We start from the raw sequence: 113436 nt of genomic DNA, 5'->3' as shown, positions 1-113436 counted from the left end.
GTAGGCACCCTCCGGAGGCGATCCATGGAACAGACCGCGTTACGTCCCAAGCCCCTGCCCGGCCAGGAACCCACCCCCGCCGTCGGCCCCCGGCGCCCGCACGCCGCCCGCCGCCGGGGCCGCCGCCTGACGACCCTGCTCCTCGGCGGCTGCCTCGCCACGGTCCTGGTGCTCTGCGGCATCGGCGTCGGCGCCGTCGGCACCGCCCTCGTCGGCACCCCCGCACTGGCCGGCCTCTACCAGCGCGTCGGCCTGACCCCGCCCGCCCCGGCACAGGTCCCGGCCGCCGCCGCCCTGCCCGCCCCGTCGCCGCGCGCCACCCTCGGCCTGGAGGTGGTGGACGCGGCGAAGGCGGGCGCCGAGATCGTCGCCGTCCACGACCCCGGCCCCGGCCGCACCGCGGGCCTGCGACGCGGCGACATCGTCCTCACCTTCGGCCCCCACCGCGTCGACTCCGCCACCGACCTCGCCCACGCCGTCGACCGCACCACCCCCGGCACCCGCACCACCTTGACCGTCCGCCACCCGAGCGGCGGCTACCGCCAGCTGACCGTCGTACCCGGAGTGGTGACGTAGCGGCCCGTACCGGGCGTGCCCGACCCGCCCGGCACCGGTCGCGGCACCGGACCCGTGCAAGGCGCGCCCCCCGTCCCGTCCACGGGGTCGCGCCGCCCCCCGCGACCGGGCAGGATGCTGCCGTAGGCACAGTGTCGTCGCCACATTGCTCCAGGGAGGCCCGGATGAGCGGCAGCAGGTCCGTGGGGTTCAGTGCCGGGGACCACCGGGACCGGATGCGGCGGGCCGCGCGGGCCGCCGGGGACGCCGGGCTGGACGGGCTGCTGGTGGCGCCCGGCCCGGACCTCGTGTGGCTCACGGGGTACGCGCCGCCGCCCACCGAGCGGCTCACCCTGCTGGTGCTGGCCCCGGACCGCGACCCGGTGCTCGTCGTGCCCGCCCTGGAGGCGCCCGACGCGGCGAAGTCCACCGCCGCCCCGGCCCTCACCCTCGCCGACTGGACCGACGGCCAGGACCCCTACGCCCTCACCGCCGCCCACCTGCCCGGCGGCCACCGGTTCGGCGTCAGCGACAACGCCTGGGCGATGCACCTGCTCGCCCTCCAGCGCACCCTGCCCGGCACCTCCTGCACCGCGCTCACCGAGGCCCTGCCCATGCTGCGCGCGGTGAAGGACCCGGCCGAACTGGAGCTGATGGCCGCCGCCGGGGCCGCCGCCGACGCGGCGTTCGAGGAGATCCGCCGGGTGCCGTTCGCGGGCCGCCGGGAGACCGAGGTCGGCGCCGACCTGGCCGCGCTGCTGCGCCGCTTCGGCCACTCCCAGGTCGACTTCACCATCGTCGCCTCCGGCCCCAACGGGGCCAACCCGCACCACGAGGTCGGCGACCGCGTCATCGAGCGCGGCGACATGGTCGTCCTCGACTTCGGCGGTCTCAAGGACGGCTACGGCTCCGACACCTCCCGCACCGTGCACGTCGGCGAACCCACCGACGAGGAGCGCCACGTCCACGACGTGGTCCGCGCCGCCCAGGAGGCCGGGTTCCGGGCCGTCCGGCCGGGCGCGGCCTGCCAGGACGTCGACCGGGCCGCCCGCGCGGTCATCGCCGACGCCGGGTACGCGGAGTACTTCATCCACCGCACCGGCCACGGCATCGGCGTCACCACCCACGAGCCGCCGTACATGATCGAGGGAGAGGAGCTGCCCCTCGTGCCCGGCATGTGCTTCTCCGTGGAACCCGGCGTCTACCTGCCCGGCCGGTTCGGGGTGCGCATCGAGGACATCGTGACGGTCACCGAGGACGGCGGGCGCCGCCTCAACACCACCACCCGCGAGATGGTCGTCGTGGAGTGACCGGGCGCCCGCGCGGGACGACCCCGCCCCGCGGCTGCCGCCGACGTATCCGCCCCTCTCCCCGAACGGCAACGGCGCGACCATGACCCAGGCACCGACCCCCACCGCGGACACCGTCCGCCGACTGGTGCGCGCCCTGCTGGGGGAGGGCGACCGCGACGGCGCGGGCCCGGAGGTGCGGCCCGTCGCCGGGACGGCCCGGCCCGGCAGCACCTGGTGGATCGGCTCCCGCCACGTGCTGCGGCTCGCCACCGACCGCGACGGCACCGCCCGGCTCCGCCGCGAGCTGCGCCTGCGCGACCTGGCCCGCCCCTGCCTGCCGGTCCCCATCCCGGGCAGCGTCGCGCACGGCGACTGGTCCCCGGGCCTCGCCCACACTCTGGACCTGAGGCTGCCCGGCGGCACCGCCGAGGACCACGACGTGTCCGCCGTAGGCGAGGCCGACCTCGCCGGGCTCCTCGGCGGCCTGCGCGACGTCCCCGCCCGGCAGGCCGAGGCGCTCGGCGTGCCCCGCACCGCCCCGCGCTCCCTGGAGGCGCTGCGCCGCATGGCCGTCGCCGCCTCCGTGCCGCTGGCCGCCGCCGACGAGTTCGACCCCACCCGGCTGCACCAGCTCACCCCGCCCGGCGCGGCCCAGCTCGCCGCCCAGCCGCACACCGCCGTCCTCGTCCACCACTCCCTGCGCGGCGACCACCTCGTCGTCGGCCCCGACGGCCGGGTCCGGGGCGTCCTCGGCTGGGGCCGCGCGAGCGTCGGCGACCCGGCGGAGGACATCGCCGGGCTCGCCCTCGCCGTCGGCTCCGGCGCCGCCGTCCGCGCCGCGACCCTCGCCGGATACGGCGCCCGCCCCTGTCTGCGCGGCCTGTGGCTGGCCCGCTGCGACACCGTCGTACGCCTCGCCCGCTACCTGGAGGGCGGGTCCGGCCGCGCGGGCGGGCCCGGCGAGCCGCCGCCCCTGCTGCACACCCAGCTCACCCGCGCCTGGGAGACGATCCTGCTGGAACGGGTCACCGAACTGCGCGACGACGCCCCGCACGCGCCCTAGCCGGGCATCCCGGCACCGTCCGGGCAGCGGCGCCGCCGTCGCCCGGACGCCGGGGCGGGGTGCCCCGCGCTCACTCCTGTTCCAGCACCACGCAGGACTCCCCGGGCACGTGCAGGAGGCCGTCCGGGCCGGGGACGGGGATGTCGTCCCAGGCGGCCAGGACGCGGGCCGGGCGGGTGCCCAGGGGGATCGCCGCGGCCTCCTTGCCGAGGTTGACGACGACCCGGACGTCGCCCCGGCGGAACGCCAGCCAGCGCGCCCCGGAGTCGTGGGCGACCCGGAGGTCGGCGAGGTCGGGATCGGTGAGGTCCGGGTGGGCGTGGCGCAGCGCGATCAGGGCGCGGTACCAGGCCAGCACCCGCGCGTGCGGCTCGCGCTCCGGCTCGGACCAGTCCAGGCAGGAGCGGTCGCGGGTCGCCGGGTCCTGCGGGTCGGGCACGTCCTCCTCCGCCCACCCGTGCGCCGCGAACTCCCGCCGCCTGCCCCGCCGTACGGCCTCCGCCAGTTCGGGGTCGGTGTGGTCGGTGAAGAACTGCCACGGGGTGCCCGCCGCCCATTCCTCCCCCATGAACAGCATCGGCGTGAACGGTCCGGTCAGCGTCAGTGCCGCCGCGCAGGCCAGCAGGCCGGGGGAGAGCGACGCGGAGAGCCGGTCGCCCTGGGCGCGGTTGCCGATCTGGTCGTGGGTCTGGCTGTAGCCGAGCAGCCGGTGCGCGGGCGTGCGGGCCCGGTCCAGCGGCCGTCCGTGGTGGCGGCCCCGGAAGCTGGAGTACGTGCCGTCGTGGAAGTAGCCGCCGGTGAGGGTCCGGGCGATCGCCTCGAACGGGTCGCGCGCGAAGTCGGCGTAGTAGCCCTGGGACTCGCCCGTCAGCGCGGTGTGCAACGCGTGGTGGAAGTCGTCGTTCCACTGCGCGTGCAGCCCGAGCCCGCCCCGCTCGCGCGGGGTGATCACCCGCGGGTCGTTGAGGTCGGACTCGGCGATCAGGAACAGCGGCCGGCCGGTCTCGGCGGCCAGCGCGTCCACCGACTCCGCCAGCTCCTCCAGGAACGGGTACGCGCGCGTGTCGGCCAGCGCGTGCACCGCGTCCAGCCGCAGCCCGTCGATCCGGTAGTCCCGCAGCCAGGCCAGCGCGCTGCCCAGCAGGAACGCCCGCACCTCGTCCGAACCGGGCGCGTCCAGGTTGACGGCCGAACCCCACGGCGTGTGATGCGTGTCCGTGAAGTACGGGCCGAACGCGGGCAGGTAGTTCCCGGACGGGCCGAGGTGGTTGTGCACCACGTCCAGGACCACGCCGAGCCCCCGCTCGTGCGCCCGGTCCACGAACCGCTTCAACGCCTCCGGCCCGCCGTACGGTTCGTGCACCGCCCACAGCGACACCCCCTCGTACCCCCAGCCGTTACGGCCGGGGAACGGGCACAGCGGCATCAACTCCACGTGTGTGATACCGAGTTCGACGAGATGGCCGAGCCGGTCGGCGGCGGCGTCCAGGGTGCCCTCGGGGGTGTACGTGCCGACGTGCAGCTCGTACAGCACCGCCCCCGGCAGCGGCGGACCGGCCCCCTCCGCCCGCCACGCGTACCGGCCGTGGTCGACGACCGCGCTCAGCCCGTCCGGCCCGTCCGGCTGGCGGCGCGAGCGCGGGTCCGGCAGCACCGGACCGTCGTCCACCGCGAACCCGTACCGCGTGCCGTCACCCGCCTCCGCCTCCCCGGCCCACCAGCCCGGCCGCTCCGGATCGCGCTCCATCGGATACGTGGCGTCCCCGCACCGGAGCGTCACCCGATCGGCCTGCGGTGCCCACACCTCGAACTGCACGGACGCATCCCCTTCGTCGGTCCACTGTCGCCGGTCCACTGCCGTCGCTCCCAGCCGTCGCTCCACGGCCGCCCGCCACGGCCCGCGGCCGTCCGCCGCCGGTCCGCGGGACGTGCCGCCCGCTCACCGTGACGGCCGGTCCGCTCACCGTGACGCACTCCGCCTCATCCTGCGGTACACACCGCCCGTCCGCCGGGGGAACACCTCCTTACCGGCGGGTCCCCGCCCCGGTGCGCCCCCCACGCGCCCGGCGCCGCCCTTCCCCCGTTTTCTGGACACTCCGGGGTTCACTGACCGACAATCACGAGCGTGACATCGTCCTTCGAGTTCAACACGTACCCCGCGCGGCTGTCCGACGCGCAGCGCGACCAGGCGCTGAAGGTGCTCCGTGACGGTGTCGCCAACGGCCGTCTCTCCCACGACACGTTCATCCGCCGCATGGAACTGGCGCTCGTCGCCCGCCGCACCGACGAACTGGCCGCCCTCACCGCCGACCTGCCCCGCGAGAGCCGCTTCTCGCGGGCCCTCCTCGGCACCGTCGAGGCGGTCTCCGGCTTCCCCGGCCGGCTGCGGCGCGCCTGGCGGGCCGAGCGGATGCCCAAGCTGCTGCTCCCGCACCCCGGCACCGCGCACGCCCTGCGCATCGGCCGCGACCCGGCGAGCGGGCTGCGGCTGACCCACGAGAGCGTCTCGCGCGTGCACGCCGAACTCGTCCGCCAGGGCGGGATGTGGGTCCTGCGCGACCTCGGCTCCACCAACGGCACCACCGTCAACGGCCGCCGCGTCATCGGCGCCGCCGTCGTCCGCGAGGGCGACCAGGTCGCCTTCGGCCAGATGGGGTTCCGTCTCTCCGCCAACTGAGCGCCCGACGTCGGGCGTTGCCCCCGACTGAATCAACTCGTCGGTCACGGGGCGGTGTTGAATGGGCTCACCGGTCATGACTCGCTGTGTGCAAGCCGGGCACTTCCGGTGACCGTACGGCGCCCGCGGGGGAGGTGCGCTGTGCCGCCGCGCCTGCGCTGTCCGAGCGTGGACGCCCCCGTGTCCCGCGCCGCCTCCGACGCCTCCTGGAACCTCCTGCTCCGCCTCGACCCCGACGGCCTGGCCGCCCTGCGGATCGCCGGGCGCCGGACCGCCGGACCCGCACGATCGGGTGACCCGGACTGGGGAACTCCGCCCGCCGTGCCGATGCACCGGGAATGAAGCACACCCCCCTCCGGCGCCTCCTGGGCGCCCTGCCCGCCGCGGCCGCCCTCCTCGCCGCCGTCGTCCCCGCCCACGCCGCCGCCCCCCTCCCCGGCGACCTCTTCCCCGGCGGCGGCCTCCAGCTCACCGTCACCCGCGGCGACGCCCGCTCCAGCGACTCCCGCGGCACCCTGCTGCTCTGCGACCCGCCCCAGGGCCACGCCCGCGCCGCCGAGGCCTGCGCCGACCTCACCGCGGCGGGCGGCGACATCGACGCCATCCCGCCGCGCAAGGCGATCTGCTCCATGCTCCACGCCCCGGTCACCGCCCGCGCGACCGGCCAGTGGCACGGCCGCCCGGTCTCCTGGACCCGCACCTTCTCCAACCTGTGCGTGCTGCACGCCCAGACGGGCGCCCTCTTCGCCCTCGACGAGACAGAGGTCCCGGAACTCGCGGAACTCCCCGACTTCCCGATGCTCTGACACCACCGGCGCGGTACGCGGCCCCGGGGCGTCCTCCACGGGAGGGACGCTCCGGGGCAGCCCTACGCCGCCCCCTCCCGCGCGTGCAGCGCCGCCGCGAGGACCGTGCGGGACTGGTGGTCGATCTGGTCCTCCAGGGGCACCCAGCGGGCGCCGAAGCGGTCGGCGAAGGACTGGCTCCAGGTCGCGACCAGGTGCTCCAGGCGCGGGGCCGCGCGGTCGTGCCGCTCGCGGGTGACCCGCCACAGCATCGCCGCCGCCCGCAGCGGCAGCCGGCGGCCGAACGCGTCGACGCTGCCGACGTACGCCATCGTCGTGTCGGCGGGGGAGAGCGCCGTCCAGTCGGCGGCGAGGCCGGGCACCAGGTCCAGCGCCCAGCGGGCCGCGCGCAGCAGCGGGCCGTCCGCCCCGCCCACCCGGGGGAGCACCTCCGCGAAGAGGCGCTCCACCTCGGCCGCGTCCCGCCGCAGCCGGACCGCGAGGCGCCGGATCGCGGCGGCGGGGTCGGGGTGCGGGGCCGGGTCGTCCACGAGGTCGCTCGCCCACATCGGCACCTCCACGACCGCCGTGAGGCCGCCGTAGCGGTGGGCGTGGTGCCAGGTGCTGTGCCGGGCGTCGTCCGGCATGCTCGGGTACGCGAGGCCCACCCCTGGCTCCGGCATCACGTGCACGCCGGGCCCGGAGACGGGCCAGCCCGCCGCGTCGGAGGCGCCCGTCTCCACCGGGATGCGGGACTGCGCGGCCGACTTGGCGAACGGCTCGGCCAGTCCGGGGATGTCACGGGTCAACTGCACCCAGCTGCCGCCGAGATCGGTGCCGTGCAGCGTCACCTGGAGGTAGGGCCGCAGCGTGTCGATGACGCCGGTCAGCGCCCGGGTCTCGGGCGGCAGCCGGTCCGGCGGCAGGACGGCCGGGGACCACTCGGGCTGCTCGGGTCCGGCGGGGCGGAAGAAGCCGAGGTGGTAGTCGAGCAGGCTGCGCGGCGCCGGGGTCGTGTGCAGGCTCGCGCCGTCCGGGTCCGCGCAGAGCAGGAAGTGCCAGGACGTCCCGTCCCGCAACTCCCGCTCGTGCAAGACCCGTTCGGCGACGGCGAGCAGGGTGGGCCCGCCGGTCGGCTCGTTGGCGTGCGCGCCCGCGACGACCAGTACGGTCCGGGGCGCGTGCCCCACGGACAGCAGGTGGAGCGGCCGTCCGCCACGGGAGACCCCCACCTGGCGCAGGGCGCACAGACCGGGTCGGAGCGCCGCCAACGCCCTTGCGCGGGATGTCAGTTCGCTCACCGTGGGGTACCGCAGCTCCGGCAGGAGACTCACCCCCGTCACGTCCGCCCGGCCTTCGCCTCCGCAGTACCCCACGGACTCCGACCCCTGTCAAGGAGGCCCGTGGGGCGGCTCCGGGGGGCGCTTGCACGACCCCCTCACGCCCCTCCGCACCGGAGTCACCGCCTCCGCGAAACGGTCGCAACGGCACGTTCCGCGCAGCACCGCCCGAGGCTCACCCCACCCGCTCCAGCAGCGCCACCGGCAACCGCGCGAAGAGGTCCGCCGCCGCCACCGCGCCGGTGAACTCCCGCTCCGGGGCGAGGGTGTCCGCCCAGGTCCCCGGCGGCAGGGGCAGCCGGGTGTCGGCCCAGCCGCCCGCCTCCGCCAGCCGGAGCGAGAGCCGGGTGACCGCGGTGATCGTCTCCTCGGAGCGGGTGAACGCCAGGAGGTGCGCGGCCGTCGGACCCTCGGCGGGCAGGGGGCGGTGGCCGGCCTTCGCGCCGAACGCGTCGGGGCGGCGCCGCCGCAGCCGCAGCGCCGCCGCCGTCACCGCGTCCTTGGGACCGGGCGCGGCGGGCGGGAACGCCACGGGACGGCGGTTGTCGGGGTCGACCAGCGCCCGGTACTCCCCCTCGGTGCCCTGGTAGACGTCCGGCACGCCGGGCATCGTGAGGTGCACCAGCGCCGCGCCCAGCACATTGGCCCGGATGTGCGGCTCCAGCGACTCCCGCAGCGCGGCCACCCGTTCGCCGGGCGCCCCGCACGGCCCCTCCGCGAGGAACGCGGCGACCGCCTCCTCGTACGGCGCCTCCTGCTCCGTCCAGCTGGTGTACATCCCGGCCTCCCGGACGTGCTTCAGCAGCGCGTCCCGCACCCGCTCCGGGTCGGCCGGGCCGAGCCCGAACACGGTCTGCCAGGCCGCCCACGCCGTCTGCCCGTCCGGCACCCGCTCCTCGGTGTGCGTCACCAGCTCCAGCAGCTCCGCCCACCGCCCCGGGCACTCGGTGAGCACCGCGAGCGCCGCCCGCACGTCGGCGCTGCGCTTGGTGTCGTGGGTGGACAGGACGGTCCCGGTCAGCGGCCGGTCGCGCTGCACGCGCGCGCAGTACGCGTGGAAGTCCTCCGGGGTCACGCCCAGCAGGCCGGGGTCGCCGCCGACCTCGTTGGCGGCCGGCAGCGGCACGTACCGGTAGAACGCGGTGTCCTCGACGGCCTTCGCGCGCAGCGCCGACGAGGTCTGCGCGAACCGGGTCCGCAGCTCGACGGCGGCCGGATGCGGGTCCCGCCCGAGCAGCAGCCCCCGTACGACGTCGACCGCCCCCGCCTCCTCCGGCACCGTGAACGCGCCGCGCGCCTCCGCGGCGGCCTCGGCGGTGACGACGTCCGCCGCGTCCCCCGAGGCGTACGGCCGGTACACCTCCATCCGCACCAGCAGCTCCTCCAGCGCCGTCCGCAGCGCCCACGGCGCCCGGTCGCGCAGGGCGGGGTCCGGGGAGGCGGCGCAGGCGCGCACGGCGGCGCGGGTCAGCCGGTCCAGCTCGGCGGCCAGCTCGTGCGGCAGCACCCCGTAAGCGGCCCGCCGCTCGGTCGCCGCCCAGTCGCCGCCGCGGTCGGTCTGCGGGGCCGCGAAGCCCCGGTACAGCTCCACCAGCTCCGCCGCGCCCGCCGGGTCGGTGAACAGGCCGTCGATCCGGCGCAGGGCGTCGTAGCCGGTGGTGCCCGCCACCGGCCAGGAGTCGGGCAGCCGCTCCTCGGCCGCGAGGATCTTCTCCACCACCGTCCACCGGCCGCCGCTCGCCTCGTGCAGCCGCGCCAGATAGCCGTCCGGGTCGGCCAGCCCGTCCGGGTGGTCGATCCGCAGCCCGTCGATCACGCCCTCGCGCAGCAGCCGCAGGATCGTACCGTGGGTGGCGTCGAAGACCTCCGGGTCCTCCACCCGCACCCCGATCAGCTCCGAGATGCTGAAGAACCGGCGGTAGTTCAGCTCGGTCCGGGCCAGCCGCCACCACACCGGCCGGTACCACTGCGCGTCCAGCAGCTCCGGCAGCGGCAGGCCCTCCGTGCCCGCGCGGAGCGGGAACACGTGGTCGTGGTAGCGCAGGACGTCCCCGTCGACCCGCAGGTCGCCCAGCACCTCCCCGACCGGTCCGCCCAGGACGGGCACCAGCACCTGCCCGCCGCCCGCCTCCCAGTCGACGTCGAACCAGCGCGCGTACGGCGATCCGGGGCCCTCGCGCAGCACCTCCCACAGGGCGTGGTTGTGGCGCGGCGCCATGGCCATGTGGTTCGGCACGATGTCGACGACGAGGCCGAGGCCGTGCTCGCGCGCGGTGGCCGCCAGCGCGCGCAGCCCCTCCTCGCCGCCCAGCTCCTCGCGCACGCGCGCGTGGTCGGTCACGTCGTAGCCGTGCGAGGAGCCGGGGACCGCCTCCAGGACGGGGGAGAGGTGCAGGTGGGACACGCCGAGCGAGGCCAGGTACGGCACGGCGTCCGCCGCGGCCGCGAACGGGAACCCGGGCTGGAGCTGGAGCCGGTAGGTGGCCGTGGGCACGACGGGGGCGGAGCGCGCAGCAGAGGTCATGCAGACCTACGTACCCGCCCCGCCCCCGTTCGTCTCATCCCGCACGCCGACAGGCCGCCGTGCGGGCCTCGGCGCCCGGCCCGCACGGCGGCCCGCTCGCGGTGGCTACGCCGGTCGGCGCAGCACCGTCATGCTCCGGTCCACCAGGGTCAGCCGGTCCCCGGCGGCGACCTTCCGGCCCTCGCCGCGCACCAGCGCCTCGGGGTCGGCGGCGTCCGACAGGTCGGCGGTGTCGACGACCACCTGCCACTGCCGTCCGTGGTCGACGGGCACCACGAACTCCAGGGACTCCGGGGACGCGTTGAACATCAGCAGGAACGAGTCGTCGGTGATCCGCTCCCCGCGCGCCCCCGGCTCGGAGATCGCGTTGCCGTTGAGGAACACGGTCAGCGCCGACGCCGGTGCCGTGTCCCAGTCCCGCTGCGCCATCTCCTTGCCCTCGGGGGTGAACCAGGCGATGTCGGAGAGGTCGTCGTGGGTGCCCTCCACCGGCCGCCCGTGGAAGAAGCGGCGCCTGCGGAACACGGGATGCTCCTTGCGCAGCCGCACCACCGCACGGGTGAACGCCAGCAGGTCGCCGCCCCCGCCGGACCCCTCGGCCGGGTCCGGCCACCGCACCCAGGCCAGTTCGCTGTCCTGGCAGTAGGCGTTGTTGTTGCCGCGCTGGGTGCGCCCCACCTCGTCGCCGTGACTGATCATCGGCACGCCCTGGGACAGCATCAGCGTGGCGAGGAAGTTGCGCGCCTGGCGGGCGCGCAGGGCCAGCACCTCGGGATCGTCGGTGTCGCCCTCGACCCCGCAGTTCCAGGACCGGTTGTGGCTCTCGCCGTCCCGGTTGTCCTCGCCGTTGGCGGCGTTGTGCTTCTCGTTGTACGCCGTCAGGTCGTGCAGGGTGAAGCCGTCGTGGCAGGTCACGAAGTTGATCGAGGCCAGCGGGCGGCGGCCGTCGTCCTGGTACAGGTCGGACGAGCCGGTCAGCCGGGAGGCGAACTCCGCGAGCGTGCGCGGCTCGCCCCGCCACAGGTCCCGTACGGTGTCGCGGTACTTGCCGTTCCACTCCGTCCACAGCGGCGGGAAGTTGCCCACCTGGTAGCCGCCCTCGCCGACGTCCCACGGTTCGGCGATCAGCTTCACCTGGGAGACGACCGGGTCCTGCTGCACCAGGTCGAAGAACGACGACAGCCGGTCCACCTCGTGGAACTGGCGGGCCAGCGTCGCCGCGAGATCGAAGCGGAACCCGTCCACGTGCATGTCCAGGACCCAGTAGCGCAGCGAGTCCATGATCATCTGGAGGACGTGCGGGGACCGCATCAGCAGCGAGTTCCCGGTGCCCGTGGTGTCCATGTAGTACCGGGGGTCGTCGGTGAGCCGGTAGTACTGGGCGTTGTCGATGCCCCGGAAGGACAGCGTGGGGCCCAGGTGGTTGCCCTCGGCGGTGTGGTTGTAGACCACGTCGAGGATGACCTCGATCCCCGCCTCGTGCAGCGCCCGCACCGCCGACTTGAACTCCAGCACCTGCTGCCCGCGGTCGCCCCAGGAGGCGTAGGCGTTGTGCGGGGCGAAGAAGCCGATGGTGTTGTAGCCCCAGTAGTTGGTGAGGCCCATGTCGACCAGACGGTGATCGTTGACGAACTGGTGCACCGGCATCAGCTCCAGCGCCGTCACGCCGAGTTCGGTCAGGTGTTCGATGATCGCCGGGTGGGCGAGAGCCGCGTAGGTCCCGCGCAGCTCCTCGGGCAGCGCCGGATGGCGCATCGTGAGGCCCTTCACATGGGCCTCGTAGAGCACCGTGCGGTGGTACTCGGTGCGCGGGCGCCGGTCGTCGCCCCAGTCGAAGTAGGGGTTCACCACGACCGAGGACATGGTGTGCGGCGCCGAGTCGAGGTCGTTGCGCTTCTCGGGGGAACCGAAGTGGTAGCCGTACACCTCCTCGCCCCAGCTCACCGACCCGCTGACCGCCTTCGCGTACGGGTCGAGGAGCAGCTTCGCCGAATTGCAGCGCTGCCCCCGCTCGGGTGCGTAGGGGCCGTGCACGCGGAACCCGTACCGCTGCCCCGGCATGATGCCCGGCAGGTACGCGTGCCGGACGAACGCGTCGCTCTCGCGGAGCTCCACCGCCGTCTCCGAGCCGTCGTCGTGCAGCAGACACAGCTCTACTCGGTCCGCGGCCTCCGTGAAGACCGCGAAGTTCGTACCGGCGCCGTCGTACGTGGCGCCGAGGGGGTATGCCTCTCCAGGCCAGACCTGCATGGACACGACTCTTCCAGGTGTCTCGGCTCGCCGGGGGCGCCTTCACTCCGAGTCTCCCGGAAAGTGATGGAACCCCCTGCGACTTACGTCCCTCTTACCCCTCGACCAGTGCGTACGCCCGACCATGCGTACGCCGAACCAGTGGGGCAGAGACGTACTCCCGGGGATCAGGGGGAGTAGGGGGATGATGTGCGCACGACAGTGCGACGCCACCTGGGCAAAGTGGTGGCGGGAGCGGCGATAGCGACGGCGGCCACGGCCGCGATGATCGCGATCACCCTGCCGGGCACGGCAGGAGCCGAGGGGAACGGCAACGGGAGCGGCGGCGCGGGCTCCGCCGCCGCCGGACAGGGGCAGGCCAGGACGGACGGCACCGGCGCCGACGGTTCCGGGACGGACGGCACCGGCGCGGTGGGACCCGGCGTCGTCGCCGCGGCACCCGCCGAGGGCGCCAAGGGGAAGGGCCGCGACCCGCTCACCGACGACGAGATCGCCCGCGTCGAGCGCATCGCCGCCGACCGGACCCTGATGCGGTCCGCCGAGGACGTCGAGGGCGACCACGGCCCGCAGACCCTCTCCGTCGACCTCGCCGAGCCCGACACCGACGAGATCGACGACCCCGCCGCGCCCCGCCGCGCCGAGGTGACGTACTACGACTACACCGACGACACCCTCGTCAGCCGGACCGTCAACCTCGACACCGGCAAGGTCGAGGACACCCGCAGCGGCCGCGGCGTCCAGCCGCCGCTGAGCAAGGACGAGAACACCGAGGCGGCGAAACTGCTCATCGCCGACCCGCTCGGCGCCGGACTGCGCGCCGACTACCAGGACGCCACCGGCAAGCCGCTCACCTCGCCGGACCAGCTCCAGCTGTCCAGCCTGGTCTACCGCGCGGTGAAGGGCGCCCAGCCCGCCGCCTTCGACCAGTGCGGCACCCACCGCTGCGTGCGGCTGCTGCTGAAGGTGAAGAACGGGCCCTGGATCGACACCCGTTCCCTGGTGATCGACCTCAGCACCCGCAAGGTGGCCTCGCTCACCCGCTGAGCCGCCACCGCCGCCGCCACGGCGGAGCGCCCCCGAGCCTCCGCCGTCCGGCCGCGCCGGTTCTCCGACATCCGACATCCGCTGTCCGACGTCCGGCGCTCTTCGCCCAACGCCTCTCGTCCTTCGGCCGGTGGTCCCCACGGACGCGCCGGCCGTCCCGATCCGCAGGGAGTCAAGTCCTCATGCGTGTGACCCGAACGTCCCGCGTCCGCAAGGGCGCGGCCCTCGGCCTCTCCGTCGTGGCGCTCGCCGCGGGCGCCTCCGCCACCGGCTCCGGCGCGGCCGTCGCCCAGCCGAAGGCCGCCCCCGCGCCCGCCGCCGACTGCGCCGCCGCCTACCGCATCCAGCAGAAACTCGCCAATGGCACCACCTGGCGGATGTGCTGGCGCTGGGAGTCCAAGTCCGGGCTGATCCTGGAGAAGATCTCCTACCAGCCGCCCGGCGAGGCCAAGCCCGTCAAGGTCCTCAACAGCGCCAAGATCGCCCAGATCCACGTGCCCTACGACGACGGCACCAACGAGTACAACGACATCACCGACTACAACTTCGGCTCCGGCCTGGTCAACATGACACCCGCCGAATGCCCCGGCGGCACCCTGCGCACCGTGAAGGTCCGCGACCCCCTCTACTCCACCAGCCCCGACGTCAAGGGCCTGTGCACCACCACCCGCGCCCGCGGCCACGCCTACCGGATGCAGACCGACTCCGGGAAGGTCTACCAGTCCCAGGGCAAGGACCTGCTCGCCTACACCGTCAACAAGGTCGGCTGGTACGAGTACATCACCGAGTGGCGCTTCGCCGACGACGGCACCCTCTCCATGAACGTCGGCGCCACCGGCAGCCTCTCGCCCTTCGACTACGACGCCGGGGACGGCCGCGGCTGGCCCATCGGCAAGGGCGCCAAGTCCTATGCCACCAGCCACAGTCACAACGTCTTCTGGCGACTCGACTTCGGCATCGACGGCGGCAAGAACAAGGTCGAGCAGTACGACTCGAAGGTCAGCCCGCCCCGCGCCGGAGCCCAGGCCCCCACCAACAAGACCACCCGCACCGCCGTCACCAAGGAACTCGCCGGAGACGCCAAGAACATGCGCTGGTGGCGCGTCGTCAGCACCACCGGCAAGAACAAGGACGGCCACCCCCGCTCCTACGAGATCGTCCCCGGCGCCACCACCAAGTACCCCGGCCGCCCCTTCACCCAGCGCGACGTCTACTTCACCCAGTACGCCAAGTGCGAGCAGTACGCCAGCAACAACGTCCGCCTCTGCGCCAACGGACACCCCACCAGCGTCGACAAGTGGGTCAACGGACAGGCCCTCACCCACCCCGTGGCCTGGGTGAACGTCGGCTTCCACCACATCGCCCGCGACGAGGACCAGGAGCCCATGCCGGTCCACTGGCAGGGCTTCTCGATCGCCCCGCGCGACGTCACCGCGATGAACCCGCTCACCCCGCCCGCCCTCGCCGGACAGAACGGACAGCCGCGTCCCGGAAGTTGAGCAACGACCCTGTCCATCCGGCTGCACCGCCCGCCGCTCCCGGAGTACTCTTCCTTGATCGTTCCTTGATCGTCGGGACGGTGGAGAACGAGGAAGCTCGGGGGAGCGGAAGGCGGTGCGCGGGTGGGCTCGGGAGGGCTGGAGCTGCCCCCTGGTGACGACAGTCATGAGGGGGTCTCCACAGACGTCCCGCCCGGCACGGTGTCCCTGGCCCGGCCGATGGAGGGTGCCATCGGACCGGAGCTGGACTGGGACGCCGACGCCTGGCGCGAGGTACGCACCCGCGCCCAGCGGGCCGGGCGCGCCTACATCTGGCTGAACCTCGTCGAACAGCGGCTGCGCGCCGTCGTGTCCGCCGTGCTGCGCCCCATCTACGAACCCGTCCACGGCGACGACTGGGTGGTCGCCGCCGCCGGACCCGCCGGGCAGGAATGGGTCCAGCGGGCCGTCGCCGTCCGTGAAGTCAGCCGCCGCAAGGGCTACTTGCTCGACCCCGCCGACGACCACACCATCTCCTTCCTCACCCTGCCCCAGCTGCGCGAACTGATGGTGCAGCACTGGCCCTGCTTCGAGCCGTACTTCGACGAACGCCGCGACGTCGAACTCGCCCTGGACGAACTGGAGGTGACCCGCAACGTCGTCTCCCGCAACCGGGCCCTCTCCGAAGCCGTCCTAGGCCAGGCCGAACGGGCCTCCGCCCGGCTGCTGGAGATGCTCGGCACCGGCGGCGACGTGCCCTCCGCGCGCCGCCTGCCCGTGGACGCCGTCGAGGACCTCGTCGGCGACCGGTACGCCGACGTCGTCGCCGTCCACCCCGACCGGGTGCGCCTGCTGCGGCAGTTCCCCGCCGAGGACATCTTCGACGGCGCCCGCCGCCTCGACGCCATCGGCATCGGCCTCAACCTCCTCGTGCAGAACTTCTCCGGCCGCCGCCTCGTCCGGCTCGCCGAGGCGGGCGCCCGCGTACGGCTGCTCTTCCTTAACCCCGCCTCCAGCGCGGTAAAACGCCGCGAACGGGAACTCGGCATGAAACGCGGCGAGTTGAGCCGCGCCGTCGAGATGAACATCCTCCACATGCGCCGGGTCCGCTCCCGGCTGCGCGATCCCGGCGCCTTCCAGATCCAGGTCTACGACGAGACGCCCCGCGTCACCGCCTACCTCGTCGACGGCGACGGCACCGACGGCATCGCCGTCGTCCAGTCCTACCTGCGGCGCCTGCGCGGCATGGAGGCGCCCGTCCTGGTGCTGCGCAACGGCAACCGGGTCGTCAAAGCGGGCGAGACCGACGACAGCGGGCTGTTCTCCGCGTACCGGGAGGAGTTCGAACTGGCCTGGACGGACTCCCGGCCGGTGTCCTGAGGGTCGCCCCGGCGGATGCCCCGACGGGTGTGCACGCATGCCTCGGCGGGTGTGCGCCGACGTGCGCGGCGCTCCGCGTGGCGTCCCGCGCGGCGAGGTTCGGGGTGGTGTGCGGGGATCGGTGGGTTGATGTCCCCGGGTGTCCGTGTTGTGTGCGCGCTAAGCGGAACGTGCTCCTCTGATTGTCAGTGCCCCGTGGGAGGGTGAAGACCACTGGGGGAACGCACCACCGAGAAGGGGGGCCACCATGGCCTGGCACCGGGAGCTGATCGTCGGCTTCGACCTGGAGACCACCGGGACCGATCCGCGCGAGGCGCGCATCGTGACGGGAGCCGTGATCGAGGTCCGGGACGGACAGGTCCTCGGCCGTCGGGAATGGCTCGCCGACCCGGGGGTCGAGATCCCCGCGGACGCGGTCGCCGTCCACGGCATCAGTACCGAGCGCGCGAGCGCCGAGGGCCGCCCGGCGGACCGGGTCGCCGACGCCATCGCCGACGTCCTCACCGGGTACTGGCGCACCGGCGTCCCCGTCGTCGCGTACAACGCCGCCTTCGACCTCACGCTGCTCTCCGCCGAACTGCACCGGCACGGGCTGCCCTCGCTGCGCGAACGGCTCGGGGGACCGGACCCGGCCCCCGTCGTCGACCCGTACACCATCGACCGCTGGGCCGACCGCTACCGCCGCGGCAAACGCAACCTCGAAGCGGTGTGCGCGGAGTACGGCGTCGCGCTCGACGCGGCCCACGACGCCGCCGCGGACGCGGAGGCCGCGGCGCGGCTCGCCGGGGCGATAGCCGAGCGGCATCCGAAGATCGCCGGGCTCGGACCGGCCGAGCTGCATCTCCGGCAGATCGAGTGGTACGCGGAGTGGGCCGCGGACTTCCAGGAGTTCCTGCGGCGCAAGGGGGACGCGGAGGCGGTCGTGGACGGGGTGTGGCCGGTGAGGGAGCTGATGGCCGCCGGTTGAGGTGGGGGCGGTGCGGTGATCGTTGTGCGGTGCGGGTGGGTGGGGGATGGGTGCGCAGTTCCCCGCGCCCCTGAGGGGGGTTGTGGTGGGCGGGGTCGTGGAGTTGGCCGGGGTGGTGGGGAGGTGCGCGGTTCCTCGCGCCTCTAGGGGGCGGTGGGCGTGACCGTGTCTGGTGAGGTCTCGCTTGATGGTGTCGGGGGCGCGGTCTCTGTGGAGGGGGACGGGGAAGGGGTGGTCGAAGGCGACGGGGACGGGCTGGGGGACGGGGACGCGGTGGGGGAGGGGCTTGTGGTCGGGGTCGGTGTGGGGGCGGGGGTGGGGGTGCCGGCGAGGTAGTCGGTCCAGGCGAGGACTGTGTCGGCGTACTGGCCCGACCTGTTGTAGGTGAGGATCGCCGTGCGCAGTTGCCGGCGGTCCGACAGGTCGCGGTTTCCCGCGCACAGGTAGTTCCCGGCGCTCAGGGCCGCGTCGTAGATGTTGTGCGGGCTGGCCGTCGCGTCGCCGTTGCCGTCGGTGCCCCACACCGCCCACGTCCCGGGGATGAACTGCAGGGGGCCCACCGCCCGGTCCCAGCGGGGGTCCCCGTCCAGACGGCCCCCGTCGGTGTCGGGGACCTCCGCCACCCCGTCGCCGTCCAGAGCGGGGCCCACGATGGGCGTCACGGTGTCGCCGCTCGCCGTGAGGGCGCCGTCGTGGGCCTGGCCGGACTCGACCTGGCCTATCCCGGCCAGCACCGGCCAGCGCAGCCCGCACGACGGCCGGGATCGCGCGAGACGGCTCTCGGCACCGACGTACGCCCGGTACGCGGTCGCGGGCAGCGTGACGCCGGTGGCCGTCACCGCGCGGGAGGCGTCCGCGGTGAGGGAAGGCGAGGGCGCCGGTCCCGGCGCGGGCGGCGCAGCCGTGTCGTACGGCCGGGGCAGGTACTGGGTTCCGGTGGTGTCGAGCGTCGGGTCGGGGGCGCGGCGCTCGTACACCACCGTTCCCACCGTCACCAGAGTGGCCGCCACCGCCACCGCCGCGAAGCCCTGCGTGGCGCGCTGAAGCGCATCCGCCATCCGTCGAATCCCCTGCGGTCGGCCGACGGACCCACGCCCGCCGGTGATGGCCGCCTCCCGGCCCGGACCCCCGCCCGCGCCGTGGGCGGACCCTGCGCCGCCATGCTCGCAACCCCGGAGCCGCGCGAGCGGGCCCACCGGGGCGGGCGGTGGGGCAGGCCCCGCCTCCCGAACGGGCAGGCGCGCCGGACGCCCGTCCTCCCGGCCCCGCGGGCCGACCCGGCCCGGCGGCCCCCCACCGGCTCCCGCACGGCCGGGCCGTGCCACCCGCTCCAGCCCCCCGGTGTCGCCCTTTCGCGCAGGCCGTTCCGCCCCGATCGACGCCCCGGCGCCGCTGCACCCCTCGCGGGGGGACGGCGAAGCTGGCCGGGTGGGCGCCATCGTATTGCTGCTGGACGACGACGAGTCGGCCGTTCCCGGTGAGGAGACCCGGAGAGCGGCGCAGATCTGCAACTCCGGCTCCGTGGTCGACCGGTTCGCCCTGGACGTCCTCGGCGACGCCAAGGACTGGATACGCGTCGAACCGTCCGAGATCAACGTCTTCCCCGACCAGTCCGTCGGCGTCGAGCTGGTCTTCACCCCGCCCCGGTCCGCCGCCCTCCCCGCCGGGGAGGTCCCGTACGCCCTGCGGGTCATGTCGCACGAGGACATCGAGGGCTCGGTGGTCGAGGAGACCACCGTCACCGTCGGCCCCTACACCGACTTCGGGGTGCGCCTCACGCCCACGACCCGGCGGACCCGGTCCGGGGCCCGCTTCCACGCCGTCGTCGACAACCGCGGCAACGCCCCCCTGCGGGTCCGCACGTACGCCACCGACCGCGACTCCGCGCTGCGCTTCGCCATCGCCTACCCCGACACCGTGGTCGCCCCCGGCAAGGGCGCCCTCCTCCCCGTCAGGGCCCGCCCGCTCGCCCGGCGTTGGCGGGGCACCGACCAGACGCTGCCGTTCCAGGTGGCGGTCGTCCACGACGGCGCGGACGGCCCCGAGGAGCGGACCGCGGACGGGGCCGTCGTCCAGGCGGCCCTGCTCTCCGACGCGGTCGCCAAGTTCGTGCTGTCGGTGGCCGCCGCCGCCCTGGCCCTGATCGCGCTGTGGCTGTTCGTCCTCGAACCCGGTGTCGAGTCCGAGGCCCGCAAGCAACTCCCCCCGGTGGCCGACGGGAGCGACCTGCCGTCCGGGACGCCGTCGGCGGCGGCCTCGGCGTCGGGCGGCACCGGCGCGCCCTCCGCGGGTCTCTCCCCGCCGCCCGCCGTGCCGGACCCGCTGCCCCCGGCACCCCTGCCCGGCGCGGTCCGCGAGCAGGACGGCGCCGCGCCGTCGCCCGGCCCCGGCGGCACCGCGGGCACGGGCGGCGGCGGGGCCGCGTCCGACGGTGGCGGACGGGCCTTCGACGGGCGCATCGAGGCCGACGCCGCGCCCTCCGTGTCCGCCTTCGACACCACCGCCCGCTACACCGTGCCCGACGACGCGACGCTCTTCGTCAGCGACGTCGTCTTCGAGAACGCCGCCGCCGACGAGGGCGTCCTGCGGCTCCAGCGCGGCGAGCAGGTGCTGCGCCGCCTCACCCTCGGCGCGTTCAGCAACCAGGACGAGCACTACGACGAGCCCATCCGGTTCGGGCCCGGCGAGGACGTCGTCCTCGCCGTGAGCTGCCGCAAGCCCGGCGCGCTCGTCGAACCCGGCGGCGCGCGGACCTGCACCCCGGCCGCCTTCTTCTCGGGACGCCTGGTCCCGTCGCCTGCATGAAGAAAAAGAGGAGACCATGAGCGGAGCGGCCGCGGCGGCCTTCGGTGACCGGGTCGTCGGGACCGACACGCACATCGTGATGACGCCCTCGGCCGGTGGGCCGGTCCCCACGCCCGTGGCGCTGCCGTTCACGGGCCCGCTGACGGAGGGCTGCTGCCCCTCCGTGCTGATCGGCGGCCGCCCCGCCGCGACCGTGGGCAGCGTCGCCCTCAACACGCCCGTGCACGTGCCCCCGGCGGGCACGTTCCGTACACCGCCCGACAACCGGGGCACCGTGTCCCGCGGCAGCGCCACGGTGTTCATCGGCGGCTGGGCCGCCGCCCGCGGCCAGGACCCCGCGACGACGTGCAACGACCCCGCCGCGCCGCACACGGCGAGGGTCGTGGCCACGTCGACCGTGTTCATCGGCTGAGCACGGTGCGCCGAGCCCGGCTCGGGCGGCGGCGCTCGGCCGGGCCGGGGCTCATGAGAGCAGGGAGAAGAACTCCAGCTCCGCGACGGCGACGTCCCCGCCTTTCTCCGACGGGTACACGTCGGTGATCTCGATCCGCACCGTCTTGATGGCCGTGGCACCCTTCAGCGGGAACTTCTGCGGCTTGGCCGTGTCCTTGAGCTGGAGGCGCATCCGCTTCTCGTTCGTGAAGGTCAGCAGCATCTGGCGCGGACGGCCGTGGCCGGTGAACTCGTCGCCCGCCCCCGCCGTGACGATGAGCTGGTCCAGCGCTACGACACGGTCGAACCCCACCACCAGCACCGCCTTCTCGGCGCCGCCCGGTGAGCGCGCGTCGAACGGGGCGGCCCAGTGGGTCGCCGTGCTGAGGTCCACGAGGTGCTTCGGGTCGCTGCCACGGGCGGAGTCCTCGGTCCGGACCTCCGACGGCCGCACCGGGTCGTAGCGGGACTCCAGGAAGTCCGTGGCGGTCCTCCGCACCGACGCCGCCCGGTCGTCGACCGTGTGACGGAACGGCGCGTAGGTGGCGTACAGCATGCACGACAGACAGACGAGGACCCCCAGCACCACCCTCGCCCTGGCCCACAGTGCGGCGAGACCCCCGCCGGGCGCGGGCGCCGGTCCGCCCGGCTCACCGGTGACACTGTCCAGCGGTACGACCCGCGGGCCGCGCCGCCTGCGGAAGCGGTGCCACCACGGGGTCGGCGCGACCTCGGCCTCCCGCAGCTCCTCCCCGCACCGGGCGCAGAACCGGCGGGCGGGCGCGTTGCCCTGCCCGCAGTCGCCGCAGATCAGATCCCCGGCACGGATCGTGTTGCTGCGCGGCGTGGGCCGGTGCCGCCGGGTCGGACGCGGCTGGGGCGCCTGCGGCAGCACCACGTCCGGCTCGCCGTCCAGGTCCTCGTCGTCGGCCGGTACGGCGGGCGCCACCGGCACGATCAACGCGGCGTCCCTGGCCCGCGCGGCGGCGGCCCCCGCCCCGGCCGCCACGGGCACGGTCGGCACAGGCACGGTGTCCTCGTGGCCCTCGGTGGACGCGGGCGCGCTGCGGAGCGTGGGGGGCGGGGGCTGGTGAGGCAGGGGGTGCGGGGGATACGGGGGTGTGCGCGGGGCGGGTGAGTGGCCGGGGCCCGGTGGCGGGAACGGGGGGCCGCCGGGCCCCGGGGCAGGGGGACGCCCTGGGGCGGGTGCCGGGTCGCGTGTGGGGGGAGGGGCGCCGAGGCCGGGTGGGCGCGGGGGGCCGCCGACGCCCGGTGGGCGCGGGGGACCTCCGGCCCCCGGCGGGTGTACGAAGCCGGCCGGGCGCGGTGGGCCGACGGTTCCGGGCGGGCCGACCGGGCCGGGGGGACGCGGTGCGCCGACAGCCCCCGGAGGGCTGCCCGCGCCGGGCGGCCGAGGCGGCAGGCCCGGTGGAGCCCCGACACCTGGCGGTCGAGGCGGCAACCCCGCCCCCGGTGGAGTCCCGACAACGGGCGGCCGAGGCGGCATCCCCGCACCCGAACCCCCGCCCACGCCCGGCGGTCGCGGCGGCGCGACCGCCCCCGGCATCCCACCGACGCCCGGAGCCCCGCCGATCCCCGGCGGCCGAGGCGGCAGGCCGGCGCCCGGCATCCCACCCACCCCCGGCGGTCGCGGCGGCAACCCCGCCCCCGGCCCCCCGCCCGCCCCCGGCACGGCCACCGGTCCGCCCGTCGCCGGGGGGTTGACCAGCCGGGCCGTGCCCTGGGTGAGGCGGCGGAACAGGGGGATCGGGGGCGCGGTGGTGGTTCGTTCGGCCTCTTCGGCGGTCTCCGGGGCGATCTCGGGGGCGGTGCGGGTGCCGGACCATTCCAGGAACGCGCCGCAGGAGCCGCAGAAGTCGTCCGCGTCGTGGTTGCGGCCTCCGCAGCGTCGGCAGACGATCATCGGCGTATCACTTCCGTGCGGTACGGGACATGGGCCGGCATGCACTGCCGGATCAGCGCCTCCAGGTCGACGGCGCCGGGTCCGTCGTCCCCGGTGTCTTCGCTGTCTCCAGCGTCTCCGGCGTGCCCGGCGTGCCCGGTCATCGTCAGCCGCAGTACGGCGGTCTCGGGGAGGTCGGCGGGGAAGGCCGTGTCGGGTGTCTGCGAGGTGAACACCCCGCCGGAGTCGACGAGTTCGACGGTGCCGCCGGTGGCGAGGGCGAGCTGCCGGTGTACGCCCTCGACGGTGCCCCCGGTGCGGTGCGCGGTCAGGGCGCCCTCGGTGGCCGCCCGGCGGCGCGCCAGCGGCCAGTTCTCGTCCAGTGGGGTGCCCAGCCGCTCGGCGAGCCACGCGAGGACGTCCGGCGGGGTGAGCCGGGGGTCGACGTAGGCGTCCAGGCAGTCGAGGGTGCTCACCACGGGGGCGACGACCTCGTCCCAGCCCGCCGTCAGCCGCACGGTGAAGGGGTCCTCGCGGAACACTCCGGGCAGCAGGTCGGCCAGGGAGTACGGGCTGCCCAGGCCCTCGACGGCCGCCCTCACCGCCGCTCCTCCACCCGGATGTGGTGGTCGTAGGAGACGACCAGGCTGTTCGGCGGCAGCTCGATGCGGCGGCTCTCCTGGCCCCGCTCGCCCGTCACCGGGTTCGCGGCGAACAGCCGTACGTCGTCGACGAGATCGACGCCGGGCACCCGCTGGAGCAGCGCGAAGACCTCACCCACCTGCACGGGCCGCCCGAAGGGCCAGCCCGTGCCCTGCGGGCCGCCGCCCGGCAGCGGATCGAGGAACCGGTACAGCGCCTCCTCGGCGTCCCTGCGCACCCGGTCCCCGGTCGCCCGGTGGTGCGCGGTCATCCGCGCCACCACGGTCACGCCCCGGTACAGCGGCGGCTCGATCATGAGCCGGGTCCCCACCAGCCGGGCCCGTTCGAGGCGTTCGGCCACCCGGTCGAGGGTGGTCCGCGCCGGGACGAGGTGTTCCAGCCGGACCCGTTCCCCGGCGGGGGCGGCGGGCACCACCAACAGGCGGACCGCGCCGGGCCGTTCGTCGGGCAGCAGCCGTACCCGTGCCAGTTCCGGCGCGGCCTGCCGGGCCAGCGACTCGAAGTCGTCCGCCGTCACCGCCCGGCTGCTGCCGCGCAGTACCAGTGGCGCGCGGGCCACCGCCTCGGCGAGGGTCTCCCCGTCGGCGCCGCCGCGCGCGGCCGCCCGGTTCTCCACCCCGGCGACGAACGGCAGCGACGACAGCAGCGAACGCACCGCCCCCGCGGGCACGTTGCCGCGCGCGCCGCCGCCGACGGCGAAGTGCCGCAGCCGTACGGCGGCACCGTCGGCCGGCACCGCCCCGTACCGGCGCAGGCTTCCGTCGGGCTCCCGCACGGCCGGGCCGAGCAGGACCTCGCGGGCCATCGCGTCCAGCACGAAGTGCCGGTCGGCGGGCCCGCTGCCCGCGAAGTCGTCGACGCGGCTCCACGTCTCCCAGACGGGGTCGTCCGCGCGCGGCGCGATCTCCAGCACGGGATCGCCGTACGGGGCGAGCACCGGCCCCCGGGGCACCGGGAAGCGCTGGCCGGGGACGCCCTCCGTGTCGTCGAGGTACTCCCGGTCGACGACCTCGACGTCGGTCGCCGTCACCGTCACGCCGACCGTCACCGTGCTCAGGGCGCGCACCACGGGACTCGACGTGTAGGCGGGCAGACCGGCGGGCGGGTCGACGACGCGCGCCCGCAGCCAGGCCGCCGTCCGGCCGCCCAGCACCGCCGTGTCGTGCGCGTCGGGCACGTGCACGACGATGTCACCGGCCCGGTTCAGGCCGCCCGTGCCGTCCGACGACACCTCGCACGGCGACCACACCGTCCCGTCCCAGGCCTCCCAGACCAGCGGCGGCGCCTCCGGGTCGACGCCCACGCCGTCGATGCGGCCGTCGAACCCGACCCGCACCGCACAGCCCGGAACGGCCCGTTCCAGCCCGAGGAGCAGCGCGTCGCCCTCGCGGGGCGGTGTGCCGAACGCGGGGAACGCGGCGCTCACCCCCTGCGCGCCGCACTCCCGGTCCTGCGGGCCGTCTCCACCGTCGGCCTGGGTCAGTACGTGCGTCAGGCGGCCCGGCACCATCGTCGCGTCGTGGTCGGTGCGGAAGGTGACGGCCTCCTCGGTCTCGGTGCGCACCGTCCCCACGCGGGTGCCGCCGCGCACCACCAGCGGCGCCTCGGTCACCGCGGACGTCGACCAGAACGTGACCGGTACGCGGGCCGCCGAGGGCGGCAGCATCCGCAGCCCGACCAGGTCCAGGAACTTCACGTACAGCCGGTCGGGCACCTGGTTGAGCCGGTGGATAATCTGGTCCGCCATCATGGCGAACGCCTCCACGAGCGTGCTGCCGGGCTCGGAGGGCAGCTGGTCGGTCCACTCCGGGCAGCGCCGCGCGATCAGCCTCCTGGCCTCGTCCATGAGGTCGGGGAAGCGGCGGTCGTCGAGGTCGGGGGTGGGCAGCACGGACTACCGCCCTTCCGGGTCCGCCGCGGCGGCGGGCAGGCCGTCGTCCGGCAGCGCGTGGAAGGGGAAGACCAGGGCGCGCGGGTCGCCGGAGTCCCGGGGGGTGTATGTGATCACGATGTTCACCAGGGTGGGGTCGGAGGCGTCGGGCCGGGCCTGTACGGCCTGGACGGTGACGCGGGGTTCACAGGCGGCGAGCGCCGAGGCGACCTCGCGGGCCAGGCCGTCGAGGGTGTCCGGGTCGGTCCCGGCGAACACGTAGTCGCGCAGCCGGGAGCCGAACGCGGGGAGCATCGGGCGCTCGCCCGGATAGGTCGTCAGGATGAGCTTCATGGACTGCTCCAGCAGGGCCGGTCCGCTCACCGTGCGGATGCCGCCGCCGGGCCCCGCGCCGAGCGGGAACGCCCAGCCCGTGCCGATGTGGTCGCTGTTCACCGCGGCCGCCCTCCCGGACGTCAGTTGAGTTCGATCCGGGAGCCCTTGATGGCGACGGTGCCGGGGCTCTCGATGCTGATGGAGGTCCGGGCGCGCAGGCTGAGCGTGGCGCCGCCGTCGACGGTGACCTGACCGCCCGCCCCGGCCGAGACGGCGACCGTGCCGCCGTCGCCGCAGTCGATGTGGATGCGTCCGGCGGCGGCACCGCTGCCCGGGGGCGCGGGACGGCAGGTCAGCGTCACCGTCCCCGCCGCCTGGTCGACGGCGAGGCCCAGCTCGCCGCCGCCCGTGCCGAGGACGACCGAGGAGACGTCCGGGGGCCCGCCCCGGCCCGGCGGCACCTTGTCGTGGAAGGCGAGCATGTTCCCGGTCGGGGAGACGATGCCGCGCCGCACCACCTCCGCGGTCCGGCCGGTCGCCTCCACCGCCGGGCCGCCGGGCGCGTACGTACTGGCCTCGGCGAGCACCCCGCCGACGACGTACGGCCTGCGCGGGTCGCCGAGTTCGAAGCCCAGCAGCACCTGGTCGCCCACCTCGGGCAGCAGCAGCGCCCCGGCCCGCCGCCCGCCCCCGGCCTGCACGACGGGCGCCCAGTCCGTCTCGTGGTCGGGGGCCAGCCAGGGCAGGACCACCCGGACCCGGCCCCGGCCCACGGGGTCGTTGACGTCGGTCACGATCCCGCAGACCAGGCCGGGAATCCGGGGTGCCTCCAGGGCGGCGCCGGAGCGGGCGGTCAGGGCGAGCAGGCTACGGTCTGCCGGGGTGCCCAGCTCCAGATGGGTGCGGTAGCCGCCCTCCAGCTGGTCGAAGACGTGCCGGGCCGCGGTGACCGCCCACGTCCCCGCGAACGGCCGGGGCGGACCGGTGACCCGTACCGTCGTGCCCGTCCGCAGCCGCGGGTCGCCCCAGGCCGTGGCCTGCGCCTCGGCCAGGCTGCCCGCGAGCCGCTGACCCGGCCCCTGGAGGGCCTCCCCGGAGGCGGCCGTGATCGCGCCGCCCGTCGCCGGGGACGTACCGGTGATGAGGTGGCCGCCCGCGGCGGGCGCCGGACCCAGCGGCGACGCGGCCCCCGCCCGCGGTGCGGGCGCGGTGCGGCCCCGTACGGCGGCCAGGATCTCCGGCACGTCGACGCCGGTCAGCTCGGCGCCGCCGAGGTCCCCGGCCGGGCCGGCGGTGGCCGTCTGCGTGGCCACCGCCCGCGCCCCCAGCGGGTCCCACACCCGCATCTCCGCCTCGGGCACCAGGGCCGCCGCCGTCACGCGGGGCCGGAACGCCCGCAGATTGTGCTGGAGTTCGAGCGCGACCGGGGTGCCTCCGGAGCGGCCGGGACCCGGCCGGAAGTAGAAGCCGTCCTCGTCGACGCCGAACTCGTAGCCGATCTCGCGGCAGCGCCAGGCCAGGAACTCCCAGTCGGTCTGGTTGAGTTGGCCCAGGTGCGTGTGGGAGGTGCGGGTCGGTTCGATCCGGCCCACCGGCAGACCGGCCTCCCGCGCGATGCCGCGGGCGATGTCGGCGTCCGTCATGTTCACGAACGTCCTTACGCGCGACCCGCGTTGCAGCCGGTGGCCGTGGTCGTAGGCGCGGACGGTGGTCAGGACGGACAGGTCGACGCAGTCCGCCTCCACGGCGGTGACCTCGCCCGAACCGACCAGCACCGGACGGGTGGTGCCGGTCGGACGGCACCACACCTCGATCCGGCCGCCGAAGCCGATGCCCGCCCGCTCCAGCACGTCCGCGCCGTCGTCGCGGAACACGACCTCGATCATCGTGGGGGCGTTGCGCCGGTGGTCCACCACCGCCCGCAGCACCAGCCCCTGGACGTCGTCGGCGAGGGGACGCGCGGCCGTGCCGCCCGCCCGGATCTCCGGCGCGGGCGCGGGCGGGGCGGGCGGCGCGCTCACCGGCCCCCCAGCCTGGCGACCATGTCCCGCGTGGGGTCCTCCCGCCGACTGGGCTCCCCGTCGGCGGAGAACCCGGCGGGGACGCCGGGGCGGACGGCCGCCGGCGCGGTGCCGCCCGTCCCGGCGGCCGCGGGCGCCGCGTCGGCCCTGCCCAGCACATGCAGGGTGAGGTTGCGGACCTCCGCGCGGATGGGCACCCCGTCACGGGTGAAGCGGGTGTATGTGCAGTCGAAGCGCATGAGTTCCACCGTGTAGTCGAGGCCCGTCCCGGCGGCGCCCCACCGGAAGGTCAGCCGCTCCCGCTCGCCGGGCACCGCCGTGCCCTCCGGCCGCTGCTGCGTCCGCTCCACCACCCACTCCAGCAGCAGGTCCACCCGGCTCCGGATGTCCGTCCCGGTCAGGACGAGCGTCGACATGACCAGCCGCGTCGAACCCCGCGTGACCATCGCGGCCATCAGGCTGTGGTCGTGCTTGTTGTCCTTCCCGACGGGGTCGGCCAGCCCCTCCGCGTTGTGCGACAGACTGATCTCGCTCGGGTTGTACTCGAACGCGAACTCCGTGCCCCTCCCGTCGCGCAACGCCCCCCGGGCGACGTTGCGTTGCAGGGAACCGGCGGGCGGTACGGTCACCGCGGCACCCCCGGACGGTCACCGGCGTGCGCCAGGAACCCGCTGTGCTCGAACGACAGCCGCTCGATCGCCACCGCGTTGCTGCGCGCGTCGAGATCGGGCCCCGTCCACTCCTTCGGCGTGGCCCGTTGCAGCACCCAGCCCGTGACGAGCGCCCCCTGGTGGTCGAACAACCGGATCGTCACGTCCTGCCCCTGGTACGACCCGCCCCGGCCGCCGTCGTACTCGTAGCCGGTCCAGCGCGCCGCCACCCCGGCCAGCCACGCCTGGAGCCGGGGCGAGTCGGCCGCCGTCATCATCCGTTCGAGGGTGACCGTGCCGTACGTGACCCGGTCCGGCAGCAGCGTGCGGTCGCAGTACTGGCCGCCCTCGACGATCTCCTTCGAGCCGAACGACACCTGGAGCCCGTGGCACGACGACCACAGGCCGAGGTCCACGTCCCGCTCGTCCAGCGTCACGTGGAAACGCATCGCCAGCCCCGGTCGCAGCCGGTCCCCGGCGGAAGCGCCGGAAAGTCCGGGGAGCGGTGGTCCCACCGGGCCGGGGCCGAAGCCGGGAGTGGGGGCGGGGGCGGGGGCGGTTCGAGGGGTGGGCGCGGGCCCGGCGTGCGGGAGCGGGGTGCCGGGCGTGGGGTGCGGTGGTGCGGTGGTCATGGCGAACCTCGTCGGGGTCAGTACGCGGAGGGAGGGGCGGGGGACGGGCCGGGGCCGGCCGGGGCGAAGTCGTCGTCGAGGAACCCGCTGTGGGCCAGTTCGAGGGTCTCCATAGCGACGCCGCCCCGCGCCGAGTCGAACCCGTCGATGCTCCAAGCGGCCGGGAAGAACTCCTTCAACTGCCAGGTCACGGTGGGCCTGCCCTCCCAGTTCGTCAGGGCGATCGCCCCGGTCAGCGGGGTGCTCCGCCGCGAGGTCTCGCTCAGCCACTCCTGCACGGTGCGCGACTCACGGCAGGCGGCGCGGGTCAGCTTGATGTGTTCGTACTGCGGCACGCCCGGGAACACGAACGGCTGGTTCCAGCGGTCCCCCGCGCGGTACTCCACCACCTGCCACGTCACGTGCAGACCGGAGGCGGTGGCCCAGGTGCCGAGCTGGTAGCGGGAGTGGTCGATGGCCACGGTGAACCGGTGGGCCATGTTGACCGACCCGAAGAACGCGTCCTCGTCCATGGCGAGTCCGCCTGCGGCCGGGCTGTCGGACACCGTCTTCTCCCATCTGCCGTACGGGGTCTGCGTGTTGTGCATGGTGTGCGTGCTGTGCGTGCTGTGCGAGGTGTGTCAGGTGTGGGTGTCTTGTGTCGTTTCGTCGGCTCAGGTGCGGGGGACCAGCAGGCCGTTGCGTTCACGGTCCACGACCAACTCCCGCCGCAGCCGCGCGACCACCCGGTCGTGCAGGCGTCCCGCCAGCGCGTCCAGGAACGCCGGATCGTCCAGATGCCGGAAGGTCCGCTGCCGCTGGTGGGACGCCAACAGGTCCATCAGGGCGGCCCATTCGGGAGTCTGGTCCAGGGGGATGTCCCGGCCGCCGCCACCGCCGCCACCGCCTCCGCCGGAGCCGGGCCCTGAGCCGGTCCTCGGCGGGGGCGGGGGTGGGGGAGCGGAGGTCCATCCGGCGACCTGGAGGGGGCCGGGGGCGTGGCGGGGGGTGGAGACGGCGGCAGGGGCCGGGGTGGGGACCTGACCGGTGCCCGGAAGCAGGGGGGTGGCTGCTTCCGGGCCCGGGGCGGGGGTGCCGTGGCTCGCCTCAGCCACGGGCCGCTGCTCCTCCCCGGCGCCGAACCAGAGCCGGTCGGCGCGTGCGCGGGCGCGGAGCGACCGGGCGGGGGCGGAGACCTCCGCGGGGAGCGCGCCGCCCACGGCGATCGGTGCCGCGTACGGCAGGAACGCCTCCCGCTCGGCCGCCGCCGGGGTCGGCACGGGCTGCTCCCGCGACCGCCGGACGCCGGGCGACGGGGGCAGGGGTGAGGGCACGGCGCGGTGCTGCGGGGCGTACACCGGGGTGGGCCAGGACCGCTGGGTGGGGGCGAGTTGGCCGCGCGGTGGGTCGGTCAAGGGGCCGCCTGGTGTGGGGAGGGGGTTCGCTGTCCGGGCTGGGGGGAGTGCGGCGGGGAGGGGGGCCGCGGGGGAGCGGGTGCCTCGGGGCTCGGCGGGGTGGGCCGGGGCGTCGGCGACGGTTCGGGCCTGCGGGGACGGGGGTGGGGATGGTGGAGCGGTGGGGGTGTGGTGGTCGGCGGATGCGTGCGGGGAAGGGCCCGCGGTGTGCGGACCGGTGGGGGGCGGCGGTGCCGGTGTCTGTGTCGGCGTCGGTGGCGCTGGTGTGAGCGGGGGCTCCCGTCGCTCCTGCGGCTCGGCCGACGGAGAGGGCGCGGGAGACGCTGAGGGAGGCGCCGGGGGAAGTGCCGTGGAACTCGTCCTCGTCCGGGGGCTGTTGGCTGGGTCGGGCTCGGGCGTGGTGTTGGTGGGTGCTTCGTCCACGGTCGGGCGGGCCGCCGTCGGAGCCGGTGTGCCGCCCTCCGGGTTGTCCGGCGTGAAGTCCCGTCCGGGCGTGGGGCGCAACCTCCGCCCACGGTCGCGGGAGGCGAGTCGCAGACTCCAGGCGGCCTCCCAGCCGGGCGGTTCCCCGGGCACGGGGCCCGCGCCGGTCGCCTCCGACGACGTAGGCGTGGGTGTCGGCGCTGGCGTCGGCGTCCAGGGTGTCCGCCGTGTGGAGGGCGTCATGGGGGTCCCCGCAGGGGTGGACGTGGGCGTACCCGGCCGGAGTTGAACCGGAGGGACGCCCGCCCCGGTCGGCGTGACGGCGGCGTCGGGTACGGCGGGCGTCGCCGTCCCGGCGGTGGGGGCCCCGGTGGTGGCCGCCGGGACGGGAGGTGCGGGCGTCGCCGCCTCGGGCGTGGTGGGGGCGGCCGGGGCCCCGGAAACCCCGGACGTGACCGGTCCCGAGGAGCGGCCGTAGCCCTGGGGGTGCCGTCGGGGGCGTGCGGGCGGCGGTCCCGGAGACACCGCGGGTGCGGGACCGGCCGTGTGTCCTGGCGCCGCGCCCCGAACGGAAGCCGCCTGGGCGGCCGGGGAGTGCGGAGCAGGCGGGCCCGGCCAGGGAGTGAGGGCCCCGGGCCCGCCTGCCGTCATGGGCGTCGACGCCGGGTCCGCCGCACGGCGGGCCCGGACGTACGACGGGAGGTCGTCCTGCGTGGCGAGCTGTTCCAGCAGCCAGGCGGGCCGGAACGCGTCGAGCTTCCGGTCGAACTCGGAGCGAGGGCGCACCGGGGGCGGCGTCACGGGCCGGGGCGGGCCGACCCGGTCGTCCGTCGCCCGCGTGAGCGTCGCCCGCTCCCCGGCCACGGTCTCCCGAGCCGCGGCCCGCGTCATGGCGTCCCGCGCCACGGACACCCGCCGCACGGGCACGACCGGAAGTTCAGGACCGTCCGCCCACGGAGCCCCTCCCGCCGAGCCCGGACGAGCGTCATCCGTACGACCCACGCCCGCACCCGCACCGGCACCGGCCGTGTCCTCAACGGCCGTACGCGCAAAGGCGGTACCGGCACCGCTCCCCGGACCCACCCCACCCGCCCCGTTCGTCGCACGCTCCGCACGCTCCGTGTGCTCCTCGCGCACCTCGACCTCGCTCCCGGCCCCCCGCCGCCCGGCCGGGCCCAGGGCCGACCACCGACGCCCCGCGCCCCGCGCGTCCCGCGTCGCCACCGGCATCACCCCCCGCGTCTCCACGGCCGCGGCCACCGGCCGTACCAGCGCGTCCGCCCGCCCCACCGGGACGGTGGACGCGCCCGTCGGGTCGTCCGGGAGCGGTGTCCGGCCTCCGCGCCGCGTGGGGCGGACGCGCGGCGGTATGTGGATGAGGGGGCGGGTGCCCGCGCGGGCGACCGCCCCGGGGGCGAGGGCCGACACGGTCCACGGCACGGCCGCCAGGGTCGGCCGGAGGCCGAACTCCCGTGTGCCGTCGGGCGGTCCGGCGGACTCCGGCTCCGGTGTCCCGGCCGCGTGCCGGACGCGCCAGCGCGCGGACAGCCGCCTCCACGACCACTTCACGGGCCGCCTCCTCTCCAAGGGCCGGGCACCGGACGGGGCTCAGCCGTCCGGTGCGTCTTCGGGTGGGTGAATCCGCTGGTTGATCCGACCGATCTCCTCGATCACCCGCTGCCGTGCCGGGTGCTCCAGGCCGAGGACCGAGTCGGCGGACCAGTGCAGGTAGTAGGCGACGTACACGACCTCCTCCCAGAGTCGGTCGGCCGGGTACGTCAGGATTCCCCCGGCGCCTCACCCGCCACGTCGACCAGGAACCGGTGCGCGCAGGAAGGGCAGTCGACCTCGGCCTCGGTGCGGCCGTCCTGGTTGATCCGCCGGTACAGGTCCTGGAGGAACGCCAGGTCGGAGGCGAAGAGGTTCTCTACGGTGTCGGCGGACACGTCCGTCACCCCGCCGAGCCGTGTCACGGTCCGGCTCAGCAGCAGCACCGTCAGATAGGCCGGGTTCTGCCGCACCTTGGGGTCCGTCTGGGGCGCGATCTCGTCGCGGGCCGTGGCGAGCCGCATCACGCCTTCCCGGTGCACGCGGCCGTGCGGGTCGACGTACCCGCGGGGCAGCACGAAGGGGTACTCCGTGCGCATGGTCTGCCCCGTGACCTCCTCGCCGCCACTCACAGCGGAAGGACCTCCTCGCAGGTGAACGTCACCGTCTCCAGGACGATCTCGGACATGCCCGCCTTGAGGTTGCCGATCTCGACCTTGCTCGGCCACGCGTTGATCAGCCGGTAGGAGGCCTGCGGGTCACCGCTGGCGTTCTGGAGTTCCAGCGTGCCCGTCATCCGGGCCCCGGGGTTGCCCGCGCGCACCATGGCGTGCCACGCCATCAGCTGCCCGGAGCCGTCGACGCCCCGCTTGAGGGTGACCGTGGGCGGCTTGGTCTTGCCGAACTGCTTGGTGTGGACGATCGCCCCGGTCCGGGCGTCGGCCGCGATGTACTCCGTGGGCTCCACCTCGCTGGTGATGCCCGCGAGTTCGGAGAAGTAGGACGGCGCGGCACCGTCGAAACTCACCACGAAGCGGGCCGCGGAGATGGCCTGCGGGATGCCGGACATGCCGGACGACATGGTCATGGTCTGCTGTCCTTCTGGTCGGTGCGATCGGTGCGATCGGTGCGATCGGCGCGCCCGTGGCGCGCGATCCGGTCGTCGCTGTCGTCGCTAGTCGTTGCCCTCGGCGCCCGGTGTGTACTGCGAGAGCCGGAACACCACGAACTCGGCCGGTTTCACGGGGGCGATGCCGATGTCGATGGTCAGCAGGCCCGCGTCCCGGTTCTCCGGCGGGTTGTTCTCCTCGTCGCAGCGGACGAAGAACGCCTCGGCCGGGCTGCGGCCGAACAGCGCGCCGCTGCGCCACACGCGGGTGAGGAAGGCGGTGACGGTGCGGCTGACGCCCTCCCACAGATAGCGGTCGTTGGGCTCGAACACGACCCAGTTGGTGCCGTCGAGGATCGACTTCTCGACGTAGTTGAACAGCCGGCGCACGTTCAGGTAGCGCCACTCCGGGTCGCTGGAGAGCGTGCGGGCGCCCCACACGCGCACCCCCTGGCCGGGGAAGGTGCGCAGGCAGTTCACCCCGACCGGGTTGAGGATGCTCTGCTCGCCCTTGGTCACGGCGACGGCCGGGGCCAGCACCCCGCGCAGCACCTCGTTCGCCGGTGCCTTGTGCACGCCGCGCGTGGCGTCGTTGCGGGCCCAGACCCCGGCCACGTGCCCGCTGGGCGGGATCGTCGTGGCCCGCTTCTCGACCGGGTCCATGACCTTCACCCACGGCCAGTACAGGGCGGCGTACTTGGAGTCGAAGCCGGAGTACTCCTGGCGCCAGTCGTGGGCGGCCCGCGCGTCCAGGCCGGGCAGCGGGTCGATGATCGCGACGCGGTCGCCCATGGTCTCGCAATGCCCGATCAGGGCGAGCTGCACGGCCTTGACGGCCTCGGCGTCGAGGGTGCCGCGCGCGTAGGCCGACATCAGGTCGGGGACCGCGACCATCGTGATGTCGTCGATGGCCTCCAGTGCGGCGAGGCCGGTGCGGGCGGCGGTGTCGCCGATGTAGCGGCCCGCGTCCAGGTCCCCCACGAGCGCCGGTTGCGTGCCGGCGGTCCGGGCCACGGCGGGCGGCGCGGACGCCGGGGCCGGGGCGAGCGCGACGCTCGTCCCCTTGGCGGGACGGGCGTACGCGGCGCCCTTGACGTCCTCCAGCGTGATCAGGGCGGACTTCTTCAGGGCGGTGCCCACGAAGGACGGGCCGCGCTTCACGGAGACGTTGTCGTACTCCTCGACCACCCGGCCGTCCCGCCGCACCACCAGCCGGAACACGTCGTCGTCACCGTCCGGGCCGGTCCCTGCGCCGGTCCCGGCGCCGGTGGCGGTCCCGGTGCCGGTGGCGTCCTCGACCTCGACGACCACCGGCCCGGCCGCGGGCCCGTCCGCCGCCGTCAGCGCGACGGTCAGCGCGGGCCTGCCGTGGGCGCCGGGCAGCTCGCCGCGGGCCGCGGGCGCCCGACCGGACGGCACGGCCGGTGTCTCCGCCGCCGGGTCGGGCGCGGCGGCGCCGGTGCCGAGGCTGATGACGTACGCGTTGCCGCCGCCGTTGAGGAAGTAGCCGTACACGCTCTGCGGGAGGTACGCGTCGGGGGTGAACGCGCCGAACGTGTGCGTGTACTGGGTCCAGTTGGTGACCAGGACGGCCTCGTCGACGGGACCCTTCTCGGTGAAGCCGATGAACGCGGCGGTCGCGGTTCCGACACCCTGGATGGGCCGGATGCCCGAGGACGTCTCCTCCACGAAGACGCCCGGAGTCAGATAGGTGGGCACACGTTCCTCGCTTTCCTGTGGGACGACTCACGGTTTCACCCGCCCGGGTCCGGACGAGAGCGCGATCAGCCCCGCGGAAGGACACCGCCGTCTGCCTGATGGGGAATCCGTCCGGCCGTGGCCCGCGGCCCGGGGCGGCGGCCACGATGGCGTGATGATGGAGGCGGTGACCCTCTCGCTGGGGGCCTGGCTGCGGCGCTGCGTCCCGGACGCCGCCCTGTCGTTCGACGACGACGGGGGCCGCGGACCGGCGGACCCGGACGGCCCGGTCGTGGTGCGGGTCTGCCTGTACGACGTACGGGAGGAGAGCCGGGGCCGGGGCGGCGGCGTGTACGCGCGCGACGGCGCGGACCGCCCGGTCACCGCCCGGCTCCAGCCGCTGCGCGTCCTGCGCCACTCGTACCGGCTGACCGCGCACGGCGCCGACTGGCGGGCGCGGCAGCGGGCCCTCGGGGACGTCCTGGTCGCCGGGGCGGCCACGGTGTGCCTGCCGGACGACCTGGTGCACGCCTCCTTCGCGGCCTTCGGCGGCGGCGCGCTGCCCGTCGCCGTGGCCCCGGCCGAGCCCGTGCCCGCGCCGCCCGTGCTGCCGACCGAGCCGTTCGCGCCGGTCCTGTGTCTCGTGGTGCTGGCACCGCTCCGGCCGCCCGCCGACCACACCGTGGACCGCGCCCCGAGCCGGATCGGCCTCGGCGCCCGCCGCACGGACACCCCGGCGGCCCCCATCGGCCCCGACGGCTCAGCCGCCGGTCCCGGACCGCGCCAGTGGCGGCCCAGGACGCGCCCGCGCATCGAGGAGCACGGCGGGTGACGCCGAATCCCCTGCGGGCATCATGCTGCTGACGTTACGTCAGATCAGGCCCTCGCGGATGGCGTAGGCCACGGCGTGCGAGCGGTTGCGGAGTTGGAACCGGTGGGTGATGTCGTGCAGGACGTTCTTGACGGTCCGTTCCGAGTACGACAGCTTCTGCGCGATCTCCCGGGTGTCCAGCCCGGCGGCGACCAGCCGCAGCACCTCGCCCTCCCGTTCCGTGAGCCCGTTGAAGCGCAGCCCGCGCGGCGCCAGGACCTGCTGCTGCACCTGCGACACCTGCTTCAGTAACCGTCCCAGCAGGTCGGGCGGCACCACGCCCGCCCCGCGGTGAACGGACGTGATGACCTGCACCAGCCGGTCCGCCGTGGCCTCCCGCCGCCGCACCAGCCCGGCCACCCCGGACTCCACGGCGACCATCACGCCCGCGTCGTCCAGCTCCGACACCACCGCGACGACCTCGCGCATGCCCTTGCCCCGGACCGCGCGCAGCAGCCGCAGGGCCTCGTCGTCCATCTCGTCGGTGACGATCAGCGCCACCGTGTCCGCGGTCGTGCGGGAGCCGTCCGCGATCCAGATCTCCGCCCGTGACTTCAGGGCGGCGACGATCCCCGCCTCCGATATCGGGTCCGACGTCCGCACATGGACGAAGATGCGGTCGGTGGTCATGGTGCGCTCCTCGTGCGGGGGGCTCCGCGGGCAACGGTGCTGCCCCGGACCCCTGTCCGGCTGTGCCCGATCAGCCTTCCTCCCGGACGCGGGCGTGACCATGACCGTGACCGGCGGCTTCCTGGACCGAACCGGTGTTACCGGCTCGTAAACCTTCCCTGCGGGGCGAGTTCGGCCCGCAGAGGTGGCCGGAAGGGGCAGCCGGACGGGCGGCCGCCCGTCCCGCGCCCGCCGCGCGCCCACCTGCCCGGCCGACCTGGCGGCGGCCCGCGCGGCGGACGCACCGTCGACCCGTCGGAGAACGGACAGTCGGCTGTCGGGTTGCGGGAAGGGGAGGTGACCGGGCATGCCGGACACCGAGGACGTGGTGCGGGAGGCGGTGCTGCGGGCCGTCGGGAGCGCGGTCGAACGGGCCTGGGGCACCGACCGGTTCGCCCTCGCCGGGGGGCTGCGCGCCGCCCTGGCGGAGCAGACCGGGCTCCCTCAGGGCGACGCGGTGCGACGGCTGTTCCAGACGTACGGCACGACGCTGACCGGCCTGATCGTGCGGTACGCCGGTCCCGGTCCGGACGCGCCGCCCGCTCCCGCCGACCGCGAGGAGACCCGGATCGCCCTGCACGACACGGTGGTCGCGCTGATCGCGGACCTCGTCGCCCTCGGCGTTGTCGCCCCCGCGGGCACGGCGACGGCCGACGACGGGCCGTACGCGTCCCCGTCGGTGCACGAGGCCGCGCACCAGGTCGCCCATGTGGTGACGGCGTCCGCCCGCCGCGCGCCCGGCCGCCACCCGGACGGGGGTGACGGTCCGTCCGAAGGCCGCGACCGGTCGCCCGGAGCCGCCGCCCGCCGCCGGGACCGGCGGGCCGAACGCGCCCTCCAGGAAGCGCGCCGCACCCTCGACGGCGTCGACTGGGCGGCCGTCGCCGACGTCAACCGAGCCCTGCTCGCCGCGCTGAAGCCCCGTGAGCGGCTGTCCCTGCTGTGGGCCACGCACCCCGGGCGGCTCGTCGTCGGCACGGCCAACCCCGCCCACGCGCCCCTGAGCGCGCTGACCGGTGTGCCGGGCGCGGGCGTGTTCGCCGGGTCGGTGCAACGGGGCGCCGGGACCGGCCCGTTGCGCCGCACCCCCACGGCCGAGGTGACCGGGCTGCCCCGCGAGGCGGGCGAGGCGGTGCCCGCCGCGTTCGCCGCGTACGGCTTCCGCGTGACCGTGCGCGCCCCGACCCGCTGGGACGCGTGACGGCGCGCCCCACCGGGAGCGGGGCGACCCGTAAGGGCAGCCGACCCCGTCCGTACGGGTGCCCGCGCGGCGTGGTGACCCTCGGCGGGCGCCCGGCACAGTGACGGCAACGGCCGGCCCACGACGCCCGCCTCCCCGTTCCCCGGCCGCAGAGGAGCCGCCTTGTCCGAGGCAACGACGCTGTACGACGACGTCCTGTACCGGTGGGAGCAGCTTCCCGCGGGCACGGACTGGCCGGTCTTCGCCGAGGTCGTCCTCGGGCAGCCCGACCTGGCGCCGTACGCGTACTACTTCCACGAGTTCGGCACCGTCCTCGCCCACCTGCCCGCCGAGCGTGACGACGAGTCGCTGTACCGGCAGGACGTCGTGACCCGCTTCGTCTACTGGCTCGCGGGCGAGTACGGCATCCACGAGCAGTGGCCCCCGGCCGAGCAGCAGTACCAGCCCGACCAGCCGTACCAGCCCGAGCAGCAGTACCAGCCCGACCAGCAGTATCAGCCCGGCTGGCAGGGCCAGGCCGAACCGCCGTACCCGGTCGACCCGTACGCGGCGTACGGGCAGCCGGACCAGTACGGGCAGACGGCCCCGTACGGCCCGCAGGACGCGTACCCGCAGCCGGACCCGTACGCCCCGTACGACCAGCCCGCCGCGTACACCGCCCACGCCGAGCCCGCCCCGTACGGCTCGTACGACCAGTACGCCGCCTACGACCTGCACGCGCAGTACGCCGAACAGCCGCCGCAGGAGGCGGAGTTCGTGCCCGAGGTGCCGCCGGAGGGCGTGGAGGAGGCCACCCCGGCCGACCCCGCTCCGGCCGACCCCGCCCCGGTCGATCCCGCTGCGCTCGGCCTGCTGGTCGAGGCCGTGCGGGCCGCCGCGGGGGACAGTGACGGCGACGGCACGCTCACCGAGGAGCACGTCCGGCTCATCCAGGCGCACGGCCTCTCCCTGGAGGTCGACCTCGACGAACTCCCGCCCCAGAACGCGGCCTGACCCCGTTCCCGCACTCCACCCCCCATTCACAGAACCGAAGGGCAGCGATGACCGTCCCCCCTCTTCTGTCGGCGATGGGCCCGTTCGGCATCGTGGCCAACTCGACCGCGAGCCTGGCCTACTCGATCGTCAAGGACCTCAACAGCAGCCTCTCCTTCGAGGCGACCTCCGGCACCCCGCTCGACGCCGTGCCCGACGTGCTCAAGGACGCCCTCGTCGACGAGGACCTCGGCGAGCACGCCGTCTCCGGGCTCTTCTACACGCACAGCCGCTTCCAGCCGATCGCCCGCCAGGTCAAGCACCTCACCGGGCTCCTGCACCGCCACCGCGACGCCGTGCCCGAGGCGGTCCACCACAGCCACAGCATCTTCATGGTGCTCCCGCTGAGCATGTCGTACACCGCGGTTCGCCTGAGCACCCGTCAGGCCCAGGTGCAGCTCATGAACAAGGCGAACGAGTCCGCGGCGTCGGTGGACCCCGTCGACACCGACGAGATCACGCGCGCCGAGGAACGCGTCGCCCAGCTGGGGGAGTTGCTGGACGGGCACCGCTACGCGCAGGACGTCGCCGCCCGCAAGGCGTTCAAGCGTGAGCGTGAGCAACTGCTGCGCCGGATCGAGACGTTCAAGGCGAACCGCAAGGCGGCCGACCGGATGCGCGTGGAGGCGGGCAAGGTGCGCCAGGCCAGACACCGCGTCTACCTCAAGAACTTCACGATCCGCCCGCTGGAGCAGGTGGGGGGTGTGAAGGGCCGCAGCGCGGCCGGTCTGCGCGGCAAGGGCACCATGGTCGTCACCCCCCGGCAGATGCCCGCGCCGGACGGCGGACTGCCCCGGCACTTCGTCTCCGTCCAGTTCGACTGGCACGAGGACAACCTCCTCGGCCACTCCTACGACTGGCACGGCCGCGTCGACCTCGGCTGCGACGACCAGGGCGCCCCCGTGATCCTCGGGGGCGACGGCAAGTTCCTCGAACGGTTCCGGCAGACCGCGGTCGTGTCCTGACCAGCACCTCGCCGCACCCGGCGCCGCCCGGGTGCGCACGGACCACGGAAGGCCACGGAACGCCATGGAAGGCCATGGAACGCCACGGAAGGACCACGGGTGAGTTTCGCCGACGTCATGCAGAACGTGCACGCCTACGAGGTGATGGCGGCCGACCCCGTGTGGCTGCACGACATGGGGCCGGGCAACCTCGGCGGCCTCGACGCGCTGGAGCAGAACCTGTTCACGGGCGCGGAGATCCACGACTCCCTCGGTCCCTGGGCCGCCGAGGCCGGGCACGGGGAGGCCGACGCCCGGCTGGGCGCCGCCCGCCAGACGGTGGCGGACCAGGCCGTCACGTTCCTCGCCGCCTGCGCGGAGGAGTTCCGGACCCGCGTCGACGAGGGCGTCCGCACCCACGTCCACGGCATCGCCGAGACGGGCAACGTCCCCGTCATGCGGGCACACGTAGCGCTGATGGCCGAACAGCGCACCCTGGGGGAGCAGTTGGCGCGGCACTTCCTGCTGCTGGAGGGCTCGGGACTGCTCGGCCACGCCGCGCCGTGGCTCGCCCAGGTCCGCGCCCGCTTCGACTACGACCTCGGCATCCTGCACGAGTACGACCGTGTGACCCGCGAGGAGTTGACCACCCTCGGCCACGCGGTGTGACGTCCGGCCCCGTCGGTCCGCCGTCGGGCCGACCGACCCGGGGGCCGACCTGCGGACTGATCTGTTACCTGGGGTAACTGTAAGATCTTCCCAGTGCGCCGAGGGGCGGTGCGGCCAGCATGGAGATCACCATGTCGAAGCGTTCTGTCGCGGCCGAGGCCGCAGTGGTGTCCTCCCGCCCCACCACCCTCTCGGCGCCGGTCCCCGGGGCGCCGGACGAGGACTCCGTGCGCGCGTGGCTGGCCGGGGTCGGCGCGCAGCGCGTCCTCACCCGGCCCGGCCCGCTGTACGGGCTGCACGACCTCGGCGCGGGCTGGATCCTGGAGTGCCCCGCCGGACTCCCCGACCATCTCCTCCAGTTCGTCGCCGCGGGGGCCTGCACCGTGTCGTCGGAGGGCCAGCACCGCTCGCTCGCCGCGGGCAGTGTGCTGTGGATCAGGCCCGGCGCGCCCTTCGTGCTGCGCGGCACCGGGCACCGGCCGACCACCGTCCACCGCTTCCGCCTCACCGGGGACCCGGCGACCGACGCCCCGCTCGGACCCGCTCTCTGCCTGGAGGACGCGTGGGAGCTGCGGGCCGCGTTCAACGCGCTGACGACGGAGCTGCCGCCCGGCCCGCCGTCGGCCCTGCCGTACCGCGAGGAACTCGTCCGCGGTCTGCTCCTCGTCCTGTTCTCCACGCTGTTCCGGCAGGCGAGTTGGCGGCCGGGCGGGGTGCTGCTCAGCCCGGCGGCGCGGTACGCCGTCGAGAACTACGTGGACAGCACCCTCGCCCAGCGGCCCCGTGTCTCCGACCTCGCGCGGGTCGCCGGGCTGTCCCCCGACTACTTCACCCGCGTCTTCCGGCGCACCTTCAGCATGCCGCCCCGCGAGTGGATCGTCACCCGGCGCGTCCAGCGGGCCACCGTGCTGCTCCAGCGGCACGACCGCTCGGTCGCCCAGGTCGCGGCCGAGCTGGGATACACCGACTCGTTCCTGTTCAGCAGGCAGTTCAAGGCGGTCACGGGCCTGGCCCCGCAGAACTACCGCGGCCGGACGGGGCGGTTCGCCACCCGGGTGCCGTGCGCCCCGCCGGCCGTCCCGGCCGTGCGGGCGTTCGACGAGCAGCCCGCCCGGCCCGTCCCGGAACGCGAACAGCCCGACGCACGCCAGGCCCAGCCCGACGTACGGCAGAGCCGCCCCGACGCCCGGCGGGGCCGGGCCGAGGCGCGGCACGACCGGGCCGACGCGCGGCACGGCAGACCCCGCAGAGGCACTGTCAGCCGGTGACGTGTCACGCCCGCCGGGACCCGGGCGCGGGCGTCAACCGCACGGCCGCCCGTGCGGTTGACGCCCGATTGGCTTCCCGCTGATCAGAAACGGTGTCGTCCGCGTACTGGTATGTGTCGCATTGCCCGAGAAGAGGAGGGACCGCATGCGCGCGGACACCCCGCCGACGCCCCGCAGGCCGTGCAGGTCCCGGTGCGACGAACTGCCGGGACCCGTGCGGCGGCACGCGGCGGCACCGGACGGCGACGCCTCCGTCCCGGCCGTCGAGGCCGCCCTCCTGCTGCTGACGGACGGGCGCGTCACGTCGTGGACGGACGCGGCGGGCTCCGCCGGGTCCCGGCGGACGGCACCGTGCGGTGTCGAGGTGTGGGCGCGGTCGGCGGCTCAGGAAGCGGTGGCGGGGGACGGCGACGACACAGGCGCGCCCCCGGCCGTAGGCGGGGGGAGCGTGCGGCTGCCCCGGTCCTACCGGCGGCTCGTGCAGTGCCTGGCCGTCCTGGGCGACGAGGTTCCGCTCCAGCGGCTGGCCGGACTCGTCAGCGCACCGGAGGAGCCGGGGTCCGCCGTCGAGGCCGCCGCGCGGGCCGGTCTGCTCCTCTGGCATCCCGGTACGGGCCGGGTGTCGGTGGCCGGGCCGACCCGGCTGCTGGTCATCGCCACGATGACCGCTTCGGAGACCGGCTTCGCGCACCGCTGGGCCGCCCGGCACGCGCAGGGGGCCGCCGCGCTCCTGCACCGGGCGGCGGCGGCCGGCCGGCCCGACGAGGACCTGGCCCGGCAACTGGACGCGGAGGCGCGGCGGTTGGCGGTGCGCGGCCGGTACCGGCGGGCCGCCGAGCTGGCCCGGCGGGCCGCGGACGTGTCCGCGTGCGGCGCGCGGGCCGCGCACCGGACGTCCGACTCGGCGGAGTTCGCCCTGCGCGGCCACGACCTCGCCCAGGCCCGACGGGCCCTCGCGCCGACCGCACCGGACGCGGCGTCCCCCTGGCATCGCGTCCTGTCCGGCCGGCTCGCCGTCCTGGAGGGCCGGATCGCCGAGGGCGCGGCCCGCCTGGGCGAGGCGTGCCGGGAGCTGCTGGCCGACGGTCCCGCCGCCGCGGGCCTGGAGGCGGCCGTGGTGTGGACCGTCGAGGCCCGGATGCTCGTCGGCGCCCCCGTGACCGAACTCCGGCACCGGATCACCCGGCGGCCCGCCCCCGGCCGCGGCGCGGCCTACTGGGAGAGCGAACGGCGCTGCCTGGACGCCGTGTTGACCGCGGCGGCGGAGGGCCCGGCCGCCGGACTCGCCGTCCTCGCCGCAGGCGCCCCGACCTCCCTGCACCGCACCGCCGAGGCGCGCGGGCGGGCGGCGGTCACCGAGGCGTGGCTGCGGCTGGAGGGCGGCGATCCCGAAGGCTGCGCGGCGGCGGTCCGGGTCGCCCTCGGGGCCGCCGCGTCCGGCCCGGACGACCACCTCGCGGACGCGGCGCTGACCGTGCGCGGGCACGCCCTGTGGCTGACCGGCGCATGGGAGGCCGCCGAGGCGGACGGCCGCGCCGTCGCCCGTTCGGGCAGCCCGCTCTGGCGCGCCCAGGGGCGGGAACTGCTCGACCTGGTCGCGGCGGGCCGCGGCGCCGCGCCCCGCGAGATCTCCGCGGACGAGGCGGTGGAGCGCTCCGTGCCGGGCGCGGTGGCGCGGCTGTTCCACGCGCTCGTCGCGGAGGCGCCCGCCGGACGCCCGCAGGCCGCCGCGCTCCTCGCGGACCCGGACCACCGGCTCGGCCTCGACGTGCTCTCCGGTCCGCTCCTGCCGTGGCGCAAGGCCGACCTCGTCCACGCGGCGGTCACCGCCGGGGACGGCGCCCGCGCCGCCGTCCTCCTCGACTCCCTGCGCGCCGAGGCTGACGCCCTGCCGCCGTGGCTGCGCGCCTGCGCCGCCTGGGCGCAGGCCCGCGCCACGGCTCTCACGGGCTCCCGCGAGGCGACGGCCCGGCTCTACGCGCGCGCCGACGAGTCCGCCGCGGACCTGGAGGCCACCGCTCCCTGGTACTACGCCCGCTACCAGGCCGACCACGCCGCGTTCCTCGCGGCGGCGGGCCACCGCCGCGAGTCCGTCGACCGCTACCGGGCGGCCTGGACCGTCGCCGGACGCGTCGGCGCGGAGCCGCTGCGCGCCCGCTGCGCGGCGGGACTGGGCGCCCTGCGCATGCCGGAACGGGCCCACCCCTTCGCCCTGACCGCCCGCGAGACGGAGGTCGCCCGCCTCGTCAGCAGCGGCCTCACCAACCGCGAGACCGCGGCCCGCCTCTTCGTCACCCCTGCCTCGGTCGGCTTCCACCTCAGCAACATCTACGGCAAGCTCGGCATCCGCTCCCGCTACGAACTCCGCGAGTGGTGGTCGAACCGCGAGGACACCTGACCCGGCCCCGCTGCCCCCCGGGCGTCGGCCGCCCCAGCCCTAGAACGCGTGCCAGCGGACCGTCGCGTCGCCCTCGCGCAGGGACTTCACCCTGCGGTCGAACTCCACTCGGGCCGCCGGGTTCGACGGCGCGTGCTGGGCGACCCACGCGCAGCTCGCCGTCTCGCGGGCGGCGCGCAGGGTCGCGCAGCCGGGCCAGTCCCGGACGTCCCAGCCGTAGGCCGCGGTGAACGCGTCGTAGGCCCCGGCGGTCAGGCCGTAGCGGTCGTGGGAGAGGGCCATGACGACGAGGTCGTGCTCGCGCAGGTCCGCCGAGACGGTCTCCAGGTCGACCAGGACCGGACCGCCGGGGCCGACATGGACGTTGCGCGGCAGGGCGTCGCCGTGGATCGGGCCCGGCGGCAGATGCGGGGTGAGCGCGGCGGCGGCCGCCGCGTACCCGTCCCGCCGCTCCCGCAGGAACGCCGCGTCCGCCGGGTCGATCGCGTCCCCCGCGAGCCGCAGCCAGCGCTCCACCCCGGAGAGCAGGTCCCGCGGCGGCAGCGCGAACGCGGGGGACGGCAGCGCGTGCACCTGGAGCAGCAGCCCCGCCAGGTCCGCGGGCCCGGCGGGGCGTACGGGGTCGGGCAGCCGGTGCCACACGGTCACGGGGTGCCCCTCGACGAGCAGCGCCTCCGGCCCGGCCGCCCGTACCGCCGGGACCCCGGCCTCCGCCAGCCACGCCGCGACGGCCAGCTCCCGGCGGGCCCGGTCGAGGAGTTCGGCGTCGCGGCCGACCTTCACCACCAGGTCCCCGGCGGCGAACACCGCGTTCTCGCCCAGCGCGAGCAGCCGCGCGCCCCCGGCCGCCCCGCCCGGCACCCCCGCCGCGGCCAGTACGTCCCGCGCCCGCGCCTCGTCCATCGTCCGCCCGCCTCCGTCGGTCCCGCCGGGACGGTGATCGTCCGGCCCGCCCAGTCTTCCACCCACCGCCGGATGCCGGACCCCCGAAATAGATTGCACGAGACGTCTCGTCTCGCTTAGGCTCGTCGTCATGACCGCTCCCGCGCACATCGCCATGTTCTCCATCGCCGCCCACGGCCACGTGAACCCCAGCCTGGAGGTGATCCGCGAACTCGTCGCCCGCGGGCACCGCGTCACCTACGCCGTCCCGCCGCTGTTCGCCGAGAAGGTCGCCGCGACCGGCGCCGAGGTGAAACCGTGGCACTCCACGCTCCCCGGCCCCGACGCCGACCCGTCCGCCTGGGGCACCACCCTCCTCGACCACGTCGAGCCGTTCCTCGCCGACGCGATCCAGGCCCTGCCGCAGCTCGCCGAGGCCTACGACGGCGACACCCCCGACCTCGTCCTCCACGACATCACCGCTTACCCGGCCCGCGTCCTCGCCCACCGCTGGGGCGTCCCCGCCGTCTCCCTCTCGCCCAACCTGGTCGCCTGGGAGGGGTACGAGGAGGAGGTCGCCGAGCCGATGTGGGCGGAGCCGCGGAGCACCGCGCGCGGCCGGGCCTACTACGCCCGCTTCCAGGCCTGGCTGGAAGAGAACGGCGTCCCCCTGCACCCCGACGACTTCGTCGGGCGCCCGGACCGCTCCCTGGTCCTCATCCCGCGGGCGCTCCAGCCGCACGCCGACCGGGTCGACGAGGAGGTGTACACCTTCGTCGGCGCCTGCCAGGGCGACCGGAGCGCCGAGGGCGGCTGGACCCGGCCCGCCGGGGCCGACCAGGTCGTCCTCGTGTCGCTCGGCTCCTCCTTCACCAAGCAGCCGGCTTTCTACCGGGCCTGCGTGGACGCCTTCGCCGGGCTCCCCGGCTGGCACCTCGTCCTCCAGATCGGCCGCCACGTCGACCCGGAGGAGCTGGGCGCCGTACCGGAGAACGTCGAGGTCCACCCCTGGGTGCCGCAGCTGGCGGTGCTGCGCGAGGCCGACCTGTTCGTCACCCACGCGGGCGCGGGCGGCAGCCAGGAGGGCCTGGCCACCGCGACCCCGATGATCGCCGTACCGCAGGCCGTGGACCAGTTCGGCAACGCCGACCTGCTCCAGGCGCTCGGGGTCGCCCGCTGTCTGCCGACCGAGGAGGCCACCGCCGACGCGCTGCGCACCGCGGCCCTCGCCCTGGTCGACGACCCGGAGGTCGCCGCGCGGCTGGAGACGGTCCGCGCCGGGATGGCCGAGGAGGGCGGCACGCGCCGGGCCGCCGACCTCGTCGAGGCCGAGCTGGACCGGGCCCGCGCCGCCCGCCGCGCCACCGCCTGACCCCGGCGGACCCGGCCTGATACCAGCGGACCCGGCCTGACCCGGGACAGCGCAGAGGGCCCGTCGACTCCCCCGGAGACCGACGGGCCCTCAGCCCTGCGGTGGACCGGACCACGACGGGGCCGGGCCACGAGCGGTCCGGCCCGCCGAGGGCCGGACCGCGGTCGGGTCAGACCCGGACCGGCTCGCCCTCGTCGTCGCGCGACCCGGGCGCCGACGGCGGCACCGTCGAGGAGGCGCCCGGCGCGATCGCCTCGGCCGACTCGTCGTGCGTCAGGTCGGGCAGCCGGTGCAGCCACTTCGGGAGGTACCAGTTGCGCTCGTCCAGCAGCGCCATCACCGCGGGGAGCAGCACACCCCGGATGATCGTCGCGTCGATGAGGACGGCCGCCGCCAGGCCCACCCCCATCTGCTTCATGGACTGCATGGACAGCGTCCCGAAGATCGCGAACACGGCGACCATGATGACGGCGGCGCTGGTGACGACACCCGCCGTGGTGACCACGCCGTGGGTGATCGCGTCCCGCGTGGTCCGGCCGCGCAGCCGCGCCTCGCGGATACGGGAGACCACGAACACGTGGTAGTCCATCGACAGGCCGAACAGGATCACGAAGAGGAACAGCGGCAGCCAGGTGATGATGGCGCCCACCCCCTCCGCGCCGACCAGCGAGGCGCCCCAGCCGTGCTGGAAGACCGCCACGAGGATGCCGTACGAGGCGCCCACCGACAGCAGGTTGAGGACGATCGAGGTGAGCGCGATGGTCAGCGAGCGGAACGACAGCAGCATCAGCGCGAAGGCGAAGACCACGACGAACGCGAAGACCGGCACGACCGCGCCCGCCAACTGGTCGTTGAAGTCCTGCGATCCGGCGACCTGCCCGGTGATCGGCGCCTCCACCCCGTCGACCTTGCCGAGGGTCGCGGGCCGCACCTCGTCGCGCAGCGTGGTCAGGCTCGCGCCCGCCTTGTCCAGGTCGGAGCCGCCCACCAGCGGCACGTACACGAAGGCGACGTTCTGCGTGTCGTGCAGCTTGATCTCGACCGGGCCGCGCGAGGCACCCGAACTCACCGCCCGCTCACGGAAGTCGGCGAGCGCGGCCTTCACCGCGGGGGCGTTGATGTCGTCCGCCCTGACGACCACCTCGGCGGGCTCGGAGCCGCCGGGGAAGGCCTCGTTGACCCGGTTGTAGGTCTGCACGATGGGCAGCGAGTCGCCGAACTCCTGGTCCAGGGTGAGGTTCTGGGTCTTCATGCCGACCGCCGGGGCCGCGACCGCGAGCAGCGCGCCCGCCGCGACGACCACCGACACCACGGGCCGGGCCAGCACCCGCTTCAGCACCGCCGACCAGAACCGGCTCTCGCCGCCGCCGGAGCGGCTGCGCCGCCGCAGGAACGGGATACGGCCCTTCTCGACGCGCTCGCCCAGCAGCGAGAGCAGCGCGGGCAGCACGGTGACCGAGCCGACCATCGCCACGGCCACCACCATCAGCGAGGCCAGACCCATCGCCTCGAACTCGGCGAGCCCGGTGAACAGCATGCCCGCCATCGCCACGCACACGGTGACCCCGGAGACCACGATCGCCCGGCCGCTGGTCGCGGCGGCGATCCTGAGCGCGGTCTGCGCGTCCCGGCCCGCCTCGCGCTCCTCGCGCTCACGGCGCAGGTAGAACAGGCAGTAGTCGACGCCGACCGCCAGACCGACCAGCAGCATCACGGAGTTGGCGGTGTCGCTCATCGGCATGACATGGCTGACGATGCCCATCAGACCCATCGTGGCCATGATCGCGGTGACGGCCAGCAGCACCGGCAGCAGCGCCGCGACCAGCGCGCCGAACGCGATCAGCAGGATGCCGAGGGCCACCGGCACGGCCGAGTACTCGGCCTTCTGGAAGTCGTCGCCGAACGCGTCGTCGAACGTCTTCATCATGCTGGCGCCGCCGATCTCCTCGATCCGCACCGCCCCGTGCTCCTTCTGCACCCCCTCGACGGCCTTCAGGACCGGCTCCACCCGCTCACCCGCGGTGTCGGAGTCGCCCCGCATGTCGAACTGGACGAGCGCGCTGCGGCCGTCCTTGGAGATGGTCCGGGTGTCGTAGGGCGAGGTGACGTCCGTGACCTTCCCGGTGGCCTCCACGGCCTTCACCACCGCGTCGACGGCCGCGCGGAACTCGGCGTCGGTGGCCTTGAGCCCGTCCTCGCGCGCCTGGACGAGGACCGTCTCGCTCGCGGGCTCCTCGATGCCCGCGTCCTCGACGATCCGGGCGGCGGTGTGCGTCTCCCCCTTGAGCTGGTCGCTGTCCTTCACGTCGACCCGGCCGGCCGCCGACCCCAGCCCCATGGCCAGGACGACGAACAGCACCCAGATGCCGACGGCCGCCCACCGGTGCCGGGCGCTCCAGCCGCCGGCCCGCGCGGCGAGGCCCCGCACCCGTGTATCACCGTTGTTCATGACGGGCTTTCCCCCCGGAGATGCGGTGACGACCCCCTGCCGCCACCTCTCCCCTCGAAGGTAGGGGCCGCATAAGACCGTCTCGTCGTGCTCCCCGGTGAGGTGGCGGCGGCCGCGGTCCTCCGCTCGGACCGGACCGTCTCACCGCTGGGGAGGACAGCAGCCCCTTACACCTATCGGGGGATCTCGGGGGACGCCCTCGGGGACACCGCCCGCCCCGACGGCACACACCCCGCCCCGCCCCCGGGCCCGGCGGCCGGGCGAGGACTCCGGGGCCGCCCTAGGGTGGCCGCATGACGACGACGTACGCGGCCCTGCTGCGCGGTATCAACGTGGGCGGCGCCAAGAAGGTCCCGATGGCCGAACTGCGCGCGCTGATCGAGGGCCTCGGACACAGCGGGGTCCGTACCCATCTCCAGAGCGGCCAGGCCGTGTTCACCACCGACCGCGCCGACGAGGACGCCCTCGCCGGGGAGCTGAGCCGGGCCGTCGAGGCCGGGTTCGGCTTCCCCGTCGACGTGATCGTGCGCGACCACGCCTATCTGGCGGACGTCGTCGCCGCCTGCCCCTTCCCGGCCGCCGACCTGGAACCCAAGCAGCTCCACGTCACCTACTTCTCCGCCCCCGTCACCCCCGACCGCTTCGCCACGATCGACCAACAAGCCGTTCTCCCTGAGGAGTTCCGCCTCGGCGACCGCGTCCTCTACCTCTACGCCCCCGACGGCCTCGGCCGCTCCAAGCTCGCCGAACAGCTCGCCAAGCCCCGCGTGAACAAGGGGATCGTCGCCACCACCCGCAACTGGAACACCGTCACCAAGCTCGTCGACCTCACCGCGCCCTGAGCGCCGGTACGGCACCGGCCGGTGTCGCGTTTGTTCAAGAACCGGCATCCGGCCCGGCCGCAGCATGAGGACATGACGTACGACGAAGCCACCCACCGAGCCATGACCCTCTGTGCGGCCGAGGCGGCCCGTGTCGCCCGGGGCGTGCCCGCCGACCGCCTCGGCGCGCCCACCCACTGCCCCGACTGGGACCTGCGCACCCTCGTCGATCACTGGGTCCTCTACACCTCCCACGGCCTGGAGCACCGCGCCCTGCGCCGCACGCTCCCCGAGGAACTGGTCGCCCGCGACTTCACCGCCGACCCCGACTGGGCCGCCGCCTACGCCGCCCAGCTCGACCGGGCGGTCGCCGCCTGGGCCGACCCCGCGGTCTGGGACGGCGAGGTGGACCTCGGCCCCGCCGCGCTGCCCGCCGCCGAACTCGCCGCGATGATCGTCAAGGAGATGGCGGTGCACGGCTGGGACGTCGCCGTCGCCACCGGCCAGAAGTTCCACGTCACGGACGACACCGCCCGCCTCGTCCTCGACGTCGTCGAACGCCACGGCGACCTCTACCGGCAGTACGACGGGTTCGCCGCCCCGGTGCCGGTGCCCGCCGACGCGCCGCCCTTCGACCGCGCCCTCGCCGCCAGCGGCCGCGACCCCCGCCTCGGCACCCAGGTGGACCACTGAGACAGCGCCGTATTGGGCCGGTACAGGGGCCCATTGCGGGACTACCGTCGACAGCATGAGCCACGCCGACCCCGTCCCCGCCGCCCCGGCCCCCGCCACCGCCCCGACCCGCGTCGACCTCTACTTCGACCCGGCCTGCCCCTTCGCCTGGATCACCTCCCGCTGGCTGCTGGAGGTCGAACGGCACCGCCCGCTCGACCTCCGCTTCCGCGTCATGAGCCTGTACCTGCACAACGAGGGCAACGAACTCCCCGACTGGTACCGCTCGTTGGTCGACCGCTCGATCGGGCCGGTGCGGGTCGCCGTCGCCGCCGCCGAGGCCCACGGCGAGAAGATCCTCCGCGACCTCTACACCGCGTACGGCACACACATCCACGACGGCGGCGCGACCGACTTCGACGCGGTGACCGACGCCGTCCTCGCCGAACTGGGTCTGCCCGCCGACCTGGCGGCCGCCGCCCACGACCCGGCCCACGACGAGGCCGTACGGCGCTCCCACGCGGCGGGCGTGGAACCGGACTCCGGCGGCTACGTCGGCACACCGACCGTGCACGTCGACGGGACCGTCTGGTTCGGGCCGGTGCTGCGTGCCATCCCGCGCGGGGAGCGGGCCGCCGCCCTCTTCGACGCCTTCCGCGCCCTGGCCACCGACCCGGACGTCTTCGAACTCAAGCGCACCCGCACCGGGGGACTGTCCTTCGACTGAGCTGTACGGACAGGGCGGGCGGGGTGTGCGGCGGGGCGGGCGCGGGCGGTCTCAGGCGCCCAGCGCCGCCGCCAGCGGGCTGCGGGCCGCGTCGTGGCGCTCCAGCAGCAGCCGGGCCACCTCGGGCGCCGCGCCGAGCACCCCGGCCAGCGCGTCCGCGTCCGCCGCGCCCCGCGCGATCCGGTCCGGCAGGAACCCGGGGGCCAGCACGTACGGAGCCACCGCGACCCGCGCGCAGCCCCGCGCCCGCAGCGCACGGACCGCGTCCTCGGTGCGGGGCAGCGCCGCCGACGCGTACGCGGGCAGCACCTCCCGCCAGCCCCCGGCGCGCCGCCACGCACGGGCGACGCCCTCGATCACCGCGACGGCCTCCGGGTCCGAGGACCCCGCCGACGCCAGCACGATCCCGGTCGCCGACCGCTCGGCGGCCGTCACCCCCGCCTCCCGCAGCCGCCGCTCCAGGGCGGCCAGCAGCAGCGGCGACGGGCCCAGCACCTCGGCCTGCCGCACCCGCAGCCGGGGCGGCGCCGCCCGCAGCACGGCGGGCAGGTCCGCCTTGGCGTGGAAGGCACGCGTCAGCAGCAGCGGCAGCACGACCACGTCCCGCACGCCCTCCGCGGCCAGCGACTCCAGCAGCGCCGGGACGGCCGGCACGTTGAAGTCGAGGAAGCCGGTCTCCACCCGCAGCCCCGGCCGCAGCGCCCGCGCCGCCCCGACCAGTGCGTGCACGGTCGCGGCGTGCCGCGGATCGCGGCTGCCGTGCGCGACGACCACCAGCACCGGGGCACCGGACGGGACGGGCGCCGCGGACGCCGCGGAGGGGACGGGGGAGACCGGCTTGCCGTACATGGGACCTCTCTAGCTCTTCACCAGCAGACCACGCCCGCGCAGCACCCGCCGCTCCAGGGGGCTGAAGATCAGCAGGTCGATCGCGATGCCGACGAACAGGATCAGGATGATCGCCTCGAACACCATCGCCATGGAACTGGCGTTCCGGCCGTTCTCCAGCAGCGCGCCGAGGCCGATGCCCAGGTCGGGCGAGGACGCGATGATCTCCGCCGCCATCAGCGAACGCCAGGAGAACGCCCAGCCCTGCTTCAGCCCGCCCAGGTAGCCGGGCAGCGCCGCCGGGAGCACGATGTGCCAGGCGCCCTTGACGCCCGTCGCGCCCATCGTGCGGCCCGCCCGCAGGAACAGCGGCGGCACCTGGTCGATGCCGGAGACCAGACCGTTGGCGATGGACGGGACGGCGCCGAGCAGGATCACCGCGTACATCATCGAGTTGTTCAGGCCCAGCCAGATCACCGCCGGGGGCACCCACGCCACCGACGGCAGCGACTGGAGGCCGGACAGGATCGGGCCGATCGCCGCCCGCACGAACTTCACCCGCGCCACCACCAGACCCAGCGGGGTGCCGATGGCGAGGGCGAGGAGGAAGCCCAGCAGGCCGCGCGAGACGCTGGTCCAGATGTACTCCAGGAGCCTGCCCTCCAGCCAGGCGTCCTTGAACTCGTTGCCCACGTCCGACGGCGACGGCAGCTTCGACGGGTCGTCGACCACGTTGAAGGTGATCAGCGCCTGCCACGCCACCAGCACCACCGCGATCGCGACGACCGGCGGCAGCACCTTGTCGATCAGGGTGCGGCGCAGCGGCGTACGGGGCGCCGCCGGGGTCTCCAGGGCGTCCAGGCCCGCCTCCACGCCGGCGCTGCCGCTGTCGCGGACCGAGCGGACCGGCGTGTCGACGGGGGCGGCACCGGCGGCCGGGGAGTCTTCGGCGTCGGCGGGCTGGGCCGTCGTGCCGGTGGTCTCAGTGCTGGCCATGACGGCGGATCTCCCCACGCAGGACTTCGGTGATCTCCAGGGACAGTTCGGCGACGGGCGCGTCCTCGATGCGGCGCGGCTGCGGAATGCCGACCGTCCACTCGCGGGCCACCCGGCCGGGCCGCGACGACAGCAGGACCACGCGCTGCGCGAGCCGGACCGCCTCGCGCACGTTGTGCGTCACGAACAGCACCGACACCCCGGTCTCGGACCAGATCCGGGTCAGCTCGTCGTGCAGCACGTCCCGGGTGATGGCGTCGAGCGCGGCGAACGGCTCGTCCATCAGCAGCAGCCGGCTCTCCTGGGCGAGCGCGCGGGCGAGTGCCACCCGCTGGCGCATCCCGCCGGACAGCTCGTGCACCCGCTTGCCGTACGAGCCGCGCAGCCGCACCAGGTCGAGCAGCTCCTCGGCCCGGCCGCGCCGGTCGTTCTTCGGGACTCCGCCCAGTTTCAGGGCGAGTTCGATGTTCTTGCCCGCGGTCAGCCACGGGAACAGGGCGTGCTCCTGGAACATCAGGGCGGGCCGCCCGTCGGTGCCGATGGTGCCGGTGGTGGGCTCGTCGAGCCCGGCCACCAGGTTCAGCAGCGTCGACTTGCCGCAGCCCGAGGCCCCCAGGAGGGTGACGAACTCGCCCGGCGCGACATCGAGGGTGATGTCGTCCAGGACGAGCTGCTGCCCGGCAGGCCCGGCGAAGGACTTCGAGACGTGCTCGATGCGGGCGGCGTACTCCACGGCCTCGGTGCCGTCGACCGCCTTGGCGAGGGTGGTCGCCATGGTCGTCACCTCCTGGGAACTCTCGGGATTCCTGGGCTACTTGACGCCGAGACCGGCGTCGTCGACGGGGCTCTCACCGGCGGTCTCGAGGACCTTGTTCAGGGTGGTGAGGTCGTAGATCCCGTCCAGCAGCGGGTCCTCCAGGAGACCGGCCTTCACCGCGTGCTGCGCCTCGGCGTCGAGGGTGGCGGCCAGCGGGTCGTTGATGAACTCGATGGACTCCCACGCCGGGTCGAGGACCTCGGCGGGCAGCTCCTTGCCCGAGTCGATCTTCAGCTGGGCGTTCGCGGCGGCCTTGGCCTCGGCCGGGCTGGCGTTGATGTACTTGTTGGCCTCGACGGAGGCCTTCAGCACCGCCTCGACGGCCTTCGGGTGCTCGGTGAGGAACTTCTGCGACACGATGATGTTCGTGATCACGAACTTCTTGTCGGGCCACAGGTCCCGCTCGTCGAGCAGTACCTTCGCGCCCTCGGCGACCAGCTTCGACGCGGTCGGCTCCGGCACCCAGGCGCCGTCGATGGAGCCCGCCTTGTAGGCGTCCGGGGTGACCTTGTTGTCGGTGCGGACCACCGAGATGTCGCCCTTGCCGCTCTGCGCGTCGACCTTCCAGCCCTGCTCGGAGGCCCAGTTGAGGAGCGCCACGTCCTGGGTGTTGCCGAGCTGCGGGGTGGCGATCTTCTTGCCCTTGACGTCCTTCACGGACTTGATCTTGTCCGGGTTGACGACCAGCTTGACGCCGCCGGAGGCCGAGCCGCCGATGATGCGCAGGTTCTTGCCCGCGGACTTGGTGTAGCCGTTGATGGCGGGGGAGGGGCCGATCCAGCCGATGTCGATGGAGCCGGAGTTGAGCGCCTCGATCTCGGAGGGCCCGGCGTTGAAGATCTGGTAGGAGGCCTTGGTCGCGCCGAGGGCCTTCTGGAAGTAGCCCTTGTTCACGCCGACGAGGGCGGTCCCGTGGGTGAGGTTGCCGAAGTAGCCGATCTTGACGGTGTCGAGGCCGTCGATCTTCTCCGACCCGGCGGCGACCTTCTGCTCGGCCGGTTCGTCCTTGGCGTCGGAACCGTAGCCGCAGGCGGCGAGGGTGAGGAGGGGCAGTGCGGCTACGGCGGCTATGCCGCGGCGAAGAAGCGCTGAGCGGTTGGCAGGCACGGGAGGTCTTCCTCTCGTTGGCCCGGCGGTCACGGTCTTTCAGGTCGTGGCCGGGAGGTTCGGCAGGGTCTTCGTCTCTTCCGGGACGTCGGGTGGGGGGCCGGGGCGCGCAGGCGGTGCGCGTACGTCATCCCGCACATCGCGCCACCCCGCCCTGCCCGCTGCCGAGGGCGCCGCTGCCGATGCGGCCGCCCTCCTTCGCGAACGTCGAGAAGTAGTCGGTCGTCGTCATGTCAGAAGTCCCACCCGTCGTCCTCGGCCGGGTCCTTGACCGGCTCGGGGGAGGCGAACGACTCGCCGACCATGCCCGCGGTGAGCGTGGTGCCGTCGTTCGGGTCGATCAGGATGAACGAGCCCGTACGGCGCGAGTCGGCGTAGGAGTCCACCGGCAGGGGTTCCGCGGTGCGGATCTTCACCCGGCCGATGTCGTTGGCGACGAGCTGTCCCGGGTGCGGGTGCAGGGACAGGTCGTCGAGCGTGAGGCGGGAGGGGATGTCCTTCACGATCGCCTTGACGGTGCGGGTGCCGTGCTTGAGCAGCACCCGGTGGCCGACGGCGAGCGGCTGGTCGGCGACGTGGCAGACGGTCGCCTCGATGTCCTGCGTGGTGGGCGGCGCGTCCTTGCTGGGCACGATCAGGTCGCCGCGCGAGACGTCGAGGTCGTCGGCGAGCAGCAGCGTCACCGACTGCGCCGTCCAGGCCGCGTCGACCGGCTCGCCCAGCAGGTCGATGCCCGCGATGGTCGTCGCCCGCCCCGACGGCAGGACGGTCACCGCCTCGCCGACGCGGAAGGTGCCGGCCGCGATCTGGCCCGCGTAGCCGCGGTAGTCGGGGTGTTCGGCGGTCTGCGGGCGGATCACGTACTGCACGGGCAGCCGGGCGTGGCAGTGCGCCAGGTCGTGGCTGACGGGGACGGTCTCCAGGTGCTCCAGGAAGGTCGGCCCGCCGTACCAGTCCATGTGCGCGGACGGCTCCACCACGTTGTCCCCGGCGAGCGCCGAGATGGGGATCGCGGTGACCTCGGGGACGCCGAGTTCGGTGGCGTACGCCGTGAACTCCTCGGCGATCGCGGCGAAGACGGGCTCCCGGTGGTCGACCAGGTCCATCTTGTTGACGGCGAGGACGACGTGCGGGACGCGCAGCAGGGCCGCGATCGCCGCGTGCCGCCGGGTCTGCTCGACGACGCCGTTGCGGGCGTCGACGAGGATCACCGTCAGCTCGGCCGTGGAGGCACCCGTCACCATGTTGCGGGTGTACTGCACGTGGCCGGGGGTGTCGGCGAGGATGAACCGGCGCCGGGCGGTGGCGAAGTAGCGGTACGCCACGTCGATGGTGATGCCCTGCTCGCGCTCGGCGCGCAGGCCGTCGGTGAGCAGCGCGAGGTCGGGGGCGTCCTGGCCGCGGCCGGCCGACGCCCGCTGCACGGCCTCCAGTTGGTCGGTGAGGATCGACTTGGAGTCGTGCAGCAGCCGTCCCACCAGGGTGGACTTGCCGTCGTCGACGGAGCCCGCGGTGGCGAACCGCAGCAGCGTGGTGGCCGAGAGCTCCTCGGTCGTGATGGTGCTCATGCCTAGAAGTACCCCTCGCGTTTGCGGTCTTCCATCGCGGCCTCGGAGAGCTTGTCGTCGGCGCGGGTGGCGCCGCGTTCGGTCAGCCGGGACGCGGCGATCTCGGCGATGACCTGCTCCAGGGTCACCGCGTCGGAGTCGACGGCGCCGGTGCAGGACATGTCGCCGACGGTCCGGTAGCGCACCAGCCGCTTCTCGGTGGTCTCGGCCGGGCGGGGCCCGCCCCACTCACCGGCGGTCAGCCACATCCCGGCCCGCTGGAACACCTCCCGCTCGTGCGCGAAGTAGATCTCCGGCAGCTCGATGCCCTCGCGGGCGATGTACTGCCACACGTCCAGCTCGGTCCAGTTGGACAGCGGGAACACCCGGACGTGCTCGCCGGGCGCGTGGCGGCCGTTGTACAGGTTCCACAGTTCGGGGCGCTGGCGGCGCGGGTCCCACTGGGAGAACTCGTCGCGCAGCGAGAACACCCGCTCCTTGGCGCGGGCCTTCTCCTCGTCGCGGCGTCCGCCGCCGAAGACCGCGTCGAACCGCTCGGCGGCGATCTTCTCGGTCAGCGGCAGCGTCTGGAGCGGGTTGCGGGTGCCGTCGGGGCGCTCCTTGAGGACCCCGCGGTCGATGTAGTCCTGCACCGACGCCACGTGCAGCCTGAGGCCGTGGGCGGCGACCGCGCGGTCCCGGTAGTCGAGGACCTCGGGGAAGTTGTGGCCGGTGTCGACGTGCAGCAGCGCGAACGGCACCACCGACGGGCGGAACGCCTTGAGCGCCAGGTGCAGCATGACGATGGAGTCCTTGCCGCCGGAGAACAGGATCACCGGGTTCTCGAACTCGCCCGCGACCTCGCGGAAGATGTGCACCGCCTCGGACTCCAGGGCGTCCAGGTGGCTGAGCGCGTACGGGACGGTGGTGCCCTCGCCGCCCTCGCGGACCGTGGTGACGGTGGTCATGCCAGTCCCCTCTCCTTGAGCAGCGCGTACACGGACCGGGCGGACTCCGGGACGGTCTGGTGCTGCGACTCGATCCGCAGGTCCGGCTTCTCCGGCTCCTCGTAGGGGTCGTCGACCCCGGTGAGGCCGGTCAGTTCGCCCGCCGCCTGCTTGGCGTACAGGCCCTTCACGTCGCGCACGCTGCACACCTCGACCGGTGTCGCCACGTGCACCTCCAGGTAGGGGGTGGCGGCGCGGGCGTGGTGGTCGCGGACCGCGGCGCGGCTGTCGGCGTACGGGGCGATGACCGGGACGAGCGCCGTCACGCCGTTGCGGGCGAGGAGTTCGGCGACGAAGCCGATGCGGCGCACGTTGGTGTGCCGGTCCTCGCGGCCGAAGCCGAGGCCCGCGGAGAGGAACTCGCGGATCTCGTCGCCGTCGAGGACCTCGACCCGGTGGCCGTCCGCCCGCAGCTGTCCGGCGAGTTCGTACGCGATGGTGGTCTTGCCGGCGCTCGGCAGACCCGTGAGCCAGACGGTGGCTCCGGTCGTCACGGGGTTCTCCAGATTCGTCGGGAGCGGGCGGGGCGGGGACGAGGGGGACGGAAGGGGCGCGGCGGGTGCGGGCGTGCGCGCGTGGGTGGCCGCGGGGCGCGGGGGAGTGGTCGTCATCGGTCAGCCGTGCAGTCCGCACTCGGTCTTGGCGCGGCCCGCCCACCGTCCGGCGCGGGCGTCCTCGCCCGCCACGACCCGGCGGGTGCAGGGCGCGCACCCCACGGAGGCGTACCCGTCCATCAGCAGCGGGTTGGTGAGCACCCCGTGCTCGGCGACGTACGCGTCCACGTCGTCCTGGGTCCAGCGGGCGATCGGGGACACCTTGACCTTGCGGCGCCGCGCGTCCCAGCCGACGACCGGGGTGTTCGCGCGGGTCGGGGACTCGTCGCGGCGCAGGCCGGTCGCCCAGGCGCGGTAGCCGGTGAGGCCGTCCTCCAGCGGACGCACCTTGCGCAGCGCGCAGCACAGGTCGGGGTCCCGGTCGTGCAGCTTCGGTCCGTGCTCGGCGTCCTGCTCGGCCACCGTCTGGCGGGGCGTCAGGGTGATGACCTCGACGTCCATCACGGCCTCGACGGCGTCCCGGGTGCCGATGGTCTCGGGGAAGTGGTAGCCGGTGTCGAGGAACACGACGTCCACGCCCGGCCGGACCCGGGAGGCGAGATGGGCGACGACCGCGTCCTCCATCGAGGAGGTCACGCAGAACCGCTCGCCGAAGGTCTCCACCGCCCAGCGCAGGATCTCCAGCGCGGGGGCGTCCTCCAGGTCCCGGCCCGCCTGCTCGGCGAGCGCCTTCAACTCGTCCTCGGTGGCTGCTTCCTGAACGGTCGTCATATCCGGTCCCCTCCGTCGTCGGCGCGCTGAACACCCCGGGCGAGCAGCCCGAGGAACTTCAGCTGGAAGGCGCGGTTGCACGCCGCGCATTCCCAGGCGCCGTGACCCTGCTCGCTCGGACGCAGGTCCTCGTCGCCGCAGTAGGGGCAGTAGAAGGGGGCGGCCCGCTCGCTCACGACAGGTCCTCCTCGCCGGCCCGCGCCGCCCAGACGGCGAACCGCTCGCCGTCCTCGCGCTGGTCCTGGAACCGGCGCAGCACGCGCTCGACGTAGTCGGGCAGTTCCTGCGAGGTGACCTTCAGGCCGCGGACCTTGCGGCCGAACCCGGCCTCCAGGCCGAGGGCGCCGCCGAGGTGCACCTGGTAGCCCTCGACCTGCTGCCCGTCGTCGTCGAGGACCAGCTGCCCCTTGAGACCGATGTCCGCGACCTGGATGCGGGCGCAGGCGTTCGGGCAGCCGTTGATGTTGATCGTGATCGGCTCCTCGAACTCCGGGATGCGGCGCTCCAGTTCGTCGATCAGGGTGATGCCGCGCCGCTTGGTCTCGACGATGGCGAGCTTGCAGTACTCGATGCCGGTGCAGGCCATCGTGCCGCGCCGGAACGGCGAGGGGGTGACGGTGAGGTCGAGCGCCTCCAGGCCCGCGACGAGCGAGTCGACCCGGTCCTCGGCGACGTCGAGGACGATCATCTTCTGCTCGGCGGTGGTGCGCACCCGGCCCGAGCCGTGCGCCTCGGTGAGGTCGGCGATCTTGGCGAGGGTGGCGCCGTCGACGCGGCCGACGCGGGGCGCGAACCCGACGTAGAAGCGGCCGTCCTTCTGGCGGTGCACGCCGACGTGGTCGCGCCAGCGGGCGACGGGCTGCTCGGGGGCGGGCCCGTCGACGAGCTTGCGCTGGAGGTAGTCGTCCTCCAGGATCTGCCGGAACTTCTCCGCGCCCCAGTCGGCGACCAGGAACTTGAGGCGGGCGCGGGTGCGCAGCCGCCGGTAGCCGTGGTCGCGGAAGATGGAGATGACGCCCTCGTAGACGTCGGGGACCTCGTCGAGGGGGACCCACGCGCCGAGCCGGACGCCGATCTTGGGGTTGGTGGAGAGTCCGCCGCCGACCCAGACGTCGAAGCCGGGCCCGTGCTCGGGGTGGTCGACGCCGACGAACGCGATGTCGTTGATCTCGTGCGCCACGTCCAGCAGCGGCGAGCCGGAGATCGCGGACTTGAACTTGCGGGGCAGGTTGGAGAAGTCCTTGTTGCCGACGATGCGGCGGTGGATCTCGTCGATGGCCGGGGTGCCGTCGATGATCTCGTCCTCGGCGATCCCGGCGACCGGCGAGCCGAGGATCACCCGCGGGGTGTCGCCGCAGGCCTCGGTCGTGGACAGGCCGACGGCCTCCAGCCGGTTCCAGATCTCCGGCACGTCCTCGATGCGGATCCAGTGGTACTGCACGTTCTGCCGGTCGGTGAGGTCGGCGGTGCCGCGCGCGAACTCCTGCGAGATCTCGCCGATCACCCGCAGCTGGGCGGTGGTGAGCCGCCCGCCGTCGATCCGCACCCGCAGCATGAAGTACTTGTCGTCCAGCTCCTCGGGCTCCAGGATCGCGGTCTTGCCGCCGTCGATGCCGGGCTTGCGCTGGGTGTAGAGGCCCCACCAGCGCATCCGGCCGCGCAGGTCGTTGGGGTCGATCGAGTCGAAGCCGCGCCGCGAGTAGATCGTCTCAATACGTGTCCGTACGTTGAGACCGTCGTCGTCCTTCTTGAACTGCTCGTTGCCGTTGAGCGGGGTGAAGTGCCCCGCGGCCCACTGTCCTTCGCCGCGATGACGGCTCACCTTGCGGCGGGGCCCGGAGGCGGCAGGGTTCTGTGGGGTGGCGGCCATGGTGAATACGTCCTTCGGGACAGGCGGAAAGCGGCTCTGACCTGCGCGTGGAGGCGCACGGGCGCGATGGGCGCAGTAGGGTGCAGAGGGCTGCTGCGACGGGGGATGTCGGTGGTGCCGGGCTCGTCAGCTCACCGGACAGATGGCGCTGGACATGCGGCCGAGGTCGACGTGCCGCCGACTCACCAAGGCAATTCCAGTTCCGGACATGGCGAAAGCGTGGCACGGCGTTCTGGAACGAGTCCAGCATCGTCCGCTATGTGGACGTCTCTGTCTCGCTATGCGAGACGGGGGTGTCATCGGTCACATACGCTGCGTGACGTCTTGTCGACGCAGGTCAGGCCGGGTATGCGCCCGGCCAGGGGCCCGGAGCGGCCCGGAGCGTCTCCTCCTCGACCTTGGTGTCGAAGAGCGTGAATCCGCGGCGCTGGTAGTTGGCCATGGCGTGCGGGCCGTCCTTGCTGCACGTGTGCAGCCACACCCGCTCGGTGCCGGGCAGCCCCGGCCAGCGCTCCGCCAGGTCCCAGGCGCGCGCCGCGCCGTACGACAGGAGGTGGCCGCCGATGCCCCGCCCGCGGAAGGCCGGGACCAGCCCGAAGTACACGATCTCCACGACGCCGTCGTCCTGCGGCTCCAGCTCCACGTACCCGGCGGGCGTCCCCCGCTCGTACGCCACCCAGGTCTCGACCCCTGGACGTCCGAGGTGCTCGCTCCAGCGCGCGTACGGCCAGCCGAGCCGGTCGGTCCAGCGGATGTCACCGCCGACGGACGCGTACAGGAACCGGCTGAACTCGGGTGAGGGCACCTCGGCGCGCGCGATCCGCACGTCGCCCTCGGGAGCGGCGGCGGGCAGCAGATCGCCCGGGGACGTCTGCTCCAGGGACCAGGTGGTCACGGGGATGGTGGTCATGCCCGCCAGGGAACCATCCGCCGCGCCCGTCTGTCGAAACCGGACGGCCGAAACCACTCCACCGGGACCGGCCCCCAGGGAAGGGGGCGCAGGGAGGGGGCACAGAGAAGGGGGGCGTGGGGAAGGGGGCGCCGGGCGGGTGCGGTGACCGGCCGGCCCGACCGCGGGGCCCCGCTGCTGCCGTGCCCGCCCCGTCGACGCTACTGCCGCGCCGCCCCGTCGACCGACGCCAGCGGCAGCGCGAACAGGGTCCGGCCGGACTGCGCCCAGACCTCCCCGGTCGCCGTCCAGTAGGAGAGGGACTCCGTCCCCGGGCTCCAGCAGTGGCGGCTGTCGTCCGCGCCGCACCGCGCGGCCCGCGCGCCCTCGCTGTCCTGCCGCCAGAGCGTGCCGCGCCCGTCGCCGTCCCCGCCGGTCCGGCTCAGGTACCAGGTGCCCCGGTACGCCAGCACGCTGTGCAGCCCGGTCGCCTTCGTGGTGTACGCCTCCGTGGCGCCGACCCTGCCCCCGGGGTCGGCGGGGTCCCCGGCGAGCAGCCCGGACCGGCCGGGCGCGGCGTCGAACGCGTACCGCCACAGCCGGGCCCGCCGGTCGCCGCCGTCGAGCGTCCACTCCCCGGCGACGAGGGTGTCCGGCGCGGTACTGCGGTCCAGCGAGACGGTCGCCGGGTGCGGGGCGCGCGGGCCGCCGCTCAGCCGGTAGGCGGCGACGGCGGGCAGCACGTACGGCGCGCCGTCCGCCGACCAGCCGCCGGGCACCCGTCCGATCGCCGGGCCGGTGACGGTGGCCCGGTGCACCCGGTTGACGTCGTACACGTACAGCGCGGTGCCGCCGTCGTCGTCGGCGGTGACCAGCAGCTTGTCCTGGTACCAGACCATGCCCGAGACCCGTGAGACGAGCCCCCGGTAGTCCCGCCCGCCGTCCACCGGGACGGCCAGCAGGCCCCAGGTGTAGGTGGGGCGGTTGAGGTTGTCGGCGTTCACGAACGCGATCCGGGCCAGCCCGCGCCGGTCGGCCGGGCCGTCGGCCCGTGACCAGCCGGAGAGGATCACCCGGTGGGCGCCCCACATGCCGTCCTCGTCCGCGTCGCCCGAGGTGGTGACCGCGCCGGGCCGCCAGCCGTCGGTGTCGGCGGTGTTCCAGCAGTACGCGCGGGTCGCGGTCGGGGTGAGCGGCAGGGCGGCGCGCTCCCCGGCCGTGCAGTCGACGGTGTCGCGCAGCGCGCGGCCCGCGCCGCGCAGCACCTCGTCCACGCCGAGCGGCGCGCCCATCCCGGCGGCGAGCCGGTCCAGGTCGGCGGCGGGCACCGGCTCCTCGGTGAGGCGCAGCGCGTCGGTGTCGGCGGCGGAGGTCAGCGGCTTCAGCGCGCCCGGGCCGTCGGCGACCGTGGCCTGGGACGCGCTGATCATGGTGGCGGCGGCGGTGAGGGCCAGGGCGGTTCCGGTCAGGAACCCGCGCACCGCCCTGCCCCGTCTGCGCCTGCGATGTCGGCCACGCTGCTTCATTCGTCCTCCCGAGGCGGGCCAACTGCGCCTGATGATCCATACGTTGACAGGGGAGCAGGTGGGGTGGCCCGAAAAGTGATGCTACGACAGGTGACCCCTTCCGGGGACGAAGACCTCGCACATGTAGGGAAGATGCGGTGACGTCAGTCGATTCACGGCACGAAAGAAGGAAGAAACCGCCGTCGGGGCACGGAATCCGTCGTCCCCGGCACGGAACCGGTCGCCCGCGCGACCGGATCGGTCACCGGCGGGCCCCACGCGCGATCGCCCGGAATTCGTCCCTCCGGCCGCGCCGCGCCGCGCCGGTCCCACCCTCGCACCGGTTCCGGCTCACACCCGCGCACTGGTTCCGGCCCACCCCGGCCCCGGACACGGCGTCACTCCCGCGCCCGCGCGGCGGCCACCGCCGGAGCCGCCGAGTGGGGGAGGAGGTCCCGTGGATCGGGCGGCAGCAGCAGATCGACCTCGGCGTCCTCGCAGAAACGATACGGCCGATGGTCCAGCAGTCCGCCGAGATAGCGCCGCACCCGCGACATCTCGGCCCGCACCGTCACCCGCCGCCCCGGGTCCCCGAACACGTCCTCGGCCAGCCCCGACGCGCTGCGCCCACCCCGGTGCACGGCCAGAAGGTACAGCAACTCCGCGTGCCGGGGCGTCAGTTCGTGCGACCACACCCCGCCGCCCCCGGCGACCGACACCGACCAGCGGCGCGGCCGGGACAGGTCCAGCAGGATGCGCGTCCCGTCCCGCGCCGGTGGCTCGGACGCCCCGTCCAGGGACCGCACCAGCCAGCCCCCGGCCAGCGGCTCCAGCACGCACGCCCCCAGCGCGGGCAGCCACCGCCGCCCCGGCCGGGGCGACTTGGGCAGCACGAGGCGGTTCGTGTACGGCATCCCCGTCACCGCCGCCGTCCAGCCGTCCGCGTCCACCACGGCCGCCCGCCCGCCGATCCCGGCCAGCACCGGCGCCGCCACCGCCCGCAGCCGCTCCAGCGCCTGCTGGTGCAGCTCCCGCAGCCGCGCCTCGGCCAGCTTCGCCACCGCGTCCACCCAGGCGAGGGTGGCCGGGTGCATGGTCTCCAGCGCCCCGCTCACGTCGACCACCCCGAGCAGCCGGCCGTTGCGCGGATCGCACACCGGCGCGCCCGCGCACGTCCACGCCGTGTGCGCCCGTACGAAGTGTTCGGCGGCGAACACCTGCACGGGCCGCCGCACCACCGCGGGCGTGCCCAGCCCGTTGGTGCCCGCCACGTCCTCCCGCCAGTCCGCGCCGATCTCGAAGCCGATCTCGTCCGCCTTGCGCAGCACCGGCGGACAGCCCTCCCGCCACAGGATGCGGCCCTCCCCGTCGGCGACGACCATGATGTGCTGCGCCACGTCCGCCACCGACAGCAGGCCCTCGCGCAGCACCGGCAGCACCTCCCGCAGCGGCGACTCCTCGCGCCGCCGCCGGACCTCCTCCGTGCTCAGCAGCCCGCTGCGCGGCGGGTGTTCGGGATCGACGCCGCTGCGCAGCATCCGCTGCCAGGACTGCTCGATCACCGGCCGCGGCGCCCGGCCCGGCCGCACCCCGGCGAGCTTGGCGTCGCGGACCTCGCTGACCGTCCGGACCGCGCGCGCGACGTCGGCGGTGGTCTGCGGCACGTTCATCGGCGACTTCGCCACGGGGAGCCTCCCGGTGAGCACACGGTCCGACGACCGGTGTCAAGCTCCTGCGCCGCCTGCTGCCGGTCCTGCTGAAGGACCCATCTTGCCGTCCCGCCGGGCACGGAGGGGCGCAGTCCGGTCACCGTGCCGACAGCTTGCAACCCTCTGCAACCCTGGCCCGCGCCCCCCGCGTGTCCGAAACTTGTGCCACGCCGCCCCGAGCGGCGTCATCGGCCTCGCAGGGCCAATGCCGCGGGGGTGGTGCCGTGTCGGCGCAGCACCACCCCCGTCCCGCGTCCCCGTGGCTCAGACCTCGGGACGGGCCCGCTCCACCACCGACGCCAGATCCAGCGTGTGCGGCAGCGTCCCGAAGGCCGCGCCCGCGTCACCGCCCAGCCGGGACGCGCAGAACGCGTCGGCCACCTCCGGCGGCGCGTGGCGCACCAGCAGCGCCCCCTGGAGCACCAGTGCGAACCGCTCCGCGATCCGCCGCGCCCGCGCCTCCGCGCCGTCCAGATCGGCCAGTTCCGTCAGCAGGTCCTTGATCGCCGCGTCCAGCCGGTGGTCCGCGCCGCGCGCCCGCCCCACCTCCTGGAGATACGCGTTCAGCGCCTCCGGCTCCCGCCGCAGCGCCCGCAGCACGTCCAGCGCCTGGACGTTGCCCGCGCCCTCCCACACCGAGTTCAGCGGCGACTCCCGCACCAGCCGCGGCAGCCCCGACTCCTCGACGTAGCCGTTGCCGCCCAGGCACTCCGCCGCCTCCACCACGACAGGCGAACACCGCTTCGTCACCCAGTACTTGGCGGCCGGCACCGCGATCCGCAGCAGCGCCCGCTCCTGCTCGCCCCCGTCGTCGTACGCCGCCGCCAGCCGCAGGCCCAGCACGGTCGCCGCCTCCGACTCCAGCGCCAGATCGGCCAGGACGTTGCGCATCAGAGGCTTGTCGAGGAGTTTCCCGCCGAACGCCTCCCGGTACGCGCAGTGGTGGACCGCCTGCGCCACCGCCGCCCGCATCAGACCCGCCGACCCGAGGACGCAGTCGAGCCGGGTCGCCGCCACCATCCCGATGATGGTCCGCACCCCGGCGCCCTCCTCGCCCACCCGGCGCGCCCACGTCCCGTCGAACTCGACCTCCGCCGACGCGTTCGACCGGTTGCCCAGCTTGTCCTTGAGCCGCTGGAGGCGGAACGGGTTGAGGGCGCCGTCGTCCAGGACGCGCGGCACCAGGAAGCAGGTCAGGCCCTCGTCGGCCCGCGCAAGCACCAGGAAGCCGTCCGACATCGGCGCCGAGCAGAACCACTTGTGCCCGGTCAGGACGTACGTGCCGTCCTCCGCCAGCGGGCGCGCCGCCGTGCTGACGGAGCGGACGTCGCTGCCGCCCTGCTTCTCCGTCATCCCCATCCCGAACAGCGCCCCCGCCTTCAGCCGGGGCGGCCGCAGGGCGCGCTCGTAGACCGTGGACGTCAGCCGGGGCTCCCACTCGGCGGCCAGCTCCGGGTCGGCGCGCAGCGCGGGCACCGCCGCGTGCGTCATCGACAGCGGACAGCACGTCCCCGCCTCGACCTGCGTCCACACCAGGAACCCGGCCGCCCGCCGCACATGCCCGCCGGGCCGCGTCCAGGCCGCCGTCAGCCCCGCGCCGACGCCCTTGCCCAGCAGCCGGTGCCACGCCGGATGGAAGTCGACCTCGTCGACGCGGCGCCCGTAGCGGTCGTGGGTGCGCAGCCGGGGCGGGTGCTCGTCGGCCTGGAAGGCCCACTCCCGCAGCTGCGCCGACCCGGCCGCCCGGCCCAGCCCCGACAGCTCACCGTGCGCCTCGCCGGTCAGCTCGGGGGCGAGGTGGCGTTCCACGGCGGACACCAGGGCCCGGTCCGTGCCGTAGACGTCGTGCCCGAGGAGGGGAGGGGGCTGGTTGGTCACCGTGTGCGTGCTGCCTGCCATGACGCGAACGTACCCCCCGGTACGCCCCTCATGGCCGCCGGGACACGGAACGCCCCGCGCCCGCCCGGCCGGTCCGCGGCGCCGCCGGGAGGCGGGCGGGCGCCGACCGGCGCGGCGCGCGGCCACGGTGTCCCACCTGGAGGTGAGTGAGGCCTCGAACGGCGGATACCTTTAGGGCGTGCAGTCAGCAAGTCAGTTCCCCGAGCGATCCGAGGCCCCCGCCGGGCGTCTCCATCGGGCGCGTGCCCTCTACCGGAACGTCTCCAAGCGCAGGACCGCCTGGCTGCTGCTCAAGGACACCGTCAACTCCTGCATCGAGTACCGCATCCTCGGCCTCGCCGCCGAGGCCGCCTTCTTCACCCTGCTCTCCGTCCCCCCGCTGCTGCTCAGCATGATCGGGCTCCTCGGCTACGTCGACTTCTGGACCGGCACCGACACCATCAGCAGCCTGGAGGCCAACCTCCTCGACGCCTCCCGGACCGTCCTGTCCGACAAGGGCGTCGAGCAGATCGCCCAGCCGATCCTGGACGACGTGATGAAGGGCGGCCGCCCCGACATCATCTCCATCGGCTTCCTGTTCGCCCTGTGGTCGGGCTCGCGCGCGGTGAACGTCTTCATAGACACCATCACCGTCATGTACGGCCTCGACGGCGTGCGCGGCATCGTCAAGACCCGGCTGGTGGCGTTCGCGCTGTTCATCGCCGCCCTGCTGATCGGCTCGGTCGCGCTGCCCCTGATGGTCGCGGGACCGGACGCCGTCGTGCGGATCGTGCCCTGGTCGACGACCGTCGTGCAGGTCCTGTACTGGCCCGTCGTGATCGTCCTGTCCGTCGCCTTCCTCACCACGCTCTACCACGTGTCCGTGCCGGTGCGCTCGCCGTGGATCGAGGACGTCCCCGGCGCGCTCGTCGCCCTCGCGATGTGGGTCCTCGGCAGCTTCCTGCTGAGGATCTACCTCCAGAACACCGTCGAGGGCGCCTCGATCTACGGCTCCCTCGCCGCCGCCGTCGCGGTCATGCTCTGGATCGGCGTGTCCGCGTTCGCGGTGCTGGTCGGGGCCGCGGTGAACGCCGCCATCGACCGCGTCTGGCCCGCCGCCGCGACCGCCGCCGCCCGCGCCGCGAACGAGCGGCTGCGGGAGGAGGAGGCCGCCGAGTACGTCGCCCGCCGGGCCGCCGCCCGCCACCACGACGAGGACCCCGACGACCCGGACGACCCCGACATGCCGTCCGAGTTCCCCGAACGCTGGTCCCGCTTCCTCCCCCCGGAGGACGTCACCGGCCGCCTCCGCACCCACGCCAGAACGGCCCCCACCCCCCGCCCCTCCGCCAACGGCGAGGAGCCGCCCCCGCCCGAGGAGTGACGAAGGGGAGAGAACGGGGGCGGGGCCGTTCCAGTGCCCGTAGGACGGCCTCCGCCCTCACCCCCACGCACCCCCGCCCTCACCCCCACACACCCTCCGCCCCCGCCTCCTTCGCGAAGGCGGAGAAGTCGCGGGCCGGGCGGCCGAGGACCGTCTCGACCCCGTCGGTGACCTGCGCGTTGCGCCCGTCGAGGAGGTCCGCGAAGAGGTCGGTGAGGAAGTCGGCCCCGGCGGCCGGGACACCGAAGGCGATCAGCCGCTCGCGGTAGTCGCGCACCGGTACGGCCCGGTAGGTCAGCTCCCGCCCGGCCGCCGCGCCGATCTCCGCGACCGCCTCGCCCCAGGTGAGCAGCCGCGGCCCGGTCACCTCGACCGCGCGCCCCGCCCAGCGGTCGCCGGAGGTGAGCGCCGTGACGACGACGTCGGCGATGTCCCGTACGTCGACGAACGGCTCCCGCACCCCCTCGGCCGCCGCGAACACCAGGCCCCCGCTCGCCCGCAGCTCGTCGGCCAGCGGCCCCGCGCTGAAGTTCTGCGCGAACCAGGCCGCCCGGACGACCGTCCAGCGCGCGCCCGAGGCCGCCAGCGCCTCCTCCGTCGGCAGCGCCCGGTCCTCCCCGCGCGCCGACAGCAGCACCAGCCGCCGCACCCCCAGCGCCACCGCCTCCCGGGCGATCTCCCCGACCGCCTCGGTCGCCTCCGGGGAGCCGACGTCCGTCGGGTACGCGAGATACGCCGCGTCCGCCCCGCGCAGCACGGCCGCCCAGGTCGACCGGTCCGCCCAGTCGAAGCCCGTCGCCCGCGAGGCCGCCCGCACGGTCAGCCCCGCCGCCGCGGCGGCCGCCGCCACCGCCCCGCCCGTCCGACCGGTCGCCCCGGTCACCACCACGGTCGTCCCGCCCGCCCCGCCCTGCCCGCCGCGCGCGGCGTCCGTCGCCGGGTCCGTCGTCCCGTGCGTCTGCCGGTCCGTCTGCTGATCCGTCTGCCGGTCCGCCTGCTGGTTGGTCTGCTGATTCGTCATGCGACCAGTCAACTGCCGTGCCCCGCGGGGGCCCATCGCCGAACGGCTCATTCCCATAAGCGCGCGTCTACGCTGGCCCCATGGACGCACTCGCCGGTCTCCTGGAGGGCCCCCGCGCCCGGGGCGCCTTCATGATCCGCGCCGGTTTCGACCCGCCGTGGGCGGTCCGCGTCGAGGACCACGCGCCGCTCACCGTGATGCTCGTGGTGCGCGGCGGCGGCTGGGTCGTCCACGACGACGGCGAGCGGCTCCGGCTCGGCGCGGGCGACCTCGCCATCGTCCGCGGCCCCGGCGCCTACACCTGCGCCGACGAACCCGGCACACCCCCGCAGGCCCTGGTCCTGCCCGGCGGAGTCTGCGCCCACCCCGACGGCCGCGACCTCAACGGCACCATGGACCTCGGCGTCCGCGCCTGGGGCAACCGCCTCGACGGCTCCACCGTCGTCCTCATCGGGACGTACCTGATGGCGGGCGAGATCAGCGGACGCCTGCTCGACGCCCTGCCGCCGCTGCTCTCCCTGACCGCCGACACCTGGCGGTGCCCCCTCACACCGATGCTGATGGAGGAGATCGGCCGCGACGAACCCGGCCAGGAGGTCGTCCTCGACCGCCTGCTCGACCTGCTGGTCATCGCCGCGCTGCGGGCCTGGTTCTCCCGCCCCGAGGCGGCCGCCCCCGCCTGGTACGGGGCCATGGCCGACCCCGTCGTGGGCCGCGTGCTGCGCCTGGTCCAGGACGACCCGGCGCACCCCTGGACGGTCGCCGCCCTCGCCGCGAAGGCGGGCGTCTCGCGGGCCGGTCTCGCCCGCCGCTTCACCGACCTGGTCGGCGAACCGCCGATGGCGTACCTCACCGGCTGGCGTCTCGCCCTCGCCGCCGACCGCCTGCGCGACACCGACGACACCATCGGCGCCATCGCCCGCCAGGTCGGCTACGGCAGCTCCTTCGCCCTCTCCAGCGCCTTCAAACGGGTCTACGGCATAAGCCCCCAGGAACACCGCCAGGCCCCCCGGGTCCCCGTCCCAGGGATCTAGGCTTCCCCCCTTCGACCCCGCCCCGCCGGTGCTCGCGGCGTACCCTGGCGACGTGTACGAGGAGTGGCCGTCCCGGCTCGACGGCGCCGTGGCGTGGACCCGGACCCCCACGAGCGGCGCGGTCCGGCCGGTCCTGCCCGACGGCTGCATGGACCTCCTCTGGAACGGCGACCGGCTCCTCGTCGCGGGCCCCGACACCCGCGCCCACCTGCCCGCCGACCCGCCCGCCACCTGGGCGGGCCTGCGCCTCTACCCCGGCACCGCGCCCGCCCTCCTGGGCGTCCCGGCCCACGAACTCCGTGACCGGCGCGTCGAGTTGGCCGACCTGTGGCCCGCCGACGAGGTACGCCGCCTGCGCGCCCGGGTCGCCGCCGCATCCTGTCCGGCGACCGCCCTGGAGGACATCGCCCGGGGCCGCGCGGCCACCCCCGACCCGGTCCTGCGCCACCTGGTCGCCGCCCTCGACGCGGGCCGCCCGGTCGCCCGCACCGCCGACGAACTCGGCCTCGGCGCCCGCCAGTTGCACCGCCGCTCCCTGCACTCCTTCGGCTACGGCCCCAAGACGCTCGCCCGCGTCCTGCGCCTCCAGCGCGCCCTGACCCTGGCCCGCCGGGGCCTCCCGTACGCCGACACCGCGGCCCGCGCCGGATATGCCGACCAGGCCCATCTGGCGCGCGACGTACGGCAGTTCACCGGGACGACCCTGACGGAGCTGCTGCGCCCCGCGTGACGTCCGCCGGGCTCCCGCCCAGCTACTGCTGTCCGGCCAGCGGGGCGAAGAGGTCGACGCCGTGACCGTCGGGGTCGTGCACCACGGCGTACCGCTGGCCCCAGACGGCGTCCCACGGCTTCAGCTCGCCCGCGTACCCGGCGGCCACCAGCTCCTCGTAGACGGTGTCGACCTCGGCGGGGCTGTCGCAGCGCAGCGCGAGGGAGTGCCGGCCGCCGCCGGACGGCGCCTCCCACTCCGGATGGAACGACCGGACGACCTCCTCGGTGTCCAGCAGCAGCCGCAGCCCGCCCGGCAGCGGGGCCTCGGCGTGGCCCTCGCCCTCGGCCCCCTCGGGGAAGGCGAAGCCCAGCCTGCGGTAGAAGGCGACGGAGGCGGCCATGTCGGAGACGACCAGCCCGATGGCGTCGAAGCGTGTACTCATGCGGCCACCGTAGACAGCGGCGGAACCCGCCGTCTTGAACGAAACGGACGCCCGCCCCCTCCCGCGCCGCTCCGTTCCCGCTCAGTCGAAGGCCACCGGCCCCCGGGGCGTCTCCAGCGTGAACATGAGCCCCGGCGGGCCCTCGGTGACCGGCAGCCCGGTGCCGAGGGCGGCGAGCAGGGTGCCGTACCCGGCCGGGTCCGGGGCGGTGGCCGACAGCGCCAGCAGCGGGGTGACCGGCAGTCCGGACGCCGCCGGATGGACCGAGCCGCCCCAGTCGATCAGGAAGGGCACCGGTCCGCACGGGTGCGGCTCCGTGCCGTCGGTCAGCCGCCACGCCAGCAGGGACCCGTCCGGACGCCGACGGCTCATCTCCCGTACGCCGCCCGGGTCATGACCCCGCGCCCGGACCGCCGCGCTGGCCGCGTCGAGGTCGGGCGGGGCGATCGCCCAGGTCACGGTGCGCGGCCGGGTCAGCCCGTCCACCCCGAACGGCTTTGGCCCGCGCGGCCGTTGGGTCCCGGCCTGCTCCGGGTCCGGGCCGATGATCTCCAGATAGGCGTCACCCCCCAGCCCCACCAGGACATTGCGGGTGCCGAGCCCGACGTGGGCGCCGCCGGGAGCGGGCACCACCCCGGTGCGCCGGGTGAACTCGGCGACCGTGGCCGCCAGATCGGGGGTCGCCAGGACGAGATGGTCCAGCAACGGGGGAGCGGCACCCGGCGCGGGACCGGGGCGCGGCGACTGAGTGGGAGTCATCCCGCCCGAGCCTACGCGCCCCGCCGACCTCCAACGAGGGTGCCGGAGAACGGAGATGGGCCCCCACGAGGCGGCGCGGGCGCGGGGCGGGCGGGCCGGAAACGGCGGCGACACACGTCGGGCCGCCGGGGCAGGATGGCCGGATGGTCACCGTCCCGCGTCGCCGATCCGCCCTGACGTCCCTGCTGCTGCTCGGGGCCGTCGTGCTCACCGCCTGCGGCGACGAGAAGGCCGGGGCCGCCGCCGACCCGGCCGCCCTCGCCTCCCGCGCGCAGACCCGCGGCATCGCCCCCGAGCTGGTGTACGCCACCGACGTGCCCGGACACACCCTCGCCCCGCAGTCCGTGGGGGTGCTGGGCGACGACGGGTTCTCCGCGACGTACGTCTCCCCCGAGGGCGGACAGGTGCGACTCGCCGTGGACCGCGGCGCGATCGGCGCCGCGGACTGCGCCGAGCAGCCCGCGTGGCCCGCCGGTGCCGCGGAGGCCGTCCCCGTGACGTGCGTGCGCGACGGCGACGCCTGGTTCCGCAGCGGGGGCGACTGGGCCGAGTACGCCCTGCCGAAGCGGGGGTTCGTCATCCGGGTCAGCGGAAGCGGCGTCCCCCGCGACACCCTGCGCGAGGCCGCCGACCGCGTCCACCGCCCCACCGCCGACGACCTCGACGCCCTGCTCCCGCCCGAGCCGGACCGCGGCGCCCCCGTGGAGCGCGGCGACCTCCCGACCGACGGCGACGGCGCCCCCGACAACGACACCGACGCGGGCGGCTAGCCGCACCCCCACCGCCCCGCACTCCCTGTGGCCCGCCCCCCGATTCTCCAGTGACGTTTCTGCGGTGAACCCTCTGCGCCATCGGGGTGAGCGGTGCCGCCGCCGGTTCGGTGTGCCCGGCCGCGCGCCGCGATCCTCGTGTCGGCCAGGCAACCGAGCACGAGGAGCGGGACGTTGACCTACGGGACCAAGCTGCGCGAGCGGATCGCGGCACCGGACACCACACCGCTGATCGGTGTCTACGACATGTACTCGGCGTCGATCGCGGCCCGGCACTACGACGGCCTGTTCGTCTCCGGCTTCGGCTTCGCGGCCTCCTTCTACGGGCTGCCCGACATCGGGTTCATCGCCTGGCCGGACATGATGGCGTTCGTCCAGCGGCTGCGGGGCGCCTTCCCCGGCCACCACCTGCTGGTCGACATCGACGACGGCTACGTCGACCCGGAGGTCGCCTGCCACGTGGTGGAGGGCCTGGAACGGGCCGGGGCGTCCGGGGTGATCCTGGAGGACCAGCGCAGGCCGCGCCGCTGCGGGCACGCCGACGGCAAGCAGGTGCTGCCACTGGCCGAGTACCTCGAGAAGCTGGAGATGGTCCTCGCCACCCGCACCGACCTGGTCGTCGTGGCCCGCACCGACGCCACGGAGGAGGACGACATCCTGCGCCGTGCCGAGGCGCTCGCCGCCACCGACGCGGACGTCGTCCTCGTCGACGGGGTCCGCGACGTGGAGTGGATCCGCCGCGTCCGGGGCGTCGTCGGCGACAAGCCGCTGCTGTTCAACCAGATCGCGGGCGGCAAGTCCCCGCGCCTGTCGCTGCCCGAACTCACCGAACTGGGCGTGGACGTGGCGATCTACAGCACGCCGTGCCTGTTCGCCGCGCACCGGGCGATCGACGACGCCCTCACCGGCCTGCGGAGCGCGGACGGCCGCCTGCCCGAGGTGGACCCCGGCACCGGCGGGATCGGCGTCGCCGCGTCGACCCGCCTGCTGGAGGACAACATCGCCCGGCTGCGGTCAGCGCGGGGGAGGGCCGGGGTCTGAGCGCGGGGGTGGCGGGGGCGCCCCGGTTCACGGACGCCGCCCCCGCACCCCCGTCCGCCCCCGTCTGGCTCCGCCTGCCCCTGCCTGTCTCTCTGCCGCCTTCGGTCCCCTCAGCCCCCGAAGCGGCGGCGGGCCTCCTCGATGTGGCCGAGGTGGCGCTGGGTCCAGTCGCACAGCCCGTCGATGGTCACCCGCAGCGCCTGCCCCGCCTCGGTCAGCGTGTACTCCACGCGCGGCGGCACGGTCGGGTACACCGTCCGCTCGACCAGCCCGTTGCGCTCCAGCATCCGCAGGTTCTGGGTGAGCATCTTGTGGCTGATGCCCTCGATCTCGTCCCGCAGCGCGCTGAAACGCAGCGTCCGGTCACCGATCACCTCGGTGATCAGAAGGGCCCACTTGTTGGCCACGTCGGAGAAGATCTCGCGCGCCAGCGAGTCCGCGCGCCGCAGGTCCGCGTCGGCCGGTCCGTCGAATCCCTTGGTCACCATCAGGTTCCCCAGTCACCGAAAAGTGCGTTCTTCCATGTCAGCGCAGACTCTCCTACGGTTTCCCAGTAACCACAAGTGACCACAACGGCCGCGCGTGACCACGACAGTCACGATCGACCACGACGAGCGTCCTTCGTGAGCCGCAAGCTCTCCACCCCCCTCCGCAAGGAAAGGCGCACAGCCATGCCCATCACCCTCGTGAACCCCGACGGTCTGCCGAAGGTCGACGCCTACCACCAGGTGGCGATCGCGACCGGCTCCCGGCTGGTCTTCGTCGCCGGACAGGTCTCCTGGGGCGCCGACGGCGCGACGGTCGGCGAGGGCGACCTCGCCGCGCAGGTCGAACGCGCCTACCTCAACGCCGCCACCGCCCTGGCCGGGGCCGGTGCCACCTTCGACGACGTGGTGAAGGCCACCTTCTACGTCGTCGACTGGACCCCCGACAAGATGCCGCAGTTCATGGACGGTGTGGGCCGCGCCGCCGCCGCGCTCGGGGTCACCTCGGCCCCGCCCGCCTCGCTGATCGGCGTGGCCACGCTGGACATCCCCGAACACTTGGTCGAGCTGGAGGTCACCGCCGTACTGGACTGACCCCCGCCGCCCTGCCCCCCTGTTCCGGCCGCCGCGCTTTACCCGACCGACCCTCCGCCAGGCCCCGGAACACGCCGGATGTCGCCCGAACGGCCCTGTCCGAGGCCCGAGCGGCGGAATACCCCCGGCCGCTGTGCTGCTCTGGTGATACCGGTGTGCGACAGCGCGGCGAAGGGCTGGTGGGCAGATGACGTCAGGCCGGACGAACCCCCAGGACGACCACGGGAACGGAGCCACGGCGAGGGCCGAGGGAGTGGGGAAGGCCGAGAGGGCCGGGAAGGCCGAGAGGGCCGGTTCCGGGGACGTGACCGGGCCGACCCCCGTCGCCGACACCCCGTACGGCGCAGTGCGCGGCCGGTACGAGCACGGCGTGGCGGTCTTCCGGGGCATCCCCTACGCGGCCCCGCCCTTCGGCCCCCGCCGCTTCCGCCCGCCGGAGCCGCCCGAGCCCTGGACCGGGGTGCGCGACGCGGGCGCCTTCGGGCCCACCGCGCCGAAACCGCCGTACTCCGAGGCCTTCGCCCAGTACCTCTCCGACCCGGTCGTGGCGGGCGACGACTGTCTCAACCTCAACGTGTGGACGCCCGAACCCGGGCCCGGCGCCCGGCTGCCCGTGCTGGTCTGGTTCCACGGCGGCGCCCTCACCCGGGGCTCCTCCGCGGTCCCGGTCTACGACGGCCGCCACTTCGCACGGGACGGCGTCGTCGTCGTATCCGTCAACTACCGCCTGGGCGTGGAGGGTTACGGCCTGTTCCCCGACGCGCCCGCCAATCCCGGCCTGCGCGACCAGCTCGCCGCGCTGCGCTGGGTTCGTGAGGCGATCGCGGGCTTCGGCGGCGACCCGGACCTGGTCACCCTGGCCGGGCAGTCCGCCGGGGCGATCAGCATCGGCGCGCTGATCGCCGCCCCGCAGGCGCGGGGCCTGTTCCGGCGGGCCGTGCTCCAGAGCGGCCCGCCCGAGGCCTTCGAACGCGACAAGGTACGGCGCATGGTCCGCCGGATGGCCGCGCGGCTGAAGATCCCCGCCACCGCCGAGGCCTTCGCCGCCGTCGACCGCGCGCTGCTGCTGCGCACCCAGGCCGAGACGGGCCGCCTGAGCAGCCCGGTCCTGGGCGGCCCCACCTTCGGCATCGTCATCGACGGCGACCTCGTGCCCCGCGACCCGCTCCAGGCCCTGGTCGACGGGGACGCCGCGCCGGGCGCCGAACTGCTGCTGGGCTGGACCCGCGAGGAGTACCGCCTCTGGCTGGTGCCGGGCGGCCTGCTGGAACGCGTCGACCGGCTCGGCGCGGTCGCCCTCGCCGGGGCCATGGCCCGCTGCCACTGCGGCCACGAGGTGCCGCGCGGCTACCGCGCCCTGCACCCCGGCGCGGGCGCCGCCGAGACCGTCGGCCAGATGGTCACCGACCACATCCTGCGCCGCCCCCTCCAGCGCCTCGCCGACGCCCGCCCCGGCACCGCGTACGTCTACGAGTTCGCCTGGCCCTCCGGCCGCCCCGGCATGGGCGCCTGCCACGGCCTCGAACTCGGCTTCGTCTTCGGCACCGGGGACGCCCCCGAGGCCGCGAAGCTCGCCGGGGACGACGCCCCACAGGACCTCGCGGACGCCATGCACGGCGCGTGGGTCCGCTTCGCCGCCACCGGCGACCCGGGCTGGGAGCCGTGGGACGAACGGCATCCGGTACGGGTGTTCGGCGCGGGGCAGGAGGAGGCGGCGCGAGCCGCGGGTGCGGAGGGCTCGGCCGGGTCCGGGGCACCGGCCGACGGCACGGCGTACACCGCGTACGGTCCGCGCGACCGCGAACTGGCCCTCTGGGCAGGCGCCGACGCCCCCGCCGACCCGCCGTCGGCCGTCACCCTCGACCCGGACGACCCGGACGGCGCTCCCCTCACCTCGCCCCCGGGCGCCGAGGAGCACAGTCCGCGCACCGCCGAACTCCGGTCGGTGGTCAGCCGGTTGCGCCGCCGCACGGCCGGTCGCGCGGGCGGTGTGGGCCACAACTGACCGCGCCCGGACGGGACTCGGCGCGGCCGGACTCGACCCGCGGCCGATCCGCGCTCAGTTCGGTCGCGGGTCGTACGTACCGAGGTCGCGGGCGATCGACGCGATCGCGTCGGGGCCCACCCGGCAGCACCCGCCGACGAGCCGGGCGCCCGCGTCCCGCCAGCCGCGTACCCGCGAGGCGGCGAAGGTCGAAGCCCCGTCCCAGGCGCGGGCCTCGGCGTCCCAGGCCTCGCCGCTGTTGGGATAGACGACGACGGGTTTCCCGGTCACGCGCGCGGCGGTCGCCACGGCCGCCGGGACGTCCTCGGGCGCACAGCAGTTGACGCCCACCGCGACGATCTCGTCCACGTCGGCGGCCGGTGCGAACGCCTCCGCGAGCGGCTGCCCGGCGCGGGTGCGGTCCCCGGCGACGCTGTACGACAGCCACGCGGGCACCCCCAGCCCGCGCACCGCCCGCAGCAGCGCCTCGCCCTCGTCGGCGTCGGGCACGGTCTCCAGGGCGAGCACGTCCGGTCCGGCGGCGGCCAGCACCTCCAGCCGGGGCCGGTGGAAGGCTTCGAGGGCGTCGACGCCGAGCCCGTACCGGCCCCGGTACTCGGAGCCGTCGGCGAGCATCGCCCCGTACGGCCCGACGGACGCGGCCACCCACAGCGGCCGGGTGACCCCCCGCGCGCGGGCCCGCCCGGCCGCGTCCCGGGCCAGTTCCACCCCGAGCGCGAGCAGCCGCGCGGTCTCCCCGCGGGGGAGGCCGCGCCGGGCGAAGCCCTCGAAAGTGGCCTGGTAGGTGGCGGTGATCGCCACGTCCGCGCCCGCCGTGAAGTACGCGAGGTGCGCCTCGGTCACCGACTCCGGCCGCTCGGCGAGCAGCCGCGCCGACCAGAGCGCGTCCCCGAGGTCGTGCCCGGCCGCCTCCAGCTGGTTCGACATGCCCCCGTCCAGGACGAGGGTCCCGGCGGCGAGAGCGTCGGCGAAGCCGGGAACGGTGCCGGACTGATCGAGGCGGGCCATACCCCGACGCTAACCGACGGCGTCCCCCACCCGGAAAGCCCTCCCCCGGTCCGGTCCGATCCGTTGACCGCCCACGGCCCCCCGCATACCTTGACGGCGTCCGCCCTCCGGCACCGAGCACTGCCGCAAGCGCGCGACGACCTCCGGGGGCACCCCGACCGGAACCGGGGCGCCCCCGGGCGTCTTCCTCGGACCGCGGACTCCGTACACCGCTCTGGTACATGTACTACTGTCGATGTATGTCGATGAAACGGACCAACGTGTACGCCGACCCGGAAGATCTGGCGATCATCAAGGAGGCGGCGAAGCGCCGGGGGATCAGCGAGGCCGAGATCATCCGGCAGGGCATCCACCTCGCCGCCATGGCGAACCGCGTCTGGGACGAGCCGTTGTTCTCGCGGACGTACGAGGGGCCGGGACGGACGGCGACGAAGGAAGAGGTCCGGGACGCCGTGGCGGACGCGGTCCGCCGTGAGACCGAGCCGGGCTCCGGGCGCGGAACCGCCGCGTGATCATCGTCATCGCGGACACCTCCGGCCTCCTCGCCGCCCTGGACTCCACCCACCCCGAGCACGAGGCCGCCAACGAGGCGATCATGGCGGCCGGCCTCCTCGTCATGTCCCCCCTCCTGCTGGCCGAACTCGATCACGTCGCCACACGCGAACTGGGCCGCGACGCGGCGGTGGGCGCGGTGGACGATCTGCGGCGCTGGATGACGCGCGGCCGGGTCGTGCTCCCCGAGATCACCGAGGACCACCTGAGCGCGGCCCAGTCCGTACGCCTCCGCTACCGGGCCCTCGACCTCGACCTCGCCGACGCGGTGAACGTCGCCCTCGCCTCGGACTACGACACGGACGCGATCCTCACCCTCGACCGCCGCGACTTCCGAGCCGTCCGCCCCCTGGGCCGCCACAAGTCCTTCCGGGTCCTCCCGGACGACCTGCCACTGTGAGACCGGGTGCCCCGGCCGTGAGACTGGGTGTCCCGGCTCGCGGGGCCAGGTCCGGGGCACGCCCGAGCCCTTCGTGGACGGCGACGCGCATATCGGACGTGCGAGGTCTGTCCGCCCCGCCCCGAATCCCCGTTGCCCCGCCCCACCCCCTCCGCCACAATCCCCGCATGACTTCCAAGATCCGTCATACGACGGTCGACTGTGCGGACGCGTACGCCCTGGCGGGGTTCTGGTCCGCCGTGCTCGGGGAGCCGCTGCACGCGGACGACGCGCCGGGGGACGAGTACGCGCTCATCGAGGGGGCGGGGCTGCTCTTCGTCACGGTGCCCGAGGCGAAGAAGGTCAAGAACCGGATTCACCTCGACCTCGAACCCCAGGACCGCACCCGGGACGAGGAGGTGGAGCGCCTCCTCGCCCTCGGTGCGACGCTCACCGACGACCGCCGCAACCCCGACGGAACCGGTTGGGCCGTCCTTTCGGACCCGGAGGGCAACGAGTTCTGCGTGGAGCGCGGCGCGGGGGAGCGGGCGGGCTGAGGTCCGGGAGCGGTCGGGGAACCGCTCAGCAGGCGCGGCCGCTCACGACGCCGGTGGGCTGGGTGACGTTGACGAACTCGGTCGAATAGGTGCCCCAGAAGTCGGACGTGGTGATCGCGTACACGCTGGTCTGGTACTCGACGTACACGGCCCAGGACTCACCCGGCTTGAGGGTCAGCTCGGTGTTGTAGGTCTCGGTGACGTTGGTGTTGAGCTGGGTGCCTATCTGGGCCGTGAGCAGTTGGAGCGCCGTCGCCGAGATGTTGGTGCTGGTCTGGGTGGCGACCGTGTAGGTCACCCCCTGGCTGTACTTGGCCTCGACGGTGCTGGACTGGTTCCGGTAGCACTTGCCGCGCTCCTCCCACACCCGGCCCCGGCTGTGCACCGTGACCAGGGGGCCGGGGCCGTTGAGGCCGCCGCCGTGGACCGTCGGGATGCCGGGGGCCATCGGGGCGGCCGGGCGGGTCGCGTATCCGGTCACCACGACCTCGGGCAGGGTCGCGTCGATCGGCTCCCCGATCGGCCCCTCCGGGATCTCGACCCCCTGGCCCCCCGGATCGGACGGTACGTTCCCCTGGTCGCCCTGGTCGCCCTCACCGGCGTCGCCCTGATCACCCGCATCGCCCGGGTCGTCGCTCCAGGAGCCGCCGTCGTCCCCGTCGCCCGAGCCGCCCTCGCCCCCGCCGTCGCCGCCTCCCCAGTCGCCGCTGCCCCAGTCCCCGCCCCAGTCGCCGCCCGAGTCCCCGCCGCCCTCGTCGCCGGTGTCCTCGTCCTGGCACAGGGTGGAGCCGCCGCAGGCGTAGGCGGTGAAGGGGGTGGCCACGGCCGGAACCGCGGTGAGGACCAGGGCGCCGAGGACGGCGCTCGCCGCGGCGGATCGCAACTTCACGTGTTCTCCCAGGTGGGGGGTGGTGTGCTGACGACACGGGAGTCTTCCCGGCGGCCCGGCCCGGCACAGCCGTAGATCTACGCAATCGGCTACGTAAGCCCCCCGGCCCCTCGCACCTGGCCCCCCGCACCCTGCCCCTCGCCCCTGCCCCTCAGCCCCGTTCCTCGCGCGGCCAGTGCGTCAGCGTGGTGTGCAGGGCTTCGATCGTCCGTTCCCAGGAGCGGTCGACCGGGCGGGACGCGTTGAAGGCGCCTGCCGCCTCCAGGGCGCAGTAGCCGTGGAACGTGCCGCGCAGCAGGCGTACGGCGTCCGTCAGGTCCGGTTCCTCCAGGCCGTACGCGCGGAGCATGCCGTAGGTGATCTCGGCCGTGCGGCGGAACGCGGGGGAGTCGGCGGCGAGGGCCGGGTCGACCGGGATCTGTGTCGCGGCGTACCGGCCGGGGTGGCGCAGGGCGTACGCGCGGTAGGCGTCGGCGAAGCCCGCCAGGGCCTCCTTGCCCGCGCGTCCGGCGACGGCGTCCGCGATGGCCTCGATCATCTCGGCCCCGGCGAACAGGGCCAGCCGGGTGCGCAGGTCCTGGAGGTTCCTGACGTGCGTGTACAGGCTCGCGTCCTTGACGCCGAAGCGGCGGGCCAGGGCGGAGAGGGTGACCTGTTCGAACCCGGCCTCGTCGGCCAGTTCGGCGGCCGCCGCGACCAGCAGGTCGGGCGTGAGGCCGGCTCGGGGCATGAAGGCGCCTTGTGCGTAGGAGGAGAGGGGGAGGAACAGAGGAGGGGGGGAGCAGGGGGCGGGGCTGGTGAGGAGTTTAGGGGCGGTGGGGGCCGCCGTGGCGTCCGGGCGCGACGGTCATGGGGCCTCGTGCGAGGCGTGGGTGGTGCCGGTCAGGGTGAACGGGGGTCGAGGGGCACTTCAACTGAGGGGGAATTGAAGATGAGTTGAGGCAAGAGTACGTATCGGAGGCAGCCGCCGTTTCCAGGTCGGGCGCCCCTTACCACCCGGTCGTTCAAGGTTCATGTTTCACCTTGATCCTCCTCTCGCGGCGTGCTCGCGCCGCGCGCAGCCGCCGTCGCACGCCCCGTGCGGCAACCGGGAGGTCGGATCATGGGACACGGACACACGCACGGGCCTGGGCACCACCACCACCATCACCACGGCCACGATCACGGCCACGGTGACGGTCACCGTCACGCCGCCGCCCCGCTGCCCGCCGCCTTCGACGCCACCGTCCCGGACGCGGCCCTCACCCCGGAGCAGCGCTCCCGCCGTTCGCTGCTGCGGCGCGCCGGTCTGCTGGGCGCGGGGCTCGCCGCGGGGAGCGTCCTCGGCCAGACCGCCACGGCCGCGGCCGCGCCCGCCCACGCCACCGGCGGCACCGGGGGCGCGGCCCGCCGCCGCTCCAAGGGCTACCTCTGGCTCGCGGGCGACCACCACATCCACACCCAGTACAGCAGCGACGGCAAGTACCGCGTCGTCGACCAGGTCCGCCAGGGCGCCCGGCACGGCATGGACTGGCTGGTCATCACCGACCACGGCAGCACCACCCACGCCCGCATCGGCGTCGAGAAGGTCAACCCCGACATCCGCGAGGCCCGTTCGGCGTACGAGGACACCCTCGTCTTCCAGGGCCTGGAGTGGAACATCCCGGGCGCGGAGCACGGCACCGTCTTCGTCCACCCGGGGCGCAACGAGGTCTCCGTCCTCAAGCAGTTCGAGACCGACTACGACGGCAGCGTCAGGAACGCCTCCGACTCGACGCCCGCCAACGAGGCCCTCGCCGTGGCCGGTCTCGCCTTCCTCGGCGAGCAGGTCCGCCGCCGCAAGGTGCAGGACGCGCTGATGCTCGCCAACCACCCGGCCCGGCGCGGCGTCGACTCCCCGCACGAGATCCGCGCCTGGCGCGACGCCACCCCGGCGGGCCACCAGATCGCCGTCGGCTTCGAGGGCGCCCCCGGCCACCAGGCCGCCGGGCTGCCCGCGCCGCTCGGCCCGGCCCGCGCCCGCGGCATCTACGACAACAACCCCAGCGCGCACTCCTTCCCCGGCTACCCGCTGGAGAGCTACCGCACCTGGGGCGGCTTCGACTGGATGACGGCCACTGTCGGCGGCCTCTGGGACAGCCTCATCGCCGAGGGCAAGCCCTGGTGGATCACCGCCAACTCCGACTCCCACCAGGTCTACGCCGACACCGCCGTGCGCGGCCCCGGCGGCGTCTTCGACACCGACGGCCGCTACCCCGACCCCGTCTACGGCGGCGCCATCGACATCACGCAGGGCGACTACTGGCCGGGCCAGTACAGCCGTACGCACGTCGGCTCCGACGGCTTCTCCTACGCGGCCGTCATGGACGGCATCCGGGCCGGGCGGATCTGGGTCGACCACGGTCAGCTCCTCAGCGGCCTCGACGTCCGGGTCTCCGGCGGCGACCGCTGGGCCACCCTCGGCGGCGCCCTCCACGTCCGCAAGGGCACCTCCGTCACCCTCACCGTCGACGTCGCCCTCGCGGGCGGCGCCAACTGGGCCGGTTTCACCCCCGCGTTGGCCCGCGTCGACGTCATCCAGGGCGATGTCACCGGCGCCGTCGCCGACCGGGACACCTTCACCGCGCCGACGGCCCGCGTCGTCAAGACGTACGAGGTGAACGAGGACAGCGGGACCGTGCGGCTGACGTACCGGCTGGGGCGCGTGGACCGGCCGGTGTACGTGCGGCTGCGCGGCTCGGACGGGAAGCGGTCCGCCGTCGGCGCCCGCGGCGCGGCCGTCGACCCGGCCGGTCCGGCGCTCGACGTCGTCGGCGACGCCGACCCGTGGGCCGACCTGTGGTTCTACACCAACCCGGTGTGGATTCTGCCGTCGTGACCCGGCAGCCGCCGGACACCGATGGTCCGAGCCGGTCCCTGCCCGCCGTCGGCCGTCACGTCCTGACGGCCGACGGGGGCCTGCGCGACCTGCGTGCCGCCGATCACCTGCTCCGCACCCTCGCGGCCGAACTCGCGCTGCGTGACGACGTGTTCGGCTGTACGCACCTGGTGCGGGGCGACCGGCCGCGGGTCGCCGTCTCCCTCGCCCTGGGCTCGGCGGCCGAGGCGGACGGGGTCCGGACCCGCCTGGCGGCCGAGGGGTACGACCTCGCCGACGGGACACCGGACGCCGTCGGCCGGGCGGTGCTGTTCCCCGGCGCCGACCGGCTGCGCGGCACCCTGACGGTCGGTCAGGTGCTGGAGGTGTCCGCCGTGGAGCGGGTCACCGTCCTCGGTGCGAGCGGGCAACCCGTCCCGACGCAGTTGCTGTTGACGCGTGATCATGTGCGCCCCCAGTGGGAGGACGGGGTGTTGACGCTCACCGCGATGCCTGCGGTGGGGGGTGTCCTGGTGCCGTTCGAGGTGCCGGAACCGACCCCCTGCTGCGCCGATCACTGACGGTGCGTCACGGGCACGGTCACCGCGTCCACTTACGTGCTCCGGACCCCCGTACACCGGCTCCGTGCATGCCGTCCCGGTACACGCCGTCCCCGTGCACGTCGTCCCCAGGACGAGTCCCGCGCCCCCCGGCACGGGACTCGTCCTGTTCCCTCGCTCCGCCGTCCGCTCACGGCTGCCGTTCCGGTGTGCGGGACGCCGCCGGGAGGAGGGCCGCCGGGATGAGGGCGAGGGCCAGGAGGGACGCCGCGACCAGGAACGCCGTGCGGAAGCCGGACGGGTCCAGGCCCGCCGAGCCCAGCACCACCGAGATCAGGGCGGTGCCGACCGACGCGGCGAGCTGGGAGTTGATGCTCAGCGCGGTGCCCGCGGCGGGCATGCGCTCGCGCGGCAGGTCGCGGGAGGCGGTGGTGGTGGTCGGCATCAGCACCATGCCGGAGCCGACGCCCATCAGCATCATCGTGGCCAGCGGCTGCCAGGCCGGGACGTCCTCCACGGCGGAGAGCAGACCGGTGAGGGCCATGCCGAGCGCGCCGATCGCCACGCCCGCGAGGATCAGCCGGCGCGGGTTGACCTTGTCGGCGCGGCGGGCCGCGAACTGCATCGTCACGCCGATGGTCAGACCGACCGGCGCCCCCAGCAGGCCCGTCGAGGTCGCGTCCCAGGCCCGCACCTGCTGCCAGTACACCGGGCCCAGCAGCATCGCGCCGAAGTAGCCGCTGGTGAACAGGGCGAGGGTGCCGAAGCCGACCGCGAACGTACGGTCGGTCAACAGGCTCAGGTCCAGCAGCGGGTGACGGATCGTCAGGGAGCGGCGGACGAAGACCGCGACGAGGACGGCGCCCGCGACGGCCGGGAGGAGGGTGTCCAGGCCGGTGAAGTCGCGCTGTTCGCCGCCCCGGGCCAGGCCGAAGAGGAGGAGCGCCAGGCCGGGGGAGAGCGTCAGCAGGCCGAGCACGTCCAGCTTCGGCACCGCCGCCGGGTCCCGCGGGGTGTCGGCCCGCAGCAGCTTCGCCGTCAGGATCAGACCGAGGATGCCGACCGGCAGGTTGATGAGGAAGATCCACTGCCAGGACGCGGCGTCGAGCAGCCAGCCGCCCAGCACCGGGCCCAGCACCGGGCCGACCAGGATCGGCAGGCCGAGCCAGGCCATCGTGCGCCCGAAGTGCTCGCGGTCGGCCGCGGCCATCGTCATGCCCATCCCGACCGGCATCAGCAGACCGCCGCCGAGCCCCTGCACCACCCGGAACGCGATCAGGCTGGGCGCGTCCCAGGCGCAGGCGGCGAGCACCGAGCCCACCGTGAACAGGGTGAGCGCGGTCAGATAGGCGCGCTTGGCGCCGATCCGCGCCATCACCCAGGCGGCCGTCGGGATCACGGCCGCGAGCGCCAGCGTGTACGCCGTCGCCGTCCACTGGATCGTCTCCAGCGGCGTGCCGAACTCCACGGAGAGGCTGCGCATCGCGATGTTGACGATCGTCATGTCGAGCACCGACATCATCGAGCCGATGATGACGACGAGGAGCGTGCGGTTCAGTAACGCGGCGGCATCGCGGGGCGCCTCACGCGGCGTCCCGACCTCGCCCCCGGCGGCCTCGGTCGCGGCCATGTCCCCCGCCCCCCTCAGCCCTGGTAGGGGTGCGTGTCGCGGGCGGTGCGCAGGGCCTGACCCCACCAGGCCAGCTGACCCAGCATGCCCTTCACGGCGCCCTCGCTGACGGTCACGTCCCGCGGCACGCCGTCCTCACCGAGGCCGGACCACGGGCCGTGCAGGCTCACCGCGTCGCGCACCGTCGTGGCGTGCAGCTCGGCGAAGACCAGGCGCAGCTGCTCCACCGCGCGGATGCCGCCCGCGAGACCGCCGTAGGAGACGAAACCGACCGGCTTCGCCTGCCACTGCGGGTGGTGCCAGTCGATGAAGTTCTTCAGCGAGGCCGGGAAGCTGTGGTTGTACTCGGGGGTGACGACGACGAAGGCGTCGGCCGCCGCGACCCGCGGCGAGACGGGCTCCAGCGCGGCCACCGCGCGCGGGTCCGGGGTGCCGCCGTAGGACGGCATGACCAGCGGCAGGTCGACGTCGGCCAGGTCGATCAGGTCGAAGTCCAGCTCGCCGTGGCCCTCCGCGGCGCGCAGGAACCAGTCCGTGACGGCCCGGCCCTGGCGGCCCTCGCGCACGCTGCCGACGATGACGACGACGTGGAGCGGGGTCTCCGGAGTGGTGGGGGTGGATGCGGACATGGGGGTCCCCTTTCTTCGCCCCGCCGCGCCCGGCGCCGGGGACGGGCCGCGCGACCACGGCCTCACTCTTGGTAAGCTACAACGACCGTTGTAGAAAGTACAACGTGCGTTGTAATCAGAAGGGGTGAACCCGTGGGAGGAACCGACGGCCTCGGCAGCATCGGCACGCTGGGCGGCACCAACCAGGAGTGGCTGGAGGTGGCGCGGCGCATCTACCCCCCGCGCAAGGTGGAGAAGCTGGTCGCCATGGCGGGCGCCGCGTGCACGGTCTTCGGCCGCGAGGGCTACGCGCGCGCCTCCGTCGACGCCCTCGCCGCCGAGGCCTCCGTCTCCACCCGCACGCTCTACAACCACTTCCCCGGCGGCAAGGCCGAGCTGTTCAGCACGGTCGTCGCCTGGACTGCGGCCGAGGTGAAGGACGCCCAACTGGCCCGGCTGCGCGCCGTGCTGGACCCCGGACGCCCGCCCCGCCCGGAGGACCTGGAGCGCGACTTCACCGCCCTCGCCCGCGCCTTCGTCGGCCTCATGACGGAGTACCCCAACCACTTCGCGCTGGTCCGCCACATCCACGCCGAGGCCGACCACGTGCCCGCCGAGGTCCTCCAGGCCTGGCGCGCCGCCGGACCCGAACCCGTCGGCGCCGCCCTCACCGCGACCCTGGAGTGGCTCGCCGACGCGGGCCTGCTCGACCTGCACGGCGACGCCGCCCTCGCCGCCTCCCACTTCCTGGCCCTGATCTCCCACACCCTCACCGAGGAGTCCCACCACGGCGTCCGGCCGCTGTCCGACCAGGAGACCGAGCGGCTGATCAGCGGGGGTGTGGCCGCGTTCCTGCGGGCGTACCGCGCGGACTGACCCGCACGGCCCGCGCGCCCGGCGCGCCGACCGCGCGCAACGCCCCCTCCAGGGCCAGCGTCGCCGCCCCCAGACAGACCGGGTCGCCGGGCAGCGGGCCGAGCGGGGACAGCGCGATCGCGGCCGACGCGCGGCGCGGCGCGTGCCGGGCCACCGCCTCCCGCACCTCGTCCGCGAGCCGTTCGCCGAGCCGGGCGGCCACCCAGCCGCTCAGCACGACGACCTCGGGGTCCAGCAGGTCGACGAGGTCCGCGACCCCGGCCGCCAGCCGCCGGGCCGTGTCCCGCACCACGGCGACGGCCACCGGGTCGTCCACGGCGAGCGCCCGCCCCAGCGCCGCCACACCCTCCTCGCCGCCCCCGTCCCCGTTCGTGCCGGGGCCGGGGCCGGTGCCGTACGCGGGCGGGCGGTGCGGGCCGAGTTCGCGCAGCGTCCGCAGGATGCCGGGCGCCCCCACGTACGCCTCGACGCAGCCCTGCCGGCCGCAGCGGCAGATCCGTCCGCCGGGCACCAGGGTGGTGTGCCCCCACGCGCCCGCGCTGTTGCTCACCCCGCGGTGCAGCGCGCCGCCCAGCACCAGGCCCGCGCCGACGCCGGACCCCAGGCTCACCACGACGGCGTCCTCGTGGCCGCGCGCCGCCCCGAACCACAGCTCGGCCACCGCGCAGGCCCGCGGCGGGCTGTCCAGGTAGAGCGCGTACGGCAGGTCCTGGGCCAGCAGGTCGAGCAGCGGTACGTCGTACCAGCCCCAGGGCGGCGCGTCCGCGCGGCGGCCGGTCTCCCGGTCCACCTGCCCCGGCACGCTGACGCCCGCGCCGAGCACCCGGTCCACCGGCATTCCGGCCCGCGCCACGACCGCGCCGACCGTCGCGGCCACCCGGTCCGCCACCCGCGCGGGCGGGTCCGCCGCGGGGCACGCGGCCTCCTCGGCGCGTCCCAGCCGGTTCAGCGCGAGGTCGAACAGCTCGACCCGGACGTACGTCTCGGTGATGTCCACCCCGACCAGGGCCCCGCCGGAGGCGTCGACGGCGACCAGGCCGCGGGGCCGCCCGCCCGCCGAGTCCTCGTACCCGACCTCGGTGATCACGCCCAGCCCCAGCAGCTCGCCCACCAGGGTGGCGACGGTGGCGAGGCTCAGCCCGGTGGCCGCGGCCAGCTCGCGCCGGGAGACGGGGGAGCGGGCGATGATCTGGCGCAGGGCCTCGTGCCGGTTGGCGGTACGGATGTCGCGCGAGGTGCGCCTCACCTGGGTCACCGGGTTCCTCCTCACGCGACGCCGCGGCCGGGCCCCGGAACCGGTTCCGCCGCCGCGCGGGCGCCAGATTATGGCGTCGCGGGGAGGTTCGACAAGCGGTTAGGAAAGGGGGTTGACAAAGGGGGGCGGCCCACGGGTCCGGAGCCCGGACGGCCCAGGATGCCCGCAGGAGACGGCCCCCGACCCGGCCGCCCCCGGGCTCAGCCGCCCGAACCGCTCCTCCCCCCGGCTCAGTCCTCCAGGACCTCCGCCACGAACGCGTTGGTGAACGTGCCCTTCGGGTCCAGCTCGCGGGCCAGCCGCCGGAAGTCGTCCAGGCGCGGATACCGGCCGCGGACCGTCGCGGCGGGCAGGGCGTACACCTTGCCCCAGTGCGGGCGGGGCCCGAACGGCTCCAGCGCCTCCTCCAGGACCCGCACCACCGGCAGCACCGCCGCCGTGTCGTCGACCCAGGTGAAGTGCACGGCGACGGAGTCACGGCCGTACGCCGGGCTCAGCCACTGCCCGTCCGCGGCGACCGTCCGCACCTCGCAGGTCTGGAGCAGCCCGGACACCGTCCCCCGGACGCCGTCGATCGCGTGCAGCACGTCGAGGGCGTGCTCGCGGGGCAGCAGGTACTCGCTCTGCAACTCGCTGCCGCTGCTCGGCGTGAACTCGGCCCGGAAGTGCGGCAGCCGCTCGTGCCACGGCCCCGGCACGCCGAACTGCTCGGTGCAGTTCACCGCGGGCATCCCCGGCACCGGGTGCATCGCCTCCCGCGCGGGCGCCGCCCACGGGAACTCCACCGGCGCCCCGTCCGTGCGCCGCTTCACCCACACCTGCCGGAACCCCGGCTCCCGCCAGTCCGTGAACAGACTGACGCTGTACGCCGCCCCGGCCACCGCCGCGAAGTCCAGCCCCGTCAGCGGCAGTTCCGTGAAGACGTGCTGCTCGACCTCGTAGGCCGGTTCCAGGTCCAGGGTGAGCGCGGTGACGACGCCGAGGGCGCCCAGCGAGGTCACCGCCCCGCCGAACCGCGGGTCGTCCCGGCCGACGACGACCGTCGACCCGTCGGCCGTGACGATCTCCACCTCGCGCACCGCGTCGGCCAGCGGGCCGTTGCCCACCCCCGAGCCGTGCGTGCCGGTCGCCACCGACCCGGCCACCGAGATGTGCGGCAGCGAGGCCATGTTCGCCAGCGCCAGCCCGTGCGCGTGCACCCGGCGGGCCAGCTCCCCGTACCGCACCCCGCCCGCCACCCGCACCGTCCGGGCGGCCGTGTCGACGTCCGTCACCGCGGGCAGCGCGGCCGTCGACAGCAGCACCCCGCCCGCGCCCGGCTCGGCGATCGTGTTGAAGGAGTGCCCGCTGCCCAGCACCCGCACCCGCTCGCTCGACGCCACCAGCGCCGCCAGCTCCGCCTCCGTGGCGGGACGGTGCAGCTCCGTCACGCCGTATGTGATGTTGCCCGCCCAGTTGGTCACGGCCTCGGCCATGGCGATCACCCTCCCGAGAAGATCGAGAATCCTGAAACCCCCAGCTGGAACGTACCCTGGACTCCACCCGCGGCCCCCCGCCCCCACCCGCGCCGCGGCGGGGGCATACCGTGAGGAGTCGTACGCCTGAGCCGGGAGGACAGACTGATGGGCAGCCGTACCGCGCTGGTCGAGGATCTGATGGAGCGGTTTCCGCATGTGCCGCGCGAAGCCGTCTTCAAGGAGGACCTCCTGCGCGGAGGCGTCGCCTTCGACCCGTCGGCCCTGAGTGACAACGAGTCGGGCGAGGTGAAGCCGAAGTCGTACTTCATCTTCTCCTTCGACCACGGCACCCTCCCCGAGCTGGGCGAGGCCGCGCTGCGCCGCCCGCCGGAGGAGATCATCCTCACCGGCGGCCCCTACGACCTGCGGCGCACGGTCGTCTCGGTCCGGGTGAACCCGGCGTCGCCGTACCGGGTCGCCGCCGACGACGAGGGCGTCCTCGGCCTCTACCTGGACGGCCGCCGCATCTCCGACGTGGGCGTCCCGCCGATGCCCGAGTACTACCGGCACAAGCTCTCCAACGGGAAGTCCGTCATGGAGGTCGCCCCCACCATCCAGTGGGGCTACCTGATCTACCTGACCGTCTTCCGCGTCTGCCAGTACTTCGGCGCCAAGGAGGAGTGCCAGTACTGCGACATCAACCACAACTGGCGCCAGCACAAGGCGGCGGGCCGCCCCTACACCGGGGTCAAGGACGTCGAGGAGGTGCTGGAGGCCCTGGAGATCATCGACCGCTACGACACCGCCAAGGCGTCCACGGCCTACACCCTCACCGGCGGCGCCATCACCAAGACGGTCTCCGGCCGCGACGAGGCCGACTTCTACGGCCACTACGCCAAGGCCATCGAGGAGCGCTTCCCCGGCCGCTGGATCGGCAAGGTCGTCGCCCAGGCCCTCCCGCGCGACGACGTCCAGCGCTTCAAGGACTACGGCGTGCAGATCTACCACCCCAACTACGAGGTGTGGGACGAGTACCTGTTCAAGATGTTCTGCCCCGGCAAGGAGCGCTACGTCGGCCGCGACGAGTGGCACAAGCGCATCCTCGACTCCGCGGAGATCTTCGGCGCCCGCAACGTCATCCCCAACTTCGTCGCGGGCGTGGAGATGGCCGAGCCGTTCGGCTTCAAGACCGTCGACGAGGCGATCGCCTCCACCACCGAGGGCCTGCACTTCTTCATGTCGCAGGGCATCACCCCCCGCTTCACCACCTGGTGCCCCGAGCCCACCACCCCGCTCGGGAAGGCCAACCCGCAGGGCGCCCCGCTGGAGTACCACATCCGCCTGCTGGAGTCCTACCGCGCCACCATGGAGCACTACGGCCTCTCCTCGCCCCCCGGCTACGGCGAGCCCGGCCCCGGCCGCGCCGTCTTCTCCGTCAGCTCCTTCATGGACAGCCTCCCCGCCCAGGAGACGCAGTCGGCCTGAGCACCGGGCCCACCGGCCCCGGCGCCCCGTTCACACATCTGAACGGGGCGCTTGTCAGTTGTGCGCAAAGCGTGAAAGGCTCGGGCGCTGCCGCGAGGTTCCCCCCAACTCCATTTCCGACATGGTGAGTTGACCTCGCTCTCGATGCAGGAGACCCATGCCCGACCTGCTGACTCCCAGAGACGCCGCCGAGGCCGCCGTCCTCTCGGAGTGCTGGGACGCCGTCCTGTCCTACGCCGACCTCTGCACCGCGGGGTCGACCGCCGCCAACGACCTGGCCCGGGAGGCCTTCGCCCTCGGGACACGCGAGGCCCGAGCCGCCGACGAGGCCACCCGGCACGGCGCCGGGCGCCGCGCGTCCCGGCTGCCCCGCATCCCCCAGCTGCTGACCGCCGTGCGCGCCACGGCCGCCGTCTGGGAGAGCCGCGGGCAGGGTCACCGGCTCGACCCCGACCTGCGGCTGTGGCTGCACTCCGACAAGGCCGCCCGCTACGCCGGACCGCCCCTGCGCCGCCCCGTCGCGCTGCGCGGACTGCGCGACATGCAGGAGGCGGACGCCACCCTGCTCTGGCTGGCCGAGGTGGAGGCGCTGCCGCCGCGCGCCGTCGCCCGCCGCCAGGGCCTCGACCCGTACGCCGCGACCGAGCAGCTCAACCAGGTCCGCGGACTGTTCCGGGACCGCTGCCACCGCGCGCACCTCGACACCCCGATGGACCAGGAGTGCAGCAGCTACGTGCGGCTCCTGGACGCCGTCACCCGCTCGCCCGTCGCCGAGACCCCCGAGGACCTCTCCCGGCACCTCGCCACCTGCGTGGAGTGCGCGGAGGCCGCCGCCTGTCTGCGGCTGCACGGAGGCGGACTGCCCGCCGCCCTCGCCCAGGGCGTCATCGGCTGGGGCGGCCTCGCCTACCTTGAGCGCCGACGCCGCGCCGCCGAGGTCCGGATGGGCGCCGGGCCCCTCCCCGAGCCGACGCAACCGCCGGGCGACCCCGCCACGGGCCGGGCCCGTACCGTCCGCAACAGCCTGGTGCTGGCCGCGGTCCTCGTCTCCGGGCTTGCCCTCGCCGCCTCCCTCGTCCCCGGCGACGGCGACTCCGCCGCCCGCGGCGACCGGCCCGCCGACAGCGCCCCCGTCACCGGTCCCGACGTCGAGGCGCCGCCCTCGGCCGCGCCCCGCCCGTCCCCGTCCGCGCCGTCCCCCGACTCCTCGGCGCGGCCCGTGTCGGCCACCGAGTCACCCCTCGCCGAGCCGTCCGCCGACCGCGAGCCGGCGGGCGGCGAACGGGCCGAACCGGAGCCGCAGGGCACCCCGTCGGCCACCGCCCCCGGCGGCAGCGGTGGCGAGAGCGGCGCGTACTGCACGGCCGCCTACCGGCTGGACAACCAGTGGCAGGACGGCTTCCAGGCCACCGTCACGGTCGTCCCCACCGAGGCGCTCACCTCCTGGCAGGTCGCCTGGACCTACTCCGACGGCCAGCGCGTCGGCCAGATGTGGGACGCGAGCGCCGCCCAGAGCGGACCCGCGGTCACCGCCTCCGCCGCCGACTACAACCGGTCCGTCCCGGCGGACGGCAGCCTCTCCTTCGGCTTCCTCGGCACCTGGCAGGGCCAGAACACCGCCCCCCGCGCCCTCACGCTCAACGGCCACACCTGCGCCGTGTCCTGACGGTACGTCAGGCACCGCCGCCGTCGGTGCTCAGCGGCCCGCGTCCTCGGCCAGGGTGTACGCGACGAGCGCGTTGGCGTGCCCGTGGCCGAGTCCGTGCTCGGCCTTGAGCCAGCCCACCAGCTCCATGTGCCGGGTCAGCGGCGCACCGCGGATCAGCTCCTGCCAGTGGGCCACGGGACGCCCGTACTTCTTCTCGATGGACGGGAAGTAACTGGCGGGGCCCTTCACGGGTGCGCTCACGGCGGGCACGTCCTTCCGGCGGATCGGAGCCGGAGAGCGACCGCCCTCCGGGGGAACCATCGCCTGTACGACCGGACGGGCGCCGCCGACTGATCGGCGGCGCCCGTGTGAGCCGTGTCACGCCCCCCTGGGTCAGCGCACCGTCAGCCGCCGCAGCCGGGCCGCGCCCGCCGCCGCGGAACCGTCCACCTCGACGCTGACGTAGCGGGCGGTCCCCGACAGCGCGAGCCCGCGCATCCGGCCCCGCCCGGACGGCGCACCGGCGTCGGTGTACGCCAGACCGTCCGCGCTGACGCCGACCCGCGCCCCCGGCACCGACGCGGACGCCCACTCGACCTCCACCCCGCTCACCGGCCGCTCCGCACCGAGGTCCACGACCATCCGGCCGCGCCGTCCGGGCCGCCACGCGGTACCGCGGTCGCCGTCGACCGCGTCCGCCGGGTCGGACATCCCGTCCGGCAGGGGACCGGTGGGGAACACCGTCCGGCCGAGCGCCAGATCGTCGTACGGGAAGGCCTCGGCGCCGTCGAGGACGACGGTGAGCGTGCGGCCCGCGCGCACCACCGCGGTCCGGGTGCGGCCCTGGGCCCGCACGCGCAGCACACACGACGGGCCGGACAGCCGGATCGTCGCCCCGTCCACCACCTCGGCCCGCAGCCCGGACGGCACCCGCCGCGGGGACACCGGGCTCAGCGTGAACCGGGGCGGCAGCACCACGGCGGTGGCCGCGTCCAGGACCGCCTCGTAGGACGTCCCGTCGGCCGTGAAGGTCTGCGCGCCCTCGAAGACGGTCGCGTCCCCGCCGCCGCGCGGCACCGCCACACGGGCCCGCACCTGCCCGCCGGACAGGTTGAACAGGGTCAGGTGCCCGTCGGTCAGCGTCGTGCGCACCTCCGGCCGGTCCACCGCGGGCACCTTCGCGCGGGCCGCCGCGCGGAGCCTGTCCGGCGTGGCGGCCGGGAAGCCCTCGACCAGCAGCGGCGCGGAGGCGCCGTCACCGAGGACGATCACGTCGTCGTAGACACCGATCGGGTGCGTACCGCCCCGGACGACCAGCCCCGCCCGCCCCTCGACGTCCAGCCAGCCGCCCGCCGTGCTCACCGCGGGCCGGGGACCGGTGGCCAGGTCCCGCCAGGTCCGGCCGTCGGCCGACCCCTGGACCCGGTACGCGCGGCCCGCGGCCGACTCCCAGCGCAGCGTGACCCGGTCCACGGACCGCTCCGCGCCGAGGTCCACCGCCAGCCAGCTGTCGGCGCGCCCCCGGTCGCCGCGCGACACCGCCCACCGGGTGCCGCCGTCGCCGTCGACCGCGAGGGCGGCGCCGCGCCCGGCGTCCGCGGACGAGGCCGTCGCGGTCCCGCCGCGCGCCAGATCGCTCCCGCCGGAGCCGTCCCGGACCTCGAAGGAGAACAGCGAGTACCCGTACACCGGATGCGGCCGCACCCCGAGCATCCGGACGTGCCGCACCGACGTGCGGGCCAGGACGAGGTCGTCCACCCGGCCCGCCGGGGCGTCCTCCTGCCGGTCGGTGGCCCGGACGGACGCCTGCCCCTCCGCGAACCGGTAGGTGCGCTCGCCGTCCAGACCGGGCATCCCGGGCATGGTCAGGTTGTGGACCTCCAGATGGCCCTCCGCGTCCCCGAGGCCGGTGCTCGCGTAGACCACCGCGCCCGTGGGCAGCGTCGCGAACCCGGCGAACCCCGCCGTGCCCGAGTCGAGGCGCAGCACGGTGGCGCTGCCGTCGAAGCCGTCGCGGACGGACGTGTAGACCCGCGCGGTCCGCTCGCGGACCGTGGCGCCGGTGGACGGCAGGAACATCGGGGTCGCCCCGCTGATCCGGAACAGCCAGTCGTCGTGGCCGGGCTGCCAGGCGAACTTCACCAGCCCGGCCTTGCTGACCGCGCCCGCCCAGGCCGCCCGCGTCTGGTGCGAGACCAGACCGGGGCCGGTGCCGTGGTCGGTCACGCCGGACGCACGGGCGAACAACTCGTCCGCGGAGAGCGGCCGTACGTGCTTCCCGGCCGCGACCGCCCACGCGTGGAGCAGGTAGCTGATCGCGATCTCGGCGCGGGCCTCCGGCTCGTACTTCGGCTCCCCGGAGAACTTCGCCATCCGGTGCTCCGGCGGGTACTGCTGGTACGCCTCCAGCCGGGACGCCAGTTCCGTCTCGGCGCGGGCCGCCGCGCGGTCGCCCATCACCTGGGACAGGAACGCCAGCGGGATCACGTCGCGGCCGTACAGGTGCTCGCGGTCGGCCACCATGGGCATCAGCGGCTCACCGGCGTCGCTCATCACGCCGAGGAGCGTGCGCCACAGCGGGCCGGCGTTGGGCTGGCGGGCGAGGACCTGGGGCAGGGGGCGGCCCGCGGCGAGGAAGTGGGCGGCGTTGCGGCCGGAGGTGCGCCACAGTTCGGCCTGGTAGTGCGGGCCGAAGGAGCCGTGGTTCTCGACGACGAACGTGTCGTACAGGTTCCTGGCCCGGTTCGCGGCGACGGCGACACCGTCCACGACGGCCGGGTTGGCCAGGTCGGCGGGCGGCAGACCGGCCTCGTTGCGGGACCAGACGCCGAACCACTCGGCCCACTCGCCCGCCTTCGGGTCGTCGGGCGACCAGGCGAGGCCGGGGGCGAGGGCCTGCGCGTAGACGCCCATCTCCTCCAGCTTGGTGTCACCGACGTGCCCGCCCGCCAGGCCGTGCGGCGTCCAGCTGCCGGAGGCCGCGTCGTCGCCGTCGCGCAGGCCCGCGGTGTACGTCGCCTGGTCCCGCGCGATGGCCGTCACCTGGGCGCGGGTCGTCGCGTCGAGGTCCTTCCACAACAGCCGCGCGGCGAGCACGAAGTACGACTGGAACGTCGTGTCGAAGAACAGTCGTCGGCCCCACTCGGTGCCGCCCGTGAGCCGGTTCGACGCGGCGAAGTGCCGGATGGTGGCGAGCGTACGGCTCCTGAGGGTGGCCGCGTCGATCCCGGCGCGCTCCGCGTCGTAGCGGCCCCGGGTGAGGAGCACCGCGTGGCCGAGGACGACCGCGAAGCCGAAGTCCTTCTCCGTGTAATACCCCTTGGCCGCGTCCCACTGTGTCTCCGACCAGCGGGTGTGGGCCAGCAGGACGCGGTGGTACGCGGCGGCGACCGCGTCCGGCGGAGTCCCCTGCGGCCCCTCCGCCGCCGGGGCCGCGGGCGCCCCCACAGCGTCCGCGGCCCCCGTCACGGCGGGCAGCGCGGCGAGTGCGCCCGCGAGACCCGCGGCATGGAGGAAGCGGCGGCGGCCGAGGGGCGGGGGAAGGTACGACACGGGGACCTCGCAGTCTCGACAACGTTGTCAGGGTGGGGGTGCGGTCATTCTTCGACTCCGGCGGGTCGCGCGTCAACGGGTGTACGTGAAGGAATTCGGGCGCACGGGAAGGGAGTCGGGCGCCTGGGGGACCGTTCGCGGGGCGGTCCCGGTGGGCCGGGCGGTTCGGGTGGCCCGGCCTCGCGGACAGGCTCGGCCGGGTCCGCCGGCCCGGTCGGCTCGGGCCGCCCGGCGGACCGCCCCGCCGGGGGGCCGCCGGGTCAGACGGCCTTCGTGGCGCCCGCGTCGACCGACCAGTTCGCGCCGATCGCGCTGGGCATGGCCGGGGAGGCGAGCAGCAGGACCGCACGGGCGATCTCGGCCGGGTCGATGAGGGCGTCGGTGAGCATGCCGTTCTGCTGCGGCAGGGCGCTGACCAGGGCTTCGTGGGGGATGCCCAGTCCGGCGGCGACCTGGGCGACATAGCCGTCCGGGCCGGTGACCAGGCTGGTGCGGGTGGCCGACGGGGTGACCGAGTTGACCCGGACGCCGGAGGCCGCGACCCGCTCGGCCAGGCCGCGGGAGAAGGTGTTGAGGGCGGCCTTGGCGGACGCGTAGGCGAGCGGTTCCGAGCCGGGGCGGCGGGCGCTGTCGGAGCTGATGTTGACGACGGCGCCCCGCGCCTCGACGAGCGCGGGCAGCGCCGCGCGGGTGGTGCGCACGGCCGCTTCGAAGTTGAGGGCGAACGCGGCGGCCCAGACCTCGTCCCCGGCGTCGAAGGGGTCGTCGGAGAGCTTGTCCGGGAGGATGCCGCCGCCGGCGTTGTTGACCAGGACGTCGAGCCGGGGCCCGGCGGACAGGACCTCCTCGACCATGCGCCGGGGGCCCTCGGGCGTGGACAGGTCGGCGGCGACGAAGGCCGCCCCGGTGGCGGTCAGTTCCGGGGTGGCGCGGCGGGCCGTCGCGGTGACGCGCGCGCCCTCGGCCAGGAAGGCGCGGACGACGGCGAGGCCGATGCCCCGGCTCGCTCCGGTGACGAGTACGTGCTGATCCGCGAGCTGAAGGTCCATGACGGGCTCCTGGTGCTGAGAAAGAGAGTGCTGTGCTGTAACACCTGACCCTTTAACTGATACATGACAGTCTTGATGACGTCAATAAATTAGACATGCCTGTCGCAGTTATGGCCGTTAGGATGACGGGGACAAGGAGGTTGCATGGGTGACGTACACGCGCCGCGCCGGTTGAGGGCGGACGCCGAACGCAGCACGGCCCGGATCCTGGACGCCGCCGAGGACGTCCTCGGGGACGACCCCGCCGCCTCCATGGAGCGCATCGCGGACGCCGCCGGACTGACCCGCGCCACCGTCCACCGCCGGTTCACGTCCCGCGGCGCCCTCGTGGACGCCCTGGCCGCGCGGCTCACCGAGCGCTACCTCGCCGGACTGGCCGAGGCCCGGGTGGCCAGCGCGCCTCCCCTGATGGCGCTGTACCGGATGACGGAGATCGTCTTCGAACTGAAGCTCAGCCACCGGTTCGCGATCCAGCTCGCCTCCGCGATCACCCCGGAGGTCGAGGCGGGCCTGAGCACGCTCTTCACCCGGCTCCGGGACGCCGGAGCCATCACCGCGGCGGAGCCCGCCTGGTGCCACCGCGTCTACCTGGCCCTGCTGCACGAGGTCCACGACCTGCCCGCCGACTCGCCCACCCTGGCCGTGGACGCCACGGGCGACGAGACCGTCGCCCGGGTCACCCTCCAAGTCCGCACCGTGCTGGGCGCGTTGGGTGGCAGCCCCGAGTAGCCCGGCGGAAACCGGCTGGTCCCCCGTCGAGGCGTGCGGCTAGAGTTGCCTCGTTCCGAGGTGGCCCGCGGCCACCCCTGCCGGCTGAATGCGCAAGAGGAGGTGCGACCGATGACTGTCGTGCGTAAGGGCGTCGCCCGCATCCAGAAGTCCGTCACGTCCGACTCCGTGGCCTCCGGCTGACTCCGTCACCTTCCGCGCGCCCCTGAGCGCGCCGCCGGGGCCGCACCCGTGAAGGGTCCCCCTTGAATTCCCCGCATTCCTCCGGCATTTCCGTCCCGCCCTCCCCGCACCCCCTGGCCCCCTACGGCTGGGACGACCACTGGGCCGCCGCGTTCGCCCCGCACGCCGAGCGGGGACTCGTCCCCGGCCGCGTGGTCCGGGTCGACCGGGGCCGCTGCGACGTGGTCACCGCCGACGGTGTCGTCCACGCCGACACCGCCTTCGTCACCCCGCACGACCCGCTGCGCGTCGTCTGCACCGGCGACTGGGCCGCCGTGGACGCCGACGGCAGCCCGCGCTACGTACGGACGTGTCTCCCGCGCCGTACCGCCCTCGTGCGCTCCACCTCCTCCAAGCGGTCCGAGGGGCAGATCCTCGCCGCCAACGTCGACCACGCGGTCGTCGCCCTGTCGCTCGCCGCCGAACTCGACCTCGGCCGCATCGAACGCTTCCTGGCGCTCGCCTGGGAGTCGGGCGCCCAGCCCGTCGTGGCGCTCACCAAGGCCGACCTGGTGACCGACCCGGCCGTCCGCGCCCACCTCGTCGGGGACGTCGTCGAGAGCGCGCCCGGCGTTCCCGTCGTGACGGTCAGCGCCCACCAGGGCCTGGGGGTCGAGGAGTTGGCCGCGGTCCTCGGCCGCGGCACCGCCGTGCTGCTCGGGGCCTCCGGCGCGGGCAAGTCGACGCTCACCAACGCGCTCGCGGGCGAGGACGTCATGGACGTCCAGAGCATCCGCGACGTCGACGGCAAGGGGCGGCACACCACGACCACCCGCAACCTGCTGACCCTGCCCGGCGGCGGGGTCCTCATCGACACGCCGGGACTGCGGGGCGTCGGCCTGTGGGACGCCGGGCACGGCGTCGGGCAGGTGTTCTCCGAGATCGAGGACATCGCGCGGGAGTGCCGCTTCCAGGACTGCGTCCACGAGGCGGAGCCCGGCTGCGCGGTGCTGGCCGCCGTCGCCGACGGCGCCCTCCCCGTCCGACGCCTCGACAGCTACCGCAAGCTGGTCCGCGAGAACCAGTGGATCGTCGCCAAGTCCGACGCGCGCGTACGGGCGGACGTACGGCAGGACTGGAAGCGCAAGCAGGCCGTGGGCCGGGCCGCCGGGCGGGCCAAGCGCGGCCGGTTCTGAGCAGCGGCCGGTTCTGAGCGGCGGCGGGGCGGTGCCGCGGGGCTGGTCAGCTCCACAGCACCGCCCCGAGCCACGCCCCCATGATCAGCAGGCAGGTGAACAGCTCCGCGAGGATGCTGGAGCCGCCCGCCCGCATCACCGTGCGCAGCGACGCGCGCGCCGCGTCCGGGCGGCCCAGGCGCAGCCGCTCGGAGAGGTAGATCCCGCTCATGAACCCAGGGATCGCGCCGAGGACCGGCACCAGGAAGAAGCCGAGGAAGGCGCCCGTCCCGGCGTAGGCCGCCATCCGGTGGGTGGCGCCGCTGTCGCGCAGCCGGCGCGGCGGCAGCGCCCACCGCACCACCTGGGCCAGGAACAGGGCGACCGTCGCCGCCACGAGCACCCCCCAGGCGACCGGCCGCGGGTCCTTCAGCGCCCACCACAGCACCGCCGCCCACACCAGCCACGACCCCGGCACACCCGGCACCAGCACCCCGCACAGGCCGAGCAGGATGACCAGCCCGACCAGTACGAGTTCCCAGGCGTCCATCCGCCCAGCCTGCCGGACATCAGGAGAAGACGCAGGTCAAGACGGCTGACCGGGGTGAGCGGCGGCCGTGCTGGGGCCGTGCGGGGCGGGCGGCTCGGACAGGGCGCCTCGGGCGGTGCGGCGCGGCCCGAAGAGCCTCGAAGGCGCGCCGGTCTAGCGGCTCACCCAGCCCCGCTCGTACGCGTGCCAGCCGAGCTGGAGGCGGGTCGTCACGCCGGTCAGCTCCATCAGCCGCTTCACCCGCCGCTGCACGGTCCGCAGCCCCAGATCGAGCTGCTTGGCCACACTCGCGTCCGTCAGCCCCGCCAGCAGCAGCGACAGCACCTCCAGATCGACCGGGTCCGGACCGTCCGGCCCCTCCTCCCCGACACCGTCCGCGCCGAGACGCAGCGGCAGCGCCGTCCGCCACACCGACTCGAACAGACCCGACAGCAGCTCCAGCAGCCCACTGGCGTGCACCACCAGCGCGGCCGGTTCCGCCGACCGGCCCGTCAGCGGGACCAGCGCCAGCGCCCGGTCCGCGACCACCAGCTTCGTCGGCACCCGGTCCACCACCCGCACCTCCTCGTCCCGGTCCAGCGCCGCCGACAGCTCCGTCAGCCCGTGCGGCCCGTCCAGCACCGCCCGCTCCAGCACCACCCGGTAGCGCACGCCCCGGGCCGCGGCCTGCTCCTCCGCGTCGTTCTCCGTCCCGGTCACCGCCACCGGGGTGCCGGTCACCAGCGCGCAGACCTCCCGGGTCGCGCCCAGCTGGATCTGGAGGAACCGCTGCGAGACCGCCGCCGCGCCCGTCACCACCTCGACCAGGTCGTGCACGGACGGCTCGGCCGCCGCCGCCCGGTACTCCTCCGCCAGCAGCGCCGCCGTCAGCTCCGCCTTCTCCAGCTCGTGCCGCCGCTGCGTGAGCAGCGCCCCCAGCGCCACCCCCGGCGGCGCGGCCACCCACCGGCCGGGACGGCCGGAGGACTGCGCGGCCAGCCCGTGCCGCTCCAGCTGCCGCAACGTCCGCTCGGTCGCGTCCTCGTCGCGCGCCAGCCGCCGCGCGAGCGCCGGCACGTCGGCGGCGCCCACGGACACCAGCGCCCGGTACGCCGCCTCGTGCGTCTCGTCGAGCCCGATCGCTCCCAGCATCCGCCGCCGTCCCTCCTGGACCCCTGACCGGGACCCGCCACCCGGGCCCCGGGCACCCCTGGCGCCCCGGCCCCCTCTGACCGCCTGTCACCCGGCCATGCGCACCCTGTGTGGCGGGAAGCCGCCACGGCGCGATCCCGCCGCACCCCATCATCGCCCGACCCCGATCCCGTCTGCCAAGGTGGCGGTGCGGCCCACGGTGATCATCCGAGCCGCCCGACCGTCCGCCACCGCGGACCGGCAGCAACGATCCGTGCCCTCAGCGCGCCCAGAGCGCGCCGCGCACGTGGTCCGGGCCCCTGACGCGCAGGGGCGCCCAGGGGATCAGGGTCCGGACCACCCCGAGTCGCCGGGCGGTTCTCCCGTGGGGGGTGGGACCGCCCGGCGACCCCCTTCTCCCCGACGTTTCCCCCGCTGTTCCGCCCGGAGTTCCTCCCGAATTCGCGATGCCCCGTTTCCGGCGGCCTCTCGCGGTGGACAATCAGGGACATGAGCCAGCAGGGGGGAAGGCCCACCGGAACCGGTCACGAGGACGACTGGTGGGGGCAGTTGTACGGCGACGACGACCCGGCCGACGGCGGCACCCGGAGCGGCCGGGGCACCGGCGACACCGGCCCGACGGCCTCCGGTGACTCCCTGGACGACCGGTTCGCCTCGGCGGCCGGAGCGGTCCGGCCGACGGGACCGCCCGGCGGGGACCCCGGTCCGGCCGCCCGGCCCTGGGAGAGCGAGGACAGGCCGTCGGCGGACACCGTCGGCGTGGGGGAGCCGCGGGACGCCGGGCGCGAGGAGGACGCCGGGGACGTCGAGTGGTGGGAGCGGCCCGGCCCGGCCCGCGGAGCGGCCCCGCCGCCGGGCGGGGTGCCCGGAGCACGCCGCCCCGAGTCCGTACGGCCTGACGCCGCTGATTCCGTACGCCCGGACGCCGCCGACTCCGTCCGCCCGGCCGTCGGCGGTGCGACCGCGCGGCCCGCCGACTCCGACGGCCTCGACACCTCCGCCGACTCGGGCCTCGTCTCGGGCTCCGGTACCTGGCCGGTCCCGGGTGCCTCGGGTGCCTCCGGTGCCCCGGGCGGCGAGCGGCGCGAAGAGCCCGTTGTACCCGCCGAGCCCGAGTCACCCGCCGAACCCGGCGTACGCGCCGACTCCGCGCCCCCGGCCGAACCCCCCACACCCGCCCCACCCGTCTCACCTGCCTCACCACTCGAGCCGCCCACCCCGCCCCGTCCCACCCCGCCGCGCCCCGAGGCCGCAGCGACCGGCCAGGACGAGGCACCGCCCTACGCGCCCCGGACCCCGTCCGCCGCCCACCCCTGGGACGCCGTACGCGACACCCCGCCACCGGCCCCGCCCGTCCCTCCGCCCCCGCCCGCCCCGCCTGTCCAGGCCGCCCCGCCGGACCCCCGGACCGTGCCCCCGGCCGCCCCGGCCGCCCCGGCGCCACCGTCCGCCCCGCCGCGCGCGCCCGTCGCCGACGGTGCGCCGCCCCCCGACCCGCCCGTGGGCCCCACGCGGAGCGCCTCCGGCGCTTTCCCGGGGCTGAGCGCGCCCCCTTCCGGGGCGGGCGACGACCCTGGCGTACCCGCGGCGGCGGACCCTCCGCCTGCCCCGCCGCGCGCCTCCGTCCCACCCCCCGCGCCCACCGCGTCCCAGCCCTCCGCCACGCCCCTTCCGCCCGCCGTCCCGCCGCAGCCGCCCGCCCGCCCCACGACCCCCGCCCACCTCGGTTCCGGCCCGCCCACCTACGACGCCGAGCCGACCGCGCTGCCCGCCGCCGACCCGGACGCGCTGGACGGGCTGGTCGCGGACACCGTCCTGGACGGGGCCCGGTACGGCACCTGCACGCTGCGGGCCGCGTCCGTGCGCGGGGATTCCGCGCGCTACCGGGGCGAACCCCGCCGGGACGCCCTGCTCACCGCCCGCTTCGGCCACGGCGACGACGCGCTGGTCCTCGTCGCGATGGCGACCGGCGCGCGGGCCACCCAGGGCGCGCACCGGGCCGCCGCCGAGGTCCTCCAGTCCATCGGCCGGGCCGTGGGCCGCAGCCACGCCCGGCTCGCCGAGGACATCCGGGCCGCCCGCCGCGGGGACCTGAAGTCGGGGCTGCACCGCCTCACCGACCGCAGCCTCGGCCGCCTGCGGGCCAGCGCCGCCGAGCAGGGCCTCGCCCCCGACGAGTACGCGGCGGGCCTGCGCTGCCTGCTGCTGCCCGCCGACCCCGCCTGCCGCACCCGCGTCTTCTTCGGCGTCGGGCCCGGCGGGCTGTTCCGGCTGCGCGACGGCGCCTGGCAGGACCTGGAGCCGCAGCCGGGCGAGGTGACGGGCGAACCGGTCCTCGGGTTCGGGGGACCGCCCGCCGCGACCCCGCGGGGCGACCGCCTCACCCTGGACCTCGGCATCCCGACCCCGCCGAGCCCGTACGAACCGGCCCCCGGACCGCCCCCGGAACCGTTCCGCTTCCGGGCCTCCGTAGCCCGGCCGGGTGACACGCTCCTGCTGTGCACCGGGGGTCTCGCGGACCCCTTCCGGGGCGAACCCGACCTCGCCGCCCACCTGCTGCGGCGGTGGTCCACGCCCGGCCCGCCCGGCCTGACCGCGTTCCTCGCCGACACCCAGATCCGGGTGAAGGGGTACGCCGACGACCGGACGGCCGCCGCCGTGTGGGAGGCGTGACGGGGAACCCTGTGGATTCATGGAACCGGAGGAACCCGGAGCGATCCGAAGGATCGACGGAGACCGAAGGGGCACGAGAGCACCATGGCCAAACAGAACGTCGCCGAACAGTTCGTCGACATCCTCGTCCGCGCCGGAGTGGAACGCCTCTACGGCGTCGTCGGCGACAGCCTCAACCCCGTGGTCGACGCGGTCCGCCGCAACCCCGCCATCGACTGGGTCCACGTCCGGCACGAGGAGACCGCCGCCTTCGCGGCCAGCGCCGAGGCCCAGATCACCGGGAAGCTCGCGGCCTGCGCGGGCTCGTGCGGCCCCGGCAACCTCCACCTCGTCAACGGCCTCTACGACGCCCACCGCTCCATGGCGCCCGTGCTGGCCCTCGCCTCCCAGATCCCGTCGAGCGAGATCGGCCTCGGCTACTTCCAGGAGACCCACCCCGACCGGCTCTTCCAGGAGTGCAGCCACTACTGCGAGCTGATCTCCAGCCCGAAGCAGATGCCCCGCCTCGTCAACACGGCCGTCCAGCACGCCATCGGGCAGAGCGGGGTCAGCGTCGTCGCCCTCCCCGGCGACATCGCCTCCGAGCCCGCCCCCGAGAAGGCCGCCGACACGGCCCTCGTCACCTCCCGGCCCTCGGTCCGCCCCGGCGACGCCGAGATCGACAAGCTGGTCCGCCTCATCGACGCCGCCGACAAGGTCACTTTGTTCTGCGGCAGCGGCACGGCGGGCGCGCACGCCGAGGTGATGGAGTTCGCCGGGAAGGTGAAGTCCCCGGTGGGGCACGCTCTGCGCGGCAAGGAGTGGATCCAGTACGACAACCCGTACGACGTCGGGATGAGCGGCCTGCTCGGCTACGGCGCCGCCTACGAGGCCACCCACGAGTGCGACCTGCTGATCCTGCTCGGCACCGACTTCCCGTACAACGCGTTCCTCCCCGACGACGTGCGGATCGCCCAGGTCGACGTCCGCCCCGAGCACCTCGGGCGGCGCTCCAAGCTGGACCTCGCCGTGTGGGGCGACGTCCGCGAGACGCTGCGCTGTCTGATCCCCCGCGTTCGGGAGAAGACGAACCGGCGGTTCTTGGACAAGATGCTGAAGAAGCACGCCGACGCGCTGGAGGGGGTCGTCAAGGCGTACACCCGGAAGGTGGAGAAGCACACGCCGATCCACCCCGAGTACGTCGCCGCCGTCCTCGACGAACTCGCCGACGAGGACGCCGTGTTCACCGTCGACACCGGCATGTGCAACGTGTGGGCGGCCCGCTACCTCACCCCCAACGGCCGCCGCCGCGTGATCGGTTCCTTCTCGCACGGCTCGATGGCGAACGCGCTGCCGATGGCGATCGGCGCCCAGTTCACCGACCGGGAGCGACAGGTCGTGTCGATGTCCGGCGACGGCGGATTCTCCATGCTGATGGGTGACTTCCTCACCCTCGTCCAGTACGACCTGCCGGTGAAGGTCGTCCTGTTCAACAACTCCTCGCTCGGCATGGTCGAGTTGGAGATGCTCGTCGCGGGCCTGCCCTCCTACGGCACCACCAACCGCAACCCGGACTTCGCCGCCGTCGCCCGTGCCTGCGGCGCCCACGGGGTGCGGGTGGAGAAGCCCAAGGACCTCGCGGGCGCCCTCAAGTCGGCGCTGCGGCACAAGGGTCCGGCCCTGGTGGACGTCGTCACCGACCCCAACGCCCTCTCCATCCCGCCCAAGATCAAGGCCGACATGGTGACCGGCTTCGCCCTGTCCGCGTCGAAGATCGTGCTGGACGGCGGGGTCGGCCGGATGCTCCAGATGGCCCGCTCCAACCTCCGCAACATGCCCCGGCCCTGACCGTCCGTCAGCTGTAGGGCGCCCACTTCCGCGCCGAGGTGTCGTACAGATGGCGGGGCAGGCCCGTGATGCTGCGGGTGCGGAACGGGCGCCCCGCGTCGTCGATCCGGACCGTGCCGGTGCGGCCCTGCGAGGACCAGTCCAGCTCCAGGTACCAGGAACAGTCGCAGGACTCGGTCCGCGCGGTGACCAGCAGCACCTCCGGGTCCTCGGCCGACACCCGGTACGGCATCCTGACCGCCGGGATCGGGGTGCCGCTGTCGTTGCCCGCGACGGAGCGGGCGATCGGGCGGTCCTTGTCCAGGTCGACGGAGAAGAACCGCGGGGTGAGCGCCCCGCCGCAGCCCCGGTCCATGGCGTACGCGTTGCCCGGTGCCGGGGTGGTCCGGCCGACGACCCGGACGCGCAGCGCCGTCAGCACCACGGCGGTGGAGCCCCGGCCCTGCACGGAGATCTGCACCTGGGTCTCCCGCCCGTGCGCGGCGCCCTGCGCGGCGGCCCACGGCCCGGCGTCCTGCGGGGCCGGGGGCGGCGGCACCTCGGCGGGCGGCCTGCCGATGACGTAGTCGTGCCCGCACCCGTTCGCCCAGACCTGCGAGTCGGCGCTCCAGGTCAGCGGCGTGCCCGCCGCCGATCCGGCGGGCGGCTCCGAGCCGTTCCCGCTCTCGGCCCGCGGGGAGGGGGTGCGGCGGGGGCCGGGCGGCGTGGCCGTGGGGGGCGTGGCGGGGGAAGTCCCGGACGGTGATCCGGACGGGCGGACCGTGGCGGAGGAGGACGGACGGGGTGCGGCGGGTGCCGTGGTCCGGCCGGGCGCCACAGCCGACGGACTCGCCCCGGTCCCGGCCACCGAGTCGGACGGCCGCCCGCCGGGCAGCGCGGACAGCGTCCCGAGCGTCGCGGCGACCACACAGCCCACGGCGACGACCAGCCCGGCCCGCCGCCGGTACCAGGGCCGCGCCCGCGGCACCCCGCCCGCCGTGACGGCGACCGTCTCGGGGACCTCGGCGACCTTCCCGGCCCCGGCCTCCACCACCGGAGTCTCCGACTCCGTCGGTGCTGGTGCCGGTGCCGGTGCCGGTGCCGTTGGCTGCGGCCGGGCGGCGGCCTGCCGTACGGCGACGGCGGCCAGCCACCGCCGGTGCAGCTCCAGCCGCTCCTCCGCCGTCGCCCCGCAGAACTCGGCGAGCCGCTCCAGAGGCGCGAAGTCCTGCGGTACGGCCTCGCCCGCGCAGTAGCGGTGCAGCGTCGAGGTGTTCATGCCGAGCCGACGCGCGAGGGAGCCGTAGCTCCGCCCGGTCCGCGCCTTCAGTTCCGTCAGCAGGGCCGCGAACTCCGCGACCCGTTCCGCGCCGTCAGCGGTGGACACCGTTCCTCCGTGCTCGCCGTGATCCTCGTCCCGACCCTGGGACGGCATCCCAGGCACTCACATACCTGCACGTCAGATGGGCTGGGATGGTTCCATGCCCGCCGACCGTCCGTGAGCGCTTGCCGCCGTACGGGACGACGGCGGATGCTCTTGGTGTCGCCGCCGGACGGACACCGGACCGACCGACCGGGGGTTTCCGGCGGCCGCGACTCACCCAACCACGCACACTCACCCACGGGGGACTCTCATGCCCAACCGCACCCGAACGGGCGCCGTCACCGCACTCGCCGTCGCGGGCCTCGCCCTCGGCACCGTACTCGCCGGACCCGCGAACGCCGCCCCCAAGGCGCCGGCTTTCCTCGCGGCCAAGGACCTGCCGCCCCACCCCTCGTCGGCCTGGACCGCCGACAAGGTCAAGAAGGGCGTCCCGGAGACCCTGCTCGGCTGCGTCCGGGGCAGCGTGCCCACCCAGAACGTCCGCCACCGGGAGTTCCGCACCGACGTCGACGCGGGCGCCGTGCAGGTCTCCGTCGTCGCGAGCAACACCGCGAAGGCGAAGGCCCTGGCGAAGCGCCTGGACAAGGACATGCGCACCTGCGCGAAGAAGATCGAGCAGTCCGACCCCGAGGTCGAGGCCGCCGTCCGGGACTACGGCACCCTCGCCGTCGAGGAGGGCGCCCACGTCTGGGGCCTGCACACCGAGGCCTCCTGGGGCGCCACCGACATCCACCTCGTCGGCGTCGGCCGCGACGGCCGCACCGTGACCGTCGTCCAGTGGGGCCAGATGGGCGGCTTCCAGAACGCCCCCGTGAAGGCCTTCAAGAAGACCACGGTCAAGGCCGTCAACAAGCTCCACTGACCCCCACGACCACCTGAAGAAGACGAGGCCGCCGCCCGCCCCCCGACGGGGGTGAGGGACGGGCGGCGGCTTCGCGTCCGTCGTCAGGGGGTGGGCGGGAGTTCGGGGCGCAGCGCCGTCGACACCATGTCGAAGATGCCCCAGTAGCCTTCGATCCAGCTGCCGTCGGGCTGCCCGGAGCGGGTGTCCACGTGGGTGAAGGCCTCCACGCCGACCCAGCCCTGGAACTCGCCCGCGTCGTCGACGATCTGGAGCAGCGGGCGGGGGTGGGAGTTGTGGGCGTAGCAGGGTTCCCCCTGGGCCAGGGACTGGCACCAGTACTCCTCGGTGTTGCGGCGTCCGCCGCCGATCTCACCGAGGTAGCGCACCCGGTCCTTGTCCGTCCCGGAGCACGAGGTGTTCGGCTGGAGCCAGCCCATGCAGGGGCTGCCGGAGCACAGCCGCCACCGGTTGGTCCCCGTGCCGAAGGTCCAGTCGCCGCCCGCGCCCTCCCGCCCGACGATCCCGGTCCGCGTGGCCGGGTCGGCGGAGGACGCCTTGGCCACCACGAAGGCGCCCCGGTACGGCTCCGCGTTGTAGCGCGGGTCGGTCACGAGCTGGTTCATCGAGGCGCGGGTCTCCCGGCCGAGCGGGGCGTTGCTGCCGTAGCCGACACCGAAGTTGGCGTACGTGGAGAAGACGCCCTGCGCCGGGATGTCGACGTTGTTGCCGTACGCGCCGTAGAACGTCGGGCTGGTGATGCGGGCGGCGCGGCCGTCGGCCAGGCCCGTGGTCACCTTCCAGTTCTCGGTGACCGGCTGCGCCAGCGGGGTACCGGCGGCGTCCGCGGTCCAGGTGACGGCGAGCCGCCCGTCCGCGGTGTGGGCGAAGGTGCCCCGGTAGCCGCCCGCCGGGTCGCCCGCGAACCCGTCGACGGTCCGGACCGGACAGGTGGGCACGTTTCCGCCGCAGTTCGCGGTCATGGCGTTCACCCGCCGGGGCTGCTCCCGCTGGTTCCACGTCCAGTAACTGGTGGTGACCGTGCCGTCGGTCCCGAACGCGTAGTATCCGAGCCGCACCCAGTTGCGGTAGTTGTTCCGCGCCGCCAGGTCCAGGTAGCCCACGGACACCACCCAGTTCGCCTTCCCGCCGGGCAGCGGTGTCACCGCCCGCGCCGGTCCCGCCGCCACCAGGGTCGCCGTCACCAGCGCCAGCACCGCCACCAGGACGCCGACCGACCTCGTGACGACGGTTCGCACCACGCTTGTCACCATCAACTCCACCTGCCAGGCGCCCACCGGACGCGGGCTCGACACCTGCCTTTACCCGCGGCCCCGGAACGGGTTCACGGCCGCTGTGAACCTGTTCCGGGGCCGCGGGTAAAGACAGACGCACCCCCACACCCCACCCGCGGAGACCTCGTGAACGGCTCGGTGAACGGATCGCACGGCAGACGTGACGACGACGCCAGGGTCATCGCCGACTCCCTGGAACAGCCCGAACTCTTCGGCGAGCTGTACAACCGGCACGCGGCCGCGATCCACCGCTACGTCGCCCGGCGGCTCGGCACGGACGCCGCCGACGACATCACCGCCGACACCTTCCTCAGCGCCTTCCGCGCCCGGTCCCGCTACGACCTGACCCGACCGAACGCCCAGCCCTGGCTGTACGGCATCGCCGCGAACCTCGTCGGCAAGCAGCGGCGCGCCGAGGTGCGGGCGCTGCGCGCGCTGTCGCGCACCGGCCACGACCCCGTCGCCGACGGGTGGACGACCGACCGCAGCGACAGCCGCGTCACCGCGCAGGCCGCGCAGGCGTCGCTGGCGCGGGCGCTGGCGGACCTCTCGCCGGGCGACCGGCACGTCCTGCTGCTGGTCGCCTGGTCCGACCTGAACTACCAGGAGGTCGCGGAGGCGCTGTCCATCCCCGTGGGCACGGTGCGCTCCCGCCTCAACCGGGCCCGCCGCAAGGTGCGGCACGCCGTCGGCGGCGTGGACCCCCGGCTCGTGCGCGAGTTCCCGGAGATGGTCGGCAGTGGATGAGATGACCGCGGTCGAGCGGTTCCGGGAACAGACCCGTGAGCCCGACCGGGCCCGCCTCGCCCTCGGCCGCCGCAGGCTGGACGAGGGCATCGCGGCGTCCCGTCCCGGAGGCCCGCGGACGGGACGGCCGCGTGGTCCGCGGCCGGAACGTGCGCGTGGCTCCCGGTCAGGACGGCCGCGTGGCTCCCGGCCGGAACGTCCGCGCGGGGGAGGGCGGTTCGCCGTGCTGGGCGCCGTGGCCTCGGTCGTCGCCGCGGCCGTGCTGTCCACCCTCGTCCTCGGCCCGGACACCCGCCCGTCGTCCGCCGCCGCGCCGGACGCGGAGGCCCAGTGGTGGGTCCACCAGCGGGTCCGCTGGGACATGTGGGACTGCGGCAGCGGACCGGACGGCTACAGCGAGGTCGGCTCCTTCGACCTGGGTCCCGTGTCGCCGTCGTGCGGCGCGCGTCCCGCGCCGCCCAGGTACGGCGACCGCTGGGTCCGCTACGACGGCGGCGCGCTGGCCACCCCGGACGAGAGCACGAGCGACCCCGACGACGTGGACGTGTGGGAGGGCGACTACCAGACGGGCTGGGAACTGCTGTCCCCGGAGGACGCCGACGCCCTCGTCTCCCACCTCCCCGCCGACCCCGCCGCCGCGCTGCGCCTGATCCGCACCCGCGTTCCGCCCACCCGCTTCGCGGGGACCCTGCGCCTGAACCGGGCCCGGCGGGACTTCGCCGCGGTGGTCGGTCTGCTGTCCACCGCCCCCGACCTCCCGCGCCACAAGGCCGTGACCCTCCATCAGATCGTCCTCAGCCTGCCGGGGGTGACGGCCCCGGCCCGGGTGACCGACGGCGCGGGCCGCCCCGCCCTGGCGGTCGGTGTCGACGGCGCCTTCCGCGACTACGCGGGCGAACGCAACACCATGCAGGTCCTGCTCGACCCCCGCACCTACGCCTACCGGGGCGTCCGCTACGTCGCCGGGCTCGACTACCGGGTGGGCGGCGCGTCCTCGGGCGGCCCGTACGTGGCGGCGGGCACCGTGGTCGCCACGGCCACCCGCGTCACGACGGCACCGGTGACGGCGGCGGGCGACCGGTCGCCGGGCTGACCCGGCCCGGCCCCGGGGCCGACGACCGAGGGCCCCGGCCCTCCCGGTCGGCCCCGGCTCAGAGGCTGCGCAGCAGGGCGTCGGCGGCCCCGGCCGCGTCGTGGAGGGCCGCCGACGGGGTCTTGCGGCCGGTCAGGGCCGCCCGGATCTCGGGGGCCAGCAGCGCCATGACCTGCCGGGACGCGGGGTGCGGCTCCCCGGCGACGACGCTGGCCAGGGCTGCCCGGTACTGCTTCGCGTACGGCGAGTCGGTGGGCACGACGACGTCGGCGCGCGGCGAGAGATGACCGGCGGCCCGCCCCAGCGACCGGATCTGACGGGGCCGGATCATGAACGCCAGGAACCGCTCCGTCTCCGCCCGGTGCCGGGACCCGGCGCTCACGGCGAGCGCTCCGGGGGTGCCGAAGGCGGCCTCGCGCGCGGGCCCCTTGAGCGGCCCGCCGACGAGGACGTCCTCCCGGCCCCAGGCGCGGGTCGCCAGATCGGCGTCGGACGGTACGAGGGAGTACCCCATCGCGGCCCGCCCGTCGCCGAGCGCCTGCCTGGTGAAGCCGTTGCTGTTCGTCATCGCCGAGGCGGGGACCGCGCCCTGCCGGTACAGGTCGGTGAGGAAGGTGAGCGCCTCGACGCCCGCCGTGCCGTCGAACGCGACGCGCGTGCCGTCCTCGCGGAACACCCGCCCCCCGGCCTGCCACAGCAGCGGATAGAAGTTGAGGTTCAGGGAGGCGTCGTCGGCGGCGGAGTAGTCGAGGAGCGCCACGCCCCGCGCCCGCAGCAGGGGCGCCGCGGCCCGGATCTCGTCCCAGGTGGCCGGTGGTGTCAGGACACCGGCCTCCGCCAGCAGCCGCCGGTTGTAGACCGTGGTCGTCACGGTCTGGTAGATGGGGGCGCCGTAGACACGGCCGTCCGCGGTGACCGCGTCCAGCGCGGCGGGCAGGAACCGGCCCGCGGCCCGCCCGAGCGCGGCGTCCACGGGGGCCAGGAGACCGGCGTCCGCGAACCGGGGGATCTGGTCCGGCACCAGAAGGACGGCGTCCGGACCGTCCCCGCCCGCGAGGGCCGCGGCGATCCTGTCGTCCCGGTCGGCCCACGGCAGCAGCTCCACGGCGACCCGGACGCCCGGGACTGCGCGCGCGAAGTCGTCCTCGATCCCGCTCCAGTACGCCCTGCTCGCCCGTCGGTCGGGAATCACCGGGAACATCCACACCGTCAGCCGCACCGGACCGGGACCGCCGCGGTCACCGCATCCCGCGGTCAGCACGGCCGCCGCCGCGCCCAGGCAGACGGCACGCCGTCCGGGACCACCGGGCATCGCCGGTCAGCTCCCGGCCGTGCGGCGGGCACCGGGGGTGCCGCCGGTCGGCGCAGCTCGGTCCACGTGTCTCCCAGCCGTCCGTCGGTGCGTGGGGGCGCACCGCAGTGGATCACACAACGTGACTCCAGGGCCCGGATCATGTCACAGCGGGCGCCGGACATCCCGGTCCGTGCCGCCCGCGGGCGCCCTCGGCAGGGGCCACATCCGGCCAACTTCGCGGGGGCGGTCCGTCGTGTGTCGGGGGTGTTTCGGCGCTGTCCGGGGGCGGGAGGGTCGCCGGGGGGTGGTGGGGGTGGCCGAAGACCCGGCCGTCGGGGGTGGGGGAGGACTGGCCCGGTGCCGGGGAGGGCAAGCATCCCCGGGAACGTGTTCGAGCAGGAGGGGAACCGACATCGGCACGCGGGCGGGGGTCATGACGAGGCAGGCACGAGGCAGCGGTTCGACCGTGATCGCGAGTACCTCGGCGGAGACAGCGACGACGGAACGGGCAGGGACGGGGTCGGGGAGCGGGGCGGGGGCGGGGAAGGTGACGGGGGCCGGTGCGGGGGAGGGGCGACGTGGTGCGGCGGTCGAGACGCGGCTGCGGCGGACGCTCGGGCGGGCCGATCTGCGGGCGGTGCCCGCGTCACGGCGGGCGGTGCGGGAGTTGCTGCGGCGCTCGGGCCGGTCCGGGCCGACGGACACGGCGGAGCTGCTGACGAGCGAACTGGTCACCAACGCCCTCGTGCACACCGACCACGAGGCCGTCCTCACGGCGACCGTCGGCCCGGACGGACTGCGCGTCGAGGTACGGGACTTCGTCCCCGGGCGTCCGCGCCCCCGCCGTACGGGCGGGGACGAGAGCACGAGCGGGCGGGGGCTGCTGCTGGTGGAGTCGCTGGCCGACGCCTGGGGCGTGCGCGCGCACGGCTCCGGCAAGGCCGTCTGGTTCAGGCTGGAGGCCCGGACCGACACCGAGGACGACACCGGCATCGAGGACGACACCGACACCGAGGCGGACGCCGCCTGAGGCCCGGACCGGCCGCCGGCCCGAGTCCCGGCCCGGCTCCTGGCGCGGTCCGCCCGGCACCGGACGGGGTCCGGACACACGGGCAGGGGCGCGACCACGGCGGTCGCGCCCCTGCCCGGCACTGCTCACAGGTGTCTGACGGAAGATCAGCCGAACTGCTGCTCCAGGTCCTTGAGCTTGCGCTCCAGGGAGTCCAGGCGCGGCAGGGCCATGGTGTCGTCCTCCGCGGTGAGGTCGACGGTGATCGGGTCAGAGTTCTTGCGGACGGGCTGGAGGGAGGGCCGCGTACGCACGGGCAGTTGCTCCGGCGAGTTCGCCGCTATGGCAGGCTCCGCGGGGACACGTTCCGTGGCCCGCTCCAGCGTCGCCTGGGCCTCCAACTGCCGCCCGCCCCGGCCGGGAAAGCCGCGGTGGCCCCGGCTGATGGCCTTGAGCTGGGCCCGCTCGACCCGCTCCTGCTCGCGGCGGCGGAGCTTGTTCGCCTCCTTCTGGCGCTTGTCCTCGCGGACCTCGTCGACCGCCTCGTCCAGGCTGCGGACACCCTCCAGCAGCATCAGCGACCACGCCTTGTAGGTCTCGCGCGGAGCACGGACCCAGCGCACGACGCGGATCTGCGGGAGCGGACGCGGCACCAGACCCTGCTCGCG

At 74.9% G+C, this 113436-nt stretch carries 101 protein-coding genes and 1 pseudogene (1 of these 102 running past the window's edge); 46 read left to right on the top strand and 56 right to left on the bottom strand.

What is annotated here, in order from left to right; all coding sequences use genetic code 11:
* Positions 1–24 precede the first annotated feature (24 nt).
* The 3 genes from ACIQPQ_RS20620 to ACIQPQ_RS20610 all read left to right on the top strand — a co-directional run bounded on the left by ACIQPQ_RS20620 (position 25) and on the right by ACIQPQ_RS20610 (position 2910).
* Positions 25–576: a PDZ domain-containing protein gene (locus tag ACIQPQ_RS20620; RefSeq protein ID WP_401305700.1), complete on the top strand. Its 552-nt coding sequence runs from the start codon at positions 25–27 to the stop codon at positions 574–576.
* Between the two features lie 164 nt (positions 577–740).
* Positions 741–1865, top strand: a complete 1125-nt coding sequence (locus ACIQPQ_RS20615; protein WP_401305698.1) for an aminopeptidase P family protein — start codon at positions 741–743, stop codon at positions 1863–1865.
* An 82-nt stretch (positions 1866–1947) separates the two neighbouring features.
* Entirely contained in the window at positions 1948–2910 is a 963-nt protein-coding gene (locus tag ACIQPQ_RS20610) for a phosphotransferase family protein (protein ID WP_401305696.1), read from the top strand.
* Positions 2911–2980: 70 nt separating this feature from the next.
* Here ACIQPQ_RS20610 and treZ read toward each other — a convergent pair whose 3' ends face one another.
* Complete coding sequence (treZ, locus tag ACIQPQ_RS20605) at positions 2981–4726, bottom strand: malto-oligosyltrehalose trehalohydrolase (protein WP_401305694.1); 1746 nt, start codon at positions 4724–4726, stop codon at positions 2981–2983.
* A gap of 309 nt (positions 4727–5035) precedes the next feature.
* Between treZ and ACIQPQ_RS20600 the strand changes: the two genes are divergently transcribed.
* The 3 genes from ACIQPQ_RS20600 (at position 5036) to ACIQPQ_RS20590 (ending at position 6393) form a co-directional block, all read left to right on the top strand.
* A complete protein-coding gene (locus tag ACIQPQ_RS20600) occupies positions 5036–5587 on the top strand; it encodes an FHA domain-containing protein (RefSeq protein WP_383779945.1) in 552 nt (183 codons plus the stop codon).
* 168 nt (positions 5588–5755) lie between these two features.
* The gene (locus ACIQPQ_RS20595; protein ID WP_401305692.1) at positions 5756–5929 is read left to right on the top strand and encodes a hypothetical protein; all 174 of its coding nucleotides are present in this window, start codon (positions 5756–5758) and stop codon (positions 5927–5929) included.
* On the top strand, positions 5926–6393 hold the full coding sequence (locus tag ACIQPQ_RS20590) for an SSI family serine proteinase inhibitor (RefSeq protein ID WP_383779950.1): 468 nt from the start codon (positions 5926–5928) through the stop codon (positions 6391–6393). The genes ACIQPQ_RS20595 and ACIQPQ_RS20590 overlap by 4 nt, the downstream gene beginning before the upstream one ends.
* 62 nt (positions 6394–6455) lie before the next feature.
* Here the strand turns inward: ACIQPQ_RS20590 and ACIQPQ_RS20585 are convergent, their stop codons facing one another.
* The 3 genes from ACIQPQ_RS20585 to glgX form a co-directional block, all read right to left on the bottom strand.
* Entirely contained in the window at positions 6456–7706 is a 1251-nt protein-coding gene (locus tag ACIQPQ_RS20585; protein WP_401305690.1) for a M14 family zinc carboxypeptidase, read from the bottom strand.
* 181 nt (positions 7707–7887) lie between these two features.
* Complete coding sequence (gene treY, locus ACIQPQ_RS20580; protein ID WP_401305688.1) at positions 7888–10236, bottom strand: malto-oligosyltrehalose synthase; 2349 nt, start codon at positions 10234–10236, stop codon at positions 7888–7890.
* Between the two features lie 105 nt (positions 10237–10341).
* Positions 10342–12486: a glycogen debranching protein GlgX gene (glgX, locus tag ACIQPQ_RS20575; RefSeq protein WP_401305686.1), complete on the bottom strand. Its 2145-nt coding sequence runs from the start codon at positions 12484–12486 to the stop codon at positions 10342–10344.
* A 189-nt stretch (positions 12487–12675) separates the two neighbouring features.
* On the opposite strand from glgX, the gene ACIQPQ_RS20570 reads away from it, so the two are divergent.
* From ACIQPQ_RS20570 to ACIQPQ_RS20555, 4 genes are all read left to right on the top strand, one after another.
* Positions 12676–13530 (top strand): Tat pathway signal sequence domain protein, encoded by an 855-nt coding sequence (locus tag ACIQPQ_RS20570; RefSeq protein ID WP_401305684.1) that lies wholly within the window; start codon positions 12676–12678, stop codon positions 13528–13530.
* 182 nt (positions 13531–13712) lie between these two features.
* Entirely contained in the window at positions 13713–15029 is a 1317-nt protein-coding gene (locus ACIQPQ_RS20565; RefSeq protein WP_401305683.1) for a copper amine oxidase, read from the top strand.
* Positions 15030–15152: 123 nt separating this feature from the next.
* On the top strand, positions 15153–16388 hold the full coding sequence (locus tag ACIQPQ_RS20560; protein WP_401305681.1) for an SAV2148 family HEPN domain-containing protein: 1236 nt from the start codon (positions 15153–15155) through the stop codon (positions 16386–16388).
* 247 nt (positions 16389–16635) lie between these two features.
* Complete coding sequence (locus tag ACIQPQ_RS20555; RefSeq protein ID WP_401305679.1) at positions 16636–17355, top strand: 3'-5' exonuclease; 720 nt, start codon at positions 16636–16638, stop codon at positions 17353–17355.
* Between the two features lie 143 nt (positions 17356–17498).
* Here ACIQPQ_RS20555 and ACIQPQ_RS20550 read toward each other — a convergent pair whose 3' ends face one another.
* The gene (locus ACIQPQ_RS20550) at positions 17499–18413 is read right to left on the bottom strand and encodes a lytic transglycosylase domain-containing protein (RefSeq protein ID WP_401305677.1); all 915 of its coding nucleotides are present in this window, start codon (positions 18411–18413) and stop codon (positions 17499–17501) included.
* A 370-nt stretch (positions 18414–18783) separates the two neighbouring features.
* Here ACIQPQ_RS20550 and ACIQPQ_RS20545 point away from each other — a divergent pair, with 370 nt between their 5' ends.
* Both ACIQPQ_RS20545 and ACIQPQ_RS20540 read left to right on the top strand, forming a co-directional pair.
* On the top strand, positions 18784–20160 hold the full coding sequence (locus ACIQPQ_RS20545) for a hypothetical protein (protein WP_401305675.1): 1377 nt from the start codon (positions 18784–18786) through the stop codon (positions 20158–20160).
* Between the two features lie 16 nt (positions 20161–20176).
* Positions 20177–20572: a PAAR domain-containing protein gene (locus tag ACIQPQ_RS20540; protein WP_401305674.1), complete on the top strand. Its 396-nt coding sequence runs from the start codon at positions 20177–20179 to the stop codon at positions 20570–20572.
* Positions 20573–20623: 51 nt separating this feature from the next.
* On the opposite strand, the gene ACIQPQ_RS20535 is transcribed toward ACIQPQ_RS20540, so the two are convergent.
* The 13 genes from ACIQPQ_RS20535 to ACIQPQ_RS20475 form a co-directional block, all read right to left on the bottom strand.
* Entirely contained in the window at positions 20624–21622 is a 999-nt protein-coding gene (locus ACIQPQ_RS20535) for an NADase-type glycan-binding domain-containing protein (RefSeq protein WP_401305672.1), read from the bottom strand.
* An 890-nt stretch (positions 21623–22512) separates the two neighbouring features.
* Positions 22513–23097, bottom strand: coding sequence for a phage tail protein (locus ACIQPQ_RS20530; RefSeq protein ID WP_401305670.1), 585 nt, complete (start codon positions 23095–23097; stop codon positions 22513–22515).
* A complete protein-coding gene (locus ACIQPQ_RS20525) occupies positions 23094–25049 on the bottom strand; it encodes a putative baseplate assembly protein (RefSeq protein WP_401305668.1) in 1956 nt (651 codons plus the stop codon). The genes ACIQPQ_RS20530 and ACIQPQ_RS20525 overlap by 4 nt, the downstream gene beginning before the upstream one ends.
* A gap of 3 nt (positions 25050–25052) precedes the next feature.
* Entirely contained in the window at positions 25053–25484 is a 432-nt protein-coding gene (locus ACIQPQ_RS20520) for a GPW/gp25 family protein (RefSeq protein WP_401305666.1), read from the bottom strand.
* Positions 25485–25504: 20 nt separating this feature from the next.
* Positions 25505–27385, bottom strand: coding sequence for a VgrG-related protein (locus ACIQPQ_RS20515; protein WP_401305665.1), 1881 nt, complete (start codon positions 27383–27385; stop codon positions 25505–25507).
* Entirely contained in the window at positions 27382–28014 is a 633-nt protein-coding gene (locus tag ACIQPQ_RS20510; protein WP_401305663.1) for a hypothetical protein, read from the bottom strand. Before ACIQPQ_RS20510 ends, ACIQPQ_RS20515 begins: the two co-directional genes overlap by 4 nt.
* Positions 28011–28667, bottom strand: coding sequence for a phage tail protein (locus tag ACIQPQ_RS20505; RefSeq protein ID WP_401305661.1), 657 nt, complete (start codon positions 28665–28667; stop codon positions 28011–28013). Before ACIQPQ_RS20505 ends, ACIQPQ_RS20510 begins: the two co-directional genes overlap by 4 nt.
* A 17-nt stretch (positions 28668–28684) precedes the next feature.
* Complete coding sequence (locus tag ACIQPQ_RS20500; RefSeq protein WP_401305659.1) at positions 28685–29254, bottom strand: phage tail protein; 570 nt, start codon at positions 29252–29254, stop codon at positions 28685–28687.
* A 66-nt stretch (positions 29255–29320) separates the two neighbouring features.
* On the bottom strand, positions 29321–30061 hold the full coding sequence (locus ACIQPQ_RS20495) for a hypothetical protein (protein WP_401305657.1): 741 nt from the start codon (positions 30059–30061) through the stop codon (positions 29321–29323).
* A gap of 2031 nt (positions 30062–32092) precedes the next feature.
* Positions 32093–32266, bottom strand: a complete 174-nt coding sequence (locus tag ACIQPQ_RS20490; protein ID WP_383781143.1) for a DUF6760 family protein — start codon at positions 32264–32266, stop codon at positions 32093–32095.
* Positions 32263–32631, bottom strand: coding sequence for a hypothetical protein (locus tag ACIQPQ_RS20485; RefSeq protein WP_383781140.1), 369 nt, complete (start codon positions 32629–32631; stop codon positions 32263–32265). Before ACIQPQ_RS20485 ends, ACIQPQ_RS20490 begins: the two co-directional genes overlap by 4 nt.
* Before the next feature lie 29 nt (positions 32632–32660).
* Entirely contained in the window at positions 32661–33119 is a 459-nt protein-coding gene (locus tag ACIQPQ_RS20480; protein ID WP_383781107.1) for a phage tail protein, read from the bottom strand.
* A gap of 87 nt (positions 33120–33206) precedes the next feature.
* Positions 33207–34859, bottom strand: coding sequence for a phage tail sheath family protein (locus tag ACIQPQ_RS20475; RefSeq protein ID WP_401305655.1), 1653 nt, complete (start codon positions 34857–34859; stop codon positions 33207–33209).
* Between the two features lie 154 nt (positions 34860–35013).
* Here ACIQPQ_RS20475 and ACIQPQ_RS20470 point away from each other — a divergent pair, with 154 nt between their 5' ends.
* Complete coding sequence (locus ACIQPQ_RS20470; protein ID WP_401305654.1) at positions 35014–35670, top strand: hypothetical protein; 657 nt, start codon at positions 35014–35016, stop codon at positions 35668–35670.
* Positions 35671–35709: 39 nt separating this feature from the next.
* Here the strand turns inward: ACIQPQ_RS20470 and ACIQPQ_RS20465 are convergent, their stop codons facing one another.
* Positions 35710–36339 (bottom strand): response regulator transcription factor, encoded by a 630-nt coding sequence (locus ACIQPQ_RS20465; RefSeq protein ID WP_383781101.1) that lies wholly within the window; start codon positions 36337–36339, stop codon positions 35710–35712.
* Between the two features lie 346 nt (positions 36340–36685).
* Between ACIQPQ_RS20465 and ACIQPQ_RS20460 the strand changes: the two genes are divergently transcribed.
* From ACIQPQ_RS20460 to ACIQPQ_RS20435, 6 genes are all read left to right on the top strand, one after another.
* Positions 36686–37579: a hypothetical protein gene (locus tag ACIQPQ_RS20460; RefSeq protein WP_401305652.1), complete on the top strand. Its 894-nt coding sequence runs from the start codon at positions 36686–36688 to the stop codon at positions 37577–37579.
* 162 nt (positions 37580–37741) lie between these two features.
* Entirely contained in the window at positions 37742–38572 is an 831-nt protein-coding gene (locus ACIQPQ_RS20455) for a hypothetical protein (protein ID WP_401305650.1), read from the top strand.
* A gap of 47 nt (positions 38573–38619) precedes the next feature.
* On the top strand, positions 38620–39576 hold the full coding sequence (locus ACIQPQ_RS20450; protein WP_401305649.1) for a hypothetical protein: 957 nt from the start codon (positions 38620–38622) through the stop codon (positions 39574–39576).
* A gap of 99 nt (positions 39577–39675) precedes the next feature.
* Positions 39676–40224 carry a hypothetical protein gene (locus ACIQPQ_RS20445; protein WP_401305647.1) on the top strand — a complete coding sequence of 183 codons (549 nt, stop codon included), beginning with the start codon at positions 39676–39678 and terminating at the stop codon, positions 40222–40224.
* Positions 40225–40355: 131 nt separating this feature from the next.
* A complete protein-coding gene (locus ACIQPQ_RS20440) occupies positions 40356–41492 on the top strand; it encodes a helix-turn-helix domain-containing protein (RefSeq protein ID WP_401305645.1) in 1137 nt (378 codons plus the stop codon).
* A 145-nt stretch (positions 41493–41637) separates the two neighbouring features.
* On the top strand, positions 41638–43890 hold the full coding sequence (locus tag ACIQPQ_RS20435; protein ID WP_401305643.1) for a LuxR C-terminal-related transcriptional regulator: 2253 nt from the start codon (positions 41638–41640) through the stop codon (positions 43888–43890).
* Positions 43891–43929: 39 nt separating this feature from the next.
* On the opposite strand, the gene ACIQPQ_RS20430 is transcribed toward ACIQPQ_RS20435, so the two are convergent.
* Positions 43930–44793, bottom strand: a complete 864-nt coding sequence (locus tag ACIQPQ_RS20430) for a phosphotransferase enzyme family protein (RefSeq protein WP_401305641.1) — start codon at positions 44791–44793, stop codon at positions 43930–43932.
* 72 nt (positions 44794–44865) lie between these two features.
* Here ACIQPQ_RS20430 and mgt point away from each other — a divergent pair.
* A pseudogene (mgt, locus tag ACIQPQ_RS20425) lies at positions 44866–46144 on the top strand (macrolide-inactivating glycosyltransferase).
* Positions 46145–46313: 169 nt separating this feature from the next.
* Here mgt and ACIQPQ_RS20420 read toward each other — a convergent pair.
* Positions 46314–48593 (bottom strand): MMPL family transporter, encoded by a 2280-nt coding sequence (locus ACIQPQ_RS20420; RefSeq protein WP_401305640.1) that lies wholly within the window; start codon positions 48591–48593, stop codon positions 46314–46316.
* 293 nt (positions 48594–48886) lie between these two features.
* On the opposite strand from ACIQPQ_RS20420, the gene ACIQPQ_RS20415 reads away from it, so the two are divergent.
* The 3 genes from ACIQPQ_RS20415 to ACIQPQ_RS20405 all read left to right on the top strand — a co-directional run bounded on the left by ACIQPQ_RS20415 (position 48887) and on the right by ACIQPQ_RS20405 (position 50813).
* The gene (locus ACIQPQ_RS20415; RefSeq protein ID WP_401305638.1) at positions 48887–49435 is read left to right on the top strand and encodes a DUF1697 domain-containing protein; all 549 of its coding nucleotides are present in this window, start codon (positions 48887–48889) and stop codon (positions 49433–49435) included.
* A 72-nt stretch (positions 49436–49507) separates the two neighbouring features.
* Positions 49508–50107, top strand: coding sequence for a TIGR03086 family metal-binding protein (locus ACIQPQ_RS20410; protein ID WP_401305637.1), 600 nt, complete (start codon positions 49508–49510; stop codon positions 50105–50107).
* A gap of 55 nt (positions 50108–50162) precedes the next feature.
* A complete protein-coding gene (locus ACIQPQ_RS20405) occupies positions 50163–50813 on the top strand; it encodes a DsbA family protein (protein ID WP_401305635.1) in 651 nt (216 codons plus the stop codon).
* Between the two features lie 51 nt (positions 50814–50864).
* On the opposite strand, the gene ACIQPQ_RS20400 is transcribed toward ACIQPQ_RS20405, so the two are convergent.
* The 15 genes from ACIQPQ_RS20400 to ACIQPQ_RS20330 form a co-directional block, all read right to left on the bottom strand.
* Positions 50865–51662 carry a sirohydrochlorin chelatase gene (locus tag ACIQPQ_RS20400; protein ID WP_401305633.1) on the bottom strand — a complete coding sequence of 266 codons (798 nt, stop codon included), beginning with the start codon at positions 51660–51662 and terminating at the stop codon, positions 50865–50867.
* A 9-nt stretch (positions 51663–51671) separates the two neighbouring features.
* A complete protein-coding gene (locus ACIQPQ_RS20395; protein WP_401305631.1) occupies positions 51672–52637 on the bottom strand; it encodes an ABC transporter permease in 966 nt (321 codons plus the stop codon).
* Entirely contained in the window at positions 52624–53412 is a 789-nt protein-coding gene (locus ACIQPQ_RS20390) for an ABC transporter ATP-binding protein (protein WP_383775346.1), read from the bottom strand. Before ACIQPQ_RS20390 ends, ACIQPQ_RS20395 begins: the two co-directional genes overlap by 14 nt.
* Positions 53413–53448: 36 nt before the next feature.
* Positions 53449–54561 (bottom strand): ABC transporter substrate-binding protein, encoded by a 1113-nt coding sequence (locus ACIQPQ_RS20385; RefSeq protein ID WP_401305629.1) that lies wholly within the window; start codon positions 54559–54561, stop codon positions 53449–53451.
* Positions 54562–54794: 233 nt separating this feature from the next.
* Positions 54795–56129, bottom strand: coding sequence for a sulfate adenylyltransferase subunit 1 (locus tag ACIQPQ_RS20380; protein ID WP_401305627.1), 1335 nt, complete (start codon positions 56127–56129; stop codon positions 54795–54797).
* A 2-nt stretch (positions 56130–56131) separates the two neighbouring features.
* On the bottom strand, positions 56132–57076 hold the full coding sequence (cysD, locus tag ACIQPQ_RS20375) for a sulfate adenylyltransferase subunit CysD (protein ID WP_401305625.1): 945 nt from the start codon (positions 57074–57076) through the stop codon (positions 56132–56134).
* Positions 57073–57609, bottom strand: coding sequence for an adenylyl-sulfate kinase (cysC, locus tag ACIQPQ_RS20370; protein ID WP_383775334.1), 537 nt, complete (start codon positions 57607–57609; stop codon positions 57073–57075). The genes cysD and cysC overlap by 4 nt, the downstream gene beginning before the upstream one ends.
* 120 nt (positions 57610–57729) lie before the next feature.
* Positions 57730–58440, bottom strand: a complete 711-nt coding sequence (locus tag ACIQPQ_RS20365; RefSeq protein WP_401305623.1) for a phosphoadenylyl-sulfate reductase — start codon at positions 58438–58440, stop codon at positions 57730–57732.
* Positions 58437–58616 (bottom strand): hypothetical protein, encoded by a 180-nt coding sequence (locus tag ACIQPQ_RS20360; RefSeq protein WP_329221979.1) that lies wholly within the window; start codon positions 58614–58616, stop codon positions 58437–58439. Before ACIQPQ_RS20360 ends, ACIQPQ_RS20365 begins: the two co-directional genes overlap by 4 nt.
* A complete protein-coding gene (locus ACIQPQ_RS20355) occupies positions 58613–60310 on the bottom strand; it encodes a nitrite/sulfite reductase (protein WP_401305621.1) in 1698 nt (565 codons plus the stop codon). The genes ACIQPQ_RS20360 and ACIQPQ_RS20355 overlap by 4 nt, the downstream gene beginning before the upstream one ends.
* A gap of 126 nt (positions 60311–60436) precedes the next feature.
* On the bottom strand, positions 60437–60520 hold the full coding sequence (locus tag ACIQPQ_RS20350; protein WP_309474722.1) for a putative leader peptide: 84 nt from the start codon (positions 60518–60520) through the stop codon (positions 60437–60439).
* A 127-nt stretch (positions 60521–60647) separates the two neighbouring features.
* A complete protein-coding gene (locus ACIQPQ_RS20345; RefSeq protein WP_401305619.1) occupies positions 60648–61220 on the bottom strand; it encodes a GNAT family N-acetyltransferase in 573 nt (190 codons plus the stop codon).
* Positions 61221–61420: 200 nt separating this feature from the next.
* On the bottom strand, positions 61421–62725 hold the full coding sequence (locus ACIQPQ_RS20340; protein ID WP_401305617.1) for a hypothetical protein: 1305 nt from the start codon (positions 62723–62725) through the stop codon (positions 61421–61423).
* A 377-nt stretch (positions 62726–63102) separates the two neighbouring features.
* Complete coding sequence (locus tag ACIQPQ_RS20335; RefSeq protein ID WP_401305616.1) at positions 63103–64389, bottom strand: GAF domain-containing protein; 1287 nt, start codon at positions 64387–64389, stop codon at positions 63103–63105.
* 288 nt (positions 64390–64677) lie between these two features.
* Positions 64678–66312, bottom strand: coding sequence for an acyl-CoA dehydrogenase family protein (locus ACIQPQ_RS20330; RefSeq protein ID WP_383775315.1), 1635 nt, complete (start codon positions 66310–66312; stop codon positions 64678–64680).
* A gap of 178 nt (positions 66313–66490) precedes the next feature.
* Between ACIQPQ_RS20330 and ACIQPQ_RS20325 the strand changes: the two genes are divergently transcribed.
* Positions 66491–67675 (top strand): YihY/virulence factor BrkB family protein, encoded by a 1185-nt coding sequence (locus ACIQPQ_RS20325; RefSeq protein ID WP_401305614.1) that lies wholly within the window; start codon positions 66491–66493, stop codon positions 67673–67675.
* 79 nt (positions 67676–67754) lie between these two features.
* Here ACIQPQ_RS20325 and ACIQPQ_RS20320 read toward each other — a convergent pair whose 3' ends face one another.
* Positions 67755–68696 carry an NmrA family transcriptional regulator gene (locus ACIQPQ_RS20320; RefSeq protein ID WP_401305613.1) on the bottom strand — a complete coding sequence of 314 codons (942 nt, stop codon included), beginning with the start codon at positions 68694–68696 and terminating at the stop codon, positions 67755–67757.
* 80 nt (positions 68697–68776) lie between these two features.
* Between ACIQPQ_RS20320 and ACIQPQ_RS20315 the strand changes: the two genes are divergently transcribed.
* Both ACIQPQ_RS20315 and ACIQPQ_RS20310 read left to right on the top strand, forming a co-directional pair.
* On the top strand, positions 68777–69730 hold the full coding sequence (locus ACIQPQ_RS20315; RefSeq protein ID WP_401305611.1) for an AraC family transcriptional regulator: 954 nt from the start codon (positions 68777–68779) through the stop codon (positions 69728–69730).
* Positions 69731–69782: 52 nt separating this feature from the next.
* Complete coding sequence (locus ACIQPQ_RS20310) at positions 69783–70460, top strand: helix-turn-helix domain-containing protein (protein WP_401305609.1); 678 nt, start codon at positions 69783–69785, stop codon at positions 70458–70460.
* Positions 70461–70482: 22 nt separating this feature from the next.
* On the opposite strand, the gene ACIQPQ_RS20305 is transcribed toward ACIQPQ_RS20310, so the two are convergent.
* The gene (locus ACIQPQ_RS20305; protein WP_401305607.1) at positions 70483–70884 is read right to left on the bottom strand and encodes a VOC family protein; all 402 of its coding nucleotides are present in this window, start codon (positions 70882–70884) and stop codon (positions 70483–70485) included.
* 81 nt (positions 70885–70965) lie between these two features.
* On the bottom strand, positions 70966–71643 hold the full coding sequence (locus ACIQPQ_RS20300; RefSeq protein ID WP_401305605.1) for a VOC family protein: 678 nt from the start codon (positions 71641–71643) through the stop codon (positions 70966–70968).
* Between the two features lie 143 nt (positions 71644–71786).
* Between ACIQPQ_RS20300 and ACIQPQ_RS20295 the strand changes: the two genes are divergently transcribed.
* Together ACIQPQ_RS20295 and ACIQPQ_RS20290 are read left to right on the top strand one after the other, a co-directional pair.
* Positions 71787–72413: a hypothetical protein gene (locus ACIQPQ_RS20295; RefSeq protein WP_401305604.1), complete on the top strand. Its 627-nt coding sequence runs from the start codon at positions 71787–71789 to the stop codon at positions 72411–72413.
* 174 nt (positions 72414–72587) lie between these two features.
* Positions 72588–73454 carry an oxaloacetate decarboxylase gene (locus ACIQPQ_RS20290; protein WP_383775294.1) on the top strand — a complete coding sequence of 289 codons (867 nt, stop codon included), beginning with the start codon at positions 72588–72590 and terminating at the stop codon, positions 73452–73454.
* Between the two features lie 110 nt (positions 73455–73564).
* Here the strand turns inward: ACIQPQ_RS20290 and ACIQPQ_RS20285 are convergent, their stop codons facing one another.
* A complete protein-coding gene (locus ACIQPQ_RS20285) occupies positions 73565–73942 on the bottom strand; it encodes a winged helix-turn-helix transcriptional regulator (RefSeq protein WP_383775292.1) in 378 nt (125 codons plus the stop codon).
* A 183-nt stretch (positions 73943–74125) separates the two neighbouring features.
* Here ACIQPQ_RS20285 and ACIQPQ_RS20280 point away from each other — a divergent pair, with 183 nt between their 5' ends.
* Positions 74126–74533 carry a RidA family protein gene (locus tag ACIQPQ_RS20280; protein WP_401305602.1) on the top strand — a complete coding sequence of 136 codons (408 nt, stop codon included), beginning with the start codon at positions 74126–74128 and terminating at the stop codon, positions 74531–74533.
* Positions 74534–74837: 304 nt separating this feature from the next.
* Positions 74838–76538, top strand: a complete 1701-nt coding sequence (locus tag ACIQPQ_RS20275; RefSeq protein WP_401305601.1) for a carboxylesterase/lipase family protein — start codon at positions 74838–74840, stop codon at positions 76536–76538.
* Between the two features lie 54 nt (positions 76539–76592).
* Here ACIQPQ_RS20275 and mmuM read toward each other — a convergent pair whose 3' ends face one another.
* Positions 76593–77546, bottom strand: a complete 954-nt coding sequence (gene mmuM / locus ACIQPQ_RS20270) for a homocysteine S-methyltransferase (protein ID WP_401305599.1) — start codon at positions 77544–77546, stop codon at positions 76593–76595.
* A 239-nt stretch (positions 77547–77785) separates the two neighbouring features.
* Here mmuM and ACIQPQ_RS20265 point away from each other — a divergent pair, with 239 nt between their 5' ends.
* The 3 genes from ACIQPQ_RS20265 (at position 77786) to ACIQPQ_RS20255 (ending at position 79034) form a co-directional block, all read left to right on the top strand.
* The gene (locus ACIQPQ_RS20265) at positions 77786–78058 is read left to right on the top strand and encodes a CopG family transcriptional regulator (protein ID WP_383775284.1); all 273 of its coding nucleotides are present in this window, start codon (positions 77786–77788) and stop codon (positions 78056–78058) included.
* Positions 78055–78498 (top strand): PIN domain-containing protein, encoded by a 444-nt coding sequence (locus ACIQPQ_RS20260; RefSeq protein WP_401305597.1) that lies wholly within the window; start codon positions 78055–78057, stop codon positions 78496–78498. Before ACIQPQ_RS20265 ends, ACIQPQ_RS20260 begins: the two co-directional genes overlap by 4 nt.
* 167 nt (positions 78499–78665) lie before the next feature.
* The gene (locus tag ACIQPQ_RS20255) at positions 78666–79034 is read left to right on the top strand and encodes a VOC family protein (RefSeq protein WP_401305595.1); all 369 of its coding nucleotides are present in this window, start codon (positions 78666–78668) and stop codon (positions 79032–79034) included.
* Between the two features lie 25 nt (positions 79035–79059).
* Here ACIQPQ_RS20255 and ACIQPQ_RS20250 read toward each other — a convergent pair whose 3' ends face one another.
* Together ACIQPQ_RS20250 and ACIQPQ_RS20245 are read right to left on the bottom strand one after the other, a co-directional pair.
* Positions 79060–79923, bottom strand: coding sequence for a DUF6426 family protein (locus tag ACIQPQ_RS20250; protein WP_401305593.1), 864 nt, complete (start codon positions 79921–79923; stop codon positions 79060–79062).
* Between the two features lie 151 nt (positions 79924–80074).
* Entirely contained in the window at positions 80075–80653 is a 579-nt protein-coding gene (locus tag ACIQPQ_RS20245) for a TetR-like C-terminal domain-containing protein (protein ID WP_401305591.1), read from the bottom strand.
* A 372-nt stretch (positions 80654–81025) separates the two neighbouring features.
* Here ACIQPQ_RS20245 and ACIQPQ_RS20240 point away from each other — a divergent pair, with 372 nt between their 5' ends.
* Both ACIQPQ_RS20240 and ACIQPQ_RS20235 read left to right on the top strand, forming a co-directional pair.
* Positions 81026–82780, top strand: a complete 1755-nt coding sequence (locus ACIQPQ_RS20240; protein ID WP_401305590.1) for a PHP domain-containing protein — start codon at positions 81026–81028, stop codon at positions 82778–82780.
* A complete protein-coding gene (locus tag ACIQPQ_RS20235) occupies positions 82777–83340 on the top strand; it encodes a hypothetical protein (RefSeq protein ID WP_401305588.1) in 564 nt (187 codons plus the stop codon). The genes ACIQPQ_RS20240 and ACIQPQ_RS20235 overlap by 4 nt, the downstream gene beginning before the upstream one ends.
* Before the next feature lie 169 nt (positions 83341–83509).
* Here ACIQPQ_RS20235 and ACIQPQ_RS20230 read toward each other — a convergent pair whose 3' ends face one another.
* Both ACIQPQ_RS20230 and ACIQPQ_RS20225 read right to left on the bottom strand, forming a co-directional pair.
* The gene (locus tag ACIQPQ_RS20230; RefSeq protein ID WP_401305586.1) at positions 83510–84949 is read right to left on the bottom strand and encodes a DHA2 family efflux MFS transporter permease subunit; all 1440 of its coding nucleotides are present in this window, start codon (positions 84947–84949) and stop codon (positions 83510–83512) included.
* Positions 84950–84963: 14 nt separating this feature from the next.
* Positions 84964–85578 carry an NADPH-dependent FMN reductase gene (locus tag ACIQPQ_RS20225; protein ID WP_401305584.1) on the bottom strand — a complete coding sequence of 205 codons (615 nt, stop codon included), beginning with the start codon at positions 85576–85578 and terminating at the stop codon, positions 84964–84966.
* 132 nt (positions 85579–85710) lie between these two features.
* On the opposite strand from ACIQPQ_RS20225, the gene ACIQPQ_RS20220 reads away from it, so the two are divergent.
* Complete coding sequence (locus ACIQPQ_RS20220; RefSeq protein ID WP_401305583.1) at positions 85711–86433, top strand: TetR/AcrR family transcriptional regulator; 723 nt, start codon at positions 85711–85713, stop codon at positions 86431–86433.
* On the opposite strand, the gene ACIQPQ_RS20215 is transcribed toward ACIQPQ_RS20220, so the two are convergent.
* Together ACIQPQ_RS20215 and ACIQPQ_RS20210 are read right to left on the bottom strand one after the other, a co-directional pair.
* Positions 86387–87679, bottom strand: coding sequence for an ROK family transcriptional regulator (locus ACIQPQ_RS20215; RefSeq protein ID WP_401305908.1), 1293 nt, complete (start codon positions 87677–87679; stop codon positions 86387–86389). The two genes, ACIQPQ_RS20220 and ACIQPQ_RS20215, sit on opposite strands and share 47 nt — an antisense overlap.
* Before the next feature lie 239 nt (positions 87680–87918).
* Positions 87919–89163, bottom strand: coding sequence for an FAD-binding protein (locus ACIQPQ_RS20210; RefSeq protein WP_401305582.1), 1245 nt, complete (start codon positions 89161–89163; stop codon positions 87919–87921).
* Positions 89164–89310: 147 nt separating this feature from the next.
* Here ACIQPQ_RS20210 and ACIQPQ_RS20205 point away from each other — a divergent pair, with 147 nt between their 5' ends.
* Together ACIQPQ_RS20205 and ACIQPQ_RS20200 are read left to right on the top strand one after the other, a co-directional pair.
* The gene (locus tag ACIQPQ_RS20205; RefSeq protein ID WP_401305581.1) at positions 89311–90630 is read left to right on the top strand and encodes a radical SAM protein; all 1320 of its coding nucleotides are present in this window, start codon (positions 89311–89313) and stop codon (positions 90628–90630) included.
* Positions 90631–90787: 157 nt separating this feature from the next.
* Positions 90788–92296: a cellulose binding domain-containing protein gene (locus ACIQPQ_RS20200; protein ID WP_401305579.1), complete on the top strand. Its 1509-nt coding sequence runs from the start codon at positions 90788–90790 to the stop codon at positions 92294–92296.
* 30 nt (positions 92297–92326) lie between these two features.
* Here the strand turns inward: ACIQPQ_RS20200 and ACIQPQ_RS20195 are convergent, their stop codons facing one another.
* The 3 genes from ACIQPQ_RS20195 to ACIQPQ_RS20185 form a co-directional block, all read right to left on the bottom strand.
* On the bottom strand, positions 92327–92539 hold the full coding sequence (locus tag ACIQPQ_RS20195) for a DUF4287 domain-containing protein (protein WP_401305578.1): 213 nt from the start codon (positions 92537–92539) through the stop codon (positions 92327–92329).
* A gap of 132 nt (positions 92540–92671) precedes the next feature.
* Positions 92672–95830 (bottom strand): discoidin domain-containing protein, encoded by a 3159-nt coding sequence (locus ACIQPQ_RS20190; protein WP_401305577.1) that lies wholly within the window; start codon positions 95828–95830, stop codon positions 92672–92674.
* A 260-nt stretch (positions 95831–96090) separates the two neighbouring features.
* The gene (locus tag ACIQPQ_RS20185) at positions 96091–96879 is read right to left on the bottom strand and encodes an SDR family NAD(P)-dependent oxidoreductase (RefSeq protein WP_401305576.1); all 789 of its coding nucleotides are present in this window, start codon (positions 96877–96879) and stop codon (positions 96091–96093) included.
* Between the two features lie 144 nt (positions 96880–97023).
* On the opposite strand from ACIQPQ_RS20185, the gene ACIQPQ_RS20180 reads away from it, so the two are divergent.
* Together ACIQPQ_RS20180 and rsgA are read left to right on the top strand one after the other, a co-directional pair.
* Positions 97024–97608, top strand: coding sequence for a TetR/AcrR family transcriptional regulator (locus ACIQPQ_RS20180; protein WP_401305574.1), 585 nt, complete (start codon positions 97024–97026; stop codon positions 97606–97608).
* A 245-nt stretch (positions 97609–97853) separates the two neighbouring features.
* Positions 97854–98966 (top strand): ribosome small subunit-dependent GTPase A, encoded by a 1113-nt coding sequence (gene rsgA / locus ACIQPQ_RS20175; protein ID WP_401305572.1) that lies wholly within the window; start codon positions 97854–97856, stop codon positions 98964–98966.
* A gap of 46 nt (positions 98967–99012) precedes the next feature.
* On the opposite strand, the gene ACIQPQ_RS20170 is transcribed toward rsgA, so the two are convergent.
* Positions 99013–99495 (bottom strand): DUF456 domain-containing protein, encoded by a 483-nt coding sequence (locus ACIQPQ_RS20170; protein WP_401305571.1) that lies wholly within the window; start codon positions 99493–99495, stop codon positions 99013–99015.
* 153 nt (positions 99496–99648) lie between these two features.
* Positions 99649–100626, bottom strand: a complete 978-nt coding sequence (locus tag ACIQPQ_RS20165) for a helix-turn-helix domain-containing protein (protein ID WP_401305570.1) — start codon at positions 100624–100626, stop codon at positions 99649–99651.
* A gap of 489 nt (positions 100627–101115) precedes the next feature.
* On the opposite strand from ACIQPQ_RS20165, the gene ACIQPQ_RS20160 reads away from it, so the two are divergent.
* Both ACIQPQ_RS20160 and ACIQPQ_RS20155 read left to right on the top strand, forming a co-directional pair.
* A complete protein-coding gene (locus tag ACIQPQ_RS20160) occupies positions 101116–103299 on the top strand; it encodes a protein phosphatase 2C domain-containing protein (RefSeq protein ID WP_401305568.1) in 2184 nt (727 codons plus the stop codon).
* An 84-nt stretch (positions 103300–103383) separates the two neighbouring features.
* Positions 103384–105126 carry a pyruvate dehydrogenase gene (locus ACIQPQ_RS20155; protein WP_401305567.1) on the top strand — a complete coding sequence of 581 codons (1743 nt, stop codon included), beginning with the start codon at positions 103384–103386 and terminating at the stop codon, positions 105124–105126.
* A gap of 7 nt (positions 105127–105133) precedes the next feature.
* Here ACIQPQ_RS20155 and ACIQPQ_RS20150 read toward each other — a convergent pair whose 3' ends face one another.
* Positions 105134–106492: a helix-turn-helix domain-containing protein gene (locus ACIQPQ_RS20150; protein WP_401305566.1), complete on the bottom strand. Its 1359-nt coding sequence runs from the start codon at positions 106490–106492 to the stop codon at positions 105134–105136.
* Between the two features lie 247 nt (positions 106493–106739).
* Here ACIQPQ_RS20150 and ACIQPQ_RS20145 point away from each other — a divergent pair, with 247 nt between their 5' ends.
* Positions 106740–107351, top strand: coding sequence for a hypothetical protein (locus tag ACIQPQ_RS20145; RefSeq protein ID WP_401305564.1), 612 nt, complete (start codon positions 106740–106742; stop codon positions 107349–107351).
* Between the two features lie 83 nt (positions 107352–107434).
* Here the strand turns inward: ACIQPQ_RS20145 and ACIQPQ_RS20140 are convergent, their stop codons facing one another.
* Positions 107435–108592 (bottom strand): hypothetical protein, encoded by a 1158-nt coding sequence (locus tag ACIQPQ_RS20140; RefSeq protein WP_401305562.1) that lies wholly within the window; start codon positions 108590–108592, stop codon positions 107435–107437.
* A 159-nt stretch (positions 108593–108751) separates the two neighbouring features.
* Here ACIQPQ_RS20140 and ACIQPQ_RS20135 point away from each other — a divergent pair, with 159 nt between their 5' ends.
* Complete coding sequence (locus tag ACIQPQ_RS20135) at positions 108752–109372, top strand: RNA polymerase sigma factor (protein ID WP_401305560.1); 621 nt, start codon at positions 108752–108754, stop codon at positions 109370–109372.
* A 223-nt stretch (positions 109373–109595) separates the two neighbouring features.
* Positions 109596–110465 (top strand): hypothetical protein, encoded by an 870-nt coding sequence (locus tag ACIQPQ_RS20130; RefSeq protein ID WP_401305558.1) that lies wholly within the window; start codon positions 109596–109598, stop codon positions 110463–110465.
* Positions 110466–110523: 58 nt separating this feature from the next.
* Here the strand turns inward: ACIQPQ_RS20130 and ACIQPQ_RS20125 are convergent, their stop codons facing one another.
* Positions 110524–111777 carry an ABC transporter substrate-binding protein gene (locus ACIQPQ_RS20125; protein ID WP_401305557.1) on the bottom strand — a complete coding sequence of 418 codons (1254 nt, stop codon included), beginning with the start codon at positions 111775–111777 and terminating at the stop codon, positions 110524–110526.
* Positions 111778–112306: 529 nt separating this feature from the next.
* Here ACIQPQ_RS20125 and ACIQPQ_RS20120 point away from each other — a divergent pair.
* On the top strand, positions 112307–112789 hold the full coding sequence (locus ACIQPQ_RS20120) for an ATP-binding protein (protein ID WP_401305906.1): 483 nt from the start codon (positions 112307–112309) through the stop codon (positions 112787–112789).
* 146 nt (positions 112790–112935) lie between these two features.
* Here ACIQPQ_RS20120 and ACIQPQ_RS20115 read toward each other — a convergent pair whose 3' ends face one another.
* Positions 112936–113436: the 3' end of a DUF2637 domain-containing protein gene (locus tag ACIQPQ_RS20115; protein ID WP_401305555.1), read on the bottom strand. It continues 549 nt past the right edge of the window; the window shows 501 of its 1050 coding nt (coding positions 550–1050); its start codon lies off the right edge, out of view — the gene reads right to left on this strand; it ends in the stop codon at positions 112936–112938.

This window comes from Streptomyces sp. NPDC091281, assembly GCF_044757425.1.
Taxonomy (GTDB): Bacteria; Actinomycetota; Actinomycetes; order Streptomycetales; family Streptomycetaceae; genus Streptomyces.
This window is presented reverse-complemented; position numbering and strand designations above follow the sequence as displayed.

What these genes read in the sequence shown, in the direction of transcription:
- ACIQPQ_RS20245 (WP_401305591.1), bottom strand. Translation starts at nt 80,653, where the DNA reads ATGCCCCGAGCCGGCCTCACGCCCGACCTGCTGGTCGCGGCGGCCGCC.
- ACIQPQ_RS20465 (WP_383781101.1), bottom strand. Translation starts at nt 36,339, where the DNA reads ATGACCACCGACCGCATCTTCGTCCATGTGCGGACGTCGGACCCGATA.
- ACIQPQ_RS20430 (WP_401305641.1), bottom strand. Translation starts at nt 44,793, where the DNA reads ATGGACGAGGCGCGGGCGCGGGACGTACTGGCCGCGGCGGGGGTGCCG.
- ACIQPQ_RS20265 (WP_383775284.1), top strand. Translation starts at nt 77,786, where the DNA reads ATGTCGATGAAACGGACCAACGTGTACGCCGACCCGGAAGATCTGGCG.
- ACIQPQ_RS20365 (WP_401305623.1), bottom strand. Translation starts at nt 58,440, where the DNA reads ATGACGACCGTTCAGGAAGCAGCCACCGAGGACGAGTTGAAGGCGCTC.
- ACIQPQ_RS20320 (WP_401305613.1), bottom strand. Translation starts at nt 68,696, where the DNA reads ATGACGAATCAGCAGACCAACCAGCAGGCGGACCGGCAGACGGATCAG.
- ACIQPQ_RS20450 (WP_401305649.1), top strand. Translation starts at nt 38,620, where the DNA reads ATGACCGTCCCCCCTCTTCTGTCGGCGATGGGCCCGTTCGGCATCGTG.
- ACIQPQ_RS20315 (WP_401305611.1), top strand. Translation starts at nt 68,777, where the DNA reads ATGGACGCACTCGCCGGTCTCCTGGAGGGCCCCCGCGCCCGGGGCGCC.
- ACIQPQ_RS20390 (WP_383775346.1), bottom strand. Translation starts at nt 53,412, where the DNA reads ATGGCGACCACCCTCGCCAAGGCGGTCGACGGCACCGAGGCCGTGGAG.
- ACIQPQ_RS20185 (WP_401305576.1), bottom strand. Translation starts at nt 96,879, where the DNA reads ATGGACCTTCAGCTCGCGGATCAGCACGTACTCGTCACCGGAGCGAGC.
- ACIQPQ_RS20305 (WP_401305607.1), bottom strand. Translation starts at nt 70,884, where the DNA reads ATGAGTACACGCTTCGACGCCATCGGGCTGGTCGTCTCCGACATGGCC.
- ACIQPQ_RS20620 (WP_401305700.1), top strand. Translation starts at nt 25, where the DNA reads ATGGAACAGACCGCGTTACGTCCCAAGCCCCTGCCCGGCCAGGAACCC.
- ACIQPQ_RS20555 (WP_401305679.1), top strand. Translation starts at nt 16,636, where the DNA reads ATGGCCTGGCACCGGGAGCTGATCGTCGGCTTCGACCTGGAGACCACC.
- ACIQPQ_RS20225 (WP_401305584.1), bottom strand. Translation starts at nt 85,578, where the DNA reads ATGTCCGCATCCACCCCCACCACTCCGGAGACCCCGCTCCACGTCGTC.
- ACIQPQ_RS20540 (WP_401305674.1), top strand. Translation starts at nt 20,177, where the DNA reads ATGAGCGGAGCGGCCGCGGCGGCCTTCGGTGACCGGGTCGTCGGGACC.
- ACIQPQ_RS20460 (WP_401305652.1), top strand. Translation starts at nt 36,686, where the DNA reads ATGCCGGACACCGAGGACGTGGTGCGGGAGGCGGTGCTGCGGGCCGTC.
- ACIQPQ_RS20405 (WP_401305635.1), top strand. Translation starts at nt 50,163, where the DNA reads ATGAGCCACGCCGACCCCGTCCCCGCCGCCCCGGCCCCCGCCACCGCC.
- ACIQPQ_RS20485 (WP_383781140.1), bottom strand. Translation starts at nt 32,631, where the DNA reads ATGCGCACGGAGTACCCCTTCGTGCTGCCCCGCGGGTACGTCGACCCG.
- ACIQPQ_RS20230 (WP_401305586.1), bottom strand. Translation starts at nt 84,949, where the DNA reads ATGGCCGCGACCGAGGCCGCCGGGGGCGAGGTCGGGACGCCGCGTGAG.
- ACIQPQ_RS20280 (WP_401305602.1), top strand. Translation starts at nt 74,126, where the DNA reads ATGCCCATCACCCTCGTGAACCCCGACGGTCTGCCGAAGGTCGACGCC.
- ACIQPQ_RS20550 (WP_401305677.1), bottom strand. Translation starts at nt 18,413, where the DNA reads ATGGCGGATGCGCTTCAGCGCGCCACGCAGGGCTTCGCGGCGGTGGCG.
- treY (WP_401305688.1), bottom strand. Translation starts at nt 10,236, where the DNA reads ATGACCTCTGCTGCGCGCTCCGCCCCCGTCGTGCCCACGGCCACCTAC.
- ACIQPQ_RS20400 (WP_401305633.1), bottom strand. Translation starts at nt 51,662, where the DNA reads ATGTACGGCAAGCCGGTCTCCCCCGTCCCCTCCGCGGCGTCCGCGGCG.
- ACIQPQ_RS20340 (WP_401305617.1), bottom strand. Translation starts at nt 62,725, where the DNA reads ATGAAGCAGCGTGGCCGACATCGCAGGCGCAGACGGGGCAGGGCGGTG.
- ACIQPQ_RS20410 (WP_401305637.1), top strand. Translation starts at nt 49,508, where the DNA reads ATGACGTACGACGAAGCCACCCACCGAGCCATGACCCTCTGTGCGGCC.
- cysD (WP_401305625.1), bottom strand. Translation starts at nt 57,076, where the DNA reads ATGACCACCGTCACCACGGTCCGCGAGGGCGGCGAGGGCACCACCGTC.
- ACIQPQ_RS20480 (WP_383781107.1), bottom strand. Translation starts at nt 33,119, where the DNA reads ATGACCATGTCGTCCGGCATGTCCGGCATCCCGCAGGCCATCTCCGCG.
- ACIQPQ_RS20350 (WP_309474722.1), bottom strand. Translation starts at nt 60,520, where the DNA reads ATGTCCGGAACTGGAATTGCCTTGGTGAGTCGGCGGCACGTCGACCTC.
- glgX (WP_401305686.1), bottom strand. Translation starts at nt 12,486, where the DNA reads ATGCAGGTCTGGCCTGGAGAGGCATACCCCCTCGGCGCCACGTACGAC.
- ACIQPQ_RS20170 (WP_401305571.1), bottom strand. Translation starts at nt 99,495, where the DNA reads ATGGACGCCTGGGAACTCGTACTGGTCGGGCTGGTCATCCTGCTCGGC.
- ACIQPQ_RS20180 (WP_401305574.1), top strand. Translation starts at nt 97,024, where the DNA reads ATGGGTGACGTACACGCGCCGCGCCGGTTGAGGGCGGACGCCGAACGC.
- ACIQPQ_RS20415 (WP_401305638.1), top strand. Translation starts at nt 48,887, where the DNA reads ATGACGACGACGTACGCGGCCCTGCTGCGCGGTATCAACGTGGGCGGC.
- ACIQPQ_RS20205 (WP_401305581.1), top strand. Translation starts at nt 89,311, where the DNA reads ATGGGCAGCCGTACCGCGCTGGTCGAGGATCTGATGGAGCGGTTTCCG.
- ACIQPQ_RS20420 (WP_401305640.1), bottom strand. Translation starts at nt 48,593, where the DNA reads ATGAACAACGGTGATACACGGGTGCGGGGCCTCGCCGCGCGGGCCGGC.
- ACIQPQ_RS20565 (WP_401305683.1), top strand. Translation starts at nt 13,713, where the DNA reads ATGCGTGTGACCCGAACGTCCCGCGTCCGCAAGGGCGCGGCCCTCGGC.
- ACIQPQ_RS20210 (WP_401305582.1), bottom strand. Translation starts at nt 89,163, where the DNA reads ATGGCCGAGGCCGTGACCAACTGGGCGGGCAACATCACATACGGCGTG.
- ACIQPQ_RS20345 (WP_401305619.1), bottom strand. Translation starts at nt 61,220, where the DNA reads ATGACCACCATCCCCGTGACCACCTGGTCCCTGGAGCAGACGTCCCCG.
- ACIQPQ_RS20285 (WP_383775292.1), bottom strand. Translation starts at nt 73,942, where the DNA reads ATGGTGACCAAGGGATTCGACGGACCGGCCGACGCGGACCTGCGGCGC.
- ACIQPQ_RS20380 (WP_401305627.1), bottom strand. Translation starts at nt 56,129, where the DNA reads ATGAGCACCATCACGACCGAGGAGCTCTCGGCCACCACGCTGCTGCGG.
- mmuM (WP_401305599.1), bottom strand. Translation starts at nt 77,546, where the DNA reads ATGGCCCGCCTCGATCAGTCCGGCACCGTTCCCGGCTTCGCCGACGCT.
- ACIQPQ_RS20240 (WP_401305590.1), top strand. Translation starts at nt 81,026, where the DNA reads ATGGGACACGGACACACGCACGGGCCTGGGCACCACCACCACCATCAC.
- ACIQPQ_RS20160 (WP_401305568.1), top strand. Translation starts at nt 101,116, where the DNA reads ATGAGCCAGCAGGGGGGAAGGCCCACCGGAACCGGTCACGAGGACGAC.
- ACIQPQ_RS20395 (WP_401305631.1), bottom strand. Translation starts at nt 52,637, where the DNA reads ATGGCCAGCACTGAGACCACCGGCACGACGGCCCAGCCCGCCGACGCC.
- ACIQPQ_RS20500 (WP_401305659.1), bottom strand. Translation starts at nt 29,254, where the DNA reads ATGCACAACACGCAGACCCCGTACGGCAGATGGGAGAAGACGGTGTCC.
- ACIQPQ_RS20145 (WP_401305564.1), top strand. Translation starts at nt 106,740, where the DNA reads ATGCCCAACCGCACCCGAACGGGCGCCGTCACCGCACTCGCCGTCGCG.
- ACIQPQ_RS20470 (WP_401305654.1), top strand. Translation starts at nt 35,014, where the DNA reads ATGATGGAGGCGGTGACCCTCTCGCTGGGGGCCTGGCTGCGGCGCTGC.
- ACIQPQ_RS20440 (WP_401305645.1), top strand. Translation starts at nt 40,356, where the DNA reads ATGTCGAAGCGTTCTGTCGCGGCCGAGGCCGCAGTGGTGTCCTCCCGC.
- ACIQPQ_RS20615 (WP_401305698.1), top strand. Translation starts at nt 741, where the DNA reads ATGAGCGGCAGCAGGTCCGTGGGGTTCAGTGCCGGGGACCACCGGGAC.
- ACIQPQ_RS20590 (WP_383779950.1), top strand. Translation starts at nt 5,926, where the DNA reads ATGAAGCACACCCCCCTCCGGCGCCTCCTGGGCGCCCTGCCCGCCGCG.
- ACIQPQ_RS20435 (WP_401305643.1), top strand. Translation starts at nt 41,638, where the DNA reads ATGCGCGCGGACACCCCGCCGACGCCCCGCAGGCCGTGCAGGTCCCGG.
- ACIQPQ_RS20200 (WP_401305579.1), top strand. Translation starts at nt 90,788, where the DNA reads ATGCCCGACCTGCTGACTCCCAGAGACGCCGCCGAGGCCGCCGTCCTC.
- ACIQPQ_RS20355 (WP_401305621.1), bottom strand. Translation starts at nt 60,310, where the DNA reads ATGGCCGCCACCCCACAGAACCCTGCCGCCTCCGGGCCCCGCCGCAAG.
- ACIQPQ_RS20330 (WP_383775315.1), bottom strand. Translation starts at nt 66,312, where the DNA reads ATGGCAGGCAGCACGCACACGGTGACCAACCAGCCCCCTCCCCTCCTC.
- ACIQPQ_RS20255 (WP_401305595.1), top strand. Translation starts at nt 78,666, where the DNA reads ATGACTTCCAAGATCCGTCATACGACGGTCGACTGTGCGGACGCGTAC.
- ACIQPQ_RS20295 (WP_401305604.1), top strand. Translation starts at nt 71,787, where the DNA reads ATGGTCACCGTCCCGCGTCGCCGATCCGCCCTGACGTCCCTGCTGCTG.
- ACIQPQ_RS20610 (WP_401305696.1), top strand. Translation starts at nt 1,948, where the DNA reads ATGACCCAGGCACCGACCCCCACCGCGGACACCGTCCGCCGACTGGTG.
- ACIQPQ_RS20505 (WP_401305661.1), bottom strand. Translation starts at nt 28,667, where the DNA reads ATGACCACCGCACCACCGCACCCCACGCCCGGCACCCCGCTCCCGCAC.
- ACIQPQ_RS20125 (WP_401305557.1), bottom strand. Translation starts at nt 111,777, where the DNA reads ATGCCCGGTGGTCCCGGACGGCGTGCCGTCTGCCTGGGCGCGGCGGCG.
- ACIQPQ_RS20155 (WP_401305567.1), top strand. Translation starts at nt 103,384, where the DNA reads ATGGCCAAACAGAACGTCGCCGAACAGTTCGTCGACATCCTCGTCCGC.
- ACIQPQ_RS20300 (WP_401305605.1), bottom strand. Translation starts at nt 71,643, where the DNA reads ATGACTCCCACTCAGTCGCCGCGCCCCGGTCCCGCGCCGGGTGCCGCT.
- ACIQPQ_RS20165 (WP_401305570.1), bottom strand. Translation starts at nt 100,626, where the DNA reads ATGCTGGGAGCGATCGGGCTCGACGAGACGCACGAGGCGGCGTACCGG.